Genomic DNA, 115343 nt, shown 5'->3' on the forward strand with positions numbered 1-115343 from the left:
GGGGGGGGGGGGGGGGCCCGGGGGGGGGGGGGGGGGGGGGGGGCCGCCCCCCCCCCCCCGGGGGGGGGGGGGGGGGGGGGGGCCCCGGGGGCCGGGGGCGGGGGGGGGGGGCCGCGGGGGCGGGCGGTCGCGGGGCCCCCCCCCGCCGCGCCCCGCCGCCGCACCACCCCGCACCATCCCGCACCACCCCGCACCACCCCGCACCACCGGCCCCGCCCCCGCACCACCGGCCCCGCCCCCGACCACCGGCCCCGCCCCCGACCACCGACCGCCGCCCCCGACCACCGACCGCCGCCCCCGACCCCCGACCGCCGGCCCCGACCTCTGACTCCCGACCTCCGGCCCTCGACCGCCGGCCCCTCCGGGAACCGCCCCACCGACCTCCCGTCCCACGCCCCCGTCCCGCGCAGCTCGTTCCCCCCACCGACCGCCGGCCCCGCCGGGAGCCGGCGTCCGTCCCCGGTGGACGGCGCCCTCGCCTGTGGCGCCGTCCGCCGGGCGCGGCCGAGACCTTCAGGAGCCGCCCGTGTCCCGCCCCCACCACAGCGCAGCGTCCGCTGCCACGCTCACCCCGACCGCCCCTCCCACCTCGCCCACGCCGATGGTGACGCGGGCGGGCGGCACCGTCCGGGAGGTCGCCGTTCCCGCGCTCGTCCCGCCCGTCGAGCGGGGGTCGCTGGCGGACATCCCGTTCGTCAACGCCACCGAGGCGCCCACCGAGACCGTCCTCAGCCGGGCGCGGCCGGACGGCGGCTGGGGGGACGTCTCGGCGGCCACCTTCGCCCAGGAGGTGCTGGCCGTCGCCAAGGGCCTGATCGCCCATGGCCTGGAGCCCGGCGACCGCCTGGCGATCATGGCCCGGACCACCTACGAGTGGACCCTGCTGGACTTCGCGGCCTGGGCGGCCGGGCTGGTCACCGTCCCCGTCTACCCGACCTCCTCCGCCGAGCAGGCCCGGTGGATCCTCCAGGACTCCGCCACCGCCGCCTGCGTGGTGGAGGACATCGGGCAGGCCCGGCTGATCGGTTCCGTCCGCCCGGATCTGCCGGAGCTGAAACACGTCTGGCAGTTCGACGACGGCGCCGTCTCCGTCCTCGTGAAGGCCGGGGAGGACGTGGAGGACTCCGCGGTTGCCGCCCGCCGGGCGCTGCTGGGGCCCTACTCCGTCGCCACCCTCATCTACACCTCCGGCACCACCGGCCGCCCCAAGGGGTGTGTGCTCACCCACGGCAACTTCCTCGCCGAGGTGGACAACTCCATCGAACTGCTCCACCCCGTCTTCAAGTCGGTGTCCAAGGAGCCGGCCTCGACCCTGCTCTTCCTGCCGCTGTCCCACGTCTTCGGCCGGATGGTGGCCGTGGGCTGCCTGCGCGCCCGGGTCCGGCTGGGGCACGCGCCCTCCATCCAGACCGAGGAGCTGCTGGCCGGGCTGGCCGGCTTCCGCCCGACCTTCCTCCTCGCCATCCCCTACGTCCTGGAGAAGGTCTACAACACCGGGCGCGCCACCGCGGAGAAGATGGGCCGCGCCTCCTCCTTCGACCGCGCCGCCCGGATCGCCCGGCGGTACGGCGAGGCGGTGGAGGCCGCCCAGCACGGCACCGGCCCCGGCCCGGGGATCGGCCTGCGGGCCGCCCGCCTGCTCTACGACCCGCTGGTCTACCGGCGCATCCGGGCCGCGCTCGGCGGCAAGGTCCGCTACGCCATCTGCGGCGGCTCCCCCCTCGGCCACCCGCTCGCCGCCTTCTACGCCGGCGCCGGCATCCAGGTCTTCGAGGGGTACGGACTCACCGAGACCACCGCCGCCTCCACCGTCACGCCACCGCTGCGGCCCCGGCTCGGCACGGTCGGGCAGCCGCTGCCGGGTTCGGCCGTCCGGATCGCCGAGGACGGGGAGGTACTGCTCCGCGGCGGGCACGTCTTCGACGGTTACTGGGACTCCGGGGCCGGCCGGGCCGTCCCGGCGACGGACGTGGACGGCTGGTTCGCCACCGGTGACCTGGGCGCCCTCGACGCCGACGGCTATCTCACCATCACCGGCCGGAAGAAGGAGCTCCTCGTCACCGCCGCGGGGAAGAACGTCGCCCCCGCGCCGCTGGAGGACCGGCTGCGGGCGCATCCGCTGGTCGGGCAGTGCATGGTGGTCGGTGACGACCGCCCGTACATCACCGCGCTGATCACCCTGGAGCCCGACGGGCTGCTGCACTGGCGGCGGATGCGGAAGAAGCAGGACGTCCCGCTCGGCGAACTGGTGCGCGATCCGGAACTCCTCGCCGACCTCCAGCGGGCCGTGGACGAGGCCAACACCTCGGTCTCCCGGGCCGAGTCCATCCGCCGCTTCCGGGTGCTGGACCGGGAGTTCACCGAGGACGGCGGCCATCTGACGCCGTCGATGAAGCTGAAGCGCGCGGCGATCCACCGCGACTTCGGGGAGGAGATCGAGGAACTGTACCGGCGCGAGCGGAACGCGGGGTAGCCGTCCGGCCGGTCGTGCGGTGCGGCGCGGGGCCGGTGATCCCCGGACCGGGTGGGTGCTCGCGGGGATCGCCGGCGCGCGGGTCCATTCCGGGCGGGTCCGTTCTGCGCGGGCCCGGTCCGGGCGGGCCCGGTTCCGCGCCGGTCCGTTCCGCGCGGGCCGTGCCCCGGCCGCACGGTCCGCCCCCGTGCCGTGGTCTCCGGGACCGCCGCGGAGCCTCCCGCCGCGGAGCCTCCCGGCGCGCACGCCGGGAGGCGGACGCGTCTCAGGAGGTGTCCGGCCGCTGCGCGATCCACTCGTCGCCGCCCGGCGGGTAGGCGTAGGCGGGGCGGCCGGCGCCGGAGCTGGTGCGGAACGGGGTGCCGCCGTTGTCGACGCGGACGCTGCCACGGCGGTCACCGCTGGACCACTCCAGGGTGAGATCCCAGCGGACGTCATACGCCGTGGTGCGGGCGGTGACGTAGAAGACCTCCGGGTCGGACTCGCTGACCTTGTACGGGAAGGACCGCACACCCCCGGCGGTCACCGCCGGGGAGCCGCCGTCGAGGTCGACGGAGAACTCCGTGGTGCCGACGTCGCCGCCGCACCCGGAGCCCATCGCGTAGTCGTTCCAGGCGAGCGGAGCGCCTTTCGAGACGACGCGCACGTGCAGCGCCTCCAGCACGACCGTCTCCTTCCCCGTGCCCTGCACGGTGAGGCCGACGCGCTGCTCCCCCGAGGAGACGGCTCCGTACGCGGCGGCCCAGCGGGGCGCGTCCTGTTCGCCGGCGGGCGGGCCGACCCGCTCGGGCTCGCTGTCGACCAGGAAGTTCTGGCTGCACGGGCCGGCGTAGACATAGGGGCGGGTGGCGACGGTGAGCGGTACGCCGGTCCCTCCGGTGGCGCCGCCGGCCCCGGGGCGGGCGCGCTCCGGCTCCCCGGCGGACGGCCTTCCGGCGGACTGCTCCCCGGCTCCCGCGCCGCGGGAGGCGGAGGGCGTGGGCGAGCCCGACGGCGGCGCAGATGAGTCCTCCGCCCGTGCGGGGCCGGAGGTGTCCACGGACCCGGCGGTCCCACCGCCGGCCCGGTCCCCGCGGTCCGCGGAGGTGGCCAGGTAGGCGGCGAGCACGGTGATCGCGGTGACCGTGACGGCGACGGCGACGGCGAGCGGGGCACGGTACCGCCGGGACCGGGTGCGGGCCGGGACCGGGGCGCCGGGGCCGGCGGCGGGACCCGGCCCGTCGGCCCCGGGGCGAGCGGCTCCCGTGGGCTCCGGGCCCTTCGCCGGGCCCGGGGGCGTGTCCTCCGCGCCGGCGGCGCGCCCGGCGGCGTCCCCGGCCGGGCCGCCGGGGCGGGAGCCGACGGCGGGTGCCGAGTCCTCCTGCTCCGGGTGGGCCTCCTGCTCCGGCCGGGTTCCCTGCTCCGGCCGAACCCCCTGCTCCGGCCGGGCGTCCTGCCCCGGTGCGGGCGATCGCTCCGGTTCCCCCGGGGCCCCGGCCGGGGCATTCCGCCCCGCTCCGTCCCGCCCGGCTTCGTCCCGCCCCGCTCCCCTACGCCTCCGCGCCGCGTCCGCCACGATCCACCGCCGGTGCAGCTCGACCAGCTCGGGACGGGTCGCCCGGCAGAGCCGGGCGAGCCGTTCGACCGGGGCGTAGTCGGCCGGGACGGCGGTGGCGTTGCAGTAGCGGTGCAAGGTCGACGTGCTCATGTGGAGCCGCTTGGCGAGCGTCCCGTAACTCAACCCCGAGCGCTCCTTGAGTTCCCGCAGCAACGCCGCGAAATCCTCCGCCTCCTCGGTGGCCCCCGTCGCACCTGCCGCCCCCGGATCCATCGCTCCCCTCTCCGTTCTCGGGCCCGGCGTGTCCCGTTCCCGCGTTCCAGGAACGCCGTGTTCCCCCAGGTCACGGCCGGTTCGGGCGTTCCCGCGTCCCCAACTGCCGGGTGACCGTGGCGGTGGGGACGGACGGCCGCACAAGCTGGGGCCATCCAAGCACCGCACCCACCACAGCACCGAAAGGCGCCATCACATGCTCAGCATCCGGAACTCCCGCCCGCGCTTCCTGGCGGCCGCCGCGACCGGCGTGCTCGCGGTCCTCTCCCTGACGGCGTGCGACGACGGCTCCGGCGTCCGCGACGAGGGCTCCGCCGCGATCCGCACCGCCACCACCCCCGACTCACCGCGGTCCGGCGCCGGTTCCCTCCCCGGCGAGGACGCGCGGCCGGCGTCCGGCGGTTCGAAGCAGGCCGGGGACAAGACCAACGGGGTGGTCCCCGCGTCGTCCGAGCGGGACGGGGCCGGCGAGGGTGGCGACGCCACCGCCGTCACCTGCCGGAGCGCCAACACCAGGACCGTCGCGTCCCTCGTGCGGCGGCCGCTGAACCACCTCCTGCTCACGGTCACCAACACCGGGAGCCGCACCTGCCACCTGTACACGTATCCGGCCGTCCGTTTCGGCGAGGCGCAGTCCGTGCCGCCGGCCATCGAGGAGAGCCGCCCGCAGGCCGTCGTCACCCTGGAGCCGGGCGAGTCCGGCTACGCCTCCGTGATCCTGTCCGCGGCCGACGGCAGCGGCTCCGGGACCCACACGGAGCGGTCCCTGTCCGTCCACTTCTTCGGGGCCGACGGCGGCGGGAGCGTCGGGGGGCCGGCCCACCCCGAACTGCCCGCCGGGGGTGTGCGGGTGGACGACACCCTCAAGGTCTCGTACTGGCAGGCTTCGCGGGAGGACGCCCTCCTCTGGTGACACCGCCGCCGGAGACGGGCAGGAGCCCCGCTCCCCCGGCAAGCCGGGGGAGCGGGGCTCCTTGGGTACTGCGGTCGGCCGCGATCGGCCGGCCCGGTGATCGCCGAGGATCAGGCCGGGGTGACGTTCTCCGCCTGCGGGCCCTTCGGGCCCTGGGTCACGTCGAAGTTCACGGGCTGGTTCTCCTCCAGGGAGCGGAAACCAGACGCGTTGATCGCGGAGTAGTGGACGAAGACGTCGGGGCCGCCGCCGTCCTGGGCGATGAAGCCGAAGCCCTTCTCGGCGTTGAACCACTTGACGGTTCCGGTAGCCATAAAGCCCTCCTTGGGCCAAAGGGTTGCCCTGCTCCAGAACCTGCAAGAAGTCTGAAGAAAACGAGAGCCCGCGGAGTCACATGATCCGCAGGCTCTGTACTGCTAGGGAAACCAAACTGCAACTTGCCGTGAGCCTAACACGGTCGCTTCCCGGCGGGAATGAGGCGAAGATCACTCGTGGCGAGGCGCCCGGCATCTTGCAGAACCGGCTGTGACCTGGGCCGCGATGGAGGACCGAGGGTCCGCCGGCGGCGGCTCCTCGGTCCTCCATCCGGCCGGGACGGCTCCGGGCGACGCTCCGGGGTCACCCGCCGGAGCCGCCGGAATCACTCGTACGGATCACCGCGGTGGTCCGTACCTTGCCGCCACGGACGGCGAGGACCCGCGAGATCGCCGGGCTCGCCACGGCCATCAGGGTGAACGGGGTGGCCGGGTGGCGGATCGGGGGGCCGGAGCGGACGGGCCGGAGGGGCGCCCGGGCGGACCCACGCCCCGTCGCCGCCCCGGCCACCGTCCCCCGTCCGCCGCCCGGCTCACCCCCGGCCGGCCGCGTCCCCGCGGTGCCCCGCTCCCGGCGCCCGTCCCGGACGGCGTTAGCCTCGTGGAGTGGACCATTCCGACCCCATCGCCCCGGCGGGGCCCGCGGACCCCGCGCCCCGGCCCGGCCGTCCGGCGCCCGCACCGGGGCTCCCGCACGGTGACGCCGACGGCCGCGACCGCCGTGCCCCCCGGGCCTCCGGCGTCGCCCATGAGCGGCGCGACCGGCCCCGGGTGGGCCACATCCAGTTCCTCAACTGCCTGCCCCTGTACTGGGGACTCGCCCGCACCGGCACCCTGCTCGACCTGGACCTGTGCAAGGACACCCCGGAGAGGCTCAGCGAACGGCTGATCGCCGGGGACCTGGACATGGGGCCGGTCACCCTCGTGGAGTTCCTCCGCCACGCCGACGAGCTGGTGGCCCTTCCGGACATCGCGGTGGGCTGCGACGGGCCCGTCATGTCCTGCCACATCGTCTCCCAGCTCCCGCTGGACCGGCTGGACGGGGAGCGCGTCGCGCTCGGCTCGACCTCCCGCACCTCGGTGCGGCTCGCGCAGCTCCTGCTCGCCGAGCGCTACGGCATCGCCCCGGACTACTACAGCTGCCCGCCCGACCTGGGGCTGATGATGCGGGAGGCGCAGGCGGGGGTGCTCATCGGCGATCCCGCCCTGCGCGCCGCGCTGCACGAGGCGCCCCGCTACGGGCTGGGCGTGCACGACCTGGGGCAGCTCTGGAAGGAGTGGACGGGCCTGCCGTTCGTCTTCGCCGTCTGGGCCGTCCGCCGCGACTACCTGGCGCGCGAACCCGAACTGGTGCGCGAGGTCCATGAGGCCTTCCTGGCCTCCCGGGACCTGTCCCTGCAAGAGGTCACCAAGGTGGCCGAACAGGCGGCTCGCTGGGAGGCGTTCGACTCCGGGGTGCTCGAACGCTATTTCACCACCCTCGACTTCAGCCTCGGCCCGCGCCAGCTCGCCGGCATCGCGGAGTTCGCCCGCCGTACCGGTCCGACGACGGGCTTCCCGGCGGACGTCCGGGTCCGGCTGCTCGGGGACGAGTCCACCGATGCCCCCGGCGGCGGGGGCACGTAGCCGGACCCGTGGCCGGGGGAGTCCCGGGCGCCCCGGCGCCGGTGGCCGGGCGGTGGGGGAGCGGCCGCGGGGGAACGCCCGCCCCGCCGGGGCCGGGGTGGGGTCACGTACGCTGGATCGGTTCGTACACATCTTCCGGAAGGGACGGATGCCCCGGTGCCCGAGAACGCCGAGTCCCCGGACTCGAACCGCGCAGCCGTACTCGCCCGCGCCGCCGAGGGCGGCCGGATCACCCCGGAAGAAGCGCTCGACCTCTACCGTCACGCCCCGCTGCACGCCCTGGGCGCCGCCGCCGACGCCGCGCGCCGCCGCCGCTACGCGGGCATCGAGCACATCGCGACGTACATCATCGAGCGCAACATCAACTACACCAACGTCTGCGTCACGGCGTGCAAGTTCTGCGCCTTCTACGCGGCCCCCAAGGACACCGCCAAGGGCTGGACCCGCGACCTCGACGACATCCTGCGCCGCTGCGCCGAGACCGTCGAACTGGGCGGCACCCAGATCATGTTCCAGGGCGGTCACCACCCGGACTACGGGGTCGAGTACTACGAGGAGCACTTCTCCGCGATCAAGAAGGCGTTCCCGCAGCTCGTCATCCACTCCCTCGGCGCCTCCGAGGTCGACCACATGGCCCGGATCTCCGGGGTCACCCCCGAAGAGGCGATCCGCCGCATCCACGCCGCCGGCCTGGACTCCTTCGCGGGTGCCGGCGCCGAGCTGCTGCCCGCCCGGCCGCGGAAGGTGATCGCGCCGCTCAAGGAGTCCGGCGAGCGGTGGCTGGAGATCATGGAGACGGCGCACCGGCTGGGCGTCGAGTCCACCTCCACCATGCTGATGGGCACCGGCGAGACCAACGCCGAGCGGATCGAGCACCTGCGGATGATCCGGGACGTCCAGGACCGCACCGGCGGCTTCCGCGCCTTCATCCCGTACACCTACCAGCCGGAGAACAACCACCTGAAGGGCCGGACCCAGGCCACGCTCTTCGAGTACCTGCGGATCATCGCCGTGGCCCGCCTCTTCCTCGACAACGTCGCCCACATCCAGGGCTCCTGGCTGACCACCGGCAAGGAGGCCGGCCAGCTCTCGCTGCACTACGGCGCGGACGACCTGGGCTCGGTGATGCTGGAGGAGAACGTCGTCTCCTCGGCCGGCGCCCGGCACCGCTCCAACCGGCTGGAGCTGCTCCACCTGATCCGGGCCGCGGGCCGCGTCCCGGCGCAGCGCGCGACCACGTACGAGCACCTGGTGGTGCACGACGACCCGGCGAACGACCCCACCGACGACCACGTCGTCTCCCATCTCTCCTCCACGGCCATCGAGGGCGGCACCGCCCATCCCGAGCTGAAGCTCGTCGACGCCGGCTGAGCGGGCCGGGCGCCCGGGCCCGGGACCCGGGCCCGGGTCCCGGGTCCGAGCGGCCGGGCGGCCGGGCGGCCGGGCGGCCGGGCGAGGTAGCCACCGGCCGGGTGCCGGGGCGTCGCCGGCCCCGCCGCCCGCCCGGACGGGGCAAGGAGTGAACAGGTGACACGCGGGAGCCTGCCGTGCTGACGATCCACCGCGCCCGGACGGTGCGCTACACCGCCGGCGGCCCGCCGCACCCCGGGCACGCCGTGGCGGTGGACGGCGACCGGATCACCGCCGCCGGACCGTACGACGAGGTGCGCGCCGCCTGCGGCGAGCGGGCCCGCGTCCGGGACTGGGACGGCGAACTCGCCCCCGGCCGCCATGAACCGGCCGCCCGCGCCTGGCTGGAGGCCACCTACCACCCGGACCCCCGGGAGGCGGACCGGCTGGGCACCGCGCCGGTCACCGGTGACGCGCCGGCGGCGCTGGGCCTCACCGACGCCGACTGGGGCGCGAGCGCCCGGCGTGGCCTGCAACGCCTCCTCGCCGCCGGCACCACCGGCCTGACCGGGCCCTTCGACCGCCCCCGGGTCCGCACCGCCGTGGCCCGCTCCGGCCTGCGTGTCCTGCCGCCGGGCGCCCCCACCGCACCGCCGCCGCTGGCACCGGGCGCCCGCGCGGACTTCGCGGTCCACGCGGTGGAGACGCCGGGGACCGGGACCCCGGACGGGCCCGCGCCCGGTACCCCGGCCGCGCGGGACGCCGCCGCCATCGGGCCCTGTCTCGCCACGGTGATCGCGGGCCGCCTGGTCCACCGGCGCGCCTGACCACACCACCGGTGCCGCCCCACCGTCGCCGCGACGTCAACGGCGGCGAAGCCCCACCATCACTTCGGGCGGCGGTACGGTCGTACCCGACGATGTGATCCGCACGCCCCGCCATGATGCGTCCCATGGGAGTAGCGATGGTCGCCGAACACGAACGGCAGCAGAAGGCCACCCCGGACACCTGGATGTACCCGCCCCACCAGGGCTGGACGTACGAGCAGGTGAAGGACTTGGATCTTCCCTTCGATTGGGAACTGATGGACGGGCGCATCGTGGTACGGGGGATGACGAGCTGGTGGCACAACCGTGTCAGGGACCGGATCTACCACCGGCTGGAGAGCGCCGTCCAGGAGCCGTTCACCGTGGCCACGGAGCAGTGCGTCCTGGTGGACGAGTACAACCCGACGAAACCCGACGTCATGGTCTTCGACGAGCGGGAGCTTGATCCTTTCACCCTGGAGTGCGTTCCTGTCGACAAGGTCTCCCTGGTGGTCGAGGTGGTGTCCCCGGGATCCCGTCAGGACGACCGCATCCGGAAGCCCGCGATGTTCGCGGCGGCCAAGGTGCCGTACTACTGGCGGGTGGAACGCGGCGACGACGGCCTGCCGGTCATCCACGAACTGTGGCTCCACCATGACCTGGGCATGTACGTTCCGGCCCCCGCGCGTCCGCTGCACACCGGCAAGCTGGAGACGGATCTCCCCTTCCCCGTGGCGATCGACCTGGCGGGTCTCATCGGGCGCTGACCGTCCCGGGGCGCCGCGGCCCCGACCCGCCGCACCGGCTCCACCGCGCACCGGCCACAATGGGACGGTGACCCGAGCCTCCCTGGACAAGCAGCCGCACGAAGTCGCCGCCATGTTCGACGACGTGGCGCCGAAGTACGACCTGACGAACGACGTGCTGTCGCTGGGCCAGACCCGGCTCTGGCGGAAGGCCGTGGTGCGGGCCGTGGCCGCCCGGCCCGGGGAGACCGTCCTCGACCTGGCGGCCGGCACGGGCACCTCCTCCCAGCCGTTCGCCGCCGCCGGCGCCTACGTCGTCCCCTGCGACTTCTCCCTCGGGATGCTCCGTGAGGGCCGCAAGCGGCAGCCCGGCCTCCCCTTCACCGCCGGGGACGCCACCAAGCTGCCGTTCGCGGACGGCAGCTTCGACGCGGTGACGATCTCCTTCGGGCTGCGGAACGTCCAGGACACCGACGCGGCGCTCGCCGAGCTGCTGCGGGTCACGAAGCCCGGTGGCCGGGTGGTGATCTGCGAGTTCTCCCACCCCACCTGGGCGCCGCTGCGCACCGTCTACACCGAGTACCTGATGCGGGCGCTGCCGCCGATCGCCACCACGGTCTGCACCAACCCGGACGCCTACGTCTATCTCGCGGAGTCCATCCGCGCCTGGCCCGACCAGCCCGCGCTGGCGGGCCGGCTGCAGAAGGCGGGCTGGTCGAAGGTCGCCTGGCGCGATCTGACCGGCGGCATCGTGGCCCTGCACCGGGGCGTGAAGACCGAGGGCTGACCGCCGCCGAGGACTGACGGCCGCCGCCGGCCCGGCGGTGCGTGGCGGAGAGCGACCGGCCGGAGGGGCGGGAGGTACGTGCCTCCCGCCCCTCCGGCGCGGGGCCATGGGCGTCAGGCGGTGGCGAGTTCCGGCTGGGCGCCGGGAGACGCGAGCCTGCCCGTGCGGTGCAGCCCGAGGACGGCGGCCGCGCAGACGAGGCCGAGCACGGACAGCGCCACCCACGGCAGGGCGGACATCCCGGCGGCCCGTGCGGTGTCGAGCGCGGCGCCCGTCAGCAGATTGCCGAGGGTGATGCCGATCCCGCAGACGGTGTTGTACAGGCCGTAGTGGGTGGCGATGAGCCGGTTGCCGGAGAGGCGGACGATGGTGTCCATCTCGAAGGGGTACGCGATCATCGTGCCGATCGCCAGGAGCAGCGCGGACAGTGCCGGGGGCACGGCCGCGAGCAGCCACAGCCCCGGCCCGCCGGCCGGCACCGGGACCGCGGTGGCGGCCAGCAGCGGGAGGAAGCCCAGCCCCATGGTCAGCAGCCCCCAGGCCAGCGCGCGGCCCGGGGCCAGCCGGGCCTTGCACCAGGCGGTCACCCGGGTCTGGAACAGGATGGTGCTCAGCCCCGAGACGGCGAACAGCACCGCCACCGCCCCCGTACCGAACGTCCCGTCGCCGCCCAGGCGCCGTACCTCCAGGGGCAGGGCCAGATAGACCTGGAACTGCATGACGTAGAAGCCGGTCATGGCGACCGAGAACAGCAGGAACGGCCGGTTGGACACGATGCCCCGCCACTGGGACAGCACCCCGTCCCGCTGCCCCGGCGCCTGGCCGGCGTCGTCGCCCCGGCGGGCGGGGAGGGCCCGCAGCTGCACGGCGCCCAGCACGGCGAAGATCCCGGCCGCGACCAGGCAGGTCAGACGGAAGTCGACGCCGGTCAGCACCATGCCCACCAGCGGGCCGAGCAGGATTCCGGCCTGGTAGAAGACGTTGAACAGCGCGAACGCCTCGACCCGGCGGTCACCGGCGTCCGCCGCCACGTAGGCGCGCACGGCCGGGTTGAACAGCGCTCCGGCCAGTCCCGTCGCGGCCGAGGCGGCCAGGAGGGCGGGCACGGACTGCACGAGGCCGAGCGTCGCGAAGCCGGCGGTACGCAGCACGAGACCGGCGATGATCATGGGCTTGTAGCCGAGCCGGTCGGCGAGCGTTCCGCCGAGCAGGAACATGCCCTGCTGGCTGAAGTTCCGCACGCCGAGGATCAGCCCGACGAGCCAGCCCGCCAGCCCCACGGGCCCGGCGAGATACGCCGCCAGGTACGGCATCAGCATGTAGAAGCCGAGGTTGATGGTGAACTGGTTCACCATCAGCAGCTGGATGCCGCGCTCGTGGGAACGGACCTGTGCGAGGGTGCCCTTCACCGGCCGTCCTCCTCGGCGGCGCCGGGGCCGGCCCGGCGCTCGGAGGCGCCGCCGCCCGGCGGCGTCCCGGCGTCCGTCCCCGCGTCCGTCCCCGCGTCCGTCCCCGGCGCGCCGGGGGAACGGGCCGGGTCACCTGGGTGACCGGGCTCGGCCGGCGTGAGCGGGTCCACGATGTTCTCGCACCGCGTCCAGCGCGTGACCTCCTTCTCGTCGGGCCGGCCGATCACCTCCGGCTCCGGCGCGGGCGGTGAGTCGAGCAGGCCGTGGGCGGCGCAGTAGTCGTCGTCGTAGACGGTGCCGAGGTAGCGCTGCGGGCCGTCGGGGAAGACCGCCGCGATGCGGGCGTCCGCGGGCAGGGTCCGGGCCAGCCACCCGGCGACGAGCGCCACCGCCCCGACACTCCAGCCACCGGTGGCGTAGTGCGAGGTGGCGAGCCGGCGGCAGGTCCACACCGACTCGGCCGGGGAGACCCAGTGCACCTCGCTGAAGCTGCCGTAGGCCACATTGCGGGGGTAGATGCTGGAGCCCAGGCCGCGCATGAGCCGGGGCCGGGCGGGCTGACCGAAGATCGTCGAACCGACGGTGTCCACGCCGACCAGCCTCAGCCCCGGGTAGAGCTGCCGGAGCACCCGCGAGATCCCGGCCGAGTGCCCGCCGGTGCCCACACTGCACACCAGGACGTCGATGTGGCCCAGCTCCCTGGCCAGTTCCAGGGCCAGCGGGGTGTAGGCGGTCGTGTTGTCGGGGTTGTTGTACTGATCCGGGCACCAGGAGCCGGGGTGCTGTTCCCTCAGCCTGGCCACCCGCTCCCGGCGCGCCTGCTGCCAGCCCCCGGTGGGGTGCGGCTCGGAGACGACATTGACCTGGGCGCCGTAGGCCATCAGCAGTTTGGACATGGAGGACTCCAGGCCCGGGTCGGTGACCAGGGTGACGGGGTGGCCGTGGACCATCCCGGCCAGGGCGAGGCCGAGGCCGAGCGTGCCGCTGGTCGACTCGATGATCCGGGCACCCGGCAGCAGCTCGCCGCGGGCACGGGCCCGCTCGGCCATGTGCAGGCCCGGACGGTCCTTGATGCCGCCGGGGTTGAAGCCCTCCAGCTTCGCCCAGAAGCCGCGGCCGGCCGGGGCGAGAGGCTCCGAGACCCGCAGCAGCGGGGTGTTGCCGACCAGCCCGGACAGGGCTGAGCGGGCGGGAGGTGTCAGGTCGGTGGTCGGAGAAGGCATGGTCCGCTCTCGTTCGATGAGGGGTGTCGGAGGTGCGCTCATCTCGCGTGCGGACCGCGCGGGACGGTGGACGGGCCCGTCCCGGCGGGCAGCACGCGGCAGCCGTGGGGTACGGCTGCGACGGAGAGGTCTAGCTGCGCCACCGGCAGACACGGCAGAGCACGGAGCGGCCCGGTATGGCTGTCCGGCGTCCACGGCGCCGGCGGCGGAGCGCCGGCAGCCCGGCGGCCGCGACCACCGGTGCCGCGCCGGCCGCGGGGGGTGCCGCGGCGCGCGTCGGGGCGTCGGAGGCGCCCTGGATCTGGGGGATCAGGCCGGGAGAGGTGCAGGCGGCACCGTGGTGTGAGTGCCCGGGCTCGCCCTGCGGCGCGGTCGCGGTGTGCGGTGCCGTGCCCCCGGCCGCCGTCGGCGACGGGAGCTGACCCTGGTGGCCCAGGGCGGGAAGGACGGGGCAGTGGAAGAGCCCCGTCAGGAGTAAGGCGCCCAGCACCAGGGCCAGAAGCCGGCGGGGCGAGGGGGGAACGGGCCGGGCCGGGCGGGCGCCGGGGTGGTCGTTCGGCACAGGTCCTCCGTGCGGCGGCTGTCTCCCCCGGTGATGGGCAGGGGAGAGCACAGGGGGAGATCGGCGAGCGGGGGCGGGCACCGCTGTCCGGGCTGTCCGGCCGTTCGGGCCGTCCGGGCCGTTCGGGCAGCGAACGGCCATGCGCGAGACGAGGCGCCGGGATCAGGACGGAGCCCCATGGAGATCAGGACGGACCCACGCATGGTGGACGCGGATGGGCCGCTGATCTCCTGGTGCGGAACCGGCCGGCGGGAGCGCGCCGGAGCTAGACCCGCAAGACGACGGAGGACCTGGATGCCCACGGTGGCGAGGCGGCCGCCCGCACGCCGTCCGGGGAGGCCTGGTGGCCGTCCGCCCAGGGGTGCGGCAGCCCCTCACCCAGCGGAGAGGGGCAGGGGGCGCTGACGGCCACGCCCTGCTGCGGCTGCCCCGGCGTGCACTCCGGTGCGGGGTGCGAGGGGGCGTGGGGGGCGGGGCCGTGGCGGTGCGCGTCGAGGGGACCGGCCTCGGGCGGCGCCTGCTCGGTGCCGGGGAGTGCGGGGGCGGACCGGTCGCCGGGGGCGTCCCGCAGGGCGCTCGCCACGGCGGCGTTGAAGTGCCCCGCGACGCCTTCGGTGCTCACGCCGTGGGCGTAGACGAAACCCAGCAGCAGGGCGGCCAACCCGAGGAGATGCAGTGGGCCGGCCCATGAGCGTGCCCGCCGCGTTCCGCGGGGAGACCGGTTCGTGACCACGCCGTGATCGTAGCGTCTTCTCCGGCGCGGGAATGACGTCTTCCGGGAACCCGCGCGTCGGCACGCCACGGGCCGGCCGCGCCGCCCGTCCGGACCCCGGACCCCGGATCCCGGTCACGGGCCTCCGCGCCGGCTTCGCCTTCGGCCGGAGCCGCGGCCGGCCCGGTCCGGCCGTGTGGCTCCGGAGGCCGCGCGTGGACCGGGCGGACTCGGCTGCCGCGGCAGCCGCTCCGGTGCCGGGTGTGACCGCTGGTCGCCGCGGCCGAGGAGGCCGTCCAGCGACCACGGCCCGGGGCCGCTGAAGACGAGGAGCAGCAGCGCCCAGCAGTACAGCGCGGCCCCCTCGCCGTCGTTCTGCATCGGGAACAGCCCCTGCGGCTGGTGGACGGTGAAGTAGGCGAAGGCCATCGCGCCGGCGCCGAGGAAGGCCGCGGACCGGGTGGCGGAACCCAGCAGCACCAGGACGCCCACCACCAGTTCGATCACACCCGCGTACCACAGTGGCCAGGCGCCCACGGTCTCCGGATCGCGGCCGAGCAGCCCGAAGACGGAGGCCGCTCCCTGGCAGGCGAACAGCAGGCCCACCACGGCCCGGAAGAGGCTCAGGACGTAGGGCCGGTTGCGGTCGAGAGCCGCGGACCGCCGCGAGGTCTCCATGGTGACGCTCCTTGACGAGGTGACGAGGTGACGAGGTGACGAGGTGACGAGGTGACGAGGTGACGAGGTGACGAGGTGACGAGGTGACGAGGTGGCGAGGTGACGGGCCGGTGGGGGCCGCCGACGCGGACACCGGTGGGGTGCGCGCCCTCGCCGAGGGCTACGGATCGCGGCCCGCGATGGTTCACCGGGCGCTCTGCGGCACCGCCCGTCAGCCGTCCAGGGGCAGTCCCTGCGGCTCCTTGATGCGTTTCATCACGATCTGTGAGTTGACCTCCGTCACCCCCGGCAGGGCCGTGATCTTCTCGATCCACAGCCGCTCGTAGGTCTCGATGTCCGCGACCGCGATCCGCAGCAGGCAGCCCGGGCTGCCGAAGAGGCGGTAGGCCTCGACCACGTCGGGGAGGTCCTGGAGCGCCTCCTCGAAGGCCTCCACCGTCGCGCGGTCCCGGCGGACCTCCACCGAGACGAGCACCTCGAAGCCCCGGCCCACCGAGGCCGGGTCGAGCAGCGCGCGGTAGCCGCGGATCACGCCGTCCTGTTCGAGCTGGCGCACCCGGCGCAGACACGGGGAGGGGGAGAGGCCGACCCGCTGGGCCAGCTCCTGATTGGTCAGCCGCCCGTCCTTCTGGAGCTCGCGCAAGATACTGCTGTCGATAGCATCCATGCCGGTATTCTCTGCCAATTCAAGGCGCGTAGACCAGCCTTCTTGGCAACTTATTTCGGGCGAAGCTGGCTAAACTTGCCGGTAGGGCGACACTCCGTCGCCGCCGGTGTGCTCGGACCGGTCGCTCCATCACGCCGGTCGCGCGGCGCTCGGCGTGCACAGCAGAAAGCGTTCACAGCGTTCGTAGCGTTCTTGGCGTTCTCAGTTTTTTCTCCGGATCCGGACGGGCGAGGGGGCAGCATGCGACGGGTCGTCGTGGTCACCACGGGCGGGACGATAGCCAGCCGCTGGCAGGGCAAGGGATACGCGGCGGACGCGGGCGGGCAGGACGTCCTCGCCGCCGCCGATCTGCCCGACGGCGTCACCACCGAGGTGGTCGACCTCTTCACGGTCAACAGCCCGCGGCTGACCACCGCGCACCAGATCACGCTGCTCCGCGCGGTCCACGAGGTGCTGGAGGACCCGTCGGTGGACGGCGTGGTCGTCACCCACGGCACGGACACCCTGGAGGAGTCGGCCTTCCTCCTCGACCTGCACCACGCGGACCGCCGTCCCGTCGTCTTCACCGGTGCCCAGCGCCCGCTGGAGGACGCCGAGGGGGACGCCGCCGGCAACCTCTACGACGCCCTGCTGACCGCCGCGACCGTGCAGGACCTGGGCACGCTCGCGGTCTTCGCGGGCCAGGTGCACGCCGCGCGCGGCACGGTCAAGACGCACACCACGGCCCCCGACGCCTTCCGGGACCCGTCCTGCGGCGCGGTCGGCAGGGTGGGCTTCGGGAAGGTGACCGTCCTGCGCCGGCCCGAGCGCATCGAGCCGCTGCCGCTGCCCTCGCTGGAGGCGCCGCTGCCGCGGGTGGACATGGTCATGCACCACGCGGACGCCGACCCGCTGCTCTTCGAGGCCGCGGTGGAGGCGGGGGCGCGCGGTGTCGTCCTCGTCGCCACCGGGGCGGGCAACGCCACCCCGGCGTTCACCGACGCCGTCGCCCGCGCCACGGAACGGGGCGTCCTGGTCGCCCTCACCACCCGCGTCCCGGCGGGCCCCGTCACCCCGCTCTACACGGGCGGCGGGGCCGTGGACCTGATCGAGGCGGGCGCGGTGCCGACCGGCTCGCTCCGGGCCGGGCAGTCACGGATGGCGGTGCTGGCCGCATTGATGTCCGCCACGGACGGGGACGAACGGACGGCCGCCCTGCGCCGGGTCGTCGACCCGGCCACGGCGCCGGCCCTGGTCTGACCGCGGAGCCGGGGGCGGGGACCGGGCACGGACCGGACCAGGACCGGACCAGGACCTGACCTGACAGCCGGTCCGGAACCGCCCGGCCGCCCGCCCGCCGGAGACGCCCCGCCATGGCGGTCTCCGTTCGCCTGCATAGACTTGGGCCGTTCCCAGCAGGCCGCCCGGTGCGTGTCCTGCGCTCCGCCTCTCGCCGGGAGACCCGACGTGACCGACACCGACCTCAACGAGCGCAGCGCCGATGTCATCGTCGTCGGAGCCGGGCCCGCCGGCTCCACGGCGGCGTACCACCTGGCCCGGTCCGGACTGGACGTCCTGCTGCTGGAGAAGACGGCCTTCCCCCGCGAGAAGGTCTGCGGTGACGGGCTGACGCCCCGTGCCGTCAAGCAGCTCGTCGCCATGGGCATCGACATCTCCGAAGAGGCCGGCTGGCTGCGGAACAAGGGGCTGCGCATCATCGGCGGCGGCTCCCGGCTCCAGCTGGACTGGCCGGAGCTCGCCTCCTTTCCCGACTACGGGCTGGTCCGCCGGCGCCACGACTTCGACGAGCAGCTCGCCCACGCCGCGCAGAAGGCCGGGGCGCGGCTCCACGAGCGCTGCAACGTCGGCGCGCCCCTGCGGGACGACCGCACCGGCCGCATCACCGGCGTCGAGGCAAAGCTCGGCGAGGAGAAGACCCCCGTCACCTTCCACGCGCCGCTGGTGATCGCCGCGGACGGCAACTCCACCCGGCTCTCGGTGGCGATGGGCCTGCACCGGCGGGAGGACCGCCCGATGGGCGTGGCCGTCCGCACCTACTTCACCTCCCCCCGCCATGACGACGACTACCTGGAGTCCTGGCTGGAGCTGTGGGACCGGCGCGGCCCGGAGGACCGCCTGCTCCCCGGCTACGGCTGGATCTTCGGCATGGGCGACGGCACCTCCAACGTGGGACTCGGCATCCTCAACAGCAGCTCCGCCTTCAAGGAGCTGGACTGGCGCGAGATCCTCAAGGCGTGGTGCGCCTCGATGCCGGAGGACTGGGGGTACACCCCGGAGAACATGACGGGCCCGATCCGCGGCGCCGCGCTGCCGATGGCCTTCAACCGGCAGCCGCACTACCACCGCGGCCTGTTGCTGGTGGGGGACGCCGGCGGGCTGGTCAACCCGTTCAACGGCGAGGGCATCGCCTACGCCATGGAGTCGGGGCGGATGGCGGCCGAGGTGATCGTGCAGGCGCAGGCGCGGCAGACGCCGGCCCAGCGCGAACTGGCCCTGCGCCACTACCCGAAGGCGCTCAAGGACACCTACGGCGGGTACTACACGCTGGGCCGCGCCTTCGTGAAGCTGATCGGCAACCCGAAGGTGATGAAGGTGGCGACGGAGCGCGGCCTCACCCACCCGCTGCTGATGCGCTTCACCCTCAAGATGCTGGCCAACCTGACCGACCCGACGGGCGGCGACGCGATGGACCGCATCATCAACGGCCTGAGCAAGGTGGCGCCGCGGGCGTAGCGGCGCGGCGCCCGCCGGCGTCGGCAGCCCGGGCGGCTCCCGGGCATGACACAGCTCCATCACGACCGTGATGTCGAGACCATCGCACGTCGCACCCATCAGTCGACGTGCTGGCCGGCGGATCCGCAGTCGGCTAAATGATCATGACCAGCCGGCCGGGCCGAAAGTGAGGGTCGCCATCCGGAACGTTCCGGATGGCGACCCTCCGTGCTGTCCGCCTGGGCCGGGCGGCGCGTGGACGCCGGTGGGCCCGTGGGGGAGGCGGTGCCGTCAGAGGACGCGGACGGCGCCCGTCGGCGGGTCCCAGTCGAGGTCGCGCTCGACGACGCCCGTGCTGGGGTTCTGCGCGCCCACCCACTTGCCGTCGCCGATGTAGACGGCCACGTGGTAGGCGCTGCCCGCGGAGCCCCAGTACAGGATGTCGCCCGGCTGGAGGGAGCCGAGGGAGACCGGGGTGCCCGCGGTGGACTGGTCGCCCGAGACGCGCGGCAGGGAGACCCCGACGGTCCGGAAGGCGGCGCTGGTCAGGCCCGAGCAGTCGTACGCGGAGGGGCCGGTGGCGCCGCTCACGTACGCCTTGCCGACCTGGGCCTTGACGAACTCCACCACGGAGGCGGCGCTGCCGGTGGCGGCCGAGCCCGCGCCCGGTGTGGCGGAGGGGGCGGTGGAGGGAGCGCTGAGGGTGGTGCGCTCCTGCGAGCGGTCGGACCGCTCGGCGGCGGCCTGGCGAGCGGCCTCGGCGCGGCGCTCGGCGGCCCGTTCGGCCTTGCGCTCGGCCTCCGCCGTGCGCTCCGCCTGGGCGCGGGCCTTCTTCTCCGCCTTCTTCTCGGCGGAGGCGAGAGCCGCGCGCTCGCCGGCGATCTCCAGTTCGAGGGCCGCCTGCTGGGTGGCGGCGGTGGAGGCGGCCACGTCCTCGGCGAACGCGGCGCTGATCGTCGGCATCTCCGCCGTCTGAGTGGCGGGCGCGGCGTTGGCGGAGGATGCGGCCGCCGTCACCGCGATGGTGCTGAGGACGCCACCGGCAATCCCGGAACGCAGCACCTTGACGGGGGCGTTGCGCCGGGGTTTCCGGTGGCGGGGTATGTGAGCGCTATGGGACATGGGTCCCTGGCTATCAAAGGACGATCGTTGCGATCAACAACAGTGTTCTCCGCCACAGCGGTCACCCGCACACCGGCATTAACCGGAATTCGATCTTCAAACCCCGTTACCGGTCTGTGATAGCGCGTCAGCTGTGTGCTTGTGAGCAAGGACTTCAAGGGATTGGCCCGTTTTGTCCAGTGCCTATCACCCCACCCCGCGAAGGGGCCAGGCAGCGGATCCCCGCGCAGGAACGGGAGTGGTGAAGCTCACGAATTCCGGCTCTCCCGGTGGGTGACGGAAATCCGTGATAAGCGGCGGAGCGGGCGGTGACCGGCCGTGGCCAGGCGTTTTCACAGCGCACGCGCGCCGTCCTCCGGTCGCGGTGCCGGGTTCCCGGATGCCCCAAGGGCGCCACCCCGGGAGTGGGGTCGGGCGCGTGTTCCCCGGACCGTTCGAGGTCTCCGGGCATCCGGGGCTCCGGGTGGTGAGGTCTCCGGCGGTCCGGGGCTCCGGGGCTCCGGCTATCGGGGTCTCCGGGTGGGGCGGCAGGGAAATCCGCCCGGAGAAAAAGAGTGGAGTCCTCTGTTCCCTCCCCGCCGGGCAGTTCCGGGAAGTGTGCCGCCGTCTTTGCCGGAAAGCGGCACCGGGCCGGATTTCCCGCCGCCGGACCGTACGCCGGCCGTGCCGTGGCGCGCCCGAACTCGCGTCCGCACGCGCCACGTCGTTGGTGGCCGGTGCGCGGGGGCCCGCCCGGGCACCGGCCCGCCGGCCCTTCGGGGCCGAGCGCGGAACTCCGGCGGCCGGTCGTGCTCGTCCGGTGTGTGCCCCTGCCGCGGGGGCCGCTCCCCTGGGTCCTCGCGCCGCTGCGCCCGCCGCCGCGTTCCGCCGGTGCGCACGCTCCGTCCCGGCGCCGCCGCCACGTGAATCCGCGCACGTTCCAGTGATCTTGGCCACCCGGGGGCGCGCGCCGGAGCCCGCCGAACCGGGTCCGGCGGGTCTAGCACGCGGCGACGACCAGCGCCAATTTGTCTGAGACGCCATGTCTCTGCTAGCTCGCACGCTCCCTGACCTGCGGTAAATCCATCCGTCATCACGTCTTGTGTTCCTCCGAGCGCCTGCGGTAGGGAGAGTTCCGGCGTTCGTCGCGCCGGGCGGCGCCCGGGTGGTGGAGATCACAAAGGCCGAGGTGACCCCCGTGTCGCAGATCACAGAGCGGGCGTCATAGGATGCCCTCGGCCCGGGCTTGTGAACTGCCTCACATAAACACGATCTTCGTGGGGGCGGCCACGGTGCGTCGGCCGCCCCCGGCGCCCGACGGGCGTGGGGACCAGCAGTCACCGTCGACTGGAAGGAGCGAGCAGCGTGAACGCCTATGCACCCATCCTCGTGCTCGGCGCCCTCGGTGCAGGCTTCGCGATCTTCTCCGTGGTCATGGCGTCGATCGTCGGCCCCAAGCGCTACAACCGGGCCAAACTCGAGGCGTACGAATGCGGGATCGAGCCCACGCCGCAGCCGCCCTCCGGTGGCCGATTCCCGATCAAGTACTACCTGACGGCGATGCTCTTCATCATTTTCGATATCGAGATCGTCTTCCTCTACCCATGGGCCGTCTCCTTCGACGCCCTCGGGATTTTCGGACTCGTCGAGATGCTCCTCTTCGTGCTCACCGTCTTCGTCGCCTACGCCTACGTGTGGCGCCGCGGCGGACTCGACTGGGACTGACCGGGACTGACTGGGACTAGGGGAACGAAGGAGAAGCCATGGGTATCGAAGAGAAACTGCCGAGCGGTTTTCTGCTGACGACGGTGGAGCAGGCGGCGGGCTGGGTCCGCAAGTCCTCACTCTTCCCGGCCACGTTCGGGCTCGCGTGCTGCGCGATCGAGATGATGACGACCGGGGCCGGCCGCTACGACCTGGCCCGCTTCGGCATGGAGGTGTTCCGCGGCTCGCCCCGCCAGGCCGACCTGATGATCGTCGCGGGCCGGGTGAGCCAGAAGATGGCCCCGGTGGTGCGCCAGGTCTACGACCAGATGCCGAACCCCAAGTGGGTCATCTCCATGGGTGTCTGCGCCTCCAGCGGCGGCATGTTCAACAACTACGCGATCGTCCAGGGCGTGGACCACGTCATCCCCGTGGACATCTACCTGCCCGGCTGCCCGCCGCGCCCCGAGATGCTGATCGACGCGATCCTCAAGCTGCACGCCAAGATCAAGGAAGAGAAGCTCGGCGTCAATCGCGAACAGGCGGCCCGGGAGGCGGAGGAGGCGGCGCTCAAGGCGCTCCCCGTGATCGAGATGAAGGGCCTGCTGAGGTGAGCGAAGCGAACGCGGGAGGGAACGCGCCCACGGGCCGGGAGGCCGGTGCGAGCGGGGCCAACCCCGACCAGGATCTCAACGCGCAGAACCTGCCCGGGCAGCGCGGCCGGCACGGCGAGGTCATCGGCGTCCGGCGCGGCATGTTCGGTGCCGAGGGCGGCGGCGACACCTCGGGCTACGGCGGGCTGGTGCGCAGCGTGCGGCTGCCCGGCCCGGCCGTCCGGCCGTACGGCGGCTGGTTCGACGAGGTCGCCGACGAACTGGAGGGGGCCCTGGAGGAGCAGGGGCTGAACCCGGCGGAGGCGCTCGAGAAGACGGTGGTCGACCGCGGCGAGCTGACCTTCCACATCGCCCGCGCCCATCTGCCGCAGGTCGCGCGGACGCTCCGGGACGACCCGGCGCTCCGCTTCGAACTGTGCACCGGCGTGAGCGGGGTGCACTACCCGGGGGACACGGGCCGTGAGCTGCACGCCGTCTACCACCTGCGCTCCCTGACCCACGGCCGGCTGATCCGGCTGGAGGTGAGCGCGCCGGACGGCGACCCGCACATCCCGTCGCTCGTCGAGGTCTACCCGACCAACGACTGGCACGAGCGCGAGACCTACGACTTCTTCGGGCTGATCTTCGACGGCCACCCCGCGCTCACCCGGATCATGATGCCGGACGACTGGCAGGGCCACCCGCAGCGCAAGGACTACCCGCTCGGCGGCATCCCCGTCGAGTACAAGGGCGCCCAGATCCCGGCTCCCGACCAGCGGAGGTCGTACCACTGATGCCGCGCATCCCCGGGGGGCGACCGGCCCCCGAGACCCACCGGCAGCGGGCCGCGGGGGCACCCATGCCCGCCGGCCGCCCGGCCCCCACCCCGCGAGGAGGGACCCGATGACGACCTCGCATCCGCAGGAGCAGGCCCAGGAGCGCGAGACCACCGAGGGCAAGGTCTACACCGTCACCGGCGGCGACTGGGACGAGGTGGCGCAGGCCGCCGCCCAGGCCGACGACGAGCGCATCATCGTCAACATGGGCCCCCAGCACCCGTCCACGCACGGCGTGCTCCGGCTCATCCTGGAGATCGACGGCGAGACGGTGACCGAGGCCCGCTGCGGCATCGGCTATCTGCACACCGGCATCGAGAAGAACCTCGAGTTCCGGACCTGGACGCAGGGCACCACGTTCGTCACGCGCATGGACTACCTCACGCCGTTCTTCAACGAGACGGCGTACTGCCTGGCGGTCGAGCGGCTGCTCGGCATCGAGGGCGACGTCCCGGACCGGGCGAACGTCATCCGCGTGATGATGATGGAGCTCAACCGGATCTCCTCGCACCTGGTGGCCATCGCCACCGGTGGCATGGAGCTGGGCGCCACCACCGTGATGATCTACGGCTTCCGCGACCGCGAACTGGTCCTGGACCTCTTCGAGCTGATCACCGGCCTGCGGATGAACCACGCCTATGTGCGCCCCGGCGGTCTCGCCCAGGATCTGCCGCCCGGCTCCGTGGACGCCGTCCGCGCGTTCATCAAGCAGATGCGGAAGAACCTCCCGGAGTACGACGCCCTGTGCACCGGGAACCCGATCTTCAAGGCCCGGCTGCGGAACGTCGGCCACCTCGATCTGGCCGGCTGCATGTCGCTCGGTGTCACCGGGCCCGTGCTCCGTTCCACCGGGCTCCCGCACGACCTGCGCAAGACCGACCCCTACTGCGGTTACGAGACCTACGACTTCGAGGTGGCGACCGCCGACACCGCCGACTCCTACGGCCGGTTCCTGATCCGGCTGGAGGAGATGCGGCAGAGCCTGCGGATCGTCGAGCAGTGCCTGGACCGGCTGGAGCCGGGCCCGGTGATGGTCGCCGACAAGAAGATCGCCTGGCCCGCGCAGCTCGCCCTCGGCCCCGACGGCCTGGGCAACTCCCTGGACCACATCAAGAAGATCATGGGGACCTCGATGGAGGCCCTCATCCACCACTTCAAGCTGGTCACGGAGGGCTTCCGGGTCCCGCCGGGCGAGAGTTACGTGGCGGTGGAGTCGCCCAAGGGCGAACTCGGCGTGCACGCCGTCAGCGACGGCGGCACCCGCCCCTACCGGGTCCACTTCCGGGACCCCTCCTTCACCAACCTGCAGGCCGTGGCGGCGATGTGCGAGGGCGGCCAGGTCGCCGACGTCATCGTCGCCGTCGCATCCCTCGACCCCGTGATGGGAGGCGTTGACCGGTGAGCGCACCCGCGAACCGCGACGTGGCGCTCGGCATCCCCGAGATGCCGGCGCCGGACTACCCGGCCGAGGTCCGGGCCCGGCTGGAGACGGACGCCCGGGAGGTGATCGCCCGCTACCCCGACAGCCGTTCCGCGCTGCTGCCCCTGCTCCACCTGGTGCAGTCCGAGGAGGGCCACGTCACCCGCACCGGCGTCCGCTTCTGCGCCGAGCTGCTGGACCTCACCACCGCCGAGGTCACCGCTGTCTCCACCTTCTACTCGATGTACCGGCGCAAGCCGTCGGGCGACTACCAGGTGGGGGTCTGCACCAACACCCTCTGCGCGGTCATGGGCGGCGACGCCATCTTCGACGAGCTCAAGAGCCACCTCCAGGTGGGCAACCAGGAGACCACCGAGGACGGCAAGGTCACGCTGGAGCACATCGAGTGCAACGCGGCCTGCGACTACGCCCCCGTGGTGATGGTCAACTGGGAGTTCTTCGACAACCAGACCCCGGACTCCGCCAAGGCCCTCGTCGACGACCTGCGGGCGGGCCGTCCCGTCGCGCCCACCCGGGGCGCCAGGCTGTGCACCTTCCGGGAGACCGCCCGGGTGCTCGCCGGCTTCCCCGACCCCCGGCCCGGCGCCGTCACCGAGGGCGGCAGCGGCGGGCCCGCCACCCTGGCCGGGCTCCGGCTGGCCAAGGGCGAGCCGGAGGCGCCCCGCGTGGTGCCGCCGCGCGGCGAGACCTCCGTCAGCGGCACGTCCGGCACGTCCGGCACGTCCGGCGCGTCCGGCGCGGCGGGGACGCACGGCGCCGCCGAGGCGGCCCCCGGCACCGCGCGGGACACCCACCCCAGCTCCCACGACGCCCCGCAGGAGACCGCCGAGTCGGACCCGGCCAACCCGGCCGCCCCGGCGTCCGAGGGATCCGAGGAGGGCGAGCGATGACCGCGGTCGCCCCCACCGACGGGAACGGAGACGGTATGGGCCTGGAAAAGCTGCTCGCGCCCGTGCTCTCCGCGTTCTGGGACGAGCCCGAGTCCTGGACCCTGGAGACCTACCGGCGCCACCAGGGCTACGACGGGATGCGCAAGGCCCTGGCCCTGCCGCCCGACGACGTGATCGCCTACGTCAAGGACGCCGGGCTGCGCGGCCGCGGCGGCGCGGGCTTCCCCACCGGCATGAAGTGGCAGTTCATCCCGCAGGGCGACGGCAAGCCGCACTACCTCGTCGTCAACGCCGACGAGTCCGAGCCCGGCACCTGCAAGGACATCCCGCTCCTCTACGCCAACCCGCACTCCCTCATCGAGGGCATGGTGATCGCGTGCCACGCGATCCGCTCCAGCCACGCCTTCATCTATCTGCGGGGGGAGACGGTTCCCGTACTCCGCCGGCTGCACGAGGCGGTGCGCGAGGCGTACGAGGCGGGGTACCTCGGCACCGCCGAACAGCGGGGCAAGCTGGGCCTGGGTGAGCTGCCGCCGCTGGACATCACCGTGCACGCCGGCGCCGGCGCGTACATCTGCGGTGAGGAGACGGCGCTGCTGGACTCCCTGGAGGGGCGCCGCGGCCAGCCCCGGCTGCGGCCGCCGTTCCCCGCGGTGGCCGGCCTCTACGCCTGCCCCACGGTGGTGAACAACGTCGAGTCGATCGCCTCCGTGCCCGCGATCTTCCAGCGCGGCAAGGAGTGGTTCCGCTCGATGGGCAGCGAGAAGTCCCCGGGCTTCACGCTCTACTCGCTCTCCGGCCACGTCGCCCGCCCCGGCCAGTACGAGGCGCCGCTCGGCATCACGCTCCGCCAGCTGCTCGACATAAGCGGCGGGATGCGCCCCGGCCACCGGCTGAAGTTCTGGACGCCCGGCGGCTCGTCCACGCCGATCCTCACCGACCAGCACCTCGACGTCCCGCTGGACTACGAGGGCGTCGGCGCCGCCGGCTCCATGCTCGGCACCAAGGCGTTGCAGTGCTTCGACGAGACCACCTGCGTGGTCCGCGCCGTCACCCGCTGGACCGAGTTCTACGCCCACGAGTCCTGCGGCAAGTGCACCCCCTGCCGCGAGGGCACCTTCTGGCTCGTCCAGCTGCTGCGGGACATCGAGGCGGGCAAGGGCAAGGAGTCCGACCTCGACAAGCTCAACGACATCGCCGACAACATCAACGGCAAGTCGTTCTGCGCCCTCGGCGACGGCGCGGCCTCCCCGATCTTCTCCTCGCTCCAGTACTTCCGCGAGGAGTACGAGCAGCACATCACCGGCAAGGGCTGCCCCTTCGACCCGGCCCGCGCCACCCTCTGGGCCGACGGCCCCACGACCTCTCACCTGGAGGTGAACGCATGACCGTCACCGCCGCAGCGTCCAACAGCGGCTCCGCCGCGGGTTCCTCCGGAAGCGGTGAGGCGGCCGTCGCGCCGGAGGACCTCGTCACGCTCACCATCGACGGCATCGAGACCAGCGTGCCCAAGGGCACCCTCGTCATCCGCGCCGCCGAGCAGCTCGGCCTGGAGATCCCGCGCTTCTGCGACCACCCCCTCCTCGATCCCGTCGGCGCCTGCCGGCAGTGCATGGTCGAGGTCGAGGGCCAGCGCAAGCCCATGGCCTCCTGCACGATCACCTGTACGGACGGGATGGTGGTCCGCACTCAGCTCACCTCCCCCGTGGCGGAGAAGTCCCAGCGCGGGGTGATGGAGTTCCTCCTCATCAACCACCCGCTGGACTGCCCGGTCTGCGACAAGGGCGGCGAGTGCCCGCTGCAGAACCAGGCGATGAGCACCGGCCAGGCCGACACCCGCTTCGAGGGGGTGAAGCGGACCTTCGCCAAGCCCGTGCCCATCTCCACCCAGGTGCTGCTGGACCGCGAGCGCTGTGTGCTCTGCGCCCGCTGCACCCGCTTCTCCAAGGAGATCGCCGGCGACCCGATGATCGAGCTGCTGGAGCGCGGCGCGCTCCAGCAGGTCGGCACCGCCGAGGACGTCCCGTTCCAGTCCTACTTCTCCGGCAACACCATCCAGATCTGCCCGGTCGGCGCGCTCACCTCCGCCGCCTACCGGTTCCGCTCCCGCCCGTTCGACCTGGTCTCCTCGCCCAGCGTCTGCGAGCACTGCTCGAGCGGCTGCGCCACCCGCACCGACCACCGGCGCGGCAAGGTGATGCGGCGCCTCGCCGCGCACGACCCGGAGGTCAACGAGGAGTGGCTGTGCGACAAGGGACGCTTCGCGTTCCGCTACGCGCAGCGCCCCGACCGGCTCACGACCCCGCTGGTGCGGGACGCGGACAGCGGTGAGCTGCGGCCGGCGAGCTGGCCCGAGGCGCTGGAGGCGGCGGCCCGCGGCCTCGCCGCCGCCCGCGGCCGTACCGGGGTGCTGGCCGGCGGCCGGCTCACCGCCGAGGACGCCTACGCCTACGCCAAGTTCGCCCGGCTCGTCCTGGACACCAACGACGTCGACTTCCGGGCCCGCGTGCACTCCGCCGAGGAGGCCGACTTCCTGGCCACCCGGGTCGCCGGCCGCGGCCGGGACCTGGACGGCACGGGCGTCACCCACACGGCGCTGGAGAAGGCCCCGGCCGTCCTGCTCGCCGGTTTCGAGTCCGAGGAGGAGGCCCCCGGCGTCTTCCTGCGGCTCCGCAAGGCGATGCGCAAGCACGGGCAGCGGACCTTCGCCCTCGCCCCGTACGCCACCCCCGGCCTGCGGAAGGCGGGCGGCGTCCTGCTGCCCGCCGCGCCCGGCACCGAGGCGGAGTGGCTGGACGCCCTCGCCGGCCGGGTCGGACTGGAGGGGGAGGGGCCCGCCGCCGCGGAGGCCCTGCGCGCGGAGGGCGCGGTGATCGTCGTCGGCGAGCGGCTGGCCGCCTCGCCCGGCGCGCTCTCCGCCGCCGTACGGGCCGCCACCGCCACCGGTGCCGCGCTGGTGTGGATCCCGCGCCGGGCCGGGGAGCGCGGCGCGGTCGAGGCGGGCGCGCTGCCCGGGCTGCTGCCCGGCGGCCGGCCCGCCACCGACCCGCGCGCCCGCGAGGAGACCGCCACCGCCTGGGGGATCTCCGCGGCCGAACTCCCGCACCGGCTGGGCCGGGACACCGGCGAGATCGTCCAGGCGGCCGCCACCGGTGAGCTGGCGGCGCTGGTCGTCGGCGGTGTGGAGGTCACGGACCTGCCGGACCCGGCGCTGGCGCGGCGCGCGCTGGACGAGGCCGGCTTCCTGGTCAGCCTGGAGCTGCGGCCCTCGGAGGTCACCGAGCGGGCCGACGTGGTGCTGCCGGTCGCCGCCGTCGCCGAGAAGGCCGGCACCTTCCTCAACTGGGAGGGCCGCGCCCGGATGTTCGAGGCGGCGATCAAGCCCGACCAGATGACGCGGCGCCACGTCGTCGCCGACAGCCGGGTGCTGCACATGCTGGCGGACGCCGTCGCCGACCTCCGGGACGGCGAGAGCGCCACCGGCCGCGCCGCGGCCCGGCTGGCGCTGCCCGACCTGGCGGCCGTCCGCCGGGAGATGGACCACCTCGGCGGCTGGGCCGGCGCCCTGCCGGCCGGCCCCGGTGCCTCCGGGTACGGCGGCGCGGCGGGTGGCTCCGGCCGTTCCACGCCCCGCCCGTCCGCCGGGGAGGCCGTCCTCGCAGGTCACCGGCTGCTGCTCGACCGGGGCCGGCTCCAGGACGGCGACGAGGCGCTGGCCGGCACCCGGCACGCGGCCGTCGCCCGGCTCTCCGCCGCCACCGCCGCCGAGGCGGGCCTCGCGGAGGGTGAGCCGGTGCGCGTATCCGGCCCGGCGGGCTCCGTCGAACTGCCGCTGGCGATCACCGAGATGCCCGACCGCGTGGTGTGGCTCCCGCTGAACTCGGCCGGCGGCGGTGTCCTGGCCGACACCGGGGCCCGCCCCGGTGAGCTGGTCCGGCTCGCCGCGGCCGCCGCCGCGCCGGGCACCGATGCCCAGGAGGTGCGCTCGTGAGTTCCGAATCGCTGTGGGCCGCGGCCGGCGGGGGCGGCGGCCAGGCCGTGCACCTCGCCGCCGAGGACCTCTCGGTGTTCGGCGGCGACCCCTGGTGGCTGGTCGTGGTCAAGGCGGTGTTCTGCTTCGCCTTCGTCATGGTGACCGTGCTCTTCTCCATCGTGTGGGAGCGCAAGGTCGTCGCCTGGATGCAGCGGCGCATCGGCCCGAACCGGCACGGCCCCTGGGGACTCCTGCAGTCGCTCGCCGACGGCATCAAGCTGATGCTGAAGGAAGACGTGATCGTCAAGCGCGCGGACAAGGTCGTCTACGTGCTGGCGCCGGTCGTCGCCGCGATCCCCGCCTTCATGGCCATCGCGGTGATCCCCTTCGGCCCGCCCGGCAACGAGGTGTCGATCTTCGGTCAGCGCACCGCGATGCAGCTCACGGACCTGCCGATCGCGGTCCTGTACATCCTGGCCACGGCCTCCGTCGGCATCTACGGCCTGGTGCTGGCCGGCTGGTCCTCGGGATCGACGTACCCGTTGCTCGGCGGCATGCGCTCGGTCGCCCAGGTGATCTCCTACGAGATCGCGATGGGCCTCTCCTTCGCGGCGGTCTTCCTCTACTCCGGCTCGATGTCCACCTCCGCGATCGTCGACGCGCAGACGGACCGCTGGTTCGTCGTGCTGCTGCCGGTCTCGTTCCTGATCTACATCGTGTCGATGGTCGGTGAGGTCAACCGGGCGCCGTTCGACATGCCGGAGTCCGAGGGCGACCTGGTCGGCGGTTTCAACACCGAGTACTCGTCGATCAAGTTCGCGATGTTCATGCTCGCCGAGTACATCAACATGGTCACCGTCGCCGCCGTCGCCGTGACCCTCTTCCTCGGTGGCTGGCGCGCCCCGTGGCCGGTCTCCACCTTCTGGGAGGGGGCGAACCACGGCTGGTGGCCGATGCTCTGGTTCGTCCTCAAGCTCAACCTGCTGCTCTTCGGCTTCATCTGGCTGCGCGGCACCCTCCCCCGGGTCCGCTACGACCAGCTCATGAAGCTGGGCTGGAAGGTCCTCATCCCGCTCGCGATGGTCTGGCTGATGATGGTCGCCACCGTCCGGGCCCTGCGGAACGAGAACTTCGACTTCCAGGAGATCGCCTTCTACGTGGCCGGCGCCACCCTCACGGTGCTGCTGCTGTCCTTCGTCGCCGACCTCTTCCGGGGCAAGGGCGAACCGGAGGAACCGGACGGCGGGGGCCGGGGCGGCGAGGGCGAGTTCGACCCGATGGCGGGCGGCTCCCCCGTACCGCCGATGCCCGGGCAGACCCTGCCGCCCGTACCGCGCCGCCGCCCCCGGCACGAGCGGCAGCCCGTGCCGGTCGGCGCCGGCGCGGGCGGGACGGACGACGCGAGAGACGCCACCGGCGCGACTGGCGCGACCGGTGCCACCGACGCGACCGACGCGACCGACGCGACCGACGGAGAGGAGGCCGGCGATGCCCGATAACCCCGTGGCCGGTTTCGGCGTGACCTTCAAGGCCATGTTCACGAAGCGGCTGACCGAGCAGTACCCCGAGCAGAAGAAGCCCACGGCCCCCCGGTTCCACGGCCGGCACCAGCTCAACCGCCACCCGGACGGGCTGGAGAAGTGCGTCGGCTGCGAACTGTGCGCCTGGGCCTGCCCCGCCGACGCCATCTATGTGGAGGGCGCCGACAACACCGAGGAGGAGCGCTACTCACCCGGTGAGCGGTACGGCCGCGTCTACCAGATCAACTACCTGCGCTGCATCCTGTGCGGCCTGTGCGTGGAGGCGTGCCCCACCCGCGCGCTGACCATGACCAACGAGTACGAACTCGCCGACCGCACCCGTGAGTCGCTCATCTTCACCAAGGACGAGCTGCTCGCCGGATTGCGCGAGGGCATGGTCGACACCCCGCACGCCATCTTCCCGGGCATGACCGAGCAGGACTACTACCAGGGGCTCGTCACCGAGGCCGCCCCGGGGACGGAGCGCCAGCCGGCCGTCTCCAAGGGCGAGATGCCGCAGGACGCCGCCTCCGACTTCGGTCCGGGCGAACCGGCCTCGGAGCAGGTGATCGACCGATGAACGCCGCCACCCTGGCCGCCGCGACCTCCACCGGGGAGGCCGTCCAGTTCTGGATCCTGGGCACCGTCGCCGTGGTGGGCGCGCTCGCCACGGTCCTGCTGCGGAGGGCGGTGCACTCCGCCCTCTGCCTCGCCGGAACCATGATCATCCTGGCCGTGTTCTACCTGGCCAACGGCGCCTACTTCCTCGGCGTCGTGCAGATCGTCGTCTACACCGGCGCGATCATGATGCTGTTCCTGTTCGTGGTGATGCTGGTCGGCGTCACCGCCGCCGACTCCCTCACGGAGACACTGAAGGGCCAGCGCTGGCTGGCCGCCCTCTGCGGCCTCGGCTTCGGCATCCTCCTGATCGCCGGCATCGGCAACGCCTCGGTGACCACCTCCACCGGACTCGCCACGGCCAACGCCGCCGGCAACGTCCAGGGACTCGCCGAACTGATCTTCACCCGCTACGTCTTCGCCTTCGAGCTGACCGGCGCCCTGCTGATCACGGCCGCGGTGGGCGCGATGGTGCTCACCCACCGGGAGCGCACCGAGCGGATGCCCAGCCAGCGGGAGCTGGCCGAGCGCCGGGTCCGCGAGGGCACCCAGGTGCCGCCGCTGCCCGCGCCCGGTGTCTACGCCCGGCACAACGCCGTGGACATCCCCGGTCTGCTGCCGGACGGCACGCCCTCCGAGCTCACCGTCAACCCCACCCTGCGCGCCCGTGGGCAGGTGCGGGACGTCTCCGGGGAGGCGCTGGCCGAACTGGCGGCGCTGGAGCGGCGTTCCGAGGTGCGCCTGGAGCGCCGGGACGCGAGCCCTGAGGAGGCCGGCAAGTGAACCCGATGAACTACGTATACCTGGCGGCCCTGCTCTTCACCATCGGCGCCGCCGGGGTGCTCCTGCGGCGGAACGCCATCGTGGTGTTCATGTGCGTGGAGCTGATGCTCAACGCCTGCAACCTGACGCTGGTCGCCTTCTCCCGGATGCACGGCAACCTCGACGGCCAGATCATCGCCTTCTTCACGATGGTGGTCGCCGCGGCGGAGGTCGTCGTCGGTCTGGCGATCATCGTGATGCTCTTCCGCACCCGCCACTCGGCCTCGGTCGATGACGCCTCTCTGATGAAGCTGTAAGGGGTCGAAGAAGTGGAGAACCTCATCGGACTGCTCGTCGCGGCGCCGTTGCTCGGCGCGGCCGTGCTGCTCTGCGGCGGCCGGCGGCTGGACCGCGCCGGGCACTGGATCGGCACGGCGCTCGCGGCGGCCTCCTTCGCCGTCGGCGTGGTGCTCTTCGCCGGCATGCTGGGCCGGGGGGCCGAGGACCGCGCCCTGCACCAGCACCTGTTCAGCTGGGTCCCCGTCGAGGGGTTCCAGGCGGATGTCGCCTTCCAGCTGGACCAGCTGTCGATGACCTTCGTGCTGCTGATCACCGGTGTGGGTTCGCTGATCCACATCTACTCGATCGGCTACATGGAGCACGACCCCCGGCGCCGCCGATTCTTCGGCTATCTCAACCTCTTCCTGGCGGCGATGCTGCTGCTCGTGCTCGCCGACAACTACCTGCTGCTCTACGCGGGCTGGGAGGGCGTCGGCCTGGCCTCGTACCTGCTGATCGGGTTCTGGCAGCACAAGCCGAGCGCGGCCACCGCGGCGAAGAAGGCGTTCCTGGTCAACCGGGTCGGTGACATCGGCCTCTCCATCGCGATCATGCTGATGTTCACCACCTTCGGCACCTTCGCCTTCGGCCCGGTGCTCGAGTCGGCGGGGGACACCTCCGAGGGGATGCTGACGGCCATCGGCCTGATGCTGCTCCTCGCCGCCTGCGGCAAGTCGGCGCAGGTGCCGTTGCAGTCCTGGCTGGGGGACGCGATGGAGGGCCCGACCCCGGTCTCCGCGCTGATCCACGCCGCGACCATGGTGACCGCGGGCGTCTACCTGATCACGCGTTCCGGGGCGATCTTCAACGGCTCCCCGGACGCCCAGCTCGTCGTCGCCATCGTCGGCGCCGTCACGCTGATCTTCGGTGCGATCGTCGGTTGTGCGAAGGACGACATCAAGAAGGCGCTGGCCGGCTCGACGATGTCGCAGATCGGCTACATGGTGCTGGCCGCGGGCCTCGGCCCGATCGGCTACGTCTTCGCGATCATGCACCTGGTCACCCACGGCTTCTTCAAGGCCGGGCTCTTCCTCGGCGCCGGTTCGGTCATGCACGGCATGAACGACGAGGTGGACATGCGGAAGTACGGGGGCCTGCGGAAGTACATGCCGGTCACCTTCGTCACCTTCGGCCTCGGCTATCTGGCGATCATCGGCTTCCCCGGGCTCTCCGGCTTCTGGTCCAAGGACAAGATCATCGAGGCGGCCTTCGCCAAGGGCGGCACCGAGGGCTGGATCCTCGGCGGGGTCGCGCTGCTGGGCGCGGCGCTCACCGCGTACTACATGACCCGGGTCATGCTGCTCACCTTCTTCGGCGAGAAGCGCTGGGGCTCCACCCCGTCCCCGGCCGCGCCCGACGTGGAGCCCGCCGCCGAGACCTCCGGCGAGCACGCGACGCCGCATCCGCACGAGTCCCCGAAGTCCATGACGATCCCCATGATCGTGCTGGCCTTCGGCTCCGTCTTCGCCGGTGGCCTCTTCAGCTGGAACAGCTCCTTCCTGCACTGGCTGGAGCCGGTCACCGGGCACGACCACGGCCATTCGCCGCTGAGCGCGGCGGCCGTCACCGGTGCCACCGTCGTCGTGCTGCTGATCGGCGTGGCGCTGGCCTGGCTCCAGTACGGCCGGAAGCCCGTCCCGGTCACCGCGCCGCGCGGCTCGCTGCTCACCCGGGCGGCCCGCCGCGATCTGCTCCAGGACGACTTCAACCACGTCGCGCTGGTCAAGCCCGGCGAGTACCTGACCCGCGGCCTGGTCTACGTGGACAACAAGGGTGTGGACGGCCTCGTCAACGGCACGGCCGCCGCGGTCGGCGGGCTCTCCGGCCGGATGCGGCGGGTCCAGAACGGGTTCGTCCGCTCCTACGCGGTCTCGATGTTCGGCGGTACGGCGGTCCTGATCGCCGCGACCCTGCTGATGAGGGCGGTCTGATATGTCGTTTCCCCTGCTGACGGCCGCGGCCGTGCTGCCCGCGGCCGGCGCGATCGCCACGGCGGCCGTGCCCGCCGCGCGGCGCACCGCCGCCAAGTGGACGGCGCTGATCGCGTCGCTGGGCACCCTGGTGCTGGCGGGCGTCGTGCTGGCCCGCTTCGAGCCGGGCGGCGACCGGTACCAGCTCACCGAGTCCCACGCCTGGATCGCCGACTTCGGCGTCCGCTACGAACTCGGCGTGGACGGGATCGGCGCCGCCCTGATCGGCCTGACGGCGCTGCTGATGCCCTTCATCATCCTCGCGGGCTGGCGGGACGCCGACCCCGCCGAGGAGGCGGAGGGCGCCGGCGGGGACCGCCCCGGCCGCCGCTGGCGCCCGGTGCAGGGCTTCTTCGCGCTGATCCTCATGGTCGAGGCGATGGTGATCATCTCCTTCGCCGCGACCGACGTCTTCCTCTTCTACATCTTCTTCGAGGCCATGCTCATCCCGATGTACTTCCTCATCGGGGGCTTCGGGGACCGGGCGCACGCCCAGAGCGACGAGGAGGCGGCGAAGCAGCGCACCTACGCCGCGGTGAAGTTCCTCCTCTACAACCTGGCGGGCGGTCTGATCATGCTCGCCGCGGTCGTCGGCCTCTACGCCGTCACCGCCGACCAGCTCGGCGAAGGCACCTTCTCGCTCCAGCGGATCGTGGAGGCGCGCGCCGCCGGCGAGCTGGAGATGGCCGTCACCACCGAGCGGCTGCTCTTCCTCGGCTTCTTCTTCGCCTTCGCGATCAAGGCGCCGCTGTGGCCGCTGCACACCTGGCTGCCCAACGCCATGGGCGAGTCGACGGCGCCGGTGGCCGTCCTGATCACCGCGGTGATGGACAAGGTCGGCACCTTCGCCATGCTCCGCTTCTGCCTCGGCCTCTTCCCCGGGGCCAGCGACTGGGCGACCCCGGTCATCCTGGTGCTGGCCCTGATCAGCATCGTCTACGGGGCGCTGCTCGCCGTCGGCCAGCGGGACATCAAGCGGCTGATCGCCTACGCCTCGGTGTCGCACTTCGGCTTCATCGTGCTGGGCATCTTCGCGATGACCAGCCAGGGCCAGAGCGGGGCGACCCTCTACATGGTCAACCACGGCATCTCCACCGCCGTGCTGATGCTGGTCGCGGGGTTCCTGATCTCGCGGCGCGGCTCCCGGCTCATCGCCGACTACGGCGGGGTGCAGAAGGTCGCGCCGGTGCTGGCCGGCACCTTCCTCATCGGCGGCCTGGCCACGCTGTCGCTGCCGGGGCTCGCCCCGTTCGTCAGTGAGTTCCTGGTTCTCGTCGGCACGTTCAGCCGCTACCCGGTGATCGGGATCATCGCCACCGCCGGCATCGTCCTCGCCGCGCTCTACGTCCTGGTGCTCTACCAGCGCACGATGACCGGCCCGGTGAAGGAGTCGCTGGGGCGGATGCCCGATCTGCGCCCGCGGGAACTGGCCGTCGCCGCGCCGCTGATCGCACTGCTGATCTTCCTCGGGGTCTTCCCCCGGCCGCTGACGGAGATCGTCAACCCGGCCGTCGAACACACCTTGTCGGACGTGCGGAAGACCGACCCCCGGCCCGACGTCCCGGCACAAGATCTGGAGGCCGCCAAGTGAGCCCCATGGCATCCGTCCACAGCCTGTGGACGCTCTCGGCCGAGGAGCCGCTGAACGTCCAGGCGCCGGAGATCGAGTACGCCCAGCTCGCGCCGATTCTGATCGTCGTCGGCGCGGCGGTCCTCGGCATCCTCGTCGAGGCGTTCCTGCCGCGCCGGGCCCGCTACCACACGCAGACCCTGCTGGCGGCGGTCGCGCTGGCCTCGGCGCTGGCCTCCGTCATCGGGCTGGCGGCCGGCGGCCACGGCACGACGAAGGCCCTGGTCGCGGGGATGGGCTCGCTGGCCGTGGACGGCCCCGCGCTCTTCCTCCAGGGCACGGTGCTGCTGGTGGCGCTGGTCGCCGTGCTCACCTTCGCGGAGCGGAGGCTGGACCCGGCGGCGCACGGCAAACGGGTGGACTCCTTCGCCGCCCAGGCGGCGGCGACCCCCGGCGGCGCCGCCGAACAGGCGGCGGTGAAGGCCGGGTTCACCACCACCGAGGTCTTCCCGATCCTGCTGTTCGCGGTGGCCGGCCTGCTGGTCTTCCCGGCGGCGAACGACCTGCTGACGCTCTTCGTGGCGCTGGAGGTCTTCTCGCTCCCGCTGTACGTGCTCTGCGCGCTGGCCCGCCGGCAGCGGCTGCTGTCGCAGGAGGCGGCGGTCAAGTACTTCCTGCTGGGCGCCTTCGCCTCCGCCTTCCTGCTGTTCGGCACCGCGCTGATGTACGGCTACGCGGGCACCGTCACCTACGGTGGCATCGCCCAGGTGATCTCCGGCGACCTCCAGCAGGTGGAGCCCTCGGTGGCGGACACCATGGGCAACGACGCGCTGCTGCTGATCGGCGGGGCGCTGATCCTGATGGGACTGCTGTTCAAGGTCGGCGCGGTGCCGTTCCACATGTGGACCCCGGACGTCTACCAGGGCGCCCCGACCCCGGTCACCGGCTTCATGGCGGCGGCCACCAAGGTCGCGGCGTTCGGCGCGCTGCTGCGGATCCTCTACGTGGTGCTGCCGGGGCTGCGCTGGGACTGGCGGCCGGTGATGTGGGGCGTCGTGATCGTCACGATGCTGGTCGGCGCGATCGTGGCCGTCACCCAGACCGACGTGAAGCGGCTGCTGGCCTACTCCTCCATCGCCCACGCCGGGTTCATCCTGGCCGGTGTGGTGGCCACGACGCCCTCGGGGATCTCCTCGGTCCTCTTCTACCTGCTGGCCTACTCCTTCGTCACCCTCGGCGCCTTCGCGGTGGTGACGCTGGTGCGGGACGCGGGCGGCGAGGCCACGCACCTGTCGAAGTGGGTGGGGCTCGGCCGGCGTTCGCCGCTGGTCGCCGCGGTCTTCGCGATCTTCCTGCTGGCCTTCGCGGGCATCCCGCTGACCTCCGGGTTCACGGGCAAGTTCGCGGTGTTCAAGGCGGCGGCGGAGGGTGGCGCGGGGGCGCTGGTCGTGGTCGGCGTGGTCTCCTCGGCCATCGCGGCGTTCTTCTACATCCGCGTCATCGTGCTGATGTTCTTCAACGAGCCGCAGCCGGGCGGCCCGTCGGTCGCGGTGCCCAGCGCGCTGACGACCACGGCCATCGCGGTGGGTGTGGCCGTCACCGTGGTGCTCGGGGTGGCCCCGCAGTACTTCCTGGACCTGGCGGGACAGGCGGGGGTCTTCGTGCGCTGACGCTTCTTCGACCCGCCCCGGGCCCCGCCCGGTACGGCCGCACGGCGGGCCGTCGCACCTCACCTGCTCCGGGGGAGTACCCCGGCCCGCGGGGAGGGGCGGCGGCCCGCCGCCGTGTGCCGGGGTGGTGCGCGTGCCGCGGGCGGGGGACCACCCGTGGGCCGGGCGCGCTCGGATCGAGGGGCCGGCTGGCCGGAGACCCGCGGACCCGCGGACCCGCGGACCCGCGGACACCGGGACACCGGGACACCGGGACACCGGGACGCGGGGACACCGGGACGCGGGGGATCGTGGGTGCCGCCGCTCGGAGGCCGGACGCCGGGGGAGCGCCGGGCCGGGCCCCGGCGGGGATTCCACGAAGGGGATGCCGTGGCGCGGGAACCAGGCGGCCGGGGGCCGTCAGGCCGCGACGACCCGGCCCGTGACCTCGCCGAGGATGATCCGGGTGCCCTCCGGGCCCGGGGCCCAGCCGCTGATCGTCACCTCGTCGCCGTCCTCCAGGTAGGTCCGTTTGCCGCCGGGCAGGTCCAGCGGCTCGCGGCCGTCCCAGGTGAGTTCCAGCAGGCAGCCGCGCTGGTGCGGCTCCGGGCCGCTGACCGTCCCGGAGGCGAAGAGGTCGCCGGTGCGCAACGTGGCGCCGTTCACCGTGAGATGGGCGAGCTGCTGGGCGGCCGTCCAGTACATGGTGGAGAACGGCGGCTCCGCGACGGTGTGCCCGTTGACCGTCACCGCCAGGCGGATGTCGAACCCGCCCGGTTCCGGCTCCGCCCGGTCGTCCAGGTACGGCAGCGGCTCCGGGTCGCGGACGGGCGGGGCCACGCGGGCCGCGTCCAGCGCGTCCAGCGGGGTGATCCAGGGGGAGACGGAGGTGGCGAAGGACTTGCCGAGGAACGGGCCGAGGGGCAGGTACTCCCAGGACTGGATGTCCCGCGCCGACCAGTCGTTGAGCAGGCAGACCCCGAAGACGTGCTCGGGGAAGTCGGCGAGCGGCACCCGTTCGCCCGGCCGGGAGGGCGTGCCGACGACGAAGGCGACCTCGGCCTCGATGTCCAGCCGTTGCGTGGGGCCGAAGACCGGGCCGGGGGAGTCCGCCGCCCGCCGCTGGCCGGCGGGGCGGATCACCGGGGTGCCGGAGACCACCACCGTGCCCGCCCGCCCGTGGTAACCGATGGGCAGATGCTTCCAGTTGGGCGGAAGCGCGGCGCCCTGCGGGCGGAAGATCCGGCCGACGTTGGTCGCGTGGTGCTCGCTCGAGTAGAAGTCCGCGTAGTCGGCGACCTCGAACGGGAGGTGGAGGGTCACCCGGTCGAGCGGGTGGAGGAACGGTTCGATGGCCGGATACCCCACCCAGGTCGTCACACTGGAGCGCACCGCCTGCCAGACGGGGCGGCCCGCCGCCATCAGCGGGTTGAGCGTCGGGTGGGCCAGGATGTCGGCGTGCGGGGAGCCGAGCGCGGTGGCGGCGGTGTGGACGTCCAGGACCCGGTCGCCGTGGCGGACGCCGATGCGGCGGCGGCCGGGCTCGTCGGGGGTGGTGAAGACGCCGTAGGGCAGATGGTGCGGAACGCGCTCCCCGCCGGCCTGTCCGCCGGCTCCGGCGAGATCGAACGGATCCTGCTGGGGCATGGGCACTGCCTCGCCTTCAAATCGCCTGGGCCGTCCGGGCCGCCGGGTCGCCGGGGTCACCGGGACTGCCTGTCTGCGTGGTCTGCTGGTCTGCGTGGTTCTGCTTGATTTGCGTGCTGTGCGTCGTCCGGGGGCCGGGTGGACCGGGTCGGCGTAACCGTCCCTGCGGTTCGTGCGGTTCGTGCCGTCCGGGGATGTGGAGGGGGTCCTGGGGCGTGGGGTCTTCCTTGGGCCCGGTGCCGTCCGGGACGTCCGGATCACGTCCCCGGGGCCGGGCGTGGGCCACAGATTACGGCGCGGGGAGCGGCCGTGCGGGCCGGCGGGACAGGGTGGCCGGAGAGGTCCGGCGGTCCCGGCGCGTGCCGGGATGCCGGCACGGTGCGGGCGATCCCGCGACGGCCCCCGACGGCCGGGCGGCCGGGGACCGGAGTGGGGTGCGGGCGCGGGTGGTTGCCGTGGGCCGGGCGCCGGTCACCCGGCGCCGCCGCCGCTGTCCGCCCGCGGGCCGGAACGGCGGCGGGCGAACGCCGGGAGTGACCGAGAACACACGCCGGGGAACCGGGCGGTGGCGTGCGGCGGGGTGCGGAGGGAAGGGTTCCCGGGCGATCGCGCGCGGACCACGGCCGCCCGTGGTGATCGTCGGGCGACCGGATACGCTGCGGGTGATGGTACTGGCCGAGAGAGCGATAGACAGACATTCCACGGGTCCCCGGTGATCCGTGTGGTCGTCCGCAGACAGGAGAACCCTTCGTGACCGTCGTCGGGCCCCTCGGGCTGAGCGTGCGGGACCAGGCTCTGGAATCCGATGTCCAGGCCGGGTTGGCGGCTGTCGAGGAAGGGCTGCTGGAGGCCACCAAGAGTGGCGTGCCGTTCATCACCGAGGCCGCGCAGCATCTGATGCGCGCCGGTGGCAAGCGGTTCCGCCCGCTCCTGGTGCTGCTCGCCGCCCGGTTCGGCGACCCGCACGCGCCGGGGATCGTGCCCTCCGCGGTGGTCGTGGAACTGACGCATCTCGCCACGCTGTACCACGACGACGTGATGGACGAGGCCGCCGTGCGGCGCGGGGTGCCCAGCGCCAACGCCAACTGGGACAACTCCGTGGCCGTCCTCACCGGCGACTTCCTCTTCGCCCGCGCCTCCCACATCCTGGCCGACCTCGGGCCGGAGGCCGTCCGCATCCAGGCCGAGGCGTTCGAGCGGCTGGTCACCGGGCAGATCCTGGAGACCGCGGGCCCCGGAGCCGGACGCGACCCGATCGCCCACTACCTGGACGTGATCGCCGGCAAGACCGGCTCGCTGATCGCCGTCGCCGGCCGGTTCGGCGCCCTGATGTCCGGGGCCGACGAGCGGACCGTGGACATCCTCACCCAGTACGGCGAGCGGCTCGGCACCGCCTTCCAGCTCGCCGACGACGTCCTGGACATCGCCAGCGACAGCCACGAGTCGGGGAAGACGCCCGGCACCGACCTCCGCGAAGGCATCCCCACCCTGCCCGTCCTGCATCTGCGCGCGGCGGCCGACCGCCACGGCCGGTCCGAGGACCGCGAGCTGTGCGCGCTCCTCGACGGCGACCTCAGCGCGGACGCGGCGGTCGGCGAGGCACTGCGCCGGCTGCGCGTCCACCCCGCGCTGGAGCAGGCGCGCCGGGACACGGTGCGCTTCGCCGAGGAAGCCCGCGCCACCCTCGGCCCGCTGCCGGACGTCCCGGCGAAGGCGGCCCTGGAGAGCCTGTGCGACACCGTGGTGCACCGGGCGGGTTAGGACCGTTCCGGTGTCCCCTCGCCGCACCGCCCCCTAGGGGCCGGTGCGCCCCTGGTGGTACGTCCGCGGCCCGCGGGGGGCGGCGTCTCCTCCCCTGGGTGGATCCGGAGTTGGGTCCGGTGGGGGACGCCCCGTGCCCGCCGTTCCGGTGAGAATGGGACCATCAAGCACGGCGGTCCCGGGCGGCCACGGCGGCCCGGCGGGCGGAGCGGAGCCCGCGTACCGCCGCCGACCACGGAGGTACGTCAGATGCCGGCACAGGGTCCGATACAACTCACCGGCGGACACGACGGGCGCGGCGGGCGCGAGGACGAATCCGCCGAGGGCGCCACGCCGTCGCCCGCGCGCAGACTGGCCCGCTGGGGCGTGCCCGCGGCCGTCGTCGGGGTGGCCGCGCTGGGCATCGGGATCGTGCCCGCGCTGGCCGGCCAGGGCAGCCCTGATCTGCCGGAGATCTCGGCCTCCGAACTGATCGCCAAGATCGCCGAGTCGGAGACCGAGCAGCTCTCCGGCACCGTGCGGATCAACACCGACCTCGGCCTGCCCGAGCTGACCGGCCTGGCGTCCGGCGCCTTCGCCTCCGGGCCGGGCCAGGGGGGCGACGGATCGTCGGCCGACCCCCGCGAGAAGCTGATGGAGCTGGTCTCCGGCTCGCACACGCTGCGGGTGGCGGCGGACGGACCCGAGAGGCAGCGGCTCTCCCTCGTCGGTGGATCCGGTGATTCCGGTGAATACACACTCGTCCACAACGGGCAGGACCTGTGGGCGTACGACGCGGGCAGCAACGCCGGGTACCACGCGAAGCTGCCGGAGGAGGCGGCCGGCGCGGAGGCCGGGAAGGGCGGCCCGCACCGGCTGCCGGACGGCGTGGGTGACGCCACCCCGCAGGACCTCGCCGAACAGGCGCTGAAGGCCGTCGGCGACACCACCTCGGTCACGGTCGACGGCACCGCCCGGATCGCGGGCCGGGACGCCTACCAGCTCGTGATCGCGCCGCGCGCCGAGGGGTCCACGGTGAAGGCGGCGCGGATCTCGGTGGACGCCGAGAACGGCGTGCCGCTGAAGTTCACGCTCCTGCCGAGCAGTGGTGGCAAGGCCGTGATCGACGTGGGCTTCACCGCCGTCGACTTCGCCCGGCCGGACGCCTCCTCCTTCGCGTTCAAGCCCCCGAAGGGCGCCGAGATCACGGAGGAGGACCTCTCCGCGCACGGCGCCAGGCGGGACGGCAGGGCCGCCGAGGACCGTCACGACGGCAAGCGGTCCGAGGACGGCCGGGACCACGACGGGAGCGGGCTCCTCGGCGGGTTGTTCGGCTCCGGCACGCCCGGAGGGTCCGGGAGCGGTGCCGGCGGACCGGAGATCCTCGGCGAGGGCTGGGCGAGCGTCGTCCGGCTCCAGGCGCCCGGCGCCGGGAAGGACGCGGCCGCCGGCGAACCGGCCGGCGAGGCCCAGGCGCTGCTGGACAGCCTGGGCGAGCGGGTCCGCGGGGACTTCGGCGAGGGCCGGATCTTCTCCACCCGGCTGGTCAACGTCCTGATGACGGACGACGGCGGGGTGTACGCGGGCGCGGTCACCAAGGAAGCACTGGTCAAGATCGCCGAACAGGCGGAGTGACCCCGGTGCGCCGCCGGGGCCCGGCAGGGGGTGCCGTGGCCCCGGCGGACGGCACGGGCCGGGAGCCGGAGGAGGGCGGGACGTGGCCCGGCGGGAAGGAAGCGGGATGAGCGTTCCGGGCCCCCTGCCCGAACCCCTCTTCCCGGCCGCCCGCCGGGAGGTGGCCCCCGGCGCGGTGCACGTCCCCGGGTGGCTCGCGCCCCAGGAGCGGCGGCGGCTGGTCGCCGCCTGCCGCCAGTGGGCGCGCGGCCCGGTGCCGCTGCGCCACACGCGGCTGCCGCGCGGCGGGGTGATGTCCGTCCGGACGGTCTGCCTCGGCTGGCACTGGTCGCCGTACCGGTACACCCGCGAGGCGGTGGACGCGGGCGGCGCGCGCGTCGCGGAACTGCCGGGCTGGCTGGCCGGGCTGGGCCGCCGCGCGGTGGCGGACGCCTACGAGGACCCGGCGGCCGGCGCGGCGTACGCCCCGGACACCGCGCTGGTCAACTTCTACGACGCGACGGCCCGGATGGGGATGCACCAGGACCGGGACGAGCGCTCCCCCGGCCCCGGTCGTCTCCCTCTCGATCGGCGACACCTGCCTCTTCCGTTTCGGCAACACCGAGACCCGCACCAGGCCGTACACCGATCTCGAACTGGCCTCCGGCGACCTCTTCGTCTTCGGCGGCCCGTCCCGCCTGGCCCACCACGGCGTCCTGCGGACCTTCCCCGGCACCGGCGACCCGTCGGCCGGGCCGGCCACCGGCCGGCTGAACATCACCCTCCGCGAGACGGGCCTCACGGACTGAGGGGACGGGACCGCCGCCGGCTGCTCGGTCTCCGACGCGGTGCTCACGCCGTGGCGGCGGAGAACCTCACCGGCGGAGTTCGGCCCACCGGCGACGGCCGGAGGCGCGGTTCCCGTGCCGTCGTCCCGTGCCGTCGTCCCGTGCCGTCGTCCCGTGCCGCGTCCTGTGCCGACTGTTCCGTGGACGCCGCCCCGGATCAGCCGGAGGTGCGGCGGGTTTCCGCTCCGCCGGCCGGGCCGTGGGCGCCGGCGGCTGCCGCGCCGGGGTGCTCGGGCGTGGCGGCGACCGGGCCCGCGGCGGCCTTCCCGGAGCCGGGCGGCAGGGTGCCCGCGGCGGTGCCGATCTCCAGCGCGGCTTCCGCGGCGGTCGTCCCGGCCGTCTCGGCGGCCGGCGGCTCGGCGGCGGGCAGGGCGGTGGCGGGCAGGGCGGCACGTTCGGCCGCGGCGGCGCGGGCGCCGCGGAGCTGGACGCGGGTGCGGCGGGCCGTGCGCAGGGCGTCCCAGGTGAGGATGGAGAGCGCCAGCCAGACCAGGGAGAAGCCCGCCCAGCGCTCCGGGGGCATCTCCTCGCGGAAGACCGTCACGCCCAGGACGAACTGCGAGAGCGGGGTCAGGTACTGGAGCAGCCCGATGGTGGAGAGCGGCAGCCGTACCGCGGCGCCGCCGAAGCAGACCAGCGGGAGCGCGGTCACCGCGCCCGCGGTCGCCAGCAGCAGGGCGTGCCCGGTGCCCTGGGTGGTGAAGGTGGAGTCACCGCGCGAGGCGAGGAAGAAGAGGAAGCCGAGGGCGGGCAGGAACTGGATGGTGGTCTCGGCGGTCAGCGACTCCAGCCCGTCCAGTCCGATGTGCTTCTTCAGCAGGCCGTACAGGGCGAAGGAGAAGGCCAGGCAGAGGGCGATCCAGGGGAGCTGCCCGTAACCCACGGTCAGCACGGCCACCGCGACGGCTCCGGTGGCCACGGCCACCCACTGCGCCGGGCGCAGCCGCTCCCGCAGCAGCAGCACCCCGAAGGCGATGCTGACCAGCGGATTGATGAAGTACCCCAGGGCCGCCTCGACGACATGGCCGGAGTTGACGCTCCAGATGTAGAGGCCCCAGTTGGCCGAGATGGCGGTGGCGGCCAGCGCGATCAGGCCGAGCCGCTTCGGCTGCCGCAGCAGCGGGCGTATCCAGGACCGGCGCCGCAGCACGAGCATCACCACGGCCATCACCACCAGCGACCACACCATGCGGTGGGCCAGGATCTCCGCCGCCCCGGCGGGCTCCAGCAGGGGCCAGTAGAGCGGGAAGAGCCCCCAGATGCCGTACGCGGCGAACCCGAACAGCAGTCCTGTGCGGTGCTCGGCGCTCGGCTGGGTGGGGGTCACGGGGGCTCCTCGGGCGGCGGTCGGGGACGACGGAGAGGGGGGAAGGGGCGCGCGGCGACGGCAGCGACGACGGGAACGACGAAAACGACGGGAACGACGGTAACGCCGCCACGGCCGGATGTCATACCCGTTTCGCTCTACGGTCATGACGGTTCGGGGAGGGGAGAGCGGCCCGCCGGTGAACGCCGGACGGCCGTGGCGCCCCGGCCCCGTCCGGACGGCGTTGGGACGGGGTCCGGGCCGGGTTCCACCGCGGGACAGGAGGAAACCCGGGGGAGGGAGTGGCACGGCCCCCACCCGTGGGGACGGGCCGGGGGGCCGGCGCCGGGGCCGGGCCCGCCGTGGGGGGATCATCCCGCCGGTGAACGCCGCAGGGGCCGCTCCCCGTGAGGGAAGCGGCCCCTGCGGTCGCCGTGGACCCGGAGCGGAGCGCGGACCGGGTGGCGGCGGGCCGGCCGCCCCGCGGTCCGCCAAGGCCCGCGGTCCGCCAAGGCCCGCCGCGGCGGTTCAGCCCGCGACCGTCCAGGTGTCCTTGCCGTGCAGCAGGGCCGAGAGGTCACCCTTGCCGTGGCGCTCCACCGCGCCTTCGAGCTGGTCGGCCATGAGGGCGTCGTAGACCGGGCGCTCCACGCTGCGCAGCACGCCGATCGGCGTGTGGTGCAGGGTGTCGGCGTCGGCCAGCCGGGACAGGGCGAAGGCCGTGGTCGGGGAGGCCGAGTGGGCGTCGTGCACGAGCACCGAGCCGGCGTTCTCCGCCGTCACGTCCACCACCAGCAGATCGCCGGTGGCCTGGTCGCGGACGACGCCCTTGGCGCCGAGGCCGTCGCCGCCGTCCTCCTCCGCCCAGGGGGTGCCGAAGCGGATCGGCCGGCCGTGCTCCAGGCGGATCACGGCCTCCTGCGCCTGCTGCTTGTCCTTGAGCACCTCGAAGGCGCCGTCGTTGAAGATGTTGCAGTTCTGGTAGATCTCCACCAGCGCCGTGCCCGGGTGGGCGGCGGCCTGCCGCAGCACCTCGGTGAGGTGCTTGCGGTCGGAGTCCACCGTCCGGGCGACGAAGGACGCCTCGGCGCCCAGGGCGAGCGAGACGGGGTTGAACGGCGCGTCCAGCGAGCCCATCGGCGTGGACTTGGTGATCTTGCCGACCTCGGAGGTGGGGCTGTACTGGCCCTTGGTCAGCCCGTAGATCCGGTTGTTGAAGAGCAGGATCTTGAGGTTGACGTTCCGCCGGAGCGCGTGGATCAGGTGGTTGCCGCCGATGGACAGCGCGTCGCCGTCGCCGGTGACCACCCAGACGGACAGGTCCCGCCGGGAGCCGGCCAGCCCGGTCGCGATGGCCGGGGCGCGGCCGTGGATGGAGTGCATCCCGTAGGTGTTCATGTAGTACGGGAAGCGGGAGGAGCAGCCGATGCCGGAGACGAAGACGATGTTCTCCCGGGCCAGCCCCAGCTCGGGCATGAAGCCCTGCACGGCGGCCAGCACGGCGTAGTCACCGCAGCCGGGGCACCAGCGCACCTCCTGGTCGGACTTGAAGTCCTTCATGGACTGCTTGGCCTCGGCCCGGGGCACGAGGGAGAGCGCCTCGAACGGGGCGGGCACGCCCCGGCCGGGTCCGGCCGTCTCCTTCGCGGCTGTCTCAGTCATCGATGGCCTCCTTGACCAGGTCGGCGAGTTGCTCGGCCTTGAACGGCATCCCGGTGACCTGGGTGTACGAGCGGACGTCCACCAGGTACCGCGCCCGCAGCAGATGCGCGAGCTGCCCGAGGTTCATCTCCGGCACCAGCACCCGGTCGTACCGTCGCAGAACCTCGCCCAGATTCCGCGGGAAGGGGTTGAGGTGGCGCAGATGGGCCTGGGCGACGGCCCGTCCTTCCCGGCGGACGCGGCGCACGGCCGCCGTCACCGGGCCGTACGTCGAGCCCCAGCCGAGGATCAGCAGCCCGGCGTCGCCCCCGGGGTCGTCGACGACGAGGTCCGGCACCTCGACGCCGTCGACCTTGGCCTGGCGGGTGCGGACCATGAGGTCGTGGTTGGCCGGGTCGTAGGAGATGTTCCCCGTGCCGTCCTGCTTCTCGATGCCGCCGATGCGGTGCTCCAGGCCCGGGGTGCCGGGCACGGCCCAGGGGCGGGCGAGGGTGTGCGGGTCGCGCTTGTAGGGCCAGAACACCTCGGTGCCGTCGGCCAGCTCGTGGTTGGGGCCGGAGGCGAAGCGGACCGTCAGATCGGGCAGGTCCGCGAGGTCCGGGATGCGCCAGGGCTCGGAGCCGTTGGCCAGGTAACCGTCGGAGAGCAGGAAGACGGGGGTGCGGTAGGTGAGCGCGATCCGGGCGGCGTCCAGGGCCGCGTCGAAGCAGTCCGCCGGGGTGGCCGGGGCCACCACCGGTACCGGCGCCTCGCCGTTGCGGCCGTACAGCGCCTGCAACAGGTCGGCCTGCTCGGTCTTGGTGGGCAGGCCGGTGGACGGGCCGCCGCGCTGGATGTCCACGATCAGCAGGGGCAGTTCGAGGGAGACGGCGAGGCCGATCGTCTCCGACTTCAGGGCCACCCCCGGCCCGGAGGTGGTGGTCACGGCGAGCGAGCCGCCGAAGGCCGCGCCCAGGGCCGCGCCGATGGCGGCGATCTCGTCCTCCGCCTGGAAGGTCCGCACGCCGAAGTTCTTGTGCTTGGACAGCTCGTGCAGGATGTCCGAGGCCGGGGTGATCGGGTACGAGCCGAGGTAGAGCGGCAGGTCCGACTGGTGAGACGCGGCGATCAGCCCGTAGGACAGCGCGAGGTTCCCGGAGATGTTGCGGTACGTGCCGGTGGGGAACGCCGCCGCGGCCGGGGCCACCTCGTAGGAGACGGCGAAGTCCTCGGTGGTCTCGCCGAAGTTCCAGCCCGCGCGGAAGGCGGCGACGTTCGCCTCGGCGATCTCCGGCTTCTTGGCGAACTTGGAACGCAGGAAGCGCTCGGTGCCCTCGGTCGGCCGGTGGTACATCCAGGACAGCAGGCCGAGCGCGAACATGTTCTTGGAGCGGCCGGCGTCCTTCCGCGACAGGTCGAAGCCCTTGAGCGCCTCGACGGTAAGCGTGGTCAGCGGCACCGGGTGGACCCGGTACGCGGCCAGCGAGCCGTCCTCCAGCGGGCTGGTGGCGTACCCGACCTTGGCCATGGCGCGCTTGGAGAACTCGTCGGTGTTGACGATGATCTCCGCGCCCTGCGGCAGGTCGGCGACGTTGGCGCGGAGCGCGGCCGGGTTCATGGCCACCAGGACGTTCGGCGCGTCGCCCGGGGTGAGGATGTCGTGGTCCGCGAAGTGCAGCTGGAAGCTGGAGACGCCGGGCAGCGTGCCGGCGGGGGCGCGGATCTCGGCGGGGAAGTTCGGCAGCGTGGAGAGGTCGTTGCCGAAGGACGCGGTCTCCGAGGTGAAACGATCCCCCGTGAGCTGCATGCCGTCGCCCGAGTCGCCGGCGAAGCGGATGATCACACGGTCGAGGCGGCGGATCTCCTTGGCGGTGGAACCTGCGGCGGTGGCGCTGTGCTCCGTGCTGCCGTGCTCCGTGCCGGCGGTGGCGGCGGCACCGGCCTCCCCGGCGGCGGCCGTCGCGCCGGGCGCCACCGGCGTCCGGTCCGAGGCGGCTGCCCCACCGTCCTGCTCGGCTGGACTGTTGACCTGGCTGGTCACTGAACTGGACCTCCCTTGAGGCGGCGACTCCGGGGTGCGGGCACGTCGACCGGCTGTCCCACTGGCCACTGTACGTGGGTAAGGGTGACCTTCCTTGAAAAGCTCATCATCTGGACACCATTCCGAGACGGACAAGAGTGGCCCATGGTCGTCATGTCCCCTCCGCGCGTCCGTCATGTCCCCTGGTTCCGGAGGGGCCCGAACGGGCTCCGGGGGCATCCCGTTCCGCCGCCCGGCCCTGGTCGGGGTGGTCTCCGGCACCGCCCGGCCGGGGCCGGTGGCCCTCGTCCGGGGGAGCCGCCGGGTCCGCGGCGGGATGCCGCCGGTCTCTTTCCGCCCCTCCCCGGGCCCTTCCGGGCCCCATCTCCGTCCAACCGCGCGGCCCGCCCGGGTCTTCCGCCCGGGGCGGACGGGTGAGCCGGACGGGGCCGGCCGGACGCCGCCCCGCGCCCCGGAGGGGCCGCGGGGGAGTCCGCCCGCACCGGCGGCCCACCGGGGAACCCGGCAGGTCACAGCGGCCGGGAACCGCTCAGGACTTCAGATAGGTGAGGACCGCCAGCACCCGGCGGTGATCCCCGTCACTCGGCGCGAGACCGAGCTTCAGGAAAATGTTGCTCACATGCTTCTCCACCGCTCCGTGGCTCACCACGAGCTGCCGGGCGACGGCCGCGTTCGTCCGCCCCTCGGCCATCAGCCCCAGCACCTCCCGCTCCCGCGGGGTGAGCGCGGCCAGCACGTCCTGCTTGCGGCTGCGGCCCAGGAGCTGGGCGACGACCTCCGGGTCCAGGGCGGTGCCCCCGCCGGCCACCCGCACCACGGCGTCGACGAACTCCCGGACCTCCGCCACCCGGTCCTTCAGCAGGTAACCGATGCCCCGGCTGCTCGCCGCCAGCAGCTCCGTCGCGTACTGCTCCTCCACGTACTGGGAGAGCACCAGCACGCCCACGCCCGGGTGGTCCCGGCGGAGCCGAACGGCCGCCCGGACGCCCTCGTCGGTGTGGGTGGGCGGCATCCGCACATCGGCGACCACCACGTCGGGCAGCGCGCCCCCGGCCGCCAGCTCGTCCACCGTCCGCAGCAGCGCCTCGCCGTCGCCCACGCCCGCGACCACCTCGTGTCCCCGGTCGGTGAGGAGCCGGGTCAGGCCCTCCCGCAACAGCACCGAGTCCTCGGCGATGACCACGCGCACGCCGCTCTCCGCCATCCGTGGGGCGGCGGAGTACAGCGGGCCTCCCGCCCGCCCCGTCCGCCCCGCCTGCCGTACCTCGCCCGCCGTGGCCCGCCGCGGCCCCGCCGCGGTGCCCGTGCCGTCCCCGCCGTTCATTCCCTCGCCCCCAGTCCGTGGTCCCCCGGCAGTCGCCCCCAGCATCCCAGCAATCGGACGCGGGCGCGCGCCGCGGGACGGGCCGGGGACGGCCGGCGACGGGATCCGCCGGGTCAGTCGCGCCAGGGCAGTTCGGCGGTGATCACGGTCCCGCCGCCGGCGGGGGAGTCGACGACGAGCAGTCCGTCCACGGCGCTCAGGCGTTCGGCGAGTCCGGCGAGGCCGGTGCCGCGGGTGGTGTCGGCTCCGCCTTGTCCGTTGTCGGTGACGTGGAGGAGGAGGCGGTTGTGGGTGTGCCAGATGTCGAGGGTGGCGTGGGTGGCGTGGCTGTGTTTGCTGATGTTCTGGAGGAGTTCGGAGGCGGTGAAGTAGGTGATGCCTTCGATGGCGGGTGCGGGTCGGTGGGGGAGGTCGGTGGTGACGGTGACGGGGATGGTGGTGCGGGCGGCGAGGTGGGAGAGGGCGGGTCCGAGTCCGCGGTCGGTGAGGATGGCGGGGTGGATGCCGCGGGCGAGGTCGCGGAGTTCCTGGAGGGCGAGTTTGACCTCGCCGTGGGCTTCGTCGACCATGCGGGCTGCTGTTTCGGGGTCTTCGGTGAGTTTTTCCTTGGCGAGGCCGAGGTCCATGGCGAGGGCGACGAGGCGGGCTTGTGCGCCGTCGTGGAGGTCGCGTTCGATGCGGCGGAGGTCGGCGGCGGCGGTGTCGATCACCGTTCCCCGCCCCGACTCCAGCTCGGACACGCGCGTGGCCAGCCGGGAGGGGCCGAGCAGGCCGGTGACCAGCATCCGGTCCACGGTCGTCAGGCCGCGCAGCACCCAGGGCGTGGCCAGGACCACCAGCAGTCCGAGGCCGGCGGTCAGCAGGATCTCGGCGGGGGAGTCCAGGTACGCGCCGTTGCCCTGCCCGTCGCCGTAGAGCTGGATGCCGGACCGGCCGGCGGTGACGGGCAGGGCCCGGAACCAGAGCGGATAGGTGAGCAGCCCCCACCCGGCGCACATCAGGGTGAGCGCCACGGAGAAGCCGAGGACCGCCCAGGGGAACAGCAGCAGGGTGTAGAGCAGGTGCCGCCAGGACGTGCCGCTCTTCAGCAGCGCGCCCAGCCGGGCGAACGGCCCGCCCGTCCCGGGCCGCACCGGCTCCGGCGCCGCGACGTCCGTGTCCAGCAGCGCCCGCGCCCGGCCGCGTTCCACCACGCCGAACGCGCGGCAGCCGGCCAGGGCGGCGGCGAGCACCGGCAGGCCGAGGAAGGTGATCAGCAGGCCGGCCCCGAGCGAGACCGTGGTGACGGTGAAGACGAACATCACGGTCGCCATCGGCAGGCCGAGCAGCAGGTGCAGGAACTCCCGCCAGGTCCGGCCGGCCAGCGGCTCACGCAGGGCCGCGGGGAGCCGGGAGGTACGGGGCTGCGGAGCGTCGTCGTACGCGGTGGCCATGGTCTCTCGTCCGATCCGTCCGTGGGGGCCGTGGTGTGGGGGGTGTGCGGGCCGTGTGTGGGCCGCGGCGTGGGGCGTGGGAGCTGCCGGGGCCCGGCCGCGGGAGGCGCCCGGTACCGGCGGGCCGCGGGGCCGGGGCGGGCCGTGCGACCCGGTGCCCCTGGCCGGGCCTCCCGGGCTCCTTGGCCGCGCGTCCCGTTCCCCTGCCGTGTGCCTGAGGGGCGCCGGCCTCCCGGGGCGGGGTACTCCCGGGCCGGTCTCCTGCCCGGACGGCCGGACCAGCGCACGGCCCGGACCAGCTCACGGGCCGTCCGGGCGCTACGCCACGGGCCGGTCCCGCCAGGGCAGTTCGGCGGTGATCACGGTCCCGCCGCCGGCGGGGGAGTCGACGACGAGCAGTCCGTCCACGGCGCTCAGGCGTTCGGCGAGTCCGGCGAGGCCGGTGCCGCGGGTGGTGTCGGCTCCGCCTTGTCCGTTGTCGGTGACGTGGAGGAGGAGGCGGTTGTGGGTGTGCCAGATGTCGAGGGTGGCGTGGGTGGCGTGGCTGTGTTTGCTGATGTTCTGGAGGAGTTCGGAGGCGGTGAAGTAGGTGATGCCTTCGATGGCGGGTGCGGGTCGGTGGGGGAGGTCGGTGGTGACGGTGACGGGGATGGTGGTGCGGGCGGCGAGGTGGGAGAGGGCGGGTCCGAGTCCGCGGTCGGTGAGGATGGCGGGGTGGATGCCGCGGGCGAGGTCGCGGAGTTCCTGGAGGGCGAGTTTGACCTCGCCGTGGGCTTCGTCGACCATGCGGGCTGCTGTTTCGGGGTCTTCGGTGAGTTTTTCCTTGGCGAGGCCGAGGTCCATGGCGAGGGCGACGAGGCGGGCTTGTGCGCCGTCGTGGAGGTCGCGTTCGATGCGGCGGAGGTCGGCGGCGGCGGTGTCGATCACCGTCCCCCGCCCCGACTCCAGCTCGGCGATCCGCCGTTCCAGCTCGTCCGAGGGTGAGAGCAGCGCCCGCACCACCGCGCGGTCCGCGTGCGTCAGCCCGCGCGCCGTCCAGCCCAGCAGCGGCCACGCGACGAAGAGCGAGACGAGGACGACGGTGAACGTCAGGATTCCCCAGGGGAGCCGGATCAGCGAGTAGAGCACGGTGCGCCAGCCCACCGGGTCCTTCAGCGTCGTCCACAGCCAGGGGAGGAAGCCGCCGTGCGCGCGGGGGCGGATCGGGCTCGGCTCCTCCACCGCCACCCCCAGCAGCGCCCGCGCGCGGGCCCGCTCCACCTTGCCGAACTGGCGTGCGCCGAGCAGCCCCAGGGCGAGCACCGGCAGCCCCACCACGGTGACCGAGAGCCCGATGCCGGCGTAGAGCCACAGCGACACGAAGGTGAACCCCGCGAGGTCCATCGGCAGGTTGAGCAGCAGATGCGCGACCTCCTTCCAGGTCCGCGCGGAAAAGCCGAAACCGGGCGGGGGCAGCGCGGCGGACGTGGCCTCCCCGCCGGTGGCGCGGCCGGGCCCGGCGCCGTCCGCCCGTCCGCCGGGGCCGCCGCCCGGGCCGGGCCGGTCCGCGCTCCGGTCCGCCGGCCGGTGCGCCGCTTGATCCGCCGCCTGATCGGGCGCCGTGTTCGCCGCCTGCTCCGCCGGCCGGCCCGTCGCTCCGGCCGGGGACGCGAAGGTGCTCTCGGTCATGCGCCCACCCTGCCGGAGCGCGGGGGGCCGCGCCATGGGGAGGCCCCGGGGGCCGGAGGTGGGGACAACCCGACCCCCGGGCCGGTACGCGCTGCTTCCGGCCGGGCGGCCAGGGCCTAGACTCCCCTGTCGTACGGACCGTCGTACGGACGGGGCCGGTGGGACTGCGGTTCCGCGGCCGCCGCCGGTGCCGTGGGCAGTGATCGTGGCGCACCGCGGTGACGCGGCAGCCGTGGTGGTCCCGGGCGCGGAACCGCCGCCGCCACGGGGACCACGGACCCGCGGTGCCACGGCGCCGGGATCGGCCCGGGCAGCCGTCGAGAAGCAGAGGCCGGGAAGCGAGGGGCGGACGTGCTGGAGCCGACCGTACGTGCGGCGACGTCGCCGGAGGTGGGGCCGGCGGCGGACTACTTCCAGGGGTATACGGTCGTCGGCCTGCTCGCGGTGGTCGGCGTCCTCTTCGTCGCCGTGGCGTTCACGGCCGGGCGCCTGCTCCGGCCGGAGGTGCCGACCCCCGAGAAGCTGATGACGTACGAGTGCGGGGTGGACCCCGTGGGCGAGGGCTGGGCGCACACCCAGGTCCGCTATTACGTCTACGCCTTCCTCTACGTGGTCTTCGCCGTGGACTCGATCTTCCTGTTCCCCTGGGCGACGATCTTCGCCGATCCGGGCTTCGGCGGTGTCACGCTGGTGGAGATGTTCATCTTCCTCGGCTTCCTCGCCATCGGCCTGCTCTACGCATGGAAGAAGGGCGTCCTGGAATGGACGTGACGGACGGAACCGCCGGCGGCGGCGGGAGGACGGCCGGTGACGGCCCGGCGGGCGGCGCGCCCGGCGGCACGACCGGATCCGGCGCGGCGGCGGCACCCGCCGCCGCGGGGGCGGCCCCCGGCGGGCCCGGCCCCGTGCCGCTGCCCGAGCCGCGCCGCCTCGGGGTGCTCGCGCGGCTGGCGCCGGAGCCGATGAAGGTGGTCCTCAACTGGGGCCGCCGCTACAGCCTCTGGGTCTTCAACTTCGGCCTGGCCTGCTGCGCGATCGAGTTCATCGCCGCGTCGATGGCCCGGCACGACTTCATCCGGCTGGGCGTGATCCCCTTCGCGCCGGGCCCCCGCCAGGCCGACCTGATGGTGGTCTCCGGCACGGTCACCGACAAGATGGCGCCCGCCGTGCGCCGGCTGTACGAGCAGATGCCGGAGCCCAAATACGTCATCTCCTTCGGCGCCTGCTCCAACTGCGGCGGCCCGTACTGGGACTCGTACGCGGTCACCAAGGGCGTGGACCAGATCATCCCGGTCGACGTCTACGTCCCGGGCTGCCCGCCCCGGCCGGAAGCGCTCCTCCAGGGCATCCTCAAGCTCCAGGAGAAGATCGCGGGCGAGTCGCCGGCCGAGCGCTACGGGAACGGGACCGGCCGGGACCGCCGGCTCGCGGCGGCGCGGCTCCGCAGCGGACCCGTGCCGGCGCCCGCCGCGCCCGCAGCGCCCGCAGCGTCCCCCGAGTCCGCCGCGCCCGCCGAGCCGCCGTCCCCCGCACCGCAGGACCCGCCGGGCGGAGACCGGCCCGGCACCCCGCCCCGTTCCCCCGGGCACTCCGAGGAGGACGGCCGATGAGCGGGACGAACGGCACGCCCGGCGGCGGGCCCGGCGCGGAGCGCGACGCCGTCGGCTGGCTGCCCGGGGGAGCCGAGGAGCTGTTCGGCCGGGGCGCCACCGCGGAGGAGAGCTACGGGCTGCTCACCGTCGATGTGCCCCCGGGTGCCTGGATCATGGCGCTGGAGATCGCCCGGGACGCGCTGCGCTGCACCTACTTCGACTGGCTGAGCGCCGTCGACGAGCCCGGCACCGGCTTCCGGGTGGCCGCCCATGTCGTCGCCCTCCCCGACCCGGCCTCCGGCGCGGGCGTCCGGCGGCTGCTCGTCCGCACCACCGTGGCGCACGAGGCGGCCGAACTGCCCACCGCCACCGGCGTGTACGCGGGCGCGGCCTGGCACGAGCGGGAGACGCACGAGATGTTCGGCATCGGCTTCACCGGCCACCCCGGGCTGACCCCGCTGCTGCTGCCGGAGAACTTCGAAGGCCACCCGCTGCGCAAGGACTTCGTCCTCGCCGCCCGGGTCGCCAAGGCGTGGCCGGGGGCCAAGGAGCCCGGCGAGCCGGAGCACGGCGGGCCCAAGCGGCGGCAGATGCTGCCGCCCGGCGTGCCCGACCCCAACACCTGGGGGCCGCTCAAGGGGCAGCTGCCCCCGGCGCCCACCCGCGCCGCGCGCGGCGCCCGGGCGGGCGGCGCGGGCCGCGCGGCGACCGGTGCCGCGGGGCGCCCCGCCGGCGCCGCCCGGCGCGGTGCCACCGAGGACGCGGGCGGCGTGGCGGGTGCGGCGGGCGCGGCGGCCACGGAGTCTCCGGGCGGTACGGAGCCTCGGGGCGGTACGGAGGGCGCGGGCGGCGCGGCGGGGACGGGTGGTGCGGCTGGTACGGCCGGTTCGGCGGGTGCGGCCGGTCCGGCTGGTTCGGGCGGTTCGGCCGGTACGGGGCCCGCTGCGCGCGGCTCGCGCCGGATGCGGAGCGCGAGCGCGGGTTCCGCGAGCCGGCGGGCCGCCACGCCGGAGAAGGGCGACGCGGGCGGCGCCGAGGACACCGGGGCGGCTCCGGACGGCGCGGTCACCCCGGGACGGGCGGCGGCGCCCCGCTCCACGGACGCGCCCTGGCTCGCTCCCCGCCCGGCGTTCGACGAGACCACCGGGGGAAGCGAAACCCCCCGGAAGCCCGAGAAGCCCGAGAAGCCCGAGAAGCCCGGGAAGGCCGGGAAGCCCGCAGATTCCGAGGACCCCGGAAGTCCCGGGGAGCGCGGGACGCCACCGCCCGCGAGCGGTGCCGAACCGGAGACGGACCGGATCGGCGGCGCGAACGGCGACGCGGCGGGTGGAACCGCGAGCGGCGGCGGCACGGCGGGCGACGGCGCGAACGGCGACCCACCGGGCGCCCCCGAGAGCGGCGGCACGGGTGACGGCGCGAGCGGCGGCACCGCGGGAGGCGCCTCGTGACCGACGCGCTCGACATCACCTGGCGGCTGCTCGCCGTCTTCGTGGCCTTTCTGCTGCTGCCGCTGATCGTGGGCCAGGCCGAGCACAAGGTCATGGCCCATATGCAGGGCCGGCTCGGCCCGATGTCGGCGGGCGGGTTCCACGGCTGGGCCCAGCTCGTCGCGGACGGTGTGAAGTTCGCGCAGAAGGAGGACATCGTTCCGGCGGGCGCCGACCGGCGCGTCTTCCGGATCGCCCCGGCCGTCGCGCTGCTGCCCTATCTGCTGGTGCTGGTCGCGATCCCGGTCGGCCCGGGGGACGCCGTCGGCCGGCCGCTGGACGCGGGCCTCTTCTACGTCCTGGCCATGATGGGCGTCGGCGTGCTGGGCTCGCTCATGGGCGGCTGGGCCTCGGCGAACAAGTATTCGCTGCTCGGCGGGGTCCGGACGGCCGCCCAGCTGCTGGCGTACGAGCTGCCGATGCTGCTGTCCGCCGCGTCCGTGGCGATGGCCGCCGGGACGGTGTCGCTCGTCGGCATCCTCGACGGTTTCCAGTGGTGGTGGGTGCCGTGGCAGATCGCCGGTGCCCTGGTGTTCTTCACCGCCGGGCTGGCCGAGCTGCACCGGCCGCCGTTCGACATGCCCGTCGCCGACTCGGAGATCATCTTCGGCGCGTACACCGAGTACACCGGGTTGCGCTTCGCGCTGTTCCTGCTGGCCGAGTACGCGGGCATCGTGGTCCTCTGCGCGCTGACGGCGGTGCTCTTCCTCGGCGGCTGGCACGGGCCGGTCGGCTCCGGCTGGTTCTGGACGCTGCTGAAGACGGCGCTGCTGGCCTTCGTCGTCATCTGGCTGCGGGTGAGCTTCCCGCGGCTGCGCGAGGACCAGCTCCAGAAGTTCGCCTGGACCGTGCTGGTCCCGCTCGCGCTCGCGCAGATCGCGCTCACCGGTGTCGTCAAGGTGGTGGTGTCCTGATGTCCCCCGTGCCCGGCAGCGGCCTCGCCAAGGGGCTGGCCGTGACGTTGCGGACGATGACGCGGCGCGCGCACACCGCGCGCTACCCCGACGCGCAGCCCGAACTGCCGCCCCGTTCGCGCGGCGTGATCGGGCTGTTCGAGGAGAACTGCACGGTCTGCATGTTGTGCGCCCGCGAGTGCCCCGACTGGTGCATCTACATCGACTCGCACAAGGAGACCGTCCCCCCGGCCGCCCCGGGCGGGCGCGAGCGCAGCCGCAACGTGCTCGACCGGTTCGCCATCGACTTCGCGCTCTGCATGTACTGCGGCATCTGCATCGAGGTCTGCCCGTTCGACGCGCTGTTCTGGTCCCCGGAGTTCGAGTACGCGGAGACGGACATCCACGAACTCACCCATGAGCGGGACCGGCTCCGCGAGTGGATGTGGACGGTGCCCGAGCCGCCCGCGCTCGACCCGGCGGCGGAGGAGCCGAAGGAACTGGCGGCGGCCCGGAAGACGGCCGAGAAGATCGCCGCGGCGGAGCGCACGGCCGCCGAGGCGGACGGGACCGCCACGGGCCGCACCACGGGTGCCGGCGACACGCCCTCGCCCGCGCCCCGGGACGGGACCGGCCGGGGGACGGCCGAGCGACGGGAGGGCGGCGCATGACGGCGACCGGTCCGGTGCCGCTCGCCACCGAGCTGCTGAGCGCCGGGGCGCACGCCGCCGGGGCCCAGGCGCCGACGGCGGGCGCGAACGCGATGCGTACCCACGCGGTGACCCTGGCGGCCGAGGCCGGCGGGCGGGGCTTCCTCTCCCCCACGGGGGTGGAGATCGCCTTCCTGCTGGTGGGTCTGGTCACCCTCGGGGCGGCGATCGTCACCGTCACCACCCGGCAGCTGGTGCACGCCGCGCTCTGGCTGGTGGTGGCGCTCGGCGGGCTCGCCGTGGAGTACCTGCTGCTGACGGCCGAGTTCATCGCCTGGGTGCAGGTGCTGATCTACGTGGGTTCGGTGGTGGTGCTGCTCCTCTTCGGGCTGATGCTGACCAAGGCCCCCATCGGGCGCTCCCCGGACGCGGACTCGGGCAACCGGCCGGCCGCGCTCGCGGTCGCGGTCACCGCGGCCGTGACCCTCGTCTGGGTGGTCGTCGACGCCTTCCGCACCACCTGGATCGACCTGGACGAAGCCGGGCGGGGCTCCACCGCCGCCACCGGCCGGATGCTTTTCCAGCACTGGGTCCTGCCGTTCGAGGCGCTCTCCCTGCTGCTGCTCTCGGCGCTGGTCGGAGCGATCGTCCTCGCGCGCCGCGACGGGAACGGCACCCGGGGCCGTGACGGCGGCAGGGGCCGTGACGACGGCGGGAACGCCGACCGGGACAGCGGCCGGGACGGCGTCACGGAGGAACAGCGCTGATGCATCTCGCCTACCCCGCCGTGCTGGCCGCGCTGCTGTTCTGCACCGGCCTCTACGGTGTCCTCGCCCGGCGCAACGCCATCCTCGTCCTGATGTCCGTCGAGCTGATGCTCAACGCCGTCAACCTCAACCTCGTCGCGTTCGACGTCTGGCTCCGCGACACCCTCCACGCCGGACAGGCGCTGACCCTCTTCGTCATCACCGTCGCCGCCGCCGAGATCGGCATCGGACTCGCCATCGTGCTCCTGGTGTTCCGCCGGCGCGGCGACTCCGGGATCGACCGCCTCCGGGACACCGCCGAACCCCCGGACCCGCGCCCCGGCGGCGCGCCGGACGGTGCCGGCACCCCGGCGGACGAGCCCCGGCACGGCGGCCCGCGGACACCGGTACGGAAGGCGGGAACCACCGCGTGACCACCACGACCCTCGCCGTCCTCGTCCCCCTGCTGCCGTTCCTCGGCGCCGTCGCGATCCTGCTCGTGGGGCGGCGGGCCCCCGGGTTCGTCCAGCCGCTCGCCGTGCTGCCGGTGCTGGCCTCGGCGGCGCTGGCCGTCCTCGTCGCCGTGTCGCAGGGCGGCGGGGAGACCCTGAGCCCGGGCACGCGGCTCACCCCCACCGGCTCCGTGCCGATCGACCTCGCCTTCTACCTCGACGGATTCGCGGTGCTGGTCGCCGTGGCCGTCGCGGTGGTCGCCACCGGCGTGCAGCTCTACTCCACCGGGTATCTGCGCGACGACCCGCGGTACCCCTCCTACGCCGCGCTCGTCTCCCTCTTCACCGCCGCGATGCTGCTGGTCGTCTACTCCGGTGATCTGATGGTGCTGCTGGTCGGCTGGGAGGTCATGGGGGTCTGCTCCTACTTCCTCGTCGGCCACTACTGGGAGACGGCCGCCGCCCGGTCCGCCTCCCTCAAGGCGTTCCTCGTCACCAAGGCCGGTGACGTCCCCTTCCTGATCGGGCTGTTCGTGCTCGCCGGGGAGGCCGGCACCTTCCGGATCAACGGCATCCTGACGGCCGCCTCTTCCGGGGACGGCCTCGCCCACCCGACGGTGACCGCGCTGCTGCTGCTCGCCGGGGTGGCCGGCAAGTCCGCCCAGTTCCCGCTCCACACCTGGCTGCCCAGCGCCATGGCCGGTCCCACGCCGGTGTCCGCGCTGATCCACGCCGCGACGATGGTCGCCGCAGGTGTCTACTTCGTGGCCCGGCTGCTGCCCGTCTTCACCGCCTCCGCCGCCGCGCTGGCCGTGCTCGCCGTCATGGCCGCCGTCACCATGGCCGGCTCCGCGCTGGCGGCGCTGGCCCAGGACGACATCAAGCGCGTACTGGCCTACTCCACCCTCGGCCAGCTCGGCTACATGACCGGCGCGCTGGCCCTCGGCGAACGCGGCGCCGCCGTCTTCCACCTCCTCACCCACGGCGCCTTCAAGGCGCTCCTCTTCCTCGGCGCGGGCGTGCTGATCCATGTCGCCGGGACCAACTCGCTCGCCGCGATGTCCCGGATGCCGGAGCTGCGCCGCCGCGCCCCGGACGCCTACTGGACCATGACGGTCGCCCTGCTGGCCCTCGCCGCCATGCCGCCGTTCAGCGGCTTCTTCTCCAAGGAGGCCGTCCTGGGCGCGGCCGAACACGCCGCTCTCGGCCGGGCCGAGGGCGTCCCGGCCGCCGTCGGCTGGACCGTCCTCGCCGCCGGCCTGCTCACCGCCCTCCTCACCGCCGCGTACGCGACCCGCCTCTGGCTCCTCATGGGCGTCCCCGGCGCCCCGCCGGCGACCGGAAGCCCCGCTGTCGACGGCACCCCGGCGACCGGCACCCCGGCGGCGGCAGGCGGCCCGGACACCCCCGCGCCGGTGGCCGGCGCCCGCACGGGGAGCGGCGCACCCGGGACCCCGGACGCCGCCGCGCCGGTGGCGGCCGGCCTCGCCCCGGACGCGCCGCACCCCACCGCTCCCGTGCCGGTGGTCATGAACGCCGTGCTCTGGGTCCTGTTCCTGCCCGCCGCCGGGCTCGGCGCCACCGTCGGATGGCTGCCCGGCTGGTTCGACGGCACCTCGCTCGCCCCGACCCTCGTCACCTCCGTCCTCGGGACCGGTCTGGCCCTCGTCGGCATCCTGCTCACCTACGCCACCTGGCGGCACACCACCGCCCTGGCCCGCACGGCCCCGCCCGTGCCGGTGGCCGCCGTCCCCGCGCACCCCGGCGCGGAGGAGCCGGCCCGCTCCGAGGCCGAAGCCATCGCCACCCACGAGCCGGCCTACGGCTCCGTCGCCGCCGCGGCGGATCCGGCCGATCCGGGCCGCCTCCTCCTCGGCAGGCTCCACCGCCACGCCGCCGCGGGCTTCCACGCGGACCGGCTCTGGGCCGCGCTGGCCGTCCGCCCCACGCTCGCCGCGGCCGCCCTGGTCCGCCGCGCCGACCGGGACGTCGTCGAGCGCGCCGTGCGGGCCGTCGCCGCCGTGCCGGGGCTGCTGGGCGCGCTGGTCCGCCGGGCCCAGACCGGCAACGCCCAGACCTACCTGGCCGCCCTGCTCGCCGGCTCCGTCCTGCTGGCGGCGGCCGCCGTCCTCCTCGCCACCGGAACCGGAGCGTGACCGTGACCGGCCTGACCACGGGCACCGTGCTGCCGTACCTCCTCCTCGCGGTCGTCGCCGTCCCCTTCCTCGGCTCCGTCACCGCCCTGCTGCCCGCGCCGCCCGGACTGCGGGGCCGCGGGCCCGACCAGGCCGTGCTCCGGCACGGCGTGACCGTCACCGGCGCCGTCCTGCTGCTCTCCGTCGCGCTGGCGGCCGGCTTCGACCGGGGCGACCCGGCCCGGATGCAGGCCACCACCGACGTCCCCTGGATCCCCGCCCTCGGCACCCGCTTCCACCTGGGCGTCGACGGGGTCTCGCTCCCCCTTCTCGTGCTGACCGCGCTCCTCACCTTCCTCTGCGCGGTGCACGCCTATTTCCGCGGCCCGAAGGGCACCTCCGCCCGCGGCTTCGTGGCGCTGCTGCTGCTCCTGGAGGGCGGCACCCTCGCCACCTTCGCCGTCCTCGACCTGCTCCTGTTCTTCCTGGCGTTCGAGACAGTCCTCATCCCGATGTACTTCCTCATCGCCCGCTGGGGTGGCGCGGGCCGTGAGCGGGCGGCCTGGAAGTTCATCCTCTACACGCTGCTCGGCTCCGTCGTGATGCTGCTGGGCCTCCTTCTCCTCGGGCTGCGGGGCGGCACCTTCGACATGGTGGCACTCGCCACCGACAGTCCGTCCCCGATCGGTCACGGAACGCAACTGCTGGCCGTGCTCGCCATCGGCGCCGGCCTCGCCGTGAAGACCCCGATGTGGCCGCTGCACAGCTGGCTCCCCGACGCCCACACCGCCGCCCCCACCACGGGCTCGGTGCTCCTCGCCGGGGTGCTGCTGAAGATGGGCACCTACGGCTTCGTCCGCATCCTGCTGCCGATCGCCCCCGACGGGATGCGGACCGTCGCCCCCTACCTGGGCGCCCTCGCCGTCGCGGGGATCGTCTACGGCTCGCTCGCCTGCCTCGGCCTCGCCCTGCCACCGTCCGCCTCGCCGCGGTCCGCGTCCCCGGCGGGCGCGGGGGAGGGCCCCGGCGGAGGCGGTGGCGGCGGTGACGGCGGCCGGTTCGGCGGCGGGGACCTCAAGCGGCTCATCGCCTACTCCTCCGTGGGCCACATGGGCTTCGTGCTGCTCGGCATCGCGAGCCTCACCCCCACCGGGGTCAACGGCGCCCTCTTCGCCAACATCGCCCACGGCCTCATCACCGGCCTGCTCTTCTTCCTCGTCGGCGCGGTCAAGGAGCGCTACGGCACCGCCGACCTCGACCGGCTCGCGGGGGTGTCCGGCGGCGCGCTCTACGGGCGCGCGCCCCGTCTCGGCGGGCTGTTCGCCTTCGGCGCCGTCGCCTCCCTGGGCCTCCCCGGTCTCGCCGGGTTCTGGGGCGAGATGCTCGCCCTCTTCGGGGCCTTCCGGCCCGCGGACGGGCTCAACCGCCCCCTCTTCCTGGTGTTCACGGCGGTCGGCGCGGCCGGCACGCTGCTCACCGCCGCGTATCTGCTGGTGGTCGTCCGCCGCGTCTGCATGGGCGACCGCGAACCGGGCCACTCGGACGGAGCCGTCCCGGCCGCCCCCGCGGACGTGGACGCGTCCGTGGACACGGACGGCTCGGACGGCTCGCCCGGTGCTTCCGCCGCCTCCGCCGAGGGCATGGGTGCCCGGGAGGGCGCCCAGGCCGGCGGCCGCGCGGGCCCCCACGCGGCCGCGCACACCGCCCCGGCAGCCGGCAGCGGCCCGGCCGCCACCGCCCCGGTCACCGCCACCCCGGCCGGCACCGCCCCGGCGACCGCCACCCCCGCCGCGTCCGCCTCCCGCGGAGCCGCCCCGCCCGTCTTCGCCGACGTCCGGGGCCACGAGTTCGCCGCCTGGACCCCGCTCGTCGTCCTCACCGTCCTCGCCGGCCTCTGGCCCGCCGTCCTCCTCGGCCTGACCGACCCGGCCGTGCAGGCCCTGCTGACCGGAGGCAGCCGATGACCTCCCTCGTCCAGTCCGTCGACTGGCTCGCCCTCGCCCCGCCCGCCCTCGCCGCCGGGGCCGCCCTGGTGGTCCTGGTCGCCGATCTCTTCCTGCCGGAGCGGCGTAAGCCGCTGCTGGGCGTCCTCGCCACCGCCGGGCTCCTGCTCGCCGGGCTCGCCCTGCTGCCGCTGCTCGGCGGCGAGCGGCGCACCTTCTGTCTCACCACCGATCCGGACACGTGCAGCTACGTGGCCGACCCGTTCGCGCTGGCGTTCCAGTTCCTGGTGCTCGGCGGCGCCCTGCTGACGGCGCTGATCTCCCTGCACACCGTCCGGGACCGGCAGGTCCCCGCCGGGGAGTACTGGTTCCTGCTGCTCGCGTCCGCCGCCGGGGCCGCCCTGCTGCCCGCCTCCCGCGATCTGGCGACCCTGGTGATCGCCCTGGAGGTCGCCTCGCTGCCGGTCTTCGCGCTGGTCGGCCTAGTGCGCGACAGCAGGCTGTCGGGCGAGTCCGCGCTGAAGTTCTTCCTGTCCTCGGTGACCGCCACGGCCGTCATGCTGCTCGGCGTGAGCTTCGTCTACGCGGTCACCGGTGCGCTGCACCTGCCGCGCGTCGCGGACGGGCTCGCGGACGTGCCCCCCGGCCTCGCCACCCTCGCCACCGCGGGCGTCGCACTGACCCTGGTCGGTTTCGCCTTCAAGGCGGCCGCCGCGCCCTTCCACTTCTGGGTGCCGGACACCTACATCGGCGCGCCCGTGCCCGTCGCCGGCTATCTGTCGGTGGTCGGCAAGGCGGCGGGGCTCGCCGGGCTGATCCTGGTGGCGGTCGTGGCCTTCCCCTCGCACGCGGAGGTCTGGGGACCCGTCGTCGCCGTGCTCGCCGCCCTGACGATGACCGCCGGTAACGCGGCGGCGCTCCGCCAGCGGCCGGACCGCGCGCACGGCGCCGTACGGCTGCTGGCCTGGTCCTCCGTGGGGCAGGCCGGCTATCTGCTGGTGCCGGTCGCCGCCGCCGCGTACACCGGCGCCTCCGGTGGGGCCGTCGGCACCGCCGTCGCCTACGCCCTGATGTACGCCGCCGTCAATCTCGGTGCCTTCGCCGTCACCGCCCTGGTGGTCCGGGCGCGTCCGGCGGGCCGGATCGCCGACTTCCGCGGGCTGTGGGCGGAGCACCCGCTCGCCGCCCTCGCCCTCGCCTTCTTCCTGCTCGTCCTGGCCGGGCTGCCGCCGGGAGTGATCGGTCTCTTCGCCAAGGCGGCGGTGGTCTCGGCCGCGCTGGAGGCCGGGCTCGGCTGGCTGGCCCTGGTCACGGCCGTGAACGTCGTCATCGCCCTCGTCTACTACCTGCGCTGGACGGCCGACCTCTTCCGCGCGCCGGTGACGGGTACGGCGGACGGCCCGGCCGACGGCGGGGCGAGCGCTACGGCGGACGGCGGGGCGGACGGCGGCCCGGCCACGCTCTCCGCCGTGGGAGCCGCCGCGGGCCCTGCGGAAAGCCCGGCGGCCGGGGCGGGGAGCGCGACGGCGGCCCCGCGGGGGAGCACGAAGGGCGCCGCGACCGGGACGACTGCCTCCGGGGCCTCCGCGGCCCCCGGGGTCTCCGCGGCCCCCGGCGGGGCGGCCCCGCTCCGCACCCCCGTCTCCCTCGCCGCCGCCATCTCCCTCGCCGCCGTCCTGGGCGTCGCGCTCTCCGGCGCGCCCCAGCTCGTCCTGCGCTTCGTCACGGCCGCGCTGTTCTGAGCCCGGCGGGTCTCCTCGCGGTGCGCCGAAGAGGCCCGGCCCGGCTCCGGCCGGCGCGCCCGCCAGGAGCCCGCCCGCGCCCGTCCGCCACCGGGCCCGGCCCGCGCGGACCCGCCCCCGCCCGGTGGCCGGCACGACGGCCACCAGGGAACTCTGCCCTCCGAGCCCGCGTTGACCTGGAGAGGAATGGGGCCACCGAAGGGTGGAACTCTTCAGCGGGGAGTTCCTCGCCGCAGAGCAGGAGGGCGAACCGTGCACCGCCGCCACAACGGGCTGAAGACCGCCGTACTTCTCGGCGCTCTCTCGGCGCTGATCATCGTGATCGGCGGCCTCTTCGGCCGTACGGGGCTGATCGTCGCGGTCCTCGTGGCGCTCGGTACCAACGCGTACGCGTACTGGAACAGCGACAAGATCGCTCTACGCGCGATGCGGGCCCGCCCGGTGAGCGAGTTCGAGGCGCCGCAGCTCTACCGCATCGTGCGGGAGCTCTCCACCGCCGCCCGCCAGCCCATGCCGCGCCTCTACATCTCCCCGACGCAGGCCCCCAACGCCTTCGCCACCGGGCGCAACCCGCGCAACGCTGCCGTCTGCTGCACCGACGGCATCCTGCGCCTCCTCGACGAGCGCGAGCTGCGCGGCGTTCTCGGCCATGAGCTGAGCCATGTCCACAACCGGGACATCCTCATCTCCTCGGTCGCCGGAGCGCTCGCCTCCGTGGTGATGTTCCTGGTCAACTTCGCCTGGCTGATCCCCTTCGGCCGGGGCGAGGACGACGAGGGCCCCGGCATCTTCGGCCTTCTGCTGATCATGCTGCTGGGGCCGCTGGCCGCCTCGCTGATCCAGATGGCCGTCAGCCGCTCCCGGGAGTACGAGGCGGACGCCTCGGGCGCCGGGATGACCGGTGACCCGCTGGCCCTCGCCAGCGCCCTGCGCAAGCTGGAGGCCGGGACGAAGCAGCTCCCGCTGCCCCCCGAGCCGCGGATCGAGACGGCCAGCCACATGATGATCGCCAACCCCTTCCGCCCCGGCACCGTCTCCAAGCTCTTCGCCACCCACCCGCCGATGGCCGAGCGCATCAGCCGCCTGGAGCGGATGGCGGGCCACCGCCACTGAGTTCGGGACGTCCCCGCCCGGGGAGGGACGGGGCGCGGCGCGCCGGACGAGCAGCGGACGAGCAGCGGAGGAGCACCGGACGAACGCGGACGAACGCGGACGAGGACGGCGGGCCGTACGGCGGGGCCGGCACGGCTGGGCGCCGGCGGGGCGCCGACGAGACGCCGCCGGCGGCGGGCCGGAGCCGTGGCCGGCTCCTCGGGGTCCCGTGACCCCGCCGCTCCGCCGCTCCGCCGCTCCGGCGTCGCCCTGTGGAGACTCTCCGTCCGGGACGGGGATCCTCGCGGCAGGGCCGTGGAGGCGCCCCGCCGGTCCGCCGGTGAACGTCCCGCTCCCGCCCCGGCGGCCGGTGGCCGCCGGGTGTCGCCGGAGCGCTCCGAGCCCCGCCCGGCGATCACGCCCCGCCGGGGACGGGCGGAGCCCGGAGTTTCCTGGCAGGCTGGACGGGTGAGGACTCTTCTGAACCTGATCTGGCTCGTACTGGCCGGCTTCTGGCTGGCGCTGGCCTATGTCGCGGCCGGCATCGTCTGCTGTCTACTGATCATCACCATTCCGTTCGGCATAGCGTCGTTCCGCATCGCCGCGTACGCGCTGTGGCCCTTCGGCAAGACGACCGTCGAGCGGCCCGGCGCGGGCGCCGGATCGCTCATCGGCAATGTCATCTGGATCATCTTCGCGGGCTGGTGGCTGGCGCTGGGGCACGTCTTCACCGGACTCGCCCTCTGCGTGACGATCATCGGCATCCCACTGGGCATCGCCAACTTCAAGCTGATCCCCATCTCCTTGCTGCCCCTCGGCCGGGAGATCGTCCCCACCGACCGCCCGTTCGCCACCAGCACCGTTTGACCACCGCCGGTGCCCGGCACCGGCCCCTGCCCCGGAGCCGCGGGAATCATGGATTCCACGCGGCTCCCGGACGTTCGCGGCCACCCCGGCGGGACGGCGGAGGCGGACGCGCGGCGTGCGCGGCCCCGCCTGCGGTCCTGGCCCGCCCTGCCGGACGGGCCCCGCGCGCTGCCCGATCCGGCCCCGCCATCCCGGCCCGCGTGCCGGTTCCCGCCCGGCCAGCGGCTCCGGCCCGGCCCGCGACCAGGCCCGGCACCCCGGAAGCCGGGCGCGGACGGCCACCGGTGCCCTCGTCCGGCACCGGCGCCCTCGTCCGGCCGCCGGCATCCTCGTCCGGCCACCGGCCTCGAAAGCCGCACGGACGCGGGCGGGCACCGTCACCCCCGGGTGCCCTGTGCGGGTGCCCTGGCGGAGCCCCGGGGCGCGACAAGGGTTTTCCCCGTATCGGGCGTGACCTGCCGAATCTAGAGTCGTGATACCGGCCGCCGCTTCCCCCACGGTGGCGGCCCGGACCCCGCGGGTCCCCCACGATCCGCGGTCCCGTCCCACCCCCAACGGGACGCGGGACCGCGGTCCGTGGGGCCCGGCGCCCCCTGACGGCAGGACGCGCGAAGGCGGAGGACGTGTCATGCGGCCGACAGCTGAGCACCCCATGGAACTCGCCGGGCGGACCGGTCTCGTCCAGCGGCTCGCCCACACCCTGCGCGACCACGGCCGTGCCGTCCTCACCGGCCCCGCCGGAGCGGGGCGGACGGCCCTGCTCGACGCGGTCGCCGCCACTGCCGAGGCGCACGGTGAGACCGTGCTCCGCCTCGCGCCCCGCGAACGTGACCGGAGCGTCCCCGGAGCGGCCGCGAACGCGCTGCTCGACGCCATCCCGACGGCGGCCCTGGCCCCCCTGCCCGGGATGTCCCTGCGCGCGGGCGCCGGCCTGCCGGCGGCGCGGGCCGCCGGTGCCGCCTTCCCCCCGGCGCGCCCGGCCGCACCGGGCGCCGCGCGGAGCCGCCGCACCACGGGGACGCGCCGGGGCGCCGAACCGGAGGCTCCGTCCCGGACCGCCGGCACCCGCCGCGGCACGGGCACCGGCGCCGGCCGGGCCCGCCGGGCCACCCCGGCCGGCCTCGCACGGGCCGCCACCGTCCCCGCGCTGCTGCGCAGACTGGCGGGGGAGTGGCCGGTCCTGCTGGTGATCGACGACGCGCAGTGGCTGGACCAGGAGAGCCTGCGGCTGCTCCGCTCCGTCCTCCACCCCTACGACGGGTCCGTGCCGCCCGAACTCCGCGTCCTGCTCGCCGAACGCACGCGCGCGCCGACGGTCTCCCCGCCCGTGCTCCCCTCACCAGCGGCCCCGTTCCCCCGGTCCCCGTCGGGAACCCCGCGGCCGTATGCGGCGGGCTCCCCGTACGCGGGGGACTCCCCGTACGCGGGGGGCGCTCCGTCCACCGCGGGTTCCCCGCTCCTGCCGGGCCGGGGCAGTTCACCGGCGCCCGGTCCGGACGCCTCACCACCCCCGGGGGCGGGCGCCCCGCGCCGACCGCGCCGGGCAGGCACGGGACGCTCCTCGCCCGTCGCCACGGTCTCCCGGTCGCTGTGCGGTGCCGGGGAGGGGGAGACGGTCGCCGTCCCGCCGCTCTCCGCCGCGGACACCGCCGAACTCCTCACCGGCCATGGCCTGCCACCCCGGCTGGCCGGTCCGGCGCACCGGGCCTCCGGCGGCAACCCGGCCCGCGCCCTGGCCACAGCCCGTTCCCTGATCGCGGCCCCGTCCCCGGCCCCCTCCCCGGCCCGGCACCTGGCCCGGTACCTGGCCGCGGGCTGACCCCGCGCCCCGGGCCGGCTCCGCGCCCGGCCAGGGACGCGGGCTCCCCGCCCGGCCACGGACCGGTCCCGGCTCCCGGCGTGGGCCGATTCCGTCCGCCCCGGGGGCCGATGCGGGAACGCCGCCGCGGCCTCCGGGGCGGACGGCCGGGAGACAGAGAAGGGCACGCCGGGGGCGGATCACCACCCAGGCGCTGCCCGGCGATCCGCCCGCGTCGTGCCCTTCCCGTGGTCCCGGTCGTCGCCGTGGCCCCCGCCGACATCGTCGGCGGCGTCACCGTCACCGCCGGTGTCGTCCCGGCCGTCCCGGCGCCGTCACGCGCCGGACGGCCGCCTCGTCATGAGGGGGCCGGCCGCCGTCACGCGGTCGGCCGCCACGGCACCGCTACCGGTAGTTGACGAACTGGACGGCGAAATCCAGGTCCTTGCCCCGGATGAGCTGCTGCACCGTCTGCAGGTCGTCCCGGCTCTTGGAGGAGACCCGCAGCTCGTCCCCCTGCACCTGGGCCTTGACGCCCTTCGGCCCCTCGTCGCGGATCATCTTCGCGACCTTCTTCGCGTTCTCCTGGGAGATCCCCTCCTCGATCGAGGCGAAGATCTTGTACTCCTTGCCGGAGAGCTGCGGCTCCCCCGCGTCCAGCGCCTTCAGCGAGATCCCGCGCTTGACCAGCTTGGACTGGAAGACGTCGAGGATCGCGTTGACCCGCTCCTCCGAGTTCGCCTGCATCAGGATCCGCTCGCCGGACCACGCGATCGACGCGCCGACGTTCCGGAAGTCGTAGCGCTGCGAGATCTCCTTGGAGGCCTGGTTGAGAGCGTTGTCGACCTCCTGCCGCTCGACCTTCGAGACGATGTCGAAACTGGAGTCGGCCATCGTGAGTTGGCTCCTCATCCGTAGAACTGTCCGATGACGCGGAACCACCGGGTTCCGCAGCGCCCAGCCTAGCCATCCCGGCCATGATCCAACGGTGATCAACCAGGTGGCGGACCACCCTGGTTCATCGGGTATGGTTGACGACGTCGCCGCCGGGAACCGCGCGCAGCGGGCCCGGTGGCAGCCCTTCCAGGCGGTGTGCCCGAGCGGCCAAAGGGAGCAGACTGTAAATCTGCCGGCTCAGCCTTCCCAGGTTCGAATCCTGGCGCCGCCACAGGAATGAAAAAGGCCCCTGACCTGCGAGTACGCAGGCAGGGGCCTTCTTCATGCCGAGACCTGAGCAGGGCTTGACTGTCCCGCTGTGTCTCGTTCGGGCCCGCCCTCTACCAGCGCTTCTGGACGGGGTGTGGACGGGATTCGCGGCTCTCACCTGCGGCTGTGGGGCAGGTGTGGGGTGCGTGGCCGGGACTCAGGCCAGGGGCGTCCCCCGCTCCCCCAGCCGGGCGGAAATCTTCGCGTTGGCCGCGTCGTCGCTGTTGCCGAGGAACTTCACGTACACCCGGAAGTGGACGGCGACGCTGTGCCCCGCGCGCTTGGCGACGAGCTGGGGCTCGACCCCGGAACTCAGCCAGGTGGACACGGCGGCATGGCGGAGATCGTAGGGACGCTTGGCCATGAGCGACGCCGCTGCCGCCGGGGTGAGTGCCTTGCCCCTGGCGCGCGCCCAGACCTCCCCGTAGCCGCTCTCCTGGACCAGCCCGCCGCGCAGGGTGCGGAACAGCCGTCCGTCCGGCGGCGTGCCGTAGGCGGAGAGGTGCCACCGCGACATGGCGCGACCAATTCAGGCCGGCCGAGTGGCTCACTTCCCAGGGCATCGACCACTGGCGTAAGCCCTACCCGCCGGAACTCATGCTGTCGAGTATCGGTCGCGGCAACGTTTTCCTCTTCCACGACGGTGGGGACGCGGTGGCTACGGTGACGCTCGACGGGGAGGATCGGGAACCGGGCGCGTGGACACCGGAGGAGTTGAAGGACCCGGCACTCTACGTCCACAAGCTCACTGTGCGGCGACAGGACAGCGGACGCGACCTCGGTGCGCGGATTCTCGACTGGTCCGGGGACCGCGCTGCGCGGTCCGGCGCTGATGGGCTACGGCTCGACGCCTGGACGACCAATCCGCGACTCCACGCCTACTACCTTCGGCAGGGCTTCACGCATGTCCGTACGGTGACTTCCGGGAGCGCTGTGAACGGTGGCGGTCGGGTCTCCGGATGGCTGGCGCAGCGCCCCGCTAAGCGCGCAGCAACAGGGATTCAGGATCGGATTGTGTAGCGTCTTCGGCCGGCGCACGGAGAGCGCCTACGCGGGGAGTCGACTCGTCAGCTCCCCGCGTATCCGTTGGCGTGTGGGAGACGTGAAGGATGTTCGGCGAGTATGGCGCCCACTTCCGGGACCTCCCGGAAATCCTGAAGCCGGTTGAGGATGACACGCGTTCGCTCGGCAACTCGTTCGGACGGTGTGTCAGAGCCCAACTCGATAACCCGCTCGGCGACGGTTGCCGCTTCTTCCGGCTCATTGGCATCGGCGAGAGCCATGGCAAGCCATGACAGGTACAGCGCCAATTCCCGGGTGTGCGTGGTGTCATAACCGCTCAACACCTCACGGAGCAGGGGCACGGCGCGCAAGGGTCGACGAAGCTCTGTGTATACGCGCGATTCCATGATTCTGAGTTCGCCTGCGTTCACCCAGTACAAGTAGCCCGGCGCCTCGGTATCGGGGCTGTCTTCTCCGAGGGCCAGCGCAGCCTCCCCCAGCGCGCGCATGGCGGGTTGCGCCTCTCCTGCCTGTGCGTGAGCCCAGGCCACCCGGTCGAGATACAGGGCACGGGCCTTCGGCGGGGCTTCCGGGCCTGCATCGTGCAGAGCGGCCTGTGCCAGAGTCACCCCTTCGGACTTCCGCCCCGTGTTGCTGAGTTGATAAGCGAGTGATCCGGCGATGTTCCCGGCCAGCGTGTTGTCTTCCGCTTGCCGCGCGGCGCTGATCCCCAGCCGGTAGATGCGTTCTGCCTCTTCGAACTGCCCGGCGTCGCTGGCGATCCAACCGGCGATCTGAGCCAACTCCCCGATCTGACGCAGCAATTGGCGCCCTACCTCGCTCGTGTGAGTGCTTTCCCGGTACAGCTTCACGGCTGAGCGAAGTTCTCTCAGCGCCGGGCGGATCAGATCACCTCCGGCCAGAACGTCATCAGCAAGGCGTAGTCCATGGACACGCTGCCGGAGGTCGTCCACGTTCACCATGCCGACGCGGCGCCCTGTGCGTGCTTCGAGAGGGCTCAGCGAATCCTCTTCGGGAAGGAAATCGGCGAGAGTTGGCAAAGGGGGTTCAACAGCCTTCTGGGGTGCCGTGAGGGTTTCTGTGGATACGCCCAGAGCGGTGGCGATGGACGGCAGCCATTCACGGGGTGTGCGCCTGCCGGTCTCCCATCGGCTGACTTCCTGCCTCCCCACCGGGTCACCGGCTAACCCGGCGACGTGGCAGACCTCATGGCCCAGACGTGCCTGACTCCATCCGCGCTCTGTGCGAATCCGCCGGATGTTGGCCCCGATGTCGCTCCTCATGCCTCGATTGTGGCCTACAACTGGCCTACAGGTGGCCGCTTGGCGCTGATCTTGTCTGGTTCGACCCTGGACCTTATGACAGAACCCAGGCGGTATTCCTCAGACCCCGTAGACCTTCCCCTGTGGCTGGAGGGAGACCCGGAACCCACAACGGGTTGCGATGTGTGCTTTGCGCTGGATTCCCAGCGAGTCAAAGCGAGGAGGAGTGGAGACTTCTCCAAGGTGACCGATCTCAACATCGAGATTCGCAATCACGCCCATCACTCATGACCGGGAGCACGGCTCGCCATCCGAAGCCACGGGCCGGGCGCACGGGCGGAGCGCCCCCTTGGTCCTTGTGGACGTACGGCACTCTGTGCGGCTGTTGCGCCGGGCGCGGCCAGATCTGGTGTGACGGTTGCTGCGGGTTCGGCGGTTGCCACCTCTGCGGGTGGACCGAGAAGCGGCCATGCCCTGAATGTTCGGGCGGAACCGCCGAGCCAATACGGTGGTGAGCCCTCGGCCCATGGTGGCCGGCCGTAGGCGAGTGGTGAGTCCCCAGTCGTTCCTGTGGGCCCTGTCCTCGACTTCATGTCGCAGACGCCAGAGGCCGTGCACATGCCGGTGGACGGCCGACCGCTGGTTCGTCCCTGTGGACGAGGTGCGGACGAAGCAGAGTCACAGCGTCCCGCGCGAACGCTGCGTACCAGGTCAGGGCACGTGCGGCGCGGAGATCAACAGGGGACTGTAAATCTGCCGGCTCAGCCTTCCCAGGTTCGAATCCTGGCGCCGCCACACTGGAAAAAGACCCCCTCTGACCAGGGAAAATTACTGGTCGGAGGGGGTTCTTCGTTGCCCGCCGCCGCTCGGACAGGTGTGGACGGGCCGTGGACGGCTCGCGCCCGCGAGGGCCGTCTCCCGTCGTCGGCCGACGAGTGTCTTCCCCCAGGCGTTCCCCAGGGGAGGGGCCCTCTCCACGTCACCGTGGCGTGCCCCCGGCCGGGGCCACCCCGGGCTCCGTGCTGTCCCGTTCGGCCGGTCCGCTTCGGGCGGGCCGGCCGAACGGTCACGGGTCCCGTCCGGCGTGAGCGGCGGCGGGTGCCCGGGCGGCGGGGCCGCGGTGCCGGGCGTCCGCCGTCCGCCGGTGCCGTCCCGGGCGGGCCGGGGAGGGGGTCGCGGGCGGTCAGTCCGCCACGGTCCGGACCGCGTCGGGGACCGGGACCAGCCCGCCGATCAGTTCCAGCGTCTTGCCCGCCGTCCCCGGCTCGTCCAGCAGCGCGGCCAGGACCGCCGCCACGTCGTCGCGCGAGACCGCGTCCCGCCCGGTGTGCTCGGCCAGTTCGACCAGGCCCGAGCCCGGCTCGTCGGTCAGCCGGCCCGGGCGCAGGATCGTCCAGTCCAGGGCGGTGTGGGCCCGTACGGCGGCGTCGGCCGCGCTCTTGGCGCGCAGATAGGCGGCGAACACGGGATCGGTGTCCGGCGGCGGCTCCTTGTCCGCACCCATCGAGGAGACGACGAGGAAGCGCCGCACTCCGGCTCGTTCGGCGGCCTGGGCGAAGAGTTCCGCGGCGGCCCGGTCCACGGTGTCCTTGCGTTCGATCCCGCTCCCCGGACCCGCGCCCGCCGCGAACACGGCCGCGTCGGCGCCCCGCAGATGGGCCGTGACCTCCTCCAGGGTCGCCGACTCCAGGTCGCACAGCACGGGTTCGGCGCCCGCCTGCCGCAGGTCCTCCTCCTGCGCGGGGTTGCGGATGAGGCCCGCGACCTCGTCTCCGCGCCCGGCGAGCAACCGCTCCAGCCGCAGCGCGATCTGACCGTGTCCTCCAGCGATGACAGTACGCATACCCCTGACCGTACGTGGCCGCCGCGGAACCCGGGCGGCGGGCATGCCGGCCGGCCGCCCGCCTCGCCCCGGCTCCCGGACGCGCGAGCGATTCCGTGCGGGGATGCGACCACGCGCACCGGGGCCCGGCCACGCCCCGCGCGCCCCGTCCTCCGGCGAGCCCCGTACTCCCGCGCGCCCCGACCTCCGGCGCGCGCCGTCCTGCCCCGCGCCCCGTCCCGTCCCGTCCTGTCTCCCGGTGCCCCGTGCGTCCGGACGGATGGCCGCGGGCGCGGTCTCGCACGGGGCGCAACCGGCCTCCGTCCCCGTCCCGTGTCTGACGCCGAGCCGGGGCTCCGCCTCGGCATGGGCCACGGGCCCCGAGGCCCCGGGCTCCCGGCGCTACGGCCCGTCGGGCTCCGGAGCCTGCCGGCCCTGCCGGGGCAGTTCCAGCGGGACGGCCGGCCCCGCCGGGCTCTCCGGCCCCGCCGATCCCGCGGCCCCGGCCGCGCCGGAGGCGCAGTACTCGCGCACCGCGCTGGTGCGCGCGACGACCCGCCCCCGGTGCACCACGACCCGGCTGTACGCCGGGGCCAGCGCCCCCGCCACGCTCTCCGCCCGCACGGCCAGCAACTCCGCCGGGAACCCCGCCTCCAGCCGCACCGGTCGCAGCCCCATCACCCCCCGGGCCCGCCCGCTCACCGCCGCGTAGGCGTCCTCCGGGCTCTCCCCACCCAAGGTGGCCAGCAGAAACGCGGCCTCCAGGGGGTCGCCGCGCCCCACCGGGTTGGCCGCGTCCCGCAGCGCGCCGCTGCCCGCCGCCACCCGCACCCCGGCCGACCGCAGCAGGCGCACCGGAGCGCTCACCGGCGCGGGAGGCAGCGCGCGCCCCGCCCCGTCCCGCTCCATCGCCGCGCAGTCGCCCTGCGGCAGGACGACGACGCTGATCCCCGCGGCGGCGAGCCGGTCGGCGACGCGGCGCGCGTCGGGCGGGGGCAGCAGGGAGAGGCCCGCGCAGGGCCCGATCGTCACCCCGGGGCGCAGCCCTCCCGCCATCGCCGCGAGCCGTGTCAGCCGGGCCGGGTCGTCCCCGTGCGTGTGCAGGTCGACGGCGCAGCCGTGCTCGGCGGCGACCCCCAGCACCGCCTCGACGTAACCGGCCGGATCGGGGTCGAGGTCGGGACAGCCGCCGACCACCTCGGCCCCCATCTTCACGGCGTCCACCAGCGCCGCCAGGGAGTCGGCCCCCGCGGTCCCGGTGAGCACCCGTGGCACCGCGACGGCGGTCAGCCCGGTGAACCCGGTCAGGGAGTCCCGGGCGCGGAGCACCCCCTCCAGGGAGTGCAGCCCGTACACCCCGCCGACGCGGACCTGTGCGCGGAGAGCGGTGGCGCCGTACCCGAGCTGGAGCAGGGCCGCCTCGGTGGTGCGCCGGCACACCTCGGCGGCGCCGTACGCGGCGGGGCCGCCGGCGGTGAGCGCGGTGTCCGGGTGGGCGTGCGGCTCGGCCGGCGCCGGCAGCAGCAGGTAACCGCCGAGGTCGACCCGGGTGACGTCCGGCCCGTCGTCGCCCGGCCGGTCCCCGGCGCGGCTCAGCCGGACCAGGCTCCCGGCCGTCCCGACCGCCTCGATCCGCCCGTCGCTGATCCGCACGTCCACGGTGCGGCCGTCGGGCAGCCGGGCGCCGGCCAGGACGAGCGCGGGCGCGGCGGGGGTCCGCTCGCCGCCGGGGGACGGCGGCAGGCTGTCGGGCATCGCGCTCCTGCGGGCTGCTGAGGGCGGGCGGTTCCGTTCCGTGGCCGGCCCGGTCCGCCCGGTGGCCGGGCCGGGGCCCGGAGCCGAGGCGTCCCGGACGTCAGACGCCCGGGCCCCGGTCACCCCGCGTCACTCCGGCCCGGGAACGTGGAGCCGAGCCTAGGCCGGTTCCACGGGCCCCCGGGGCAGGTGCGCAATAGTCGTACGGACGGGGCCGGAGAGGCCCGCGGGGCCCGCGCGGGGGGCGGTGGAAGAGGGAACCGGACCCGGCCGGTACGGATTTCACCTTCGGCCGTTCAGCGTGTAATGTCTTCATCGCTCGCCCCAATAGCTCAGTCGGCAGAGCGTCTCCATGGTAAGGAGAAGGTCTACGGTTCGATTCCGTATTGGGGCTCTGATGTGGGAACAATCCGCCTGCCGGGCGGGTTGTCCTTCATCGAAGCGGTGTAGCTCAGTCGGTAGAGCAAGCGGCTCATAATCGCTGTGTCACCGGTTCAAGTCCGGTCACCGCTACCACCAGTAGCCGATTGCAGGCTCCGCCCTCCGGTCGGCTACTCTTTCTGCGTTCATCCACTGTTCGTCCAAGGAGCACTCACGTGGCTGCCACCGACGTCCGCCCGAAGATCACGCTGGCCTGCGTGGAGTGCAAGGAGCGGAACTACATCACCAAGAAGAACCGGCGTAACAACCCGGACCGGCTGGAGATGAAGAAGCACTGCCCGCGCTGCAACGCGCACACGGCGCACCGCGAGACGCGCTGACAACAGGCTCTGTCCATGAGGCCGTCCCCATCGGGGGCGGCCTCATGGCGTTCCGCCCGCCTCTCCGCGTCACCCGCCCCGGGATTCCCGGCCTCCCGGCCGTGGAGCCGCGCCGGCGTCCGCGCGTCCCGGCCCCCGACCAGTCCCCAGCACAGGACCAGTCCCCACCAGGAGGTACCGAGCAGATGGCGCTCGACCAGTCCCTCGTCGGCCGGGTGTACCCGCCCACACCGCCGTACGAGGTCGGCCGCGAGAAGATCCGCGAGTTCGCCGAGGCGGTCGGCGACCCGAACCCGGCCTACACCGAGCAGCAGGCCGCGCGGGCGCTCGGCCACCCGGACGTGATCGCCCCGCCGACCTTCGTCTTCACCCTCACCTACGCGGCGGCCGGCCAGGTGATCGACGATCCGCAGCTGGGCCTGGACTACAGCCGCGTCGTCCACGGCGACCAGCGGTTCGTCTACAGCCGCCCGGTGCGCGCCGGCGACCGGCTCTCGGTCACCACCACCGTCGACGGGGTGAAGTCCCTCGCCGGGAACGACATCCTCGACATCCGCGGCGACGTCCACGACGCCGACGGCGAGCACGTCGTCACCGCCTACACCAAGATCGTGTCCCGCGCACCGGAGGAGGGCTGAGATGGCCGCCGTCATCTCCTACGACGAGGTCGAGACCGGCACCGAGCTGCCGCCCCGGAGCTTCCCCGTGACCCGGGCCACCCTCGTCCGCTACGCCGGCGCCTCCGGGGACTTCAACCCGATCCACTGGAACGAGCGGTTCGCCCGCGAGGTGGGGCTCGAGGACGTCATCGCGCACGGCATGTTCACCATGGCCGAGGCGGTCCGCGTGGTCACCGACTGGGCCGGTGACCCCGGCGCGGTGGTGGAGTACGGGGTGCGCTTCACCCGGCCGGTGGTCGTGCCGGACGACGACAAGGGCGCCGTCATCGAGGTCTCGGCCAAGGTCGCCGCGAAGCTGGGCGAGGACACGCGCACGGTGCGGGTGGACCTCACGGCCACCAGCGCGGGCCGGAAGGTCCTCGGAATGGCCCGCGCGGTGGTGCGGCTCGGCTGAGCCGGCACGGCGGGCGACGGACCCGGGCGGACCCCCGGGTCCGTCCCGTGCCGGTCGTGTCCGGGACCGCACCCGGCCCCTCGCCCGACCCGCTCCACACGGCCGCCCGCCGGAGCCGCCCCGTAGGCTGGGCCCGTGCAGGTACACCACGACGCCCCGCTCGCCCCGCTCACCACCTTCCGCCTCGGCGGCCCGGCCACCCGCCTGGTCACGGCCACGACGGACGACGAGGTGATCGCGGTCGTCCGGGAGGCCGAGGCCGCGGGGACGCCGCTCCTGCTGATCGGCGGCGGCAGCAACCTCGTCATCTCCGACAAGGGGTTCGAGGGCACCGCCCTGCGCATCGCCACCCGGGGCTACGAGCTGTCGGGCACCGCCCTGGAGCTGGCCGCCGGCGAGAACTGGTCCGCGGCCGTCGCCCGGACCGTCGAGGCGGGTCTCGCGGGGATCGAATGCCTGGCCGGCATCCCCGGCTCGGCGGGCGCCACCCCGATCCAGAACGTCGGCGCCTACGGCCAGGAGGTCTCCTCCACGATCACCGAGGTGGTGGCCTACGACCGGCGCGCCGGCGAGGTCGTCACCGTCCCGGGCGCCGCGTGCGGCTTCTCCTACCGCCACAGCCGCTTCAAGGCCGAGCCCGGCCGCTGGGTGGTGCTGCGGGTCCGCTTCGCGCTGGAGGACGCCGGCGGGCTGTCGGCCCCGCTGAAGTACGCGGAGACGGCCCGTGCCCTGGGGGCCGAGCCGGGCGGGCGCGTCCCCGTGGCCGCCGCCCGCGAGACCGTGCTCGCACTCCGCGCGGGCAAGGGCATGGTGCTCGACCCGGAGGACCACGACACCTGGTCGGCGGGGTCCTTCTTCACCAACCCCGTCCTCGGCGCCGACGAGCACGCGGCCTTCCTCGCCCGCGTCGCGGAACGCCTCGGCCCCGGCGCCGAACCGCCCGCGTTCCCGGCCGGCGAGGGGCGGGTCAAGACCTCCGCCGCCTGGCTCATCGACAAGGCCGGCTTCGCCAAGGGCTACGGCGACGGCCCGGCACGCATCTCCTCCAAGCACACCCTGGCCCTGACCAACCGCGGCCACGCGACCACCGAGGACCTCCTCGCCCTCGCCCGGGAGGTCCGCGACGGTGTGCGGGACGCCTTCGGGGTGACGCTGGTCAACGAGCCGGTGACGGTGGGCGTCAGCCTCTGACCGGTGACGGTGGGCAGCACCCGCTGGAACGCCGGCCGCCCCGCGACCCCGGCCGGCGGGGCCCCGCAGGTCACACCGCCCGGCAGGTCACACCGCCCGGCAGGTCACACCGCCCGGCAGGTCACACCGGGGCGGGGTCCGCCTCCCCGTCCCCCAGCCACGCGTCGATCCCGCCGAGCATCCGTTCCCGTACCTCCCGCGGTGCCCGCGAGGCCCGCACCGACTGCCGCGCCAGCTCGGCCAGTTCGGCGTCGGTGAAACCGTGCGCCGAGCGGGCCAGCTCGTACTGGTCCGCCAGGCGGGAGCCGAACAGCAGTGGGTCGTCCGCGCCGAGGGCCACCGGGACGCCCGCCTCGAAGAGCGTCCGCAGCGGTACGTCCTCCGCCTTGTCGTACACCCCGAGCGCGACGTTGGAGGCCGGGCAGACCTCGCAGGTCACCGCCCGTTCGGCCAGCCGCGCCAGCAGGGCCGGGTCCTCGGCCGCCCGTACCCCGTGGCCCACCCGGTCGGCGCGCAGGTCGTCCAGGCAGTCCCGCACGCTGGACGGTCCCGCGAGCTCGCCCCCGTGCGGCGCGGCGATCAGCCCGCCGGCCCGCGCGATGGCGAAGGCGCGGTCGAAGTCCCGTGCGAAACCGCGTCGTTCGTCGTTGGACAGACCGAACCCGATCACCCCGCGGTCGGCGTACCGGACGGCCAGCCGGGCCAGGGTGCGGGCCTCCAGCGGATGCTTCATCCGGTTCGCCGCGACGAGTACGCGGATCCCGACCCCCGTCTCCCGGGACGCCTCGTCCACCGCGTCCAGGATGATCTCCATGGTGGGGATCAGGCCGCCGAGGCGGGGCGCGTAGGAGGTCGGGTCGACCTGGATCTCCAGCCAGCCGGAGCCGTCCCGCGCGTCCTCCTGGGCCGCCTCGCGGACCAGCCGCCGCAGGTCGTCCGGGGTCCGCAGGCAGGAGCGGGCCATGTCGTAGAGCCGCTGGAAGCGGAACCAGCCCCGCTCGTCCGTCGCCCGCAGCCTCGGTGGCTCCCCGCCGCTCAGCGCCTCCGGGAGGTGGACGCCGTGCTTGTCGGCGAGTTCGAGCAGGGTGGCCGAGCGCATCGACCCGGTGAAGTGCAGATGCAGATGGGCCTTGGGCAGCAGACGGACATCGCGGGCGGCGGAGCGGTGGTGCGGGGCGTTCCCGTCGTGGTACGGCGACATTCCAGAATCCTGCCGTACGACCGGCCCGTCGCGGTAGCGGATCCGGAAGCCCTCCCCGCTGCCGCGCGCCGCCCGGTCCCGGCGGGGGAGGGCCCGGAGGGTCCGGGAGGTCCGGCGGAGCCCGGGTGACGGGCCCGCGCCGGGCCGTCCCCTTCCGCCCGGGGCCGGGTGGCGGAACCGGTACCTGTTCGACGCCCGGCCCCGGAACACGTACACTCACTGGGCGTTGGTCCTCACCGGCCGTTCCGCTTCGCCCCCTCCGTGTGGCGGCGCGGATGCGGTAGGTTGAGGGGGACAAAGGGTCGTAGCTCAATTGGTAGAGCACTGGTCTCCAAAACCAGCGGTTGGGGGTTCAAGTCCCTCCGGCCCTGCTTCACGCATCTTCGCCAGGATGTGTGCGCAGGTACGTACGACAACGCACGGCCGTGCGGCTCCGCCGGGCGCGGCACGGCCACGACCCGGATTCAGGTGAGGACGAGTGACGGACGCCCTGGGCTCCATCGACACGCCTGAGAGCGGTCGGTCCGACGAGGCTGACGACAAGAAGGCCCGGCGTGGCGGCAAGCGTGGCAAGAAGGGCCCGCTGGGCCGCCTCGCGCTGTTCTACCGGCAGATCGTGGCGGAGCTCCGGAAGGTCGTCTGGCCGACGAGGAACCAGCTCACCACGTACACCACTGTGGTGATCATCTTCGTTGTCATCATGATCGCGCTGGTGACTGTGATTGACTTTGGATTCGGCGAAGTCGTCAAGTACGTCTTCGGCTGATCCCGCGTCGGTGCCACTCCCGGCGCCCCGGGACGCGTGTACCACCCCTTGAAGCCAGGAAGAAGCAGCCACCGTGTCTGACCCGAACCTGAACAACGCCATCGAGCCCGCCCAGGGTGAAGAGGCTGCGGCGACGGCCGACCCGGCCGGAGCTGCACCGGACACGGTCGACGCCGGCGACGAGCGCGAGACCGCCGCCGCGGCGGAGAGCGCGGAGTCCCCGGAGACCGGCGGGGAGACCCCCGGGGCCGGTGAGCCCGCAGGGACCGCCGAGCTCGCCGAGAGCGCCGGGACCGCCGAGCCCGGTGCGGCGGAGGCCGTCGAGGAGCAGCGGCCGGACCCGGTCGAGGAGCTCCGCCGTGAGCTGCGCGCCCTCCCCGGCGAGTGGTACGTGATCCACACCTACGCGGGCTACGAGAAGCGCGTGAAGGCCAACCTGGAACAGCGCGCGGTCTCGCTCAACGTCGAGGAGTTCATCTACCAGGCCGAGGTCCCCGAGGAAGAGATCGTCCAGATCAAGAACGGTGAGCGGAAGAACGTCCGCCAGAACAAGCTCCCCGGCTACGTGCTGGTGCGCATGGATCTGACGAACGAGTCCTGGGGCGTGGTCCGCAACACCCCCGGGGTCACCGGCTTCGTGGGCAACGCCTACGACCCGTACCCGCTGACGCTGGACGAGATCGTCAAGATGCTCGCCCCGGAGGCCGAGGAGAAGGCCGCCAAGGCCGCGGCCGAGGAGGCCGGTGTCCCGGCGCCCAGCCGCAAGCTCGAGGTCCAGGTGCTGGACTTCGAGGTCGGCGACTCGGTCACCGTCACGGACGGTCCCTTCGCCACCCTCCAGGCCACGATCAACGAGATCAACGCCGACTCGAAGAAGGTCAAGGGCCTGGTCGAGATCTTCGGCCGCGAGACCCCGGTCGAGCTGAGCTTCGACCAGATCCAGAAGAACTGATCCACCGATCCGGCGGCCCCGCCGCCGGATCCACGACTTCCGAGCAGGTCGGACGGTATCGGGCGCACTCCGTACACGGAGCCGCCGGGGACTGTCTGACCTGCTCGGTTTTTGGCCGCACTGTCATACCCGTTATCGTGGTGCGGTATGCCTCCGTCCGGATGATCGGGACGGGGCGGAAACCTCTCACTAGGACCCGGAGAGAGCAATGCCTCCCAAGAAGAAGAAGGTCACGGGGCTGATCAAGCTCCAGATCAAGGCCGGCGCCGCCAACCCGGCCCCGCCGGTCGGCCCCGCCCTGGGCCAGCACGGCGTCAACATCATGGAGTTCTGCAAGGCCTACAACGCCGCGACCGAGTCGCAGCGCGGGATGGTCGTGCCGGTGGAGATCACGGTCTACGACGACCGCTCCTTCACCTTCGTGACGAAGACCCCGCCGGCCGCGAAGCTCATCCTCCAGGCCGCGGGTGTCGACAAGGGCTCCGGCGAGCCGCACACCAAGAAGGTCGCCAAGATCACGCGCGACCAGGTGCGGGACATCGCCACCACCAAGATGCCCGACCTCAACGCCAACGACCTGGACGCCGCCGAGAAGATCATCGCCGGCACCGCCCGCTCCATGGGCGTCACGGTCGAGGGCTGACCTCGCCCCACCGGTCGGGGCACGCCCCGCACCACCACCGTGGAAGGGCCGGCGCGGCCCGCACCACCACGACTCCCACGACATCGAGGAGCAGCAAGTGAAGCGCAGCAAGTCCCTCCGGGCTGCGGACGAGAAGATCGAGAAGGGGCGGCTCTACGCCCCGCTCGAGGCCGTCCGGATCGCCAAGGAGACCTCTCCGGCCAAGTTCGACGCGACCGTCGAGGTCGCCATGCGCCTGGGCGTCGACCCGCGCAAGGCGGACCAGATGGTCCGAGGCACCGTGAACCTGCCGCACGGCACCGGCAAGACCGCCCGGGTCCTGGTCTTCGCGACCGGTGAGCGTGCTGCGGCCGCGGAAGCCGCGGGTGCCGACATCGTCGGCTCCGACGAGCTGATCGACGAGGTCTCCAAGGGCCGCCTGGACTTCGACTCCGTCGTCGCCACCCCGGACCTCATGGGCAAGGTCGGCCGCCTCGGCCGCGTCCTCGGCCCGCGTGGCCTGATGCCCAACCCGAAGACCGGCACCGTGACCCCGGACGTGGCCAAGGCCGTGACCGAGATCAAGGGCGGCAAGATCGAGTTCCGGGTCGACAAGCACTCGAACCTCCACTTCATCATCGGCAAGCTCTCCTTCGACGAGAAGCAGCTGGTGGAGAACTACGCCGCGGCACTGGAAGAGGTCACCCGCCTCAAGCCGTCGGCCGCGAAGGGCCGTTACATCAAGAAGGCGGCGCTGAGCACCACCATGGGCCCCGGCATCCAGCTGGACCCCAACCGCACCCGCAACCTCCTGGAGGAGGAGCCCGCGGGCGTCTGATCCAGGACGCCGGCGCGCCGTCGGACACGGCCTGGCCCCGCACCTCACCCGAGGTGCGGGGCCAGGCCGCGTCCTGGGGCCCGCGTCGCGGTCCCGGAATCCGGCGGGGGCGCGCACGCCGTGCGCGGCACGGGCGTGCCTGCGCCGTGCGTGGGTACGGCGCGGGCGCCACGTCCGGGAGGCCGTCGGGAGGCGGTGAGGACGCCCGGGCCCGCGGCGGCGAGGGGGCACGGCCACGGACCGGGGTGCGCTCCGCCACCGGGTGCGGAGTCCGTGAGGCCGCTCACCGGCCCGCCGGCCTCACCGCCGGTCCTCACCGGGTCTCGTCCCCGCCGTGGCCCAGCGGCCCAGCGGGCTCCAGGGCCACGTCCGAGGAGCCCTCCGGCCCCGCAGCGGGGCTTCACCGGCCGGCCCCGCCCCGTCTCGCCGGTCCCTCCCGCCGCCCGCCGCCCCGTGGACCCCGTGCCCTCGCGCCCCCGGGACCCCGTGTCCCCGGGACCCCGAGGTCCCGTCATCCGTACGGCTCCCCGGGCTTGATTTGCCTCCGGCTCCGTGGGCCGCGTACTCTGCACAGGTAGCCAAAGACCGCTGGTCGTTACCGTGCGCCCCAGGCTCACGGTGGCCGAAGGATCCGTTTCCGCGGACGGCCCGTGCAGGTGATCGAGGACAGACTCCCATGGCGGACCCTCCGGGGTTCTCGTGGTCGAGTGCCGCCCCGTGCGCCTGCGCCGGGGCGTTTCGCAGCTCTGAGCCCCTTCTTCGCGTGCCCGATGCGGGCGGTCCGGCGACGTGTGCGGCTGATCGTGAGGTCAGCCGAGGATCATCACCCGGAAGGAGGCCGAGGCTCATGGCGAGGCCCGACAAGGTCGCAGCCGTCGAGGAGATGAAGGACAAGTTCCAGAACTCCAACGCCGCTGTCGTGACCGCGTACACCGGTCTCACCGTGGCTCAGCTCAAGGAGCTGCGCCGTTCGCTCGGTGAGAACGCTCAGTACCGTGTGGTGAAGAACACGCTGACCAAGATCGCGGCGAACGAAGCCGGGATCACGACGCTCGACGACCTGTTCGCGGGTTCGTCGGCCGTGGCCTTCGTGACCGGTGACCCGGTCGCCGCCGCGAAGGGTCTCCGTGACTTCGCCAAGGACAACCCCAGTCTCGTCATCAAGGGCGGCGTGCTCGACGGCAAGACGCTGTCCGCCGACGAGTTCAAGAAGCTTGCGGACCTCGAGTCCCGCGAGGTGCTGCTCGCCAAGCTGGCCGGTGGCATGAAGGCGTCCATGGCCAAGGCCGCGGCGACCTTCCAGGCGCCGCTCTCGAAGTTCGTCCGCACCGCGGACGCGCTCCGGGACCAGCGCGAGCAGGGCGGTGCCGGTACGCCGGCTCCCGCCGAGGCCGAGTCCGCCGAGTAAGAGGACCCGGTCGCAGCGGGCCCGTGAAGTAACGCCGCCAGGCGCACGCCCGCCGACATGTAGACCCGGCACCAGCCGATTGAGTGGAAGGACGCCATCATGGCGAAGCTGTCCCAGGACGAGCTGCTCGAGCAGTTCGGTGAGATGACCCTGATCGAGCTCTCCGAGTTCGTGAAGGCCTTCGAGGAGAAGTTCGACGTCGAGGCCGCCGCCCCGGTCGCCGTCGCCGCCGCCGCGGGCGGTGCCGCCGGCGGTGCCGCCGAGGCCGCCGAGGAGCAGGACGAGTTCGACGTCGTCCTCACCGGCGCCGGTGACAAGAAGATCCAGGTCATCAAGGTCGTGCGTGAGCTGACCTCGCTGGGTCTGAAGGAGGCCAAGGACGTCGTCGACGGCGTGCCGAAGCCGGTCCTCGAGAAGGTCAGCAAGGAGCAGGCCGACAAGGCCGCCGAGTCCCTCAAGGCCGCCGGCGCCTCCGTCGAGGTCAAGTGACCCCGACGGCCCGTGGCCGGTGCCGCTGAGGCGCCCGGAACCGCAGGCCCGTCCCGAGGGCGGCCACCCGCTGGGGTGGCCGCCCTCGGGCGTTCCCGGCCCCGTCCCGGGGCGGGGCCGCAGGGCGGACGTCCTTGTGTTGTCCGGGACGGCGGGTATGGTGATCACCGCTGCTCCGGCGTCGCCCGGGACGGCCTCCACGGGGTGGGGGCCTTGACGTACGCCCACGGGGCAGGCGATTCTCGGGACGCGCGCCGAGACAACCGATCCCGGGTTCGATGCATGGATCGGCTGCGAAGCGGGAAGTCTTGCCCCAGGCGTTGAGAGCCTGAGGTACAACGAGGTCTGGCCTTCTCTCCGAGGGGGTGGTCGGCACCTCCCGGAGGGAGAGAGTGGTACTGCGCCGGTCTCCGGAAATCAGGACTGGACATCAGTGTGCCCTATGGCTACACTGACCCTTTGCGCTGCCTGTTAGCTGCCCTCTGCCCGTCACCAGGGGCATGACCCGTCCTCGAAAGCTGCTGAAGACCTCCCCGACCATCCATCTGACCTGGGATGTCTTCACTGCGTTCGAAACGGGGCCGGTACGCGCGTAGTGAGTCCGAGCCCTCGGAAGGACCCCCTCTTGGCCGCCTCGCGCACTGCCTCGACCGCCAACCCGAACAACGGCGCCAGCACCGCCCCGCTGCGTATCTCCTTTGCAAAGATCAAGGAGCCTCTTGAGGTTCCCAATCTTCTCGCACTGCAAACCGAGAGCTTCGACTGGCTGCTCGGCAACGATGCCTGGAAGACCCGGGTCGAGTCGGCCCTGGAGAGCGGTCAGGACGTCCCCACCAAGTCCGGTCTGGAGGAGATCTTCGAAGAGATCTCCCCGATCGAGGACTTCTCCGGGTCGATGTCGCTGACCTTCCGGGACCACCGGTTCGAGCCGCCGAAGAACTCCATCGAGGAGTGCAAGGAGCGCGACTTCACCTTCGCCGCGCCGCTCTTCGTCACCGCCGAGTTCACCAACAACGAGACCGGCGAGATCAAGTCCCAGACGGTCTTCATGGGCGACTTCCCGCTCATGACCGACAAGGGCACCTTCTGCATCAACGGCACCGAGCGTGTCGTCGTCTCGCAGCTGGTCCGCTCGCCGGGCGTCTACTTCGACAGCTCGATCGACAAGACCTCCGACAAGGACATCTTCTCCGCCAAGATCATCCCCTCCCGGGGCGCCTGGCTGGAGATGGAGATCGACAAGCGCGACATGGTCGGTGTCCGCATCGACCGCAAGCGCAAGCAGTCCGTCACCGTCCTGCTCAAGGCGCTCGGCTGGACCACTGAGCAGATCCTGGAGGAGTTCGGCGAGTACGAGTCGATGCGCGCCACCCTGGAGAAGGATCACACCCAGGGCCAGGACGACGCGCTGCTCGACATCTACCGCAAGCTGCGTCCGGGTGAGCCGCCCACGCGTGAGGCCGCCCAGACCCTGCTGGAGAACCTCTACTTCAACCCGAAGCGCTACGACCTCGCCAAGGTCGGCCGCTACAAGGTCAACAAGAAGCTCGGCGGCGAGGAGCCGCTGGACTCCGGCGTGCTCACCAGCGCGGACATCATCGCCACCATCAAGTACCTGGTGAAGCTGCACGCGGGGGAGACCGAGACGGTCAGCGGCGAGGGCCAGACGATCGTCGTCGAGACCGACGACATCGACCACTTCGGCAACCGCCGCCTGCGCAACGTAGGCGAGCTCATCCAGAACCAGGTCCGTACCGGCCTGGCCCGGATGGAGCGGGTCGTCCGCGAGCGGATGACCACGCAGGACGTCGAGGCGATCACGCCGCAGACCCTGATCAACATCCGGCCGGTCGTCGCCTCCATCAAGGAGTTCTTCGGCACCAGCCAGCTGTCCCAGTTCATGGACCAGACCAACCCCATCTCCGGGCTGACCCACAAGCGCCGTCTGTCGGCGCTGGGCCCCGGTGGTCTGAGCCGTGAGCGGGCCGGCTTCGAGGTCCGTGACGTGCACCCCTCGCACTACGGCCGGATGTGCCCGATCGAGACGCCGGAAGGCCCGAACATCGGCCTGATCGGCTCGCTCGCCTCCTACGGCCGGGTCAACGCCTTCGGCTTCGTCGAGACCCCGTACCGCCGGGTGACCGACGGTATCGTCACCGACCACGTCGACTACCTCACGGCCGACGAGGAGGACCGCTTCGTCATCGCGCAGGCCAACGCCCCGCTGACGGAGGACTTCCACTTCGCCGAGGGCCGGGTCCTGGTCCGCCGCCGTGGCGGCGAGGTCGACTACGTCCCCGGTGACGAGGTCGACTACATGGACGTCTCGCCGCGCCAGATGGTGTCGGTGGCGACCGCCATGATCCCGTTCCTGGAGCACGACGACGCCAACCGCGCGCTCATGGGCTCCAACATGATGCGCCAGGCCGTGCCGCTGCTGAAGGCGGAGTCCCCGCTGGTCGGCACCGGTATGGAGTACCGCTGCGCGGTCGACGCCGGTGACGTCGTCAAGGCCGAGAAGGACGGCGTGGTCCAGGAGGTCTCCGCGGACTACGTCACCGTCGCCGGTGACGACGGCACCTACACGACCTACCGGATCGCCAAGTTCTCCCGCTCCAACCAGGGCACCTCCTTCAACCAGAAGGTGATCGTGGACGAGGGCGACCGGGTCGTCGAGGGCCAGGTCCTCGCCGACGGTCCCTCCACCGACGAAGGGGAGATGGCCCTCGGCAAGAACCTCCTCGTGGCGTTCATGCCGTGGGAGGGCTACAACTACGAGGACGCGATCATCCTCAGCCAGCGGCTCGTCCAGGACGACGTCCTCTCCTCGATCCACATCGAGGAGCACGAGGTCGACGCCCGGGACACCAAGCTGGGCCCCGAGGAGATCACCCGGGACATCCCGAACGTCTCCGAGGAGGTCCTCGCCGACCTCGACGAGCGCGGCATCATCCGTATCGGTGCCGAGGTCGTCGCCGGTGACATCCTCGTCGGCAAGGTCACCCCGAAGGGCGAGACCGAGCTCACCCCCGAGGAGCGCCTGCTCCGTGCGATCTTCGGTGAGAAGGCGCGTGAGGTCCGTGACACCTCGCTGAAGGTGCCGCACGGTGAGACCGGCAAGGTCATCGGCGTCCGCGTCTTCGACCGCGAGGAGGGCGACGAGCTCCCGCCCGGCGTCAACCAGCTCGTCCGGGTCTACGTCGCCCAGAAGCGCAAGATCACTGACGGTGACAAGCTCGCCGGCCGCCACGGCAACAAGGGTGTCATCTCCAAGATCCTGCCGGTCGAGGACATGCCGTTCCTGGAGGACGGCACCCCGGTCGACATCATCCTCAACCCGCTCGGCGTCCCGTCCCGGATGAACCCCGGACAGGTGTTGGAGATCCACCTCGGCTGGCTCGCCAGCCAGGGCTGGAAGGTCGAGGGCGACGAGGAGTGGATGCAGCGGCTGAAGGCCATCGGCGCCGACGAGGTCGCGCCGCGGACGAACGTCGCCACCCCGGTGTTCGACGGCGCCCGCGAGGACGAGATCGCCGGCCTCTTCGAGGCGACGGTCCCCAACCGGGACGGCGACCGCATGGTGCAGCCCTCCGGCAAGGCGAGGCTGTTCGACGGCCGCTCCGGTGAGCCGTTCCCGGACCCGATCTCCGTCGGGTACATGTACATCCTCAAGCTCCACCACCTGGTCGACGACAAGCTGCACGCCCGCTCGACCGGCCCGTACTCGATGATCACCCAGCAGCCGCTGGGTGGTAAGGCCCAGTTCGGTGGCCAGCGCTTCGGTGAGATGGAGGTGTGGGCGCTGGAGGCGTACGGCGCCGCGTACGCCCTCCAGGAGCTGCTGACCATCAAGTCCGACGACGTCACCGGCCGCGTGAAGGTCTACGAGGCGATCGTCAAGGGCGAGAACATCCCCGAGCCGGGCATCCCCGAGTCCTTCAAGGTGCTCATCAAGGAGATGCAGTCGCTCTGCCTCAACGTGGAGGTGCTGTCCTCGGACGGCATGTCCATCGAGATGCGCGACACCGACGAGGACGTCTTCCGCGCGGCGGAGGAGCTCGGAATCGACCTGTCCCGGCGGGAGCCGAGCAGCGTCGAAGAGGTCTGACGGTTCGGCCGGGGCCCGCCGCCCACGGGAGGCGGGCCCCGGTCAGCCCGGACCGTTCGGACCATGATGAAGACACAGCCGCCGCCGGCGCCCCCTCCGGCAGCGGCGACAAACCCCGAAAGAGGGATTGACGACAAAGTGCTCGACGTCAACTTCTTCGACGAGCTGCGGATCGGCCTGGCCACCGCCGACGACATCCGCCAGTGGTCGCACGGCGAGGTCAAGAAGCCGGAAACCATCAACTACCGCACCCTCAAGCCGGAAAAGGACGGGCTCTTCTGCGAGAAGATCTTCGGCCCCACCCGGGACTGGGAGTGCTACTGCGGCAAGTACAAGCGTGTCCGCTTCAAGGGCATCATCTGCGAGCGCTGCGGCGTCGAGGTCACGCGCGCCAAGGTGCGCCGTGAGCGGATGGGCCACATCGAGCTGGCCGCTCCCGTCACCCACATCTGGTACTTCAAGGGCGTCCCGTCGCGGCTGGGCTACCTGCTCGACCTCGCCCCGAAGGACCTGGAGAAGGTCATCTACTTCGCCGCGTACATGATCACGTACGTGGACGACGAGCGGCGCACCCGCGACCTGCCCTCGCTGGAGGCGCACGTCTCCGTCGAGCGCCAGCAGATCGAGCAGCGCCGCGACGCCGACCTGGAGGCCCGGGCCAAGAAGCTCGAGACCGACCTGGCCGAGCTGGAGTCCGAGGGCGCCAAGGCCGACGTCCGCCGCAAGGTGCGCGAGGGCGCCGAGCGCGAGATGAAGCAGCTCCGTGACCGCGCGCAGCGCGAGATCGACCGCCTCGACGAGGTGTGGAACCGCTTCAAGAGCCTCAAGGTCCAGGACCTGGAGGGCGACGAGCTGCTCTACCGCGAGCTGCGCGACCGCTTCGGCACCTACTTCGACGGCTCGATGGGCGCCGCGGCGCTTCAGAAGCGCCTGGAGACCTTCGACCTGGACGAGGAGGCCGAGCGCCTCCGCGAGATCATCCGGACCGGCAAGGGCCAGAAGAAGACCCGGGCGCTCAAGCGCCTCAAGGTCGTCTCCGCCTTCCTGCAGACCCGCAACAGCCCCAAGGGCATGGTGCTGGACTGCGTCCCGGTGATCCCGCCGGACCTCCGCCCGATGGTGCAGCTCGACGGTGGCCGCTTCGCGACCTCCGACCTGAACGACCTGTACCGCCGGGTGATCAACCGGAACAACCGCCTCAAGCGGCTTCTCGACCTCGGTGCCCCCGAGATCATCGTGAACAACGAGAAGCGGATGCTTCAGGAGGCCGTCGACGCGCTCTTCGACAACGGCCGCCGCGGCCGCCCGGTCACGGGCCCCGGCAACCGTCCGCTGAAGTCGCTCTCCGACATGCTCAAGGGCAAGCAGGGCCGGTTCCGCCAGAACCTGCTCGGCAAGCGCGTCGACTACTCGGCCCGGTCCGTGATCGTCGTCGGCCCGCAGCTCAAGCTGCACCAGTGCGGTCTGCCCAAGGCCATGGCGCTGGAGCTCTTCAAGCCGTTCGTGATGAAGCGCCTGGTGGACCTGAACCACGCGCAGAACATCAAGTCGGCCAAGCGCATGGTCGAGCGCGGCCGCACGGTCGTCTACGACGTGCTGGAAGAGGTCATCGCCGAGCACCCGGTGCTGCTGAACCGTGCTCCGACGCTGCACCGCCTCGGCATCCAGGCGTTCGAGCCGCAGCTCGTCGAGGGCAAGGCCATCCAGATCCACCCGCTCGTCTGCACCGCGTTCAACGCGGACTTCGACGGTGACCAGATGGCCGTCCACCTGCCGCTCTCCGCGGAGGCGCAGGCCGAGGCGCGCATCCTGATGCTCTCCTCGAACAACATCCTCAAGCCCGCCGACGGCCGGCCGGTGACGATGCCGACCCAGGACATGGTGCTGGGTCTGTTCTTCCTCACCACCGACGCCGAGGAGCGCGAGATCAAGGGTGAGGGGCGCTCGTTCGCCTCCACCGCCGAGGCGATCATGTCCTTCGACGCCGGCGAGCTCTCGCTTCAGGCGCCGGTCGACATCCGCTTCCCGGCCGGTACCGTCCCGCCGCGCGGCTGGACCCCGCCGGCCGACCAGGCCACCGAGGGCGGCGAGGGCTGGCAGATCGGCGACGGCTTCCGGCTCCGCACCACCCTGGGCCGGGCGCTCTTCAACGAGCTGCTGCCGGAGGACTACCCGTTCGTCGACCACGCGGTGGGCAAGCGGCAGGTCTCCGAGATCGTCAACGACCTCGCGGAGCGCTACCCCAAGGTGACCGTGGCGGCGACGCTCGACAACCTCAAGGCGGCGGGCTACCACTGGGCCACCCGCTCCGGCGTCACCGTCTCGATCTCCGACATCGTGGTCCCCGAGGCCAAGAAGGCGATCATCCAGGGCTACGAGGCCCAGGACGAGAAGGTCCAGAAGCAGTACGAGCGCGGCCTGATCACCAAGGACGAGCGCACCCAGGAGCTCATCGCGATCTGGACCAAGGCGACCAACGAGGTCGCCGAGGCCATGAACGTGAACTTCCCGAAGACCAACCCCATCTTCATGATGGTGGACTCGGGAGCGCGCGGAAACATGATGCAGATGCGTCAGATCGCCGGTATGCGTGGCCTGGTGTCCAACGCGAAGAACGAGACCATCCCGCGGCCGATCAAGGCGTCGTTCCGTGAGGGTCTCTCCGTGCTGGAGTACTTCATCTCCACGCACGGTGCCCGTAAGGGTCTCGCGGACACCGCCCTGCGGACCGCCGACTCCGGGTACCTCACCCGCCGTCTGGTCGACGTCTCGCAGGACGTGATCATCCGCGAGGAGGACTGCGGCACCGAGCGCGGTCTGAAGCTGCGGATCGCGTCCAAGGGCGCCGACGGTGTCCTGCGCAAGGCGGAGGACGTCGAGACCAGCGTGTACGCGCGGATGCTCGCCGAGGACGTGGTGGTGGACGGCAAGGTCGTCGCGCCCGCCAACGTCGACCTGGGCGATGTCCTCATCGACCAGCTCGTGGCGCACGGTGTGGAGACGGTCAAGACCCGCTCCGTGCTCACCTGCGAGTCGGCGGTCGGCACCTGCGCCTACTGCTACGGCCGCTCCCTGGCCACCGGCAAGCTGGTGGACATCGGCGAGGCCGTGGGCATCATCGCGGCCCAGTCGATCGGTGAGCCGGGCACCCAGCTGACGATGCGTACCTTCCACACCGGTGGTGTGGCCGGTGACGACATCACGCAGGGTCTGCCCCGTGTCGTCGAGCTCTTCGAGGCCCGTACCCCCAAGGGTGTGGCCCCGATCAGCGAGGCGGCCGGCCGGGTGCGCATCGAGGAGACCGAGAAGACCAAGAAGATCGTCGTCACCCCCGACGACGGCTCCGACGAGACGCCCTTCGCGATCTCCAAGCGGGCCCGTCTGCTGGTGGGCGAGGGCGACCACGTCGAGGTCGGCCAGCCGCTGACCGTGGGTGCCACCAACCCGCACGACGTGCTGCGGATCCTCGGCCAGCGCGCCGTCCAGGTCCACCTGGTCGGCGAGGTGCAGAAGGTCTACAACTCGCAGGGTGTGTCGATCCACGACAAGCACATCGAGATCATCATCCGGCAGATGCTGCGCCGGGTGACGATCATCGAGTCCGGCGACGCCGAGCTGCTGCCGGGCGAGCTCGTGGAGCGCACGCGCTTCGAGGGTGAGAACCGCCGGGTGGTGCAGGAGGGCGGTCACCCCGCCTCCGGCCGTCCGCAGCTGATGGGTATCACCAAGGCCTCGCTCGCCACCGAGTCGTGGCTGTCGGCGGCGTCCTTCCAGGAGACGACCCGGGTGCTCACCGACGCGGCGATCAACGCCAAGTCGGACTCCCTGATCGGTCTCAAGGAGAACGTCATCATCGGTAAGCTCATCCCGGCCGGTACGGGTCTGTCCCGCTACCGCAACATCCGGGTGGAGCCGACCGAGGAGGCGAAGGCCGCGATGTACTCGGCCGTCGGATACGACGACATCGACTACTCGCCCTTCGGCAGCGGCTCCGGCCAGGCGGTCCCGCTGGAGGACTACGACTACGGTCCGTACAACCAGTAGGCCCGGGTCGTCCCAGGGCCAGGTCCGGCAGGGCGGTCACCCCGTGGGGGTGGCCGCCCTGCGGCGTTGTACCCGGGCCGGTACGGAACTCCCCGGCGCCGTGGCGCGTCGTGGATGATGGGCAGTGAGGGAGACGGGGAGGTGTGCCGCAGTGACGTTCGAACCGTGGCAGGGGGGTGGGCATCCGCGGCCCGCCCAGCATCCGCAGATGTCGATGATGCGTGCTTCGGACGCGGACCGGGAGCGCGCGGTCGACGTGCTCAAGGCCGGCTTCGCCGAGGGCCGGCTCTCCCGGGGGGAGTACGAGCAGCGGATCGGCCGGGCCTACCAGGCGCAGACGCACGGCCAGCTACAGGCCATCGTGTCGGACCTGCCGCAGGGGCCGGTACCGCAGACCTTCCCGGCCCCCTCGGTGGCCCCCGTGCCCGTCCCGCACACGTTCCTGCCCGCGCCGCCGGTGCCGGGCCGGGCGAACGGCACCGCCACCGCGGCCCTGGTCTGCGGGATCCTCTCGCCGATGACCTGGGGGGTGACGGCCATCCCGGCCGTCGTCCTGGGCCACAAGGCGCGCGCCGAGATCCGCAGGTCGGGGGAGTCGGGGGACGGCTTCGCGATGGCGGGTGTGGTCATCGGCTGGCTGTCGATCGGCTTCGGTCTCCTCTTCGTGCTGCTGGTGGTCGCGGCGGGCGCCGGCTGAGCCGGGCGATCCGCCCGGCGGGCTCGGCCCGGGGTGCGCACGGGCCGGGGGAGCGGGGCTCCGCCGGCGTCCGCGCTGCTGGGAGCGGTGGCGGGGAGCCCCACGGGGAAGGAAGCCCGCGGCGGGGGTGAGGCCGCACGGATTGTCCGGTTCACCCCGGCGGCCGTCGCTCTCGTGGGCGCGTGGACTTGTTTTGACCGGAGCCCATGCGGTAGGTACGCTCTGACCTTGTGCCTGGGGTGTCCCTGGGCCGCCGTGCGCGCGTTTCCCGCGGTTCCCACCGCCAGGGAGACGAGTGCCGCCCGGAGGCCGGAGACCGTTACGGTCCATGACACCGCATTCTGTGCCTTGTCTGCCTCGCAGCGAGTCCGCAGCGTCGACACACCCGACCGCGTGGGTCGGGTAAGTGGTCAGGAACCCGACAAATCCCAGGTTAGCTTTACCGAGACTGGCACACAGAAACCGGAGAAACGGTGCCTACGATCCAGCAGCTGGTCCGCAAGGGCCGGCAGGACAAGGTCGAGAAGAACAAGACGCCCGCACTGGAGGGTTCTCCCCAGCGCCGTGGCGTCTGCACGCGTGTGTTCACCACCACCCCCAAGAAGCCGAACTCGGCCCTGCGTAAGGTCGCTCGTGTGCGCCTGACCAGCGGCATCGAGGTCACCGCTTACATCCCGGGTGAGGGACACAACCTGCAGGAGCACTCCATCGTGCTCGTGCGAGGCGGCCGTGTGAAGGACCTGCCGGGTGTTCGCTACAAGATCATCCGTGGTTCGCTCGACACCCAGGGTGTCAAGAACCGCAAGCAGGCCCGCAGCCGCTACGGCGCCAAGAAGGAGAAGTAAGCATGCCTCGTAAGGGCCCTGCCCCGAAGCGCCCGGTCATCATCGACCCGGTCTACGGCTCTCCTCTGGTGACGTCCCTGATCAACAAGGTGCTGCTGAACGGCAAGCGCTCCACCGCCGAGCGCATCGTCTACGGCGCCATGGAGGGTCTCCGCGAGAAGACCGGCAACGACCCGGTCATCACGCTGAAGCGCGCTCTGGAGAACATCAAGCCGACCCTCGAGGTCAAGTCCCGCCGTGTCGGTGGCGCCACCTACCAGGTGCCGGTCGAGGTCAAGCCCGGCCGTGCGTCCACCCTCGCGCTGCGCTGGCTGGTCGGCTACTCCCGCGCCCGCCGCGAGAAGACCATGACCGAGCGGCTCATGAACGAGCTCCTGGACGCCAGCAACGGTCTGGGCGCCTCCGTCAAGCGCCGTGAGGACACCCACAAGATGGCCGAGTCCAACAAGGCCTTCGCGCACTACCGCTGGTAGTCGCTACCCCCATCGAGACCGAGAGAAGACTGAGCCACATGGCCACCACTTCACTTGACCTGGCCAGGGTCCGCAACATCGGGATCATGGCCCACATCGACGCGGGCAAGACGACCACCACCGAGCGGATCCTGTTCTACACCGGTGTGAGCTACAAGATCGGTGAGGTCCACGAGGGCGCAGCCACGATGGACTGGATGGAGCAGGAGCAGGAGCGCGGCATCACCATCACGTCCGCCGCGACGACCTGCCACTGGCCCCTGAACGACGTCGATCACACCATCAACATCATCGACACCCCGGGCCACGTCGACTTCACCGTCGAGGTGGAGCGTTCGCTCCGCGTCCTCGACGGCGCGGTCACGGTGTTCGACGGTGTCGCCGGTGTCGAGCCGCAGTCCGAGACGGTGTGGCGGCAGGCGGACCGGTACGGCGTGCCGCGGATCTGCTTCGTCAACAAGCTCGACCGCACCGGCGCCGAGTTCCACCGCTGCGTCGACATGATCGTGGACCGCCTGGGCGCGGTGCCGCTGGTCATGCAGCTCCCGATCGGTGCCGAGGCCGACTTCAAGGGCGTCGTCGACCTGGTCGCCATGAAGGCCCTCGTCTGGTCCGCCGAGGCGACCAAGGGGGAGATGTACGACGTCGTCGACATCCCCGACACCCACGTCGAGGCGGCCGAGGAGTGGCGCGGCAAGCTCCTGGAGACCATCGCCGAGCACGACGAAGAGATGATGGAGATGTACCTGGAGGGCGAGGAGCCCACCCAGGACCAGCTCATGGCCGCCATCCGGCGCGCCACCATCAGCTCGACGCACACCGAGAACCAGGGTCAGCCGACCTTCACCCCGGTGTTCTGCGGTACCGCGTTCAAGAACAAGGGCGTGCAGCCCCTGCTCGACGCGGTCGTGCGCTACCTCCCCTCTCCCATGGACGTCGAGGCCATCGAAGGCACCGACCCCAAGGACGCGGAGAAGGCCATCCAGCGCCGTCCGAGCGATGACGAGCCGTTCGCCGGTCTCGCCTTCAAGATCATGAGCGACCCGCACCTGGGCAAGCTCACCTACGTCCGCGTGTACTCCGGCCGCATGGAGACCGGTAACTCGGTGCTGAACTCCGTGAAGGGCAAGAAGGAGCGCATCGGCAAGATCTACCGCATGCACGCGAACAAGCGTGAGGAGATCTCGGGCGTGGGCGCCGGCGACATCGTCGCCGTCATGGGCCTGAAGCAGACCACCACCGGTGAGACGCTCTGCGACGACAAGTCGCCGGTGATCCTGGAGTCCATGGACTTCCCGGCGCCGGTGATCGAGGTCGCGATCGAGCCCAAGTCCAAGGGCGACCAGGAGAAGCTGGGTGTCGCCATCCAGCGGCTCGCGGAGGAGGACCCCTCCTTCCAGGTCCACACCAACGAGGAGACCGGCCAGACCGTCATCGGCGGCATGGGCGAGCTCCACCTCGAGGTGCTGGTCGACCGGATGAAGCGTGAGTTCAGGGTCGAGGCCAACGTCGGCAAGCCGCAGGTCGCGTACCGCGAGACCATCCGCAAGCCGGTGGAGCGGGTCGACTACACGCACAAGAAGCAGACCGGTGGTACCGGTCAGTTCGCCAAGGTGCAGATCGCGATCGAGCCGCTGGAGACCGTTGACGGCACGGCTTACGAGTTCGTCAACAAGGTGACCGGTGGCCGCATCCCCAAGGAGTACATCCCCTCGGTGGACGCGGGCTGTCAGGAGGCCATGCAGTTCGGCATCCTGGCCGGCTACGAGATGGTCGGCGTCCGCGTGACGCTGCTCGACGGTGCCTACCACGACGTGGACTCCTCGGAGCTCGCGTTCAAGATCGCCGGTTCCCAGGCGTTCAAGGAGGCGGCCCGCAAGGCGTCCCCGGTGCTGCTGGAGCCGCTGATGGCCGTGGAGGTCACCACGCCCGAGGACTACATGGGTGATGTGATCGGCGACCTCAACTCCCGCCGTGGCCAGGTTCAGGCCATGGACGAGCGCAGCGGCGCCCGTGTCGTCAAGGCCCTGGTCCCGCTGTCGGAGATGTTCGGCTACGTCGGCGACCTCCGCAGCAAGACTTCCGGCCGCGCGAGCTACTCCATGCAGTTCGACTCCTACGGCGAGGTTCCGCGGAACGTCTCCGAGGAGATCATCGCGAAGGCCAAGGGCGAGTAGCACTACGCTGCTCAGCCATTAGGCTGGAGCGCAACAGGCTCCCGGGCCACCCGCCGCGGACCCTCACCGGTCCACGGCGGGCGCCCCGGCGGCCGGCCCCCAAGCGAATACGGCCAAGGGCATCCCCTAGGGGTCCTGGTCGGTTCGACAGACCACCTGAGCCCATCCGCACGGTGTGGATGGAGTACAGCACCAGTCCACAGGAGGACCCCAGTGGCGAAGGCGAAGTTCGAGCGGACTAAGCCGCACGTCAACATCGGCACCATCGGTCACATCGACCACGGTAAGACGACGCTCACCGCGGCGATTACCAAGGTGCTGCACGACGCGTACCCGGACCTGAACGAGGCCTCGGCCTTCGACCAGATCGACAAGGCGCCGGAAGAGCGCCAGCGTGGTATCACCATCTCCATCGCGCACGTCGAGTACCAGACCGAGTCGCGTCACTACGCCCACGTTGACTGCCCGGGTCACGCGGACTACATCAAGAACATGATCACCGGTGCCGCGCAGATGGACGGCGCCATCCTCGTGGTCGCCGCCACCGACGGCCCGATGCCGCAGACCAAGGAGCACGTGCTCCTGGCCCGCCAGGTCGGCGTGCCGTACATCGTCGTCGCCCTGAACAAGGCCGACATGGTGGACGACGAGGAGATCATGGAGCTCGTCGAGCTCGAGGTCCGTGAGCTGCTCTCCGAGTACGAGTTCCCGGGCGACGACCTCCCCGTCGTGCGCGTCTCGGCGCTGAAGGCGCTCGAGGGCGACAAGGAGTGGGGCGAGTCCGTCCTCAAGCTCATGGCGGCCGTCGACGAGGCGATCCCGGAGCCGGAGCGCGACACCGAGAAGCCGTTCCTCATGCCCATCGAGGACGTCTTCACGATCACCGGTCGCGGCACGGTCGTCACCGGCCGTATCGAGCGTGGTGTCCTCAAGGTCAACGAGACCGTCGACATCATCGGCATCAAGACCGAGAAGACCACCACCACGGTCACCGGTATCGAGATGTTCCGCAAGCTGCTCGACGAGGGCCAGGCCGGTGAGAACGTCGGTCTGCTGCTCCGCGGCATCAAGCGCGAGGACGTCGAGCGCGGCCAGGTCATCATCAAGCCGGGCTCGGTCACCCCGCACACCGAGTTCGAGGCCCAGGCCTACATCCTGTCGAAGGACGAGGGTGGCCGCCACACCCCGTTCTTCAACAACTACCGCCCGCAGTTCTACTTCCGTACCACGGACGTGACCGGCGTCGTGACCCTCCCCGAGGGCACCGAGATGGTCATGCCGGGCGACAACACCGCCATGTCGGTCCAGCTGATCCAGCCGGTCGCCATGGAGGAGGGCCTGAAGTTCGCCATCCGTGAGGGTGGCCGGACCGTCGGCGCCGGCCAGGTCACCAAGATCAACAAGTGACCCTGGACGCCGCCTAGGCATCCGCCGGCTCCGGCCGGCACCCGAGGGCCCGTACGCCGTGAGGCCGTACGGGCCCTTCGGCGTTTCCGCTGCCGGGCTGGACCGGCAGTCGGCTGCCGGCCCGCGGTGCCGGCCCCCGGGGGGCGGCGGACGGGGCGCCGGCCTGTGGGGGAGACGGCGGGCAGCCGACGGGGCTGGGGTTCCCTCACCTTCCGGTGAGGGAACCCCAGCCCCGATTCCGCGCTGCCGCCGACCGCCTGCGCGGCCTCCGGCTCGCTTCGCCGGCCGCCGGCGCCGCCGGCGTTCCGGTCGCCCCGGCGCCCGGCGGTCCGCCGCCCGGGTGTCCGCTCAGCGGCCCACGCCCAGTCCGGCGGTCGGCAGATCCTGCGGGAGCAGGGTCCGCAGGTCCTCGACGCTCGGCAGGTCCACCGTGGCGAGGCGCCGCGCCTGGTGGGTGATCATCGTCTCCAGCAGCTGCCGGGCCAGGCGCGCGTTGCCGAAGGACCGGTCGCGCGGGATGGCGTCGATGTGGGAGCGCAGCGCCTCCCGGGTGTCCTCCGGGCAGGTGTAGCCGGACTCCTCCGCGTTCCGCTCCATGATGGTGAGCAGTTCCTCGGTGGAGTAGTCGTCGAACTCCACCGAGCGCGCGAACCGGGAGGCCAGACCGGGGTTGGAGGCGAGGAAGCGGCCCATCTCCTCGGTGTAGCCGGCCACGATGACGACCACCTCGTCGCGGTGGTCCTCCATCAGCTTGAGCAGGGTGTCCACGGCCTCCCGGCCGAAGTCGGAGCCGGATCCCCCCTCCGGGGTGAGGGTGTACGCCTCGTCGATGAAGAGGACACCGCCGAGCGCGCTCTCGAACACCTCTTTGGTGAGCTGGGCGGTGTGGCCGACGTAGCGGCCCACGAGGTCGGCGCGCGCGACCTCGACGAGCTGGCCGCGCGGCAGCACGCCGAGGGAGGTCAGCAGCCCCGCGTAGAGGCGGGCCACCGTCGTCTTGCCGGTACCGGGCGGGCCGGAGAACACCAGGTGCTGGCTGATCCGCGGCGCGGGCAGCCCGGCCGCGCGGCGCTGCTCGGCGGTGGAGAGGAGATTGACCAGGTCGGTGACCTCGCGCTTGACGGCGCCCAGGCCCACCATGGCCTCCAGGTTCGCCAGCATCGTCGCGCGGTCCTTGCCCGGCTCCTCCGTCACCTCCGCCTTCTCGCTGACGTCCTCGGGGAGGAGCAGCGTCAGATCCCGTTCGGCGGGCTCCGCCATGGTGGCGAGCCGGAAGGACTGACGGTCCACCATCTCCTCGAAGACCCCGCGGGCGGCGCGGCCGTTGCCGAAGGTGGCGCCCCGGTCCATCCCCGCGAAGTGCTCCGCCAGCGCCTCCGTGGTGCCCGGGCCCAGGTCGTACTGGTGGGCGCGGCACATGGACTCGGTGATCGTCACCAGGTCCTGCACGGAGTAGTTCTCGAACTCGATGGTCCGGGTGAACCGGGAGGCCAGACCGGGGTTGGAGGCGAGGAAGTCGTCCATCTCGGTGGAGTAGCCCGCGGCGATGACGACCACGTCCTCGCGGTGGTCCTCCATCAGCTTGAGCAGGGTGTCCACGGCCTCCCGGCCGAAGTCGTTGGAGGAGCCGCCGGAGGTGAGGGTGTACGCCTCGTCGATGAAGAGGACACCGCCGATCGCCTTGTTGAACGCCTCCGTCGTCTTGATCGCCGTGCCGCCGATGACCTGGGCCACGAGGTCCGCGCGGGACACCTCGACCAGGTGGCCCTCCGGGAGCACGCCGAGCTGGGCGAGGATCGCGCCGTAGAGGCGCGCGACGGTGGTCTTGCCGGTGCCGGGCGGGCCCGCGAAGATCAGGTGGCGGCTCATGGAGGGCACCGGCAGGCCGAGCCGCTGGCGCCGCTGGGCGAGCTGGTTGAGGTTGACCAGGGTCCGCACCTGGTGCTTGACGCCCTCCAGCCCGATCAGGGTCTCCAGATCCGCCAGCGGGTCCGGCGCGCCGTCCTTCCCCGAGGGCTTCGGCCCGGGGGTGGAGCCGGCGGCGGCCGCGATCTCCGCGCCCCAGGCGTCGGGCCGGTCGTTGGCGGCGCTGGTCAGCTCCAGCACCTCCACCTGCTCGGAGGGGCGGGTCTGGGCCAGGCCCGCGCCCCGGTTGTCGCGCACGGCGCAGCCCTGGACGGAGACCTCCCCGGTGGTGTCGATCCGGATGCCGTCGCCGAGGGCGCCGCTGATCTCGCAGGAGCGCAGCTCGGCGCGGGACCCGTCGGCGAGCAGGACGCCGTGCGCCCCGGAACCGTTGATCCGGGCGCGGGTGAGCGTCAGCTCACCGCCGTGCACGGCCACGCCGGACGCGCCGACGTCCTCGATCTGGGTGTCCCGGACGAGGGCGATCCCGTCCCGCGCCACCGTGACGCCGGCCTCTCCGGCCGCGCGCAGCACGCAGTCGTCGAGCTGGGTGGAGGCGCCGCCGGCGATCCGTATCGCGTCCTCGCCGGCGCGTTCGACGGTGCAGAACTCCAGCCGGCCGCGGCCGTCCTCGCCGACCTCGACGCCGTGCCGGCCGGGGGCGGTGATCCGGGCCCGCCGGATCAGCGGATCGGCCTGGGCGGCGACGGAGATCGCGCTGCCCTTCACATCGGCCACCTCCAGCTGGTCGAACTCGGCGGTGGTGTCCTCGGCGAGCTGCACCGCCGCCGTGGGCTCGGCGCACTCCCGCACGGTGGTGCGCAGGAACGTCGGCGAGCTGGCGTCGGCCACCCGGATCGCCGGTCCGCCGGAGGTGGTGAACTCGCAGTCCTCGAAGGTGCCGCGGGAGCGTTCGGCGACCGTCAGGGCACCGGCCTTGGTGCGCTGGGTCGTGCAGCGGCGCAGCAGCGGGTCGGCGCCCTCGGAGAGCAGGATCGCGGGCCCGCTGGTGCCGGAGACCTGGACCTGTTCCACGGTGGGCCGCGCGGCGCTGGTCAGGTAGACACCGACGGCGCTGTCCCGGACGGTGGTGCGCATCACGTGGGTGGTGCTGTTGCCCTCCAGCGCTATGGCGGGCTTGTCGGTGCCGCTGATGTCACAGGACTCCACGGTGCCCGCGGCCTCGCCGTTGGCCAGGACGCCGTTGCCGCGGGCGTCCCGCATTCGGCAGTCGCGCACCGTGGACCGGGCGTTGTCGCTGAGGACCACCGCGGAGGTGCCGAGGTGTTCCAGCACGCAGTTCTCGATGACGCTGGGTTCGTCGGAGGTGTCGACGATCCCGGCGCCCTGGCGGTTGGTGACGCGGCAGCCGCGCATGGCCAGCGAGCCGGTCAGCCGGGCCAGCACGGCCGTCCAGCCCGAACCGATCACCGTGCAGCGGTCCATGGCGACCTGCCCGCGGGGGGCGTCCACCACCGCCACGTCCTCGCTGCCGCCGCGGAGCACGAGATCGGTGAGCATCACCGCGTCCGTCATCAAGGTCAGCGCGGTGCCCCGCCGGGGGCAGATCTCCACGCTCTCCGCTGCCCCTTCGGCCACGATCGTGACCCGTGTGCGAACGATGAGGTTCTCCGCATAGCGGCCGGGGCGCACTTGGACGACCGCGCCCGTGCGTGCCGCGGCCAGCGCCTCACCGATGGTCCGGAATCCGTCCGCCTGGCCCGGGCCGACCGTAAGTACCTGCCGTGACACGCCACCCTCCTGATTTCACCGTGGACCGGGACCGGCCCGGTACCCCATCCAATCCCATATCATCTGCCGCATGCCATCGGCCCGTTGCAGCTCCATGGCCGTCGCGGCGGTCGTCGCGGCGGCTGCCGCGATTTCCTGCCTGACGCCCGTCCCTCCTGCCCGGGCCGCGGACGGCCCCGTGAGTCTTCCTCCGCTGCGTCTGCGGGTCGGGGACGGTGACCCGTGCGCCACGGCCTCCACGAAGACCGCCGAGACCCGGCCCTGGACGCATCAGGCGCTTCAGCTCTCGCGTTCATGGCAGCTGTCGAAGGGCAGTGGCGTGACGGTGGCCGTGGTGGACACCGGGGTGGGCGAGTCGGCCCCCGCGCTGTCCGGCCGGGTCACGGCCGTGGGCGGAGCCGGTACGGACTGTGTGGGGCACGGGAGTTTCGCCGCCGGGGTGATCGCCGGCGCACCGGCCGACGGGGGAGCCGTCAGCGGGGTCGCCCCCGGCGCCCAGGTGCTCGCCGTGCGCGGCACGGACAACCGCGGCAACCCCGATGCCGGGCTGGTCGCCCAGGGCATCACCACGGCGGTGGACCAGGGCGCGCAGGTCGTCTACGTCGGCCAGGCCCTCGCCGAGGGCGGCGAGGAGATCACCGCCGCCGTCGCCCACGCCGCGCAGGAGGACGCGCTGGTCGTCGCCCCGGTGGCGCCGGACGTCGCACCCACCGGCCTGGACGGCAGGCCGGACACCAAGCCCCGGGCGTACTGGCCGGCGCGGGTCCCCACGGTGCTGTCGGTCGTGGACCACGGCCCGGGCGGCGGGCGCCCCGAGGGCGCGCCGGCCCCGCTCGCCCCCGACCTCTCCGCCCCCGGCGACGGGGTCGTCGGCATCGGACCGGAGGGCAAGGGCCACTACATCGGTTCGGGTTCCTCGCTGGCGGCCGCGCAGGTCGCGGGCGCCGCCGCGCTGATCCGCTCCTACGAGCCCGAGCTGACCGCCGCGGAGGTCTCCCGCCGGCTGCTGGAGGCGGCCTATCCCGACCACACGCCCAGGCTGGACATCTACGCCGGGCTGACCGCCGTCCTCCCCGCCGGCAAGGCCGGCGACCGGCCCGTTCCCGAGCCGGCGCACGTCCCGCCGGACACCGCGGCGGCCGCCCGGGAGCGCGCGCTGTTCATCGGTGGTGGCGCCCTGGGAATGGCCGTGCTGGTGGGGGCGGCGATGGTGGTCGTACCGCTGGGCAAGGCCCGCCGCTGGCGCCCGGCGGACGGGAGCTGAGGGCTCCACCGGGGCCGGGCACCCCGGCCCGGTGGACGGGGCCCGCGCCGCTGCGCGGCCCGGCCGGTTCGCGGGCTCCGCCGGGGCCGGGCGGCCGGGCGGGGCGGAGGCGCCCGGCAGAACGGAGAGGGAGCGGTACCGCAGGAGGGACCCGTACGGCAGGGCCGAGGGGGCGGCCGGAGCCGGGGGAGCCGGCAGGGCCGCCGGACCCCGTCGGACTGCGGGGCCCGTGCGGCCCGCGCGGCCCGGCGGGCCCGCGCGGCCCGGTGGCGCCGGGCCCGGGGCGGCCCGCCCGGGGTGGGCGCCTCTCATGAGCCCTCCGCGTCGAGGAGGGCGGTCTGGACGTCCACCCGGGTGCGGCGGGTGATGTGGGTGCCGCGGCCGGGGATGAGGTTGCGCCCCTTGACGTTGCCGAAGACGTAGCCCTCGGTGGGCGGGCAGGAGAGCAGGATGCCCGGGGTGTTGACCTCCAGCATCCGGCGCAGAAGCGGGTCGTTCAGGCCGCGGCCCGCGCCCGCCGCGGAGCGGGCCACCACCAGGTGCATGCCCACCTCGAAGCCGAGGGCGAGATGGTCCATCAGCGGGGCGAAGGGCTGGTTGAGCGGTCCGCCGCCGCCGACCATGTCGTAGTCGTCGACCAGGACGAACAGCCGGGGCCCGGTCCACCAGTCGCACAGCCGCATCCGCGCGGGGGCGATGTCGGAGCCCGGCAGCCGGGTGCGCACGGCCCGGGCGGCGCCGTCGACCAGTTCCTTGAGCGCGTCGATGGAGACGGCGTGCCCGAGCCGGTAGGCGTCCGGCACGGCCTCCACCAGGTCACGGCGGTAGTCCACCACCATGATGCGGGCCTCGGCCGGGGTGTAGCGCTCGGTGATCGCCTTGGCCATCACCCGGAGCAGGTTGGTCTTGCCGCTCTCCGTGTCCCCGACGACGATCAGGTGCGGGTTGGTGGTGAAGTCGTGCCACAGGGTGTCCATCCGGTCCTCGCCGATCCCCAGCGGCACCCGCAGATTGCCCTCGGCGGGCGGGAGTTCGGCGGCGGGGAGGAGCGTGGGCAGCATCCGCACCTGCGGGGCGGGCGGCCGGTCGCCCCAGGCCTTGAGTACCCGCTCACACAGGTCGGCGACGCCGTCGGAGAGCAGTTCGTCGCCGTCCGGGGTGCCGTCGATGCGCGGCAGCGCGGCCAGGTAGTGCAGCTTGGAGTCGCGGGTCAGGCCCCGGCCGGGGATCCGCGGCACGGTCGCGGCCTTGCGGACGTCGATCCCGGAGTCCATCGGGTCCCCCATGCGCAGTTCCAGCCGGGTGCCGGCCTGGTCGCGGATGGCGGAGGAGAGCTCCACCCAGCGGGAGGTGGAGACGACGAGGTGGATGCCGTAGTTGAGGCCGCGGCTGGCGATGGAGTTGAACGTGGGGATCTGCTGGTCGTAGTCCTGGCGGACGGTGGACCAGCCGTCGATCACCAGGAAGGCGTCGCCGTGCGGCTCGTCCGGGAACTCGCCCGCGGCCCGGCGGCGCCGGAAGGTCGCCATGGAGTCGATGCCGTGTTCGAGGAAGAGCCGTTCGCGGTGGGCGAGGAGCGAGGTGATCTCGGCGATGACCCGGCCGACCCGCTCCTTGTCCATCCGGGCGGCCACCCCGCCGACATGCGGCAGGGCGCTGAGCCCGGCGAGGGTGCCACCGCCGAAGTCCAGGCAGTAGAACTGCACGTCACGCGGGGTGTGGGTGAGCGCCAGCGAGGTGATCAGGGTGCGCAGCAGGGTGGACTTGCCGCTCTGCGGGCCGCCCGCGACGGCCACGTGGCCGCCGGCGCCGGCGAGGTCCACCAGCAGCTCGTCCCGGCGCTGGTCGAAGGGCCGGTCGACGGTGCCCACCGGGGCGACGAGCCGGCCGCGCCGGTTCATGTCGCAGGTCAGGCCGTACTGCGGATGCACGGTGAGCGGGCCGAGCAGCATGTCGAGGGTCTCGGGCTCGTTCAGCGGCGGCAGCCACACCTGGTGGGCGGGCGGCCCGGCGTCCCGCATCCGCTCGACGGCCACCGACAGCAGTGACTCGCCGGTCTCCAGCGCCTCCGGCTCGGGCTCGGCCTCCGCCTCGGGGATCTGCCGGGGCACCACCCAGCCCGACGTCCAGGGCACCACCTGGCTGGCGATCCGGGCCTGCACGGCGGAGCCGCTGCGCTGCCGGTAGGGGCCGGAGACATAGGCGGCGCGGAACCGGGTCAGCGCCTCCACACCGGTCTTGATGAAGCCGCTGCCGGGGGTCGGCGGCAGCTCGTAGGCGTCCGGCACGCCGAGTACGCCGCGGCTCTCCATGGCGGAGAAGGTCCGCAGGCCGATCCGGTAGGAGAGGTGGGACTCCAGCTGGTGCATCCGGCCCTCGTCCAGCCGCTGCGAGGCGAGCAGCAGATGGACGCCGAGGCTCCGCCCGAGCCGCCCGATCATCACGAACAGCTCCATGAACTCGCGGTGCGCGGAGAGCAGCTCGCTGAACTCGTCGACCACGATGAAGAGGCTCGGCAGCGGGTCCAGCGGTGTGCCGTCGGCCCGGGCCTTCTCGTACTCCAGCGCCGAGGTGTAGTTGCCCGCGGAGCGCAGCAGCTCCTGGCGGCGCATCAGCTCGCCGTGGAGGGCGTCCTGCATCCGGGAGACCAGGGCCACCTCGTCGGCCAGGTTGGTGATGACGGCGGAGGTGTGCGGCAGTTCGTCCAGGCCGAGGAAGGTCGCGCCGCCCTTGAAGTCCACCAGGATGAAGTTGAGCGTCTCGGAGGAGTTGCTCAGCGCCAGCCCCAGCACCAGGGTGCGCAGCAGCTCGCTCTTGCCGGAGCCGGTCGCCCCGATGAGCATGCCGTGCGGGCCGGTGCCGCCCTGGGCGGACTCCTTGATGTCCAGTTCCACCGGGGTGCCCTCGGGGTTGACCGCGATGGGCACCCGCAGCCGCTCGGACCCGGTGCGGCGGTTCCACAGCGTCGGCGGGTCGTGGCGGTACAGGTCGGGTATGCCGAGGAGGGTGGTCAGCTCCAGGTCGGAGGCGAGCGGTTCGGCCGAGTCGCGGCCGATGCCCATGCGGTACGGGGCCAGCCGCTTGGCCAGCGAGACGGCGGTGCGCAGGCCCATCTGGTCGGGGCGGCCGAGGGGGGTGAGCTGTTCCTTGCGCTCCCGGTCGGTGCGGACCAGGCGCATCTCCTCCTCGACCAGGTCCAGCCGGAGGGTGGCGCGGCCGGGCCGCCAGGTCAGCGAGGAGGCCAGGTCGAGGACGACCGCGTTGCGGAACCCCGGCCCGTCCATCCGGTGGCCGCCCGGGACCGTGACCCCGTCCAGCAGGATCACGGTGTACGGCTCGTCGCGTCCGGCCTTGGCCTCCGGGTCGAAGGGCGGGCGCTCGCCGAACTCGGCGCCCAGCAGCCCGTCGAGCTCGTTGACGGAGGAGACGACCATCCGCACCGATCCGGCGCCGTCGGAGTCCGTGTGGTGGAGGTTGTGGGGGAGCCACTTGATCCACTCCCAGTCGGCGCGCCGCTCGTCCGCGGCGCACACCGCGATCCACACCTCCTCCGGCGGGTGCAGTACGGCGAGCTGCGCCACCATGGCCCGGGCCAGCGCGCGGATCCGCTCCTCGTCGCCCCGGAACAGCAGCCGCGCCCAGGTCCGCAGGTAGACCGCGATCGGCTGGTCGGGGACGGTGGAGTAGGCGCGGATGAAGCTGCGCAGGGCGTGCGCGCTCAGCGGCTCCAGGTCCTCCACCGGCTTGGTGGACAGCGGGGCGAGGCGCAGCCCCAGCTTCTGGTCGCCCACCGCGACCCGCACCTCGCCGAAGTCCTCGTCGACGGGGCGGCGCTCCCACAGCCGGGTGGTGCCGACCAGGGACCACAGCGCGCCCGGCGCGGGGTGGCGCCAGACCAGCGCCCGCTGCTGCTCCGCCACGGCGGTACGGACCTTGCGCCGGGTCTGCCGCAGGTAGCGCAGGTAGTCCCGGCGCTCACCCTTCAGCCGCTGCTTGCGCTCGCTGGCGCGGCGGATGAACTGACCGAGGATCATCACGGCGGCGGAGACCACCATCATCCCCAGCGCCAGGTAGATGAACCCCCCGCTCCGGGAGCCGCCGGGGCGCAGGTACATCAGCATCATCGACACCGACATCAGCGCCATCGGCAGGTAGTTCCACACCGCCCCGCTGTCGGGGGTCGCCTCGGGGAGCGTGGGCGGCTCCTGGAGACTGAGCTCCCCTTCGGGCATGTCCGGTCCGCGCCGACGGGCGGGCCTGCGGAACAGGATGGTACTCAACGAGCGGTCTCCTTGACGGGGATGCTGCTCTCGGGCCGCACCCGGCACTCGGTGACGGGGGACGGGGTGGGACGGAGGTGAACGGAGGACGGAAAAACTGCCCCAAAGGGCAGAGCGGCTGCCCGGGTGGCGGTGCCCGCCCAGGGACGGCGAGGTACCACGGGCCCCGGCCCGGGGCCGGTCCCCCGACCTCACCGGAGAGAATCTACGATCCGTTACACGGTTCTCCGCGGACGGAGGCACACGATCCGGCCACTCAGCCAGTAGTGTGCAGCCCCAACCGCGCACACGTCCACCGAACCCCTCTCCTCCCTCAAGACCCCGGCGTCTTCCGACGAAGCGTGAGTTTCCCGCATGACTGACACCACAACGGCAGGTCTGTGCCGCATCACGGTGCGCGCCCCGGCCAAGTCCATCGATCTCGCGGTGCCGGCGGACGTGCCCGTGGCCGATCTGCTGCCCACCCTGGTGAACTACGCCGGGGAGGAACTGGCCGAGAAGGGCCTGGAACACAGCGGCTGGATCCTCCAGCGGCTCGGTGGTGAGCCGCTGGACGAGGACAGCAGCCTGGAATCGCTCGGCCTGCTCGACGGCGAGACCCTCTACCTCCGGCCGCGCACCGACGCGCTGCCCGAGGTGCTCCTGGACGACCTGGTCGACGGCGTCGCCTCCACCATGCAGGATCGTCCCTTCAGCTGGAGCGCCACGGCGTCCCGCCGGGTGCTGCTGGCCCTGCTGGTGCTCACCCTGGCCGCCGGGCTGGCCGCGCTGTGCATCCCCGGCCCCTACGGCGAACTGCGCGCCGTGGCCGCGGCCGTGGGCGGTCTGCTGCTGCTCGGCGGCGCCGGGTCGGCCAGCCGGGCCGTCGGCGACGCCGAGGCCGGCGCGGCGCTCGGCTTCGCCGCCGTGCCCTACTTCGCCGCGGCCGGCTGGCTGCTGCCCGGCGGCTCCCTCGGCGGCCAGCAGCACTACGAGGTGCTGGGCGCCCGGCTGCTGGCGGCCGGCGCCGCCGGGGTCGGCGGGGCGATGCTCGCGGTGGCCGCCGTCGCCGCGTTCGCCGCGCTCTTCCTCGCGCTGGTCGCGGTGACGGTCGCCGGGGTCCTCGCCGGGGCGCTGATGATGATCACCGATCTCGGCCCGGACGAGGTGGCCGGGATCGTCGCCCTGGCCGCGGTGGTGTTCGGGGCGCTGGTGCCGTCGATGTCCTTCCGGTTGTCCGGGTTGCGGATGCCACCCCTGCCCACCAACGCCCAGCAGCTCCAGGAGGGCATCGAGCCCCGCTCGCCGTCCGCCGTCGCCGTCCGCACGGTGGCCGCCGACAACTGGATGACCGGCCTCTACGCGGCCACCGCCGCGATCTGCGCCGCCTGTCTGCTGGGCCTGGCCTACCGGCCCACGCTGGCCACCACCCTCACCATCGTGGCCCTGTCGCTGCTGCTGCTCCTGCACAGCCGGGGACTGGGCAACATCCTCCAGCGGCTGGCGCTGGTCGCCGCGGGGGTCTGGGGCCTGGCGCTGCTCGTGGCCGGCACCGCCGCCTCCGCCGAGACGGGCGGGCGGCTGCTGCTGACCGCCGGGCTGCTCGCCGCCGCCGCCACCCTCGCCATCGCCTCCTGGACGGTTCCCGGGCGCCGGCTGGTGCCCTACTGGGGGCGGGCGGCCGAACTGCTCCACTCCGCCGCGGCGATCAGCCTGCTGCCGCTGGCCCTGTGGGTGCTCGGCGTCTACGGCTGGCTGCGCTCCCTCAACGGATGACCTGAAGGGCCGTCGAGCACATGCAGAACAAACGCGACCAGGTCCAGGCCCACATGTTCCTGATGGGCCGGCTGACCTCCGGCATGCTGCGCGCCGACCCGGACGCGCCGGAGAGCCCGCAGGGCCGCACCAACCGCGGTGTCGCCATCGGCATCATCATCGCCCTCCTGGTGGCGGGCGGCGCCTTCGTCCTCGGCCTGTTCAACCCCGGCAAGCAGGACTCCTGGCAGACCTCCGGCAATCTCATCGTCGACAAGGGGACCGGCGCCCGCTACCTCTACCTGGACGGCAGGCTGCGCCCGGTGCGCAACTACGCCTCCGCCAAGCTGCTCGCCGGGGCCGACCTGGCCACCACCACGGTGAGCAGCGCCTCCCTCAAGGACACCCCGCGCGGCACCCCCATCGGCATCGGCGGCGCCCCCGACGAGCTGCCCGCGGCCGGTGATCTCTCCGGTGACCCCTGGCAGGTGTGCGCCACCCCGGCGGAGCCCGGTGTGGCGGCGGACCGGACCAAGGCCGTCACGACGCTCGCCGTCGCCCACGAGTCCGACGGCGACCAGCTCGCCGACGACGAGGGACTGCTCGCCGCCGGCCCGGACGGCACCGGCTATCTGCTCTGGCAGGGCAGCCGGCTGCGGCTGGACCGGAAGTCCGGGGCGCCGGAGGCGCTCGGCTACGCGTCCGTCGACCCGGTGCCGGTCTCGGCGGCGTTCCTCAACGCGCTGCCCGCCGGGCCGGATCTGGCCGCCCCGAACGTTCCCGGGCGGGGCACGCCCGGGCCGCGGCTGGACGGCCGGGAGACCACCGTCGGGCAGGTCTTCGAACTGGCCGTGCCGGGGGCCGGCGAGCGCCACTACGTGCTGCGCGAGGACGGCCTGGCCCCGCTCACCGCCACCGAGCTGGCCCTGGTGCTGGCCGACCCGAAGACCCGTGCGGACGCCTACGGCGGCGCCTCCCCCGCCCCCGTGACGCTCTCCTCGGAAGGGCTCAAGGGCGCGCTGGCGCCGGGCGAGAGCCGGACCAAGGGGCCCGGGGAGTCCCCCCAGAGCCCGCCGAAGGCCGTGACCGTCGGCGACGACCGGTCGCCGTGTGCCCGGATCAGCCCCGGGGACAAGAAGGGCGTCCACGTCGACGTGACCCTGACCTCCACCCCCGGGCTGGGCCCCGTCGCCCAGCACGCCTCCGGGGCGGCCGCCGCGGCCTGCCTGCCCGTCGACCGGATCACCGTGCCCCCGGGCCGCGGTGCCCTGGTGCGGGCCGTGGGCGCGGCCGGCGGCAAGGTGGGGAGCACCGTCTACCTGGTCACCGAGACGGGGGTGAAGTACCGGCTGGCCGGCACCACCGCCGTCGAGGCCCTGGGCTACAAGGACGCGACGCCTCGCGAGATGCCCCTGCTGATGCTGGCGATGCTCCCCTCGGGGCCCGATCTGTACCCGGAGGCCGCCGAGTCCGGCCGCTCCACCGTGACGGCCCCGCGCTGCGCATGGGGGGACGAACGGGAGCGGAAGGAAATCAAGGGCGAGAACGGGGCGGAGGGTGGCGAAGGGGCCGAAGGGTCTGAAGGGGTCGAAGGGCCTGAAGGGTCCGAAGAGGCTGGTGAGGACACTGAGGGCAGAGAAAGCAAGGAAAAAGCAATCTGACGCCAAGTCAGATCATGGCCAACGCAAGCGGGCGCTCGTAGCATCGCCCCATCCCGGACGAGTGATGAGAGGACCCGCATGTCGGTCAACGGAATGCAGCAGTCTGAGGAGAACGCGACCCGGAACGGCGTCCAGGCGCTGGAGATGGCGTTCACCGGCGTCCTGAAGTGCCGCCAGGACGTCGAGAACACCAAGAACAACCTGATGACCCACTACAAGGGCAGCGACGGTGGCGCGTTCAGGGACCTGGTCGCGGCCTGGGAGGAGAAGGCGGACGTCATCCTGACGAACGTGCAGGACATGATCGAGACGCTCAACCAGACCCTCACCGAGCACGGCAAGCAGCAGGGTTCGTCGGTCGACTCGATCAACCAGGCGTACCGTGAGTCGGACTCCGTCTTCGACGCCCTCACCGGCTGAGCCGGCCCGAGCCCCGCGCTCTCCCGGCGCACCGACCCCACAGCCTTGACAGGGCATCATTTCTCGCCGATGCCCGTGACGTGAGACGAGGACAGGCATGACCGACTTCACCGACGGCTACATCTACGTCGACTACTCGCAGATGAGCAACGCCGCCGATGACATGATCCACCAGACCAAGGCCATCGCGACGACCCTCTCCAACCTGGAGATGGAGCTCAACGAGCTGCGGAACTCCTGGATCGGTGACGACCGGGACGTCTACGACGACAAGCAGAAGGCCTGGGACAGCGCGGTCAAGGCGATGGAGGAGCTGCTCACCAAGCACTCCACCCTGCTGACCTCGGTCTCGGAGAACTACCAGTACAGCGAGAAGTCGCTGAGCCAGATGTGGAGCTCGGTGAAGATCGGCCGCTGACCGGCCCCGATCTCCCCGTCCCCGTCCCGATCCCGTCACCCCCGGCCGAAGGAGCAGCGCCATGGCGGAAGACCCCAATACGGACACCGGCAAGATCTCCATGGACAAGGCCGGTCTCCAGTCCTTCCGGGACGACCGGGTCGAGCCCTTCAAGGACGAGCTCCGCAAGATCGCGGAGGACGACCCGGTGCTGGGGGTGACGATGGCCACCCTGATCCGGGAGACGGACATCACCAGCGACGGGGAGATCGAGTCCTACGGCCTGAACCGGCCGCTGTCGCTGGGCATGATGCTCAAGGAGGAGTTCCTCCACAGCAAGGGGCAGAAGCTCAACCAGGCCATCGCCACGAGCGCCCAGGACCTGATGGAGATCTACGAGGAGCAGTCCAAGCTCTTCAAGCACATCATCGAGAACCTGGACACCTCGATCGAGACGCTGTTCTCCACGCAGAACTCCAACCTGATCGACATCGACGGCCAGGACTTCCTCGACGTCTTCGAGGACGTGGACTCCGACATGAGCGGCGGCCGGGGCGGGGGCGGCGGAGGCGGCGACGACGACTGACCGCCGGGCCGGCCCCGCGGCCGGCCGCCCCCGCCCCAGCTTCGCACCACCCCCCGCTCCGGAGGTTCTCCCTCGTGGCCGACGACATCGTTTTTCCGGCGAGCTCCCTCGACGACTACTGGCACACCGCGGTCCGGGTGCTCACCGGGTACGACGCGCCCAAGCGCGAGACGGTCTTCGGCAAACTGCTGGGGAACGACAGCATCCCCCAGATGCGGGTCGAGTTCTCGGACTACCACGGGGAGCCGTCCAACGCCATCGTCGAGGCGGTCGACGACATGTCGTGGCGCCAGGAGAACTCCGGCTGGCGGATCTCGAACACCGACTTCGTGGTCCCCTTCTACTCGGGGAAGAGCGGTTCGATCGGCGACGCCGGCGTGGACACCCGGGTCAAGATGAAGAAGGCCCGGGTCACCATGCTCGGCAACAAGGGTGTGGACGACCCGCCCGAGCACGGCGTCATCTTCGAGGGCTCCGAGTTCAAGAGCGGTCTCGGCAAGGATTTCCAGGGCCAGTCCAAGGACACGGTCTGGTCCAACGTCGCCCTGTCGCAGTACAGCTTCGGCACCGGCAAGGCGCTCCAGCACCTGATGAACGAGGGGACCACGCAGGGCTTCTCGTGGAACGACGTGTCGGTCTCCGAGGCGAACGCGGTGGACCTGGACTCCTTCACGCTGAACGCCGAGGCCTTCGACCGGGTGGCCCTCTTCTTCGACGCCCGGGCCCGTGAGCTCAGGGACTGGGAGTTCGACCTCGGCAAGCAGGAGATGGCCTGGAAGGGACAGGCCGCCGGCGTCTTCAAGGACATCATCCACGCCCTCGTCCGCAACTACGAGTCGTACAGCGAGCAGTTCCCCAAGTCCGGCAGCCGCTCGACCTACGGGAACGACCTGCGGCAGTTCAAGACCGACGTGGAGAAGGCCGTACGGACCCTCTACAACAAGTGGGACCTGTGGCGGCAGAAGAACGGAAATCCCCTCCGGCATCTCCATGACGTCCTGCTGGACGTGACGGACGAGGTCTGGGAGAACAACATCAAGAAGGTCCGCTACAAGCCCGTCTACAACTACAGCACGTACGGGTCCTACGACAGCGGCTACCACTACGTCAAGTACGACGGCTTCTACGGCGGCGCCCGGAGCTTCGGGCCGCTGGAGGACAAGGAGACCTGGAAGAAGATCGGCGAAGAGGGGATCCGCCGCTGGCAGAACTCCATCCGGGAAACCCTCGAACCGGCCGCCAAGCAGGCCCTCATCGATGTCGAGAACGCCTTCAACGACCAGTCGTTCCCGAAGAAGGTCACCACCGAGACCGTCAACCTGACCCAGAAGCTCGCCACCGACCAGGCCGCGGCGGACCGGGAACAGGCCAGGAAGGACAAGGAGGAGGCCGAGCGGAAGGCGGAGGAGAAGGAAAAGGAGCAGGAGGAGAAGGAGAAGGAGGCCGAGCGGAAGGCGGAGGAGAAGGAGGCGGAGTGGGAGCGGAAGCAGGAGGAGAAGGAGGCCGAAGCCGAGGCCAAGCAGGCTGAGCTGGAGGCCAAGCAGGAGGAGAAGGAGAGGGAGGCCGAGGCCAAGGCGGCCGAGAAGGAGGCCGAAGCCGAGGCGAAGCAGGCCGAGCAGGAGGCCAAGCAGGCCGAGAAGGAGGCCGAGCAGGAGGCGAAGCAGGCCGAGCAGGAGGCCAAGGCCGAGCAGCGGCAGGCCGAAGCGGAGGCCAAGCAGGCCGAGAAGGAAGCCGAGCAGGAGGCCAAGCAGGCCGAGCAGGAGGCCAAGGCCGAGCAGCGGCAGCAGGAGGCCGAGGCGAAGCAGGCCGAGCAGGAGGCCAGGGCCGAGGCCAAGCAGGCCGAGCAGGAGGCCAAGCAGGCCGAGGCCGAGCAGCGCGCCGAGGAGCGGCAGGTCTTCGCCACGATGCAGGCCCGTGCCGACCGCGATGAGCAGAAGCGGGAGCAGGACAAGCGGCAGGCCGAGGCGGAGGCGAAGCAGGAGGAGGCCGAGGCCGAGGCCCGGCAGCGGCAGGAGGAGCAGGAGGCCAAGCAGGCCGAGAAGGAGGCCGAGCAGGAGGCGAAGCAGGCCGAGCAGGAGGCCAAGCAGGAGCAGAAGGAGAAGGAAGCCGAGCAACGGCAGCTCCAGGCCGAGCAGGAGGCCGAGCGGCGGCAGACCGAGGCCGAGGCCAAGCAGGAGGAGAAGGAAGCCGAGCAGGAGGCCAAGCAGGCCGAGCAGGAGGCGAAGGCCGAGCAGCGGCAGCAGGAGGCCGAGCAGCGCGCCGAGCAGGCCCAGGAAGAGGCCGAAGCGCGCCAGGCCGAGCAGGAGGCCAAGCAGGAGCAGCGCCAGCAGGAGGCCGAGCAGCGCGCCGAGCAGCAGCAGGAGGAGGCGCTGTCCCGCCAGGCCGAGCAGGAGGCCCGGCAGGAGCGGTTGCAGCAGGAGGCCGAGCAGCGCTCCGAGAAGGCCCAGTCGGACGCGGAGGCCAAGCAGGCCGAGCAGGAGGCCTTGCAGGAGAAGCGCCAGGCCGAGGCGGAACAGCGCGCCGAGCAGCAGCAGCGGGAGGCGCAGGAGCGCTTCAGCCGCCAGTCCGGCGGCGGGCTGGGCGGTGGTCCGGGCGGCGACCTGGGCGGGCCCGGCTCCCTGGATCTGCCGCCGGGCAACAGCTCGTTCAGCCCGGACATGGCCACCACGACGTTCAACTCCGACGGCACGGTCACGATCGACCAGCCCGACGGCTCCTCCCGGACCATCGACCTGCCCAGCGGTGACGTCGTCACCACGCGGCCCGACGGGACCTCGTTCACCGAGTCCCTGAGCCCCGGCGACTCCCTC

85 protein-coding genes, 4 tRNA genes and 3 pseudogenes (1 of these 92 running past the window's edge) are annotated in these 115343 nt (G+C 72.8%); 68 read left to right on the top strand and 24 right to left on the bottom strand.

The window, feature by feature from the left end:
* The first annotated feature begins 601 nt into the window (after nt 1-601).
* The gene (locus HCK00_RS20800; RefSeq protein WP_168103617.1) at nt 602-2473 is read left to right on the top strand and encodes an AMP-dependent synthetase/ligase; all 1872 of its coding nucleotides are present in this window, start codon (nt 602-604) and stop codon (nt 2471-2473) included.
* Between the two features lie 265 nt (nt 2474-2738).
* On the opposite strand, the gene HCK00_RS20805 is transcribed toward HCK00_RS20800, so the two are convergent.
* Entirely contained in the window at nt 2739-4283 is a 1545-nt protein-coding gene (locus HCK00_RS20805) for a transcriptional regulator (protein ID WP_168103548.1), read from the bottom strand.
* A gap of 196 nt (nt 4284-4479) precedes the next feature.
* Between HCK00_RS20805 and HCK00_RS20810 the strand changes: the two genes are divergently transcribed.
* Nucleotides 4480-5196, top strand: coding sequence for a DUF4232 domain-containing protein (locus HCK00_RS20810; protein WP_168103549.1), 717 nt, complete (start codon nt 4480-4482; stop codon nt 5194-5196).
* Between the two features lie 110 nt (nt 5197-5306).
* Here HCK00_RS20810 and HCK00_RS20815 read toward each other — a convergent pair whose 3' ends face one another.
* Nucleotides 5307-5510 carry a cold-shock protein gene (locus HCK00_RS20815; RefSeq protein ID WP_168103550.1) on the bottom strand — a complete coding sequence of 68 codons (204 nt, stop codon included), beginning with the start codon at nt 5508-5510 and terminating at the stop codon, nt 5307-5309.
* A gap of 771 nt (nt 5511-6281) precedes the next feature.
* Between HCK00_RS20815 and HCK00_RS20820 the strand changes: the two genes are divergently transcribed.
* The 5 genes from HCK00_RS20820 to HCK00_RS20840 all read left to right on the top strand — a co-directional run bounded on the left by HCK00_RS20820 (nt 6282) and on the right by HCK00_RS20840 (nt 10825).
* Nucleotides 6282-7136, top strand: a complete 855-nt coding sequence (locus HCK00_RS20820; RefSeq protein WP_168103618.1) for a menaquinone biosynthetic enzyme MqnA/MqnD family protein — start codon at nt 6282-6284, stop codon at nt 7134-7136.
* Between the two features lie 156 nt (nt 7137-7292).
* Nucleotides 7293-8507 carry a cyclic dehypoxanthinyl futalosine synthase gene (gene mqnC / locus HCK00_RS20825; protein WP_168103551.1) on the top strand — a complete coding sequence of 405 codons (1215 nt, stop codon included), beginning with the start codon at nt 7293-7295 and terminating at the stop codon, nt 8505-8507.
* A gap of 176 nt (nt 8508-8683) precedes the next feature.
* Entirely contained in the window at nt 8684-9313 is a 630-nt protein-coding gene (locus HCK00_RS20830) for an imidazolonepropionase-like domain-containing protein (protein ID WP_311765414.1), read from the top strand.
* A gap of 125 nt (nt 9314-9438) precedes the next feature.
* Nucleotides 9439-10059 (top strand): Uma2 family endonuclease, encoded by a 621-nt coding sequence (locus HCK00_RS20835; protein WP_168103552.1) that lies wholly within the window; start codon nt 9439-9441, stop codon nt 10057-10059.
* A 67-nt stretch (nt 10060-10126) separates the two neighbouring features.
* Nucleotides 10127-10825, top strand: coding sequence for a demethylmenaquinone methyltransferase (locus tag HCK00_RS20840; protein ID WP_168103553.1), 699 nt, complete (start codon nt 10127-10129; stop codon nt 10823-10825).
* Nucleotides 10826-10938: 113 nt separating this feature from the next.
* On the opposite strand, the gene HCK00_RS20845 is transcribed toward HCK00_RS20840, so the two are convergent.
* The 6 genes from HCK00_RS20845 to HCK00_RS20870 all read right to left on the bottom strand — a co-directional run bounded on the left by HCK00_RS20845 (nt 10939) and on the right by HCK00_RS20870 (nt 16076).
* Nucleotides 10939-12234 carry an MDR family MFS transporter gene (locus tag HCK00_RS20845; protein ID WP_311765415.1) on the bottom strand — a complete coding sequence of 432 codons (1296 nt, stop codon included), beginning with the start codon at nt 12232-12234 and terminating at the stop codon, nt 10939-10941.
* Nucleotides 12231-13457, bottom strand: a complete 1227-nt coding sequence (locus tag HCK00_RS20850) for a PLP-dependent cysteine synthase family protein (protein ID WP_168103554.1) — start codon at nt 13455-13457, stop codon at nt 12231-12233. The genes HCK00_RS20845 and HCK00_RS20850 overlap by 4 nt, the downstream gene beginning before the upstream one ends.
* Nucleotides 13458-13587: 130 nt before the next feature.
* Entirely contained in the window at nt 13588-14019 is a 432-nt protein-coding gene (locus HCK00_RS20855) for a hypothetical protein (RefSeq protein ID WP_168103555.1), read from the bottom strand.
* Between the two features lie 265 nt (nt 14020-14284).
* Nucleotides 14285-14680 (bottom strand): hypothetical protein, encoded by a 396-nt coding sequence (locus HCK00_RS20860; protein ID WP_206320679.1) that lies wholly within the window; start codon nt 14678-14680, stop codon nt 14285-14287.
* A 186-nt stretch (nt 14681-14866) separates the two neighbouring features.
* Complete coding sequence (locus HCK00_RS20865; protein WP_168103557.1) at nt 14867-15409, bottom strand: DoxX family protein; 543 nt, start codon at nt 15407-15409, stop codon at nt 14867-14869.
* A 211-nt stretch (nt 15410-15620) separates the two neighbouring features.
* Nucleotides 15621-16076, bottom strand: a complete 456-nt coding sequence (locus HCK00_RS20870) for an Lrp/AsnC family transcriptional regulator (RefSeq protein ID WP_168103558.1) — start codon at nt 16074-16076, stop codon at nt 15621-15623.
* Between the two features lie 240 nt (nt 16077-16316).
* Here HCK00_RS20870 and HCK00_RS20875 point away from each other — a divergent pair, with 240 nt between their 5' ends.
* Both HCK00_RS20875 and HCK00_RS20880 read left to right on the top strand, forming a co-directional pair.
* Complete coding sequence (locus tag HCK00_RS20875) at nt 16317-17315, top strand: asparaginase (protein WP_168103559.1); 999 nt, start codon at nt 16317-16319, stop codon at nt 17313-17315.
* Between the two features lie 207 nt (nt 17316-17522).
* Nucleotides 17523-18809, top strand: a complete 1287-nt coding sequence (locus HCK00_RS20880; protein ID WP_168103560.1) for a geranylgeranyl reductase family protein — start codon at nt 17523-17525, stop codon at nt 18807-18809.
* Nucleotides 18810-19079: 270 nt separating this feature from the next.
* Here HCK00_RS20880 and HCK00_RS20885 read toward each other — a convergent pair whose 3' ends face one another.
* Nucleotides 19080-19910 (bottom strand): C40 family peptidase, encoded by an 831-nt coding sequence (locus HCK00_RS20885; protein ID WP_168103561.1) that lies wholly within the window; start codon nt 19908-19910, stop codon nt 19080-19082.
* 1344 nt (nt 19911-21254) lie between these two features.
* Between HCK00_RS20885 and HCK00_RS20890 the strand changes: the two genes are divergently transcribed.
* From HCK00_RS20890 to nuoN, 14 genes are all read left to right on the top strand, one after another.
* Nucleotides 21255-21614, top strand: a complete 360-nt coding sequence (locus tag HCK00_RS20890; RefSeq protein WP_168103562.1) for an NADH-quinone oxidoreductase subunit A — start codon at nt 21255-21257, stop codon at nt 21612-21614.
* A 38-nt stretch (nt 21615-21652) separates the two neighbouring features.
* Nucleotides 21653-22207, top strand: coding sequence for a NuoB/complex I 20 kDa subunit family protein (locus HCK00_RS20895; protein WP_168103563.1), 555 nt, complete (start codon nt 21653-21655; stop codon nt 22205-22207).
* Nucleotides 22204-22980, top strand: a complete 777-nt coding sequence (locus HCK00_RS20900; RefSeq protein WP_168103564.1) for an NADH-quinone oxidoreductase subunit C — start codon at nt 22204-22206, stop codon at nt 22978-22980. The genes HCK00_RS20895 and HCK00_RS20900 overlap by 4 nt, the downstream gene beginning before the upstream one ends.
* A 109-nt stretch (nt 22981-23089) precedes the next feature.
* Nucleotides 23090-24424 carry an NADH-quinone oxidoreductase subunit D gene (locus HCK00_RS20905; protein WP_168103565.1) on the top strand — a complete coding sequence of 445 codons (1335 nt, stop codon included), beginning with the start codon at nt 23090-23092 and terminating at the stop codon, nt 24422-24424.
* 41 nt (nt 24425-24465) lie between these two features.
* On the top strand, nt 24466-25353 hold the full coding sequence (gene nuoE / locus HCK00_RS20910; protein ID WP_168103621.1) for an NADH-quinone oxidoreductase subunit NuoE: 888 nt from the start codon (nt 24466-24468) through the stop codon (nt 25351-25353).
* Nucleotides 25350-26741, top strand: coding sequence for an NADH-quinone oxidoreductase subunit NuoF (nuoF, locus tag HCK00_RS20915; RefSeq protein WP_240965861.1), 1392 nt, complete (start codon nt 25350-25352; stop codon nt 26739-26741). The genes nuoE and nuoF overlap by 4 nt, the downstream gene beginning before the upstream one ends.
* Nucleotides 26738-29344: an NADH-quinone oxidoreductase subunit G gene (locus HCK00_RS20920; RefSeq protein ID WP_168103566.1), complete on the top strand. Its 2607-nt coding sequence runs from the start codon at nt 26738-26740 to the stop codon at nt 29342-29344. The genes nuoF and HCK00_RS20920 overlap by 4 nt, the downstream gene beginning before the upstream one ends.
* Entirely contained in the window at nt 29341-30825 is a 1485-nt protein-coding gene (nuoH, locus tag HCK00_RS20925; RefSeq protein WP_311765416.1) for an NADH-quinone oxidoreductase subunit NuoH, read from the top strand. The genes HCK00_RS20920 and nuoH overlap by 4 nt, the downstream gene beginning before the upstream one ends.
* On the top strand, nt 30815-31426 hold the full coding sequence (gene nuoI, locus HCK00_RS20930; protein WP_168103567.1) for an NADH-quinone oxidoreductase subunit NuoI: 612 nt from the start codon (nt 30815-30817) through the stop codon (nt 31424-31426). Before nuoH ends, nuoI begins: the two co-directional genes overlap by 11 nt.
* Nucleotides 31423-32247, top strand: a complete 825-nt coding sequence (locus tag HCK00_RS20935) for an NADH-quinone oxidoreductase subunit J (protein ID WP_168103568.1) — start codon at nt 31423-31425, stop codon at nt 32245-32247. Before nuoI ends, HCK00_RS20935 begins: the two co-directional genes overlap by 4 nt.
* Entirely contained in the window at nt 32244-32543 is a 300-nt protein-coding gene (nuoK, locus tag HCK00_RS20940) for an NADH-quinone oxidoreductase subunit NuoK (protein WP_168103569.1), read from the top strand. Before HCK00_RS20935 ends, nuoK (HCK00_RS20940) begins: the two co-directional genes overlap by 4 nt.
* 12 nt (nt 32544-32555) lie before the next feature.
* Complete coding sequence (gene nuoL, locus HCK00_RS20945; RefSeq protein WP_168103570.1) at nt 32556-34496, top strand: NADH-quinone oxidoreductase subunit L; 1941 nt, start codon at nt 32556-32558, stop codon at nt 34494-34496.
* 1 nt (nt 34497) lies between these two features.
* Nucleotides 34498-36126 carry an NADH-quinone oxidoreductase subunit M gene (locus HCK00_RS20950; RefSeq protein WP_168103571.1) on the top strand — a complete coding sequence of 543 codons (1629 nt, stop codon included), beginning with the start codon at nt 34498-34500 and terminating at the stop codon, nt 36124-36126.
* Nucleotides 36123-37775, top strand: coding sequence for an NADH-quinone oxidoreductase subunit NuoN (gene nuoN / locus HCK00_RS20955; RefSeq protein ID WP_168103572.1), 1653 nt, complete (start codon nt 36123-36125; stop codon nt 37773-37775). The genes HCK00_RS20950 and nuoN overlap by 4 nt, the downstream gene beginning before the upstream one ends.
* A 399-nt stretch (nt 37776-38174) precedes the next feature.
* On the opposite strand, the gene fahA is transcribed toward nuoN, so the two are convergent.
* Nucleotides 38175-39401: a fumarylacetoacetase gene (gene fahA, locus HCK00_RS20960; RefSeq protein WP_168103573.1), complete on the bottom strand. Its 1227-nt coding sequence runs from the start codon at nt 39399-39401 to the stop codon at nt 38175-38177.
* 750 nt (nt 39402-40151) lie between these two features.
* On the opposite strand from fahA, the gene HCK00_RS20965 reads away from it, so the two are divergent.
* The 3 genes and pseudogenes from HCK00_RS20965 (at nt 40152) to HCK00_RS20975 (ending at nt 43564) form a co-directional block, all read left to right on the top strand.
* Nucleotides 40152-41162 (top strand): polyprenyl synthetase family protein, encoded by a 1011-nt coding sequence (locus HCK00_RS20965; protein ID WP_168103574.1) that lies wholly within the window; start codon nt 40152-40154, stop codon nt 41160-41162.
* Between the two features lie 249 nt (nt 41163-41411).
* Nucleotides 41412-42776, top strand: a complete 1365-nt coding sequence (locus HCK00_RS20970; protein WP_168103575.1) for a LolA family protein — start codon at nt 41412-41414, stop codon at nt 42774-42776.
* 106 nt (nt 42777-42882) lie between these two features.
* A pseudogene (locus HCK00_RS20975) lies at nt 42883-43564 on the top strand (alpha-ketoglutarate-dependent dioxygenase AlkB family protein).
* Between the two features lie 196 nt (nt 43565-43760).
* Here HCK00_RS20975 and rarD read toward each other — a convergent pair.
* The 6 genes from rarD to HCK00_RS21005 all read right to left on the bottom strand — a co-directional run bounded on the left by rarD (nt 43761) and on the right by HCK00_RS21005 (nt 53016).
* Nucleotides 43761-44930 (bottom strand): EamA family transporter RarD, encoded by a 1170-nt coding sequence (gene rarD, locus HCK00_RS20980; protein ID WP_311765417.1) that lies wholly within the window; start codon nt 44928-44930, stop codon nt 43761-43763.
* A gap of 507 nt (nt 44931-45437) precedes the next feature.
* Nucleotides 45438-46571, bottom strand: coding sequence for a 2-oxoacid:ferredoxin oxidoreductase subunit beta (locus HCK00_RS20985; protein WP_168103577.1), 1134 nt, complete (start codon nt 46569-46571; stop codon nt 45438-45440).
* Entirely contained in the window at nt 46564-48591 is a 2028-nt protein-coding gene (locus tag HCK00_RS20990) for a 2-oxoacid:acceptor oxidoreductase subunit alpha (RefSeq protein ID WP_168103578.1), read from the bottom strand. The genes HCK00_RS20985 and HCK00_RS20990 overlap by 8 nt, the downstream gene beginning before the upstream one ends.
* A gap of 529 nt (nt 48592-49120) precedes the next feature.
* On the bottom strand, nt 49121-49780 hold the full coding sequence (gene abrC3, locus HCK00_RS20995) for a response regulator AbrC3 (RefSeq protein WP_512700813.1): 660 nt from the start codon (nt 49778-49780) through the stop codon (nt 49121-49123).
* A gap of 248 nt (nt 49781-50028) precedes the next feature.
* Nucleotides 50029-51348: a sensor histidine kinase gene (locus HCK00_RS21000; protein ID WP_168103580.1), complete on the bottom strand. Its 1320-nt coding sequence runs from the start codon at nt 51346-51348 to the stop codon at nt 50029-50031.
* A 318-nt stretch (nt 51349-51666) separates the two neighbouring features.
* Entirely contained in the window at nt 51667-53016 is a 1350-nt protein-coding gene (locus HCK00_RS21005) for a sensor histidine kinase (RefSeq protein ID WP_168103581.1), read from the bottom strand.
* Between the two features lie 351 nt (nt 53017-53367).
* On the opposite strand from HCK00_RS21005, the gene HCK00_RS21010 reads away from it, so the two are divergent.
* The 13 genes and pseudogenes from HCK00_RS21010 (at nt 53368) to HCK00_RS28225 (ending at nt 68434) form a co-directional block, all read left to right on the top strand.
* Nucleotides 53368-53787, top strand: a complete 420-nt coding sequence (locus HCK00_RS21010; protein ID WP_168103582.1) for an NADH-quinone oxidoreductase subunit A — start codon at nt 53368-53370, stop codon at nt 53785-53787.
* 191 nt (nt 53788-53978) lie between these two features.
* Nucleotides 53979-54338 (top strand): annotated as a pseudogene (locus tag HCK00_RS28880) (NADH-quinone oxidoreductase subunit B); the annotation flags it as partial.
* A complete protein-coding gene (locus HCK00_RS21020; protein ID WP_512700814.1) occupies nt 54329-56056 on the top strand; it encodes an NADH-quinone oxidoreductase subunit C in 1728 nt (575 codons plus the stop codon). The pseudogene HCK00_RS28880 and the gene HCK00_RS21020, both read left to right, overlap by 10 nt.
* On the top strand, nt 56053-57009 hold the full coding sequence (locus HCK00_RS21025; RefSeq protein ID WP_168103584.1) for a complex I subunit 1/NuoH family protein: 957 nt from the start codon (nt 56053-56055) through the stop codon (nt 57007-57009). Before HCK00_RS21020 ends, HCK00_RS21025 begins: the two co-directional genes overlap by 4 nt.
* Entirely contained in the window at nt 57009-57659 is a 651-nt protein-coding gene (locus HCK00_RS21030; RefSeq protein WP_240965864.1) for a NuoI/complex I 23 kDa subunit family protein, read from the top strand. The genes HCK00_RS21025 and HCK00_RS21030 overlap by 1 nt, the downstream gene beginning before the upstream one ends.
* A gap of 92 nt (nt 57660-57751) precedes the next feature.
* Nucleotides 57752-58405, top strand: coding sequence for an NADH-quinone oxidoreductase subunit J family protein (locus tag HCK00_RS21035; protein WP_168103625.1), 654 nt, complete (start codon nt 57752-57754; stop codon nt 58403-58405).
* On the top strand, nt 58405-58818 hold the full coding sequence (gene nuoK / locus HCK00_RS21040) for an NADH-quinone oxidoreductase subunit NuoK (RefSeq protein ID WP_168103585.1): 414 nt from the start codon (nt 58405-58407) through the stop codon (nt 58816-58818). Before HCK00_RS21035 ends, nuoK (HCK00_RS21040) begins: the two co-directional genes overlap by 1 nt.
* On the top strand, nt 58815-60992 hold the full coding sequence (locus HCK00_RS27840; RefSeq protein ID WP_311765418.1) for an NADH-quinone oxidoreductase subunit 5 family protein: 2178 nt from the start codon (nt 58815-58817) through the stop codon (nt 60990-60992). Before nuoK (HCK00_RS21040) ends, HCK00_RS27840 begins: the two co-directional genes overlap by 4 nt.
* The gene (locus HCK00_RS21050) at nt 60989-62935 is read left to right on the top strand and encodes a complex I subunit 4 family protein (RefSeq protein ID WP_168103586.1); all 1947 of its coding nucleotides are present in this window, start codon (nt 60989-60991) and stop codon (nt 62933-62935) included. Before HCK00_RS27840 ends, HCK00_RS21050 begins: the two co-directional genes overlap by 4 nt.
* Nucleotides 62932-64656 carry an NADH-quinone oxidoreductase subunit N gene (locus HCK00_RS21055; protein ID WP_168103587.1) on the top strand — a complete coding sequence of 575 codons (1725 nt, stop codon included), beginning with the start codon at nt 62932-62934 and terminating at the stop codon, nt 64654-64656. The genes HCK00_RS21050 and HCK00_RS21055 overlap by 4 nt, the downstream gene beginning before the upstream one ends.
* A gap of 252 nt (nt 64657-64908) precedes the next feature.
* On the top strand, nt 64909-65769 hold the full coding sequence (gene htpX / locus HCK00_RS21060) for a zinc metalloprotease HtpX (protein ID WP_168103588.1): 861 nt from the start codon (nt 64909-64911) through the stop codon (nt 65767-65769).
* Between the two features lie 447 nt (nt 65770-66216).
* A complete protein-coding gene (locus HCK00_RS21065; RefSeq protein WP_168103589.1) occupies nt 66217-66615 on the top strand; it encodes a YccF domain-containing protein in 399 nt (132 codons plus the stop codon).
* 628 nt (nt 66616-67243) lie between these two features.
* Nucleotides 67244-68434, top strand: a complete 1191-nt coding sequence (locus tag HCK00_RS28225; protein WP_277348273.1) for an AAA family ATPase — start codon at nt 67244-67246, stop codon at nt 68432-68434.
* Nucleotides 68435-68818: 384 nt separating this feature from the next.
* On the opposite strand, the gene HCK00_RS21075 is transcribed toward HCK00_RS28225, so the two are convergent.
* Complete coding sequence (locus tag HCK00_RS21075) at nt 68819-69307, bottom strand: YajQ family cyclic di-GMP-binding protein (RefSeq protein WP_168103626.1); 489 nt, start codon at nt 69305-69307, stop codon at nt 68819-68821.
* Between the two features lie 192 nt (nt 69308-69499).
* Here HCK00_RS21075 and HCK00_RS21080 point away from each other — a divergent pair.
* Nucleotides 69500-69581: transfer RNA gene (locus HCK00_RS21080), tRNA-Tyr, on the top strand.
* Between the two features lie 195 nt (nt 69582-69776).
* Here the strand turns inward: HCK00_RS21080 and HCK00_RS21085 are convergent.
* Nucleotides 69777-70139, bottom strand: a pseudogene (locus tag HCK00_RS21085) (site-specific integrase); the annotation flags it as partial.
* Between the two features lie 77 nt (nt 70140-70216).
* On the opposite strand from HCK00_RS21085, the gene HCK00_RS21090 reads away from it, so the two are divergent.
* A complete protein-coding gene (locus tag HCK00_RS21090) occupies nt 70217-70639 on the top strand; it encodes a GNAT family N-acetyltransferase (protein WP_240965868.1) in 423 nt (140 codons plus the stop codon).
* Nucleotides 70640-70686: 47 nt separating this feature from the next.
* Here HCK00_RS21090 and HCK00_RS21095 read toward each other — a convergent pair whose 3' ends face one another.
* The 3 genes from HCK00_RS21095 to HCK00_RS21105 all read right to left on the bottom strand — a co-directional run bounded on the left by HCK00_RS21095 (nt 70687) and on the right by HCK00_RS21105 (nt 75481).
* A complete protein-coding gene (locus tag HCK00_RS21095) occupies nt 70687-71925 on the bottom strand; it encodes a helix-turn-helix domain-containing protein (protein WP_168103590.1) in 1239 nt (412 codons plus the stop codon).
* Nucleotides 71926-73087: 1162 nt separating this feature from the next.
* Nucleotides 73088-73747, bottom strand: a complete 660-nt coding sequence (locus tag HCK00_RS21100) for an NAD(P)H-binding protein (protein WP_168103591.1) — start codon at nt 73745-73747, stop codon at nt 73088-73090.
* A gap of 381 nt (nt 73748-74128) precedes the next feature.
* Nucleotides 74129-75481: an amidohydrolase family protein gene (locus tag HCK00_RS21105; protein WP_168103592.1), complete on the bottom strand. Its 1353-nt coding sequence runs from the start codon at nt 75479-75481 to the stop codon at nt 74129-74131.
* 321 nt (nt 75482-75802) lie between these two features.
* On the opposite strand from HCK00_RS21105, the gene HCK00_RS21110 reads away from it, so the two are divergent.
* From HCK00_RS21110 to HCK00_RS21135, 6 genes are all read left to right on the top strand, one after another.
* Nucleotides 75803-75875 (top strand) — tRNA-Thr (locus HCK00_RS21110).
* A 46-nt stretch (nt 75876-75921) separates the two neighbouring features.
* Nucleotides 75922-75997: transfer RNA gene (locus HCK00_RS21115), tRNA-Met, on the top strand.
* Between the two features lie 80 nt (nt 75998-76077).
* Entirely contained in the window at nt 76078-76242 is a 165-nt protein-coding gene (gene rpmG, locus HCK00_RS21120; RefSeq protein WP_003948671.1) for a 50S ribosomal protein L33, read from the top strand.
* 185 nt (nt 76243-76427) lie between these two features.
* Nucleotides 76428-76880 (top strand): MaoC family dehydratase N-terminal domain-containing protein, encoded by a 453-nt coding sequence (locus tag HCK00_RS21125; protein WP_168103593.1) that lies wholly within the window; start codon nt 76428-76430, stop codon nt 76878-76880.
* 1 nt (nt 76881) lies between these two features.
* The gene (locus tag HCK00_RS21130; protein ID WP_168103594.1) at nt 76882-77316 is read left to right on the top strand and encodes a MaoC family dehydratase; all 435 of its coding nucleotides are present in this window, start codon (nt 76882-76884) and stop codon (nt 77314-77316) included.
* A 135-nt stretch (nt 77317-77451) separates the two neighbouring features.
* A complete protein-coding gene (locus HCK00_RS21135; RefSeq protein WP_168103595.1) occupies nt 77452-78507 on the top strand; it encodes a UDP-N-acetylmuramate dehydrogenase in 1056 nt (351 codons plus the stop codon).
* Nucleotides 78508-78628: 121 nt separating this feature from the next.
* Here the strand turns inward: HCK00_RS21135 and HCK00_RS21140 are convergent, their stop codons facing one another.
* On the bottom strand, nt 78629-79708 hold the full coding sequence (locus HCK00_RS21140) for an adenosine deaminase (protein ID WP_168103596.1): 1080 nt from the start codon (nt 79706-79708) through the stop codon (nt 78629-78631).
* 298 nt (nt 79709-80006) lie between these two features.
* On the opposite strand from HCK00_RS21140, the gene HCK00_RS21145 reads away from it, so the two are divergent.
* The 14 genes from HCK00_RS21145 (at nt 80007) to tuf (ending at nt 98534) form a co-directional block, all read left to right on the top strand.
* Nucleotides 80007-80079 (top strand) — tRNA-Trp (locus HCK00_RS21145).
* A gap of 107 nt (nt 80080-80186) precedes the next feature.
* Complete coding sequence (gene secE, locus HCK00_RS21150) at nt 80187-80474, top strand: preprotein translocase subunit SecE (RefSeq protein WP_168103597.1); 288 nt, start codon at nt 80187-80189, stop codon at nt 80472-80474.
* 73 nt (nt 80475-80547) lie between these two features.
* Nucleotides 80548-81426, top strand: a complete 879-nt coding sequence (nusG, locus tag HCK00_RS21155) for a transcription termination/antitermination protein NusG (RefSeq protein WP_168103598.1) — start codon at nt 80548-80550, stop codon at nt 81424-81426.
* Between the two features lie 208 nt (nt 81427-81634).
* Complete coding sequence (gene rplK, locus HCK00_RS21160; protein WP_168103599.1) at nt 81635-82069, top strand: 50S ribosomal protein L11; 435 nt, start codon at nt 81635-81637, stop codon at nt 82067-82069.
* Nucleotides 82070-82166: 97 nt separating this feature from the next.
* A complete protein-coding gene (gene rplA, locus HCK00_RS21165) occupies nt 82167-82886 on the top strand; it encodes a 50S ribosomal protein L1 (protein ID WP_168103600.1) in 720 nt (239 codons plus the stop codon).
* Nucleotides 82887-83733: 847 nt separating this feature from the next.
* The gene (rplJ, locus tag HCK00_RS21170) at nt 83734-84294 is read left to right on the top strand and encodes a 50S ribosomal protein L10 (RefSeq protein ID WP_168103601.1); all 561 of its coding nucleotides are present in this window, start codon (nt 83734-83736) and stop codon (nt 84292-84294) included.
* Between the two features lie 99 nt (nt 84295-84393).
* A complete protein-coding gene (gene rplL, locus HCK00_RS21175) occupies nt 84394-84783 on the top strand; it encodes a 50S ribosomal protein L7/L12 (protein ID WP_168103602.1) in 390 nt (129 codons plus the stop codon).
* A gap of 625 nt (nt 84784-85408) precedes the next feature.
* Entirely contained in the window at nt 85409-88891 is a 3483-nt protein-coding gene (rpoB, locus tag HCK00_RS21180) for a DNA-directed RNA polymerase subunit beta (RefSeq protein WP_168103603.1), read from the top strand.
* Nucleotides 88892-89029: 138 nt separating this feature from the next.
* Nucleotides 89030-92935, top strand: coding sequence for a DNA-directed RNA polymerase subunit beta' (locus tag HCK00_RS21185; RefSeq protein ID WP_168103604.1), 3906 nt, complete (start codon nt 89030-89032; stop codon nt 92933-92935).
* 217 nt (nt 92936-93152) lie between these two features.
* The gene (locus tag HCK00_RS21190; RefSeq protein ID WP_168103627.1) at nt 93153-93632 is read left to right on the top strand and encodes a DUF1707 and DUF4190 domain-containing protein; all 480 of its coding nucleotides are present in this window, start codon (nt 93153-93155) and stop codon (nt 93630-93632) included.
* 473 nt (nt 93633-94105) lie between these two features.
* A complete protein-coding gene (gene rpsL / locus HCK00_RS21195) occupies nt 94106-94477 on the top strand; it encodes a 30S ribosomal protein S12 (RefSeq protein ID WP_003948652.1) in 372 nt (123 codons plus the stop codon).
* A 2-nt stretch (nt 94478-94479) separates the two neighbouring features.
* Nucleotides 94480-94950: a 30S ribosomal protein S7 gene (gene rpsG, locus HCK00_RS21200; protein WP_019707816.1), complete on the top strand. Its 471-nt coding sequence runs from the start codon at nt 94480-94482 to the stop codon at nt 94948-94950.
* Nucleotides 94951-94988: 38 nt separating this feature from the next.
* Entirely contained in the window at nt 94989-97127 is a 2139-nt protein-coding gene (gene fusA / locus HCK00_RS21205; protein WP_168103605.1) for an elongation factor G, read from the top strand.
* Between the two features lie 213 nt (nt 97128-97340).
* On the top strand, nt 97341-98534 hold the full coding sequence (gene tuf / locus HCK00_RS21210; protein ID WP_168103606.1) for an elongation factor Tu: 1194 nt from the start codon (nt 97341-97343) through the stop codon (nt 98532-98534).
* 348 nt (nt 98535-98882) lie between these two features.
* Here the strand turns inward: tuf and HCK00_RS21215 are convergent, their stop codons facing one another.
* The gene (locus HCK00_RS21215) at nt 98883-102191 is read right to left on the bottom strand and encodes a right-handed parallel beta-helix repeat-containing protein (protein WP_168103607.1); all 3309 of its coding nucleotides are present in this window, start codon (nt 102189-102191) and stop codon (nt 98883-98885) included.
* 70 nt (nt 102192-102261) lie between these two features.
* Here HCK00_RS21215 and HCK00_RS21220 point away from each other — a divergent pair, with 70 nt between their 5' ends.
* Nucleotides 102262-103455 (top strand): S8 family serine peptidase, encoded by a 1194-nt coding sequence (locus tag HCK00_RS21220; RefSeq protein WP_240965881.1) that lies wholly within the window; start codon nt 102262-102264, stop codon nt 103453-103455.
* A 308-nt stretch (nt 103456-103763) separates the two neighbouring features.
* Here the strand turns inward: HCK00_RS21220 and eccCa are convergent, their stop codons facing one another.
* Nucleotides 103764-107735 (bottom strand): type VII secretion protein EccCa, encoded by a 3972-nt coding sequence (gene eccCa / locus HCK00_RS21225; RefSeq protein ID WP_206320686.1) that lies wholly within the window; start codon nt 107733-107735, stop codon nt 103764-103766.
* A 354-nt stretch (nt 107736-108089) separates the two neighbouring features.
* Between eccCa and eccD the strand changes: the two genes are divergently transcribed.
* The 6 genes from eccD to HCK00_RS28230 form a co-directional block, all read left to right on the top strand.
* Nucleotides 108090-109490 carry a type VII secretion integral membrane protein EccD gene (gene eccD / locus HCK00_RS21230; RefSeq protein ID WP_168103608.1) on the top strand — a complete coding sequence of 467 codons (1401 nt, stop codon included), beginning with the start codon at nt 108090-108092 and terminating at the stop codon, nt 109488-109490.
* 20 nt (nt 109491-109510) lie between these two features.
* Nucleotides 109511-111130, top strand: a complete 1620-nt coding sequence (eccB, locus tag HCK00_RS21235; RefSeq protein WP_168103609.1) for a type VII secretion protein EccB — start codon at nt 109511-109513, stop codon at nt 111128-111130.
* 78 nt (nt 111131-111208) lie between these two features.
* Entirely contained in the window at nt 111209-111550 is a 342-nt protein-coding gene (locus HCK00_RS21240; RefSeq protein ID WP_168103610.1) for a hypothetical protein, read from the top strand.
* A gap of 97 nt (nt 111551-111647) precedes the next feature.
* Entirely contained in the window at nt 111648-111968 is a 321-nt protein-coding gene (locus tag HCK00_RS21245) for a WXG100 family type VII secretion target (protein WP_168103611.1), read from the top strand.
* A gap of 61 nt (nt 111969-112029) precedes the next feature.
* On the top strand, nt 112030-112533 hold the full coding sequence (locus HCK00_RS21250) for a type VII secretion system-associated protein (protein WP_168103612.1): 504 nt from the start codon (nt 112030-112032) through the stop codon (nt 112531-112533).
* 74 nt (nt 112534-112607) lie between these two features.
* Nucleotides 112608-115343, top strand: partial view of an AAWKG family protein gene (locus HCK00_RS28230; RefSeq protein ID WP_168103613.1) — the 5' portion only. Its footprint extends 675 nt past the window's final position; 2736 of the gene's 3411 nt are visible here — the first part of the coding sequence; it begins with the start codon at nt 112608-112610; its stop codon lies beyond the right edge, outside the window.

Origin of the sequence: Streptomyces zingiberis (assembly GCF_012034935.1) — a bacterium.
Taxonomy (GTDB): Bacteria; Actinomycetota; Actinomycetes; order Streptomycetales; family Streptomycetaceae; genus Streptomyces; species Streptomyces zingiberis.

What these genes read in the sequence shown, in the direction of transcription:
- HCK00_RS20800 (WP_168103617.1), top strand. Translation starts at nt 602, where the DNA reads ATGGTGACGCGGGCGGGCGGCACCGTCCGGGAGGTCGCCGTTCCCGCG.
- HCK00_RS20805 (WP_168103548.1), bottom strand. Translation starts at nt 4,283, where the DNA reads ATGGATCCGGGGGCGGCAGGTGCGACGGGGGCCACCGAGGAGGCGGAG.
- HCK00_RS20810 (WP_168103549.1), top strand. Translation starts at nt 4,480, where the DNA reads ATGCTCAGCATCCGGAACTCCCGCCCGCGCTTCCTGGCGGCCGCCGCG.
- HCK00_RS20815 (WP_168103550.1), bottom strand. Translation starts at nt 5,510, where the DNA reads ATGGCTACCGGAACCGTCAAGTGGTTCAACGCCGAGAAGGGCTTCGGC.
- HCK00_RS20835 (WP_168103552.1), top strand. Translation starts at nt 9,439, where the DNA reads ATGGGAGTAGCGATGGTCGCCGAACACGAACGGCAGCAGAAGGCCACC.
- HCK00_RS20850 (WP_168103554.1), bottom strand. Translation starts at nt 13,457, where the DNA reads ATGCCTTCTCCGACCACCGACCTGACACCTCCCGCCCGCTCAGCCCTG.
- HCK00_RS20865 (WP_168103557.1), bottom strand. Translation starts at nt 15,409, where the DNA reads ATGGAGACCTCGCGGCGGTCCGCGGCTCTCGACCGCAACCGGCCCTAC.
- HCK00_RS20870 (WP_168103558.1), bottom strand. Translation starts at nt 16,076, where the DNA reads ATGGATGCTATCGACAGCAGTATCTTGCGCGAGCTCCAGAAGGACGGG.
- HCK00_RS20875 (WP_168103559.1), top strand. Translation starts at nt 16,317, where the DNA reads ATGCGACGGGTCGTCGTGGTCACCACGGGCGGGACGATAGCCAGCCGC.
- HCK00_RS20885 (WP_168103561.1), bottom strand. Translation starts at nt 19,910, where the DNA reads ATGTCCCATAGCGCTCACATACCCCGCCACCGGAAACCCCGGCGCAAC.
- HCK00_RS20895 (WP_168103563.1), top strand. Translation starts at nt 21,653, where the DNA reads ATGGGTATCGAAGAGAAACTGCCGAGCGGTTTTCTGCTGACGACGGTG.
- HCK00_RS20905 (WP_168103565.1), top strand. Translation starts at nt 23,090, where the DNA reads ATGACGACCTCGCATCCGCAGGAGCAGGCCCAGGAGCGCGAGACCACC.
- nuoE (WP_168103621.1), top strand. Translation starts at nt 24,466, where the DNA reads ATGCCGGCGCCGGACTACCCGGCCGAGGTCCGGGCCCGGCTGGAGACG.
- nuoF (WP_240965861.1), top strand. Translation starts at nt 25,350, where the DNA reads ATGACCGCGGTCGCCCCCACCGACGGGAACGGAGACGGTATGGGCCTG.
- HCK00_RS20920 (WP_168103566.1), top strand. Translation starts at nt 26,738, where the DNA reads ATGACCGTCACCGCCGCAGCGTCCAACAGCGGCTCCGCCGCGGGTTCC.
- nuoI (WP_168103567.1), top strand. Translation starts at nt 30,815, where the DNA reads ATGCCCGATAACCCCGTGGCCGGTTTCGGCGTGACCTTCAAGGCCATG.
- HCK00_RS20935 (WP_168103568.1), top strand. Translation starts at nt 31,423, where the DNA reads ATGAACGCCGCCACCCTGGCCGCCGCGACCTCCACCGGGGAGGCCGTC.
- HCK00_RS20950 (WP_168103571.1), top strand. Translation starts at nt 34,498, where the DNA reads ATGTCGTTTCCCCTGCTGACGGCCGCGGCCGTGCTGCCCGCGGCCGGC.
- fahA (WP_168103573.1), bottom strand. Translation starts at nt 39,401, where the DNA reads ATGCCCCAGCAGGATCCGTTCGATCTCGCCGGAGCCGGCGGACAGGCC.
- HCK00_RS20970 (WP_168103575.1), top strand. Translation starts at nt 41,412, where the DNA reads ATGCCGGCACAGGGTCCGATACAACTCACCGGCGGACACGACGGGCGC.
- HCK00_RS20985 (WP_168103577.1), bottom strand. Translation starts at nt 46,571, where the DNA reads ATGACTGAGACAGCCGCGAAGGAGACGGCCGGACCCGGCCGGGGCGTG.
- HCK00_RS21000 (WP_168103580.1), bottom strand. Translation starts at nt 51,348, where the DNA reads ATGGCCACCGCGTACGACGACGCTCCGCAGCCCCGTACCTCCCGGCTC.
- HCK00_RS21005 (WP_168103581.1), bottom strand. Translation starts at nt 53,016, where the DNA reads ATGACCGAGAGCACCTTCGCGTCCCCGGCCGGAGCGACGGGCCGGCCG.
- HCK00_RS21030 (WP_240965864.1), top strand. Translation starts at nt 57,009, where the DNA reads ATGTCCCCCGTGCCCGGCAGCGGCCTCGCCAAGGGGCTGGCCGTGACG.
- HCK00_RS21035 (WP_168103625.1), top strand. Translation starts at nt 57,752, where the DNA reads ATGCGTACCCACGCGGTGACCCTGGCGGCCGAGGCCGGCGGGCGGGGC.
- nuoK (WP_168103585.1), top strand. Translation starts at nt 58,405, where the DNA reads ATGCATCTCGCCTACCCCGCCGTGCTGGCCGCGCTGCTGTTCTGCACC.
- HCK00_RS21055 (WP_168103587.1), top strand. Translation starts at nt 62,932, where the DNA reads ATGACCTCCCTCGTCCAGTCCGTCGACTGGCTCGCCCTCGCCCCGCCC.
- HCK00_RS28225 (WP_277348273.1), top strand. Translation starts at nt 67,244, where the DNA reads ATGCGGCCGACAGCTGAGCACCCCATGGAACTCGCCGGGCGGACCGGT.
- HCK00_RS21075 (WP_168103626.1), bottom strand. Translation starts at nt 69,307, where the DNA reads ATGGCCGACTCCAGTTTCGACATCGTCTCGAAGGTCGAGCGGCAGGAG.
- HCK00_RS21090 (WP_240965868.1), top strand. Translation starts at nt 70,217, where the DNA reads ATGCTGTCGAGTATCGGTCGCGGCAACGTTTTCCTCTTCCACGACGGT.
- HCK00_RS21095 (WP_168103590.1), bottom strand. Translation starts at nt 71,925, where the DNA reads ATGAGGAGCGACATCGGGGCCAACATCCGGCGGATTCGCACAGAGCGC.
- HCK00_RS21100 (WP_168103591.1), bottom strand. Translation starts at nt 73,747, where the DNA reads ATGCGTACTGTCATCGCTGGAGGACACGGTCAGATCGCGCTGCGGCTG.
- HCK00_RS21105 (WP_168103592.1), bottom strand. Translation starts at nt 75,481, where the DNA reads ATGCCCGACAGCCTGCCGCCGTCCCCCGGCGGCGAGCGGACCCCCGCC.
- HCK00_RS21125 (WP_168103593.1), top strand. Translation starts at nt 76,428, where the DNA reads ATGGCGCTCGACCAGTCCCTCGTCGGCCGGGTGTACCCGCCCACACCG.
- HCK00_RS21130 (WP_168103594.1), top strand. Translation starts at nt 76,882, where the DNA reads ATGGCCGCCGTCATCTCCTACGACGAGGTCGAGACCGGCACCGAGCTG.
- HCK00_RS21140 (WP_168103596.1), bottom strand. Translation starts at nt 79,708, where the DNA reads ATGTCGCCGTACCACGACGGGAACGCCCCGCACCACCGCTCCGCCGCC.
- rplK (WP_168103599.1), top strand. Translation starts at nt 81,635, where the DNA reads ATGCCTCCCAAGAAGAAGAAGGTCACGGGGCTGATCAAGCTCCAGATC.
- rplJ (WP_168103601.1), top strand. Translation starts at nt 83,734, where the DNA reads ATGGCGAGGCCCGACAAGGTCGCAGCCGTCGAGGAGATGAAGGACAAG.
- rplL (WP_168103602.1), top strand. Translation starts at nt 84,394, where the DNA reads ATGGCGAAGCTGTCCCAGGACGAGCTGCTCGAGCAGTTCGGTGAGATG.
- HCK00_RS21190 (WP_168103627.1), top strand. Translation starts at nt 93,153, where the DNA reads ATGCGTGCTTCGGACGCGGACCGGGAGCGCGCGGTCGACGTGCTCAAG.
- rpsG (WP_019707816.1), top strand. Translation starts at nt 94,480, where the DNA reads ATGCCTCGTAAGGGCCCTGCCCCGAAGCGCCCGGTCATCATCGACCCG.
- fusA (WP_168103605.1), top strand. Translation starts at nt 94,989, where the DNA reads ATGGCCACCACTTCACTTGACCTGGCCAGGGTCCGCAACATCGGGATC.
- HCK00_RS21220 (WP_240965881.1), top strand. Translation starts at nt 102,262, where the DNA reads ATGCCATCGGCCCGTTGCAGCTCCATGGCCGTCGCGGCGGTCGTCGCG.
- eccD (WP_168103608.1), top strand. Translation starts at nt 108,090, where the DNA reads ATGACTGACACCACAACGGCAGGTCTGTGCCGCATCACGGTGCGCGCC.
- eccB (WP_168103609.1), top strand. Translation starts at nt 109,511, where the DNA reads ATGCAGAACAAACGCGACCAGGTCCAGGCCCACATGTTCCTGATGGGC.
- HCK00_RS21240 (WP_168103610.1), top strand. Translation starts at nt 111,209, where the DNA reads ATGTCGGTCAACGGAATGCAGCAGTCTGAGGAGAACGCGACCCGGAAC.
- HCK00_RS21245 (WP_168103611.1), top strand. Translation starts at nt 111,648, where the DNA reads ATGACCGACTTCACCGACGGCTACATCTACGTCGACTACTCGCAGATG.
- HCK00_RS21250 (WP_168103612.1), top strand. Translation starts at nt 112,030, where the DNA reads ATGGCGGAAGACCCCAATACGGACACCGGCAAGATCTCCATGGACAAG.